The organism is Methanoculleus sp. UBA374 (assembly GCA_002508705.1).
Taxonomy (GTDB): Archaea; Halobacteriota; Methanomicrobia; order Methanomicrobiales; family Methanoculleaceae; genus Methanoculleus; species Methanoculleus palmolei.
On sequence record DAYL01000033.1, the window covers coordinates 83,594 to 183,707 of the forward strand.

A 100,114-nucleotide genomic window follows, 5' to 3' on the forward strand; every position below is an offset into this window, starting at 1 on the left:
TCAATTTTTCGCGGGGAGGCGACAGAATACTCTGAACTATGGGAATCGTCAGCCGCTGGAAACTTTTAGGATGACTTCCTCCACTACCGGGAGGGGGTGTCCCCCTCCCGGACCTTCCCCCAGGTGGCGACACCCAATGGAAAGCCGTATCCCGGACTAGCATGCGAGCGGGAACACCCGGGTGGGATCTCAGGTTATCAGTTGTTTCGTAGGGCACTACTGACCGTTGCATCTAACATTTCACACACCGTCGCCTCACGCGAGCACTGTTCGGTGCAGAGCCGCGGAGATTATTGCATCGATCCCGAATGATCGGACTCTACGTGATGCTCATCCCCACCTCCGATGAGGTGGGCGCTGGATCTGGTTTTTCCCCGGTTTACCCCGGGACAGTGGACCGTGGTAGGTATCGCCTTTGGGGGCGGGGACAGTGCGTGGCGATAGCCATGAGGAATCTGTGCCCGGGTATGGCCCCGGAACCCAGGAATGATGTTAGTATAGTGGTTACTCGGAATCGGACCACTATTGACTGCTCCCCCAATCTTTCGCGAAAGAGAGCAACCCCACACACCAGGATCAGCAAAATAAGGTGAAATAGTCCACTACCACAGTTTTCCGTTTTGGTTCCCTCAACATCCGTCAAGGATCATCCCTCTGATCGGTCGTATTCGTGGAACGCATCAACACGATGGCTTCGTCTTTTCGGTAACGTACACAGGTGATGTAAAATCAGAATACCCCCTGTATCCAACAGTTATTGGCGAACGGAGGATACAGGGTAATGTATCTAAGGTACCCTATCGATAACTCTCTTACCAGCAACGATGAGGGCATGAAGACCCTGCTCACCTGGTTTCTCAACGAGGCGATGGAGCAGGAGGCGGAAAGTCCAGCCGGTGCTCTCGCATCCGGGCATCGAGCAGATCTCCCCCGCGTATGTATCCCACGCTGACGAAAGAACTGGATACCCGGGTCCAAGAGTTCTTCTCCCGGCCCATTGCACCGCATATTCCCTATCTCTTTGTGGATGCGTCCTCTTTCACGGTGAGAGACAGTGTTCGGTACTATACCCCGGCGATCACGAGGAGCGCCGGGATCCGAACCGACGGGATGCGGGAGATCCTCGGAGCGAGGATCGCCGATTGTGAGAACGAACGCACCTGGGAAAATCTCTTTAGTGAGCTCAAAGACCGGGGTCTGGAGCGGGTGGACCTGGTGATCTCTGATGGCCACCGAGGTATCCAGAGCGCCACTGGGCGATCCTTTCTGGAGGTTGGGGTAGGTCTTCTTCGAGTAGTTGCAGGAATAGAGCGAAATGTGGGACGCCTTGACGGCAGACAGAGCGGCCTCGGTTAATCAGATATACTGAGATGACAACAATTAGAGGAGCTCCTTGGTTTTGTCTTTGGTCGGATAAACAAGGAGTTCCCATTCTCATAATAACTTCGCTGAACTCACCGGGAGACCGCGAATACGATTTCTACAAAGCCAATAATTCTTCTTCGAAGATACGTTGCCATCCCACAACAACTTACCAGAGCCCTCCCCGGTAACCTGACAGAATCTACGACTGCGGTCACAAATTCTCCCGGTCCAGGAGAGAGAGAATAACTCCGGCACAATGCCGGACAGCCTGGCTTGATTCGGGAGAAAGACCTGATGACTGCGCGACAACCGCAGGCTGGATCCCGATGATAAAGACATCCGCACCAGTCTCTTCCTGGAGGTATTCCATAAGGATCTCAAGCGAGATCTTATGAATCCCCATCCTGACCCAAGATACCTCTTCTCTCTCTACGATCGTTATCCGGCCCGGGTCCGCTCCCCAATCCACGGCATCGAGAAAGACGATAACAGATGGATCGAAACGCTTGATAATCCCGGTGTACTCTTCCGGCGTAATACCCGCATCGATGGCATGGCGCACATGATCTTTGATAGAATCGAGAAGAACAGAACCGATGCCGTCATCGCCCCACATCCGGTTGCCTACCCCGACAAACACGATCCGGCCGGGATCACCGCCAAGCCTGGCGGAAAGTACCGTTTTGAGATCTGCCGGGAGGAGATTGTCCGTGATTGTTTCATCCTCCTTTCATCAGGAATACGATTTGTGCAATATACTGGAGGGTACCTGACACCAGGCCCGGGAACAGCCCGATGATGACGCAGAGCAAGGCCATGACCACGATCGGGAGCATCATGCACACCGGCGGATCCTGCACGCCCCCGAGCTCGCCCTTCGGCTTCCCGAGAAAGATCACGATGAACGCGTGTATGAGGCAAATAAAGGTCAGGATGCTCGTGGCCCACCCGCAGATGGAGAAAAAGGTGAAGCCCTGCCCCGCTATGGTGAACAGGACAGGGAAGCCCGCCTGTATCGAGCCCTCGTAGATGGCCTCCTTGCTCAGGAAACCGTTCAGGAACGGCAGGCCCGACATGGCGAGCGACGCCACCAGGAAGCATATCGCCGTGACGGGCATCTTCGTGAGCAGGCCGCCCATCTTGTGGATCTGCCGCGTGTTCACCCGCAGTATCAGCGCGCCCGCGATGAGGAACAGGCAGCCCTTGAACAGCATGTGGTTCATGATGTGGAACAGCCCGCCGTAGATCCCCAGGGGGACCGCGAGGCCGAAGCCCATGACGATGTAGCCCATCTGGCTGATGCTGTGGTACGCGAGCAGCCGCTTGAGATCCGCGGACAGCAGGGCCATGATCACGCCGACGAACATGTTGAGCACCCCGAGGCCGGCCACGACCAGCACGAGCGTGGAGGCCCCGGATATCAGGAAGAACGGGTACATCGCCTTGACCATCGCGATGACGCTGGCCTTGATCAGGATCCCCGACATGGTGGCGCTGATCGGGGCCGGCGCGTCGGAGTGGGCGGACGGAAGCCAGATGATGCCCAGCGGCAGAACTCCTGCTTTTGTTCCAAACCCGAAAAGAAAGAGAAGGGCAAGCAGAAACGTATCTCCGTCGGAGAGCCGGGAAATATCCATGAGCCTGAGGTCCAGCGTCCCGGTGCTGCCGTACAGGATAAATGAACCGTAGATGACCAGGATCACCTCGACGATACTGATGGCAAGATAGACATAGGTGGCCCGTATCGCCCTTTTTGTCCTCCCAAAGAGGATAAGCACCGCACTCGCGACCGTCGCTGCTTCAAGGAACACCAGCATGACCAGGACATTGTAGGTGCAGGCCATGCCGCACATCGTGCCGGCAAGGACAAAGTAGAGAATGAAGAACGTTGCATCAAAGCGATTGTTTTCGCGATAGATGAGTGAATAAACAAGCACCAGCAGTCCGAGGAAGGCCACAAGGCAGGAGATGAATGCCCCGGGGGCATCAAGAACTATCGCACCGACTGCTGCGGGGCTGATCATCCGGCCCTGCAATGCGATGAGATACGCGAGGTTCATCGCAAAGAGAAGCGCCATGAAGCATACGATCAGACTCCGCTGGAATTTCTCGGAGCAACCGCGCGCCAGGTAGACGAGAAGACCTCCGGCAACGGGAAGCAGAACCGGAACCAGGGCATAATAATCCGGCATCGCTATCCTTCCTTAAAGACGGGAAACTCCGGGGAGGTGACGGATGATCGTCATGAAAGCACCCGCATCCGCCTGCATAGCCCTTTAAACCGGCAAACACGGTATCTCCGCCTGTCCGCCGGAGGGTAACTTCCAGTCATGGTCAGAACATCCTCATCGCTTTGAGGAGTCCGTCAACGATAGCCTCGGGTTTTGGCGGGCATCCCGGGATCCTCACGTCAACCGGCAGGATCTTCTCGACAGGGCCGGCAATGGAGTAGTTCTCGTCATCGACAAATACCCCGCCCGAACAGCCGCAGGCCCCCATGGCAACGACCCGTTTGGGTGCCGGCGTCTGGGCATAGATCCGTTCAAGAAACGGCTTTGTGTGAAGAGGCACCGGGCCGGTAACCAGCAGGATATCTGCAAATCGGGGAGATGCAACCAGTTTTATACCCAGACGCTCAAGGTCGTACCGCGGGCTAAAACAGGCAACTATTTCGAGGTCGCACCCGTTGCAGCCTCCCGCGTGTGCATGGTACACCCACGGCGATTTTTTAAGAAAGGTGCCTGAAAGACTCATATAAACTTCCTCGGGTAGGTATTCCATTTCACACTGAACTTCTGCCGGCAGGAAATGCATGCGGTCAGGTACAACTCAAGATCCTTCCTGACAATCACGGCCGTCTCAGGTTTGAGACGGGCAAGCATCCGGTCCGCCATCACCTGCAGGCATTTTTCGGTGACCGGCATCTCTGCGCCGCAGACCCTGCATCGCTGGAGGGGCAGGCTGGTATCGACCGTGATCTGCTCTGACTCCCGTTCATGGGAGAGACTGAGTGCTTTCGCATACCGATCCGATGCAGACAGCTCAAGTTCGTGATCATGCAAACACTGTCTGCCCGGATCGGAACTGACAGCATCCGCCGACGGAATTCCCTTCAAACCGTCTTCGCGACTGGCGGTTCCAAAAAAGAGATCGAGCGCCTGTTCGGGACAGATATCCGCACACCGTGCACAAAAGAGGCACCTGAGACTATCGATCGACACGGTTCGTACGCCCTCATGATCCGTGACGCTCGTCGCCCCGCTCGAGCACCGCTCATTACATGCACCGCATCCCGTGCACCTGAGTGCGTCGCGTCTCGGCAGTCCCCGGGACAGGTATGCGATAAAGCCGAATGATTCGCGGACTGTTACCGGCTTACGAAACAGGTTTGCGGCAAGCCCGCCAAAGGCTCGTACCTTCGCGAACAGTTTCACAGTACGTACCTCCCTGCCGCCGCCCAGACTACGGCAATCACCGAGAGAGCCAGCGGCACCTTGAGCAGCCACCGGGTTGCCTGATCGATCCTGAACCGCCCGAACAGGGAGTGGACAACCGCGATCATGGTGGTAGTGACGCCCACACCGGCAAAAAAGACCACCCAGGCCATGAATCCGGACGAAGGCACCCACAGGAAAAGATCGGCAAACAGTGCGACCAGAACAAAGGTCAGCATCAACTTGGTGACTTCGAGGAGCCCCAGCAGTTTCCCGCTGTATTCCGTGGTCAGGCCGCTCACGATCTCGGATTCCGCATCGGAGATGTCAAACGGTTTTATATGCAGTTTCACGAGGATCGAGAGAAAGACGACAACTGCTGCAAACGGGTTGAGGAGGAGGTTGAACCCCATCATGTCCCTGATGGAAAGAGAGTCGTACGAGATGGCAAGGGCAAATGTGCCAAGGATAAAGGGGATCTCATTGGTGAGCATCAGTTCGATCTCCCTGACACCCCCGATCACGGCAAACAGGGACCCGCTCGTGATTCCCCCGACGATGACACAGAGGATCTCGCCCATCAGCAGGTACACGAGGACCACCAGGCCAAACGAATAATCAAACGAGATCCCGGCTATGGGTACAAAAAGGGTTGCGAGCGCAACGCATACGAGGGCCATGATCGGTCCGACAATAAAAAGCGGGCTTGATCTCTCCGGAATAAATGTGTCTTTCGAGAAAAGTTTGAGGATATCATAGAGCGGCTGGAAGACCTTTGTCCGGTTGATATCGCGCCAGGCCGGGGGAATGCTGATCAACGGACCCCTGCGCGACTGGATCCGGGCGGTGAGTTTCCGCAGCAGGAACGAGAGGAGGATACCCGTACAAAACGCGATGAGCGGGTTTACCCAGAATATCCCGGTCATGACCCTCCGCTCCCCGGTGCCACCGTTTTTTGGGGGCTTACGGTCGTAACACGGTCTGTACAGGAGAAACAGGGATCGATACTTCCGATGATCACCGGTACATCCCCAATAGTGCTGCCCTTAATCAGGTTGAGCATTATCCTGACATTCGGGAAGGTGGGAACCCTGAGGCGGACGAAATCCGGGGTGTTTGTGCCGTTTGAAGCAACATGGTAGAGAAGCTCCCCCCTCGGGGGTTCGGTCCTTGAGAATCCCTCGCCGCAGGGCAGCTCATGTACCAGGGGGACGGGTTCTGAGGGGGATGATCGTATCACATCGCAGCACTGCTCACAGATATGCAGGGACATAAGGACCTCCCGCATCCGTACCTGCATCCGTGCAAAACAGTCACCTCCGTTCTCAGTAACCACATCCCAGTCCACATCCTCATAGGCCGCATAGGGCAGGTTTTTCCTGATATCCAGGTTCAGCCCGCTTCCCCGGGCGATCGGGCCGACTGCACCGGACTCCCGGGCCGCATCCGGGGTGAGAACACCGATTGTACGAAGCCTGCCGGTGAAGACATCGTTTGCCAGGCACTGGTCAAAGTATTCAGGTACCGATTTTTTGAGGTCTTGTAATTTTGAGAGAATGACGTCGGTATGGACCGGCGTTACATCGTTCCTGATGCCCCCAAGGGTGATGATGCCGTGGCTGATCCGCTGGCCCGACATGACCTCCAGGCTGTCGAGAATATCTTCGCGGATCCGGATCGCGTGCATCAGCATGGTCCGGAATCCGGCCAGATCGCCCATCAGACCGATAGCAAGGATATGGCTCTTCATCCGTTCCATCTCCCCGAGCAGTGTCCGGACATAGCGGGCCTTTTTGGAAATCGCGATACCTCCGATCTCTTCTACAGCCTGGGCGAAGGTCAGGGAGTGATGGACATTGCAGAACCCGCAGATCCGCTCTGCCAGGAAGAGATCCTTGTAGTAATCGCGCCGCTCCATAAGCTTGATGATACTCCGGTGGTTAAACCCGAGTTTGAGATCGGCATCCCTGACGATCTCGTCTTCAACGGACATCTTCAGGTAATTGCTCTCGATCAAGGCAGGATGGTACGGCCCGTACGGAACCACGGACAGCTGCTTGGTGAAGATGTTATCGTGAGGCGGGTGAGCCGTGGGGCCGGTATCGATTCTCTCGCTCCGGGGGTCCTGCTGCTGGCGGGTACTGGTATGCATGTCCTCCCAGTTGAGGGGCAGCCAGAGATGCCGGGGATCAGGATGGTTTTTTACCTCTACCCCCAGAAACTCGATCATTTCCCTCTCCGCCCAGTCCGCCTGGGTTGTGATCGGCGTCACAGACTCGATGACCGGTTTTTTCCGGTTTACAAACGTCCTGAGTGCCAGGTTCCGGCCGGGGATCTCAGCATCGAACGTGAAATAATAGTCTATCCTGATCCCGGGGACTCCCATATCAACCCCGGAGGCATACAACATCCGTGCCCCCCGGTTCAGGAGAGATGAGACCTCGGCGCTGATCTTATCCGCCGGGATCTCGGTGACCTCAAGCGAGGGCTTCTTCTCACTCATCGTCCACGCTCCCGAACGGCGATTCGGGTGTGTATATCTCGTCCCGGGTAAGGTAGAGCTCGCTTGCCCCGCAATTGAAGTTCTCATCGACGTCCCTGTACTCAGGGATAAGCGTCGGGATGATCACCGAGAAAAAAATATAGAACGATACCAGCGAGCCAAGCTCTGCAAACAGGAAAAGCAGCATGGGTGAACCGTCCTGCTCGGGCAGGAATATCGCCCCGACGACACTGATCACCAGAACGACCATCGAGACTACGAAAGCGGGCTTCATCTCCGGTCACTCTCCCACTTTGCGATGATTGCGTCAACCGGTGCTGTCCTCAGGTACCGCATCCCAAAGTCATCGGGATCGATCCCACGGGAAAGGGCAAGGAGTTCTGCCAGGTGGATGATCGGGATGCCAAACTCATACCCGATCTCTTTTTTTAAGATCTGGAGCGCCCGTTCAAACTGGTCGTAGCAGCCGGAACAGACGATCACGAGGGCATCCACGTTGAGGGCTTTGATTGCATCAAACTTCTTTTTTGCGCGCTCATAGGTCGCAAAATGACGGTCTGCAAGATTTGCCTGCAGTCCGCAGCACATCTGCTCCTCTTCATAGGGAACGACCTCATCAACGAGAATTCCGGTCAATTCGGAAAAATACCTGACAAGCCGCCCGTCGTCGAATATCCGCATGTGGCAGCCCGGGTGAATGGCCACCCGTATGGGGACCTTCCGCGATTCTCTCCTGATGCGGTCGAGACCCACCTCCTCATACAGGACCTCAAGGAGGTGCCTGACCCTGATGGAGGCATTGTAGTGACTGTGGGCCTCTGCCAGGTACTCGTTTACCTGTTTTAACTTCTCCGGGTTCTCTTTGAGGAGCTGGTTTGCCTCGTACAGGGTGACATAGCAGCCGTTGCATGAGACCAACACGTCGCGCCCGTCACCTTCCGCCTGGAGCAGGTTATACGATGCCAGCGTGAGCCAGACCCGTTCGTCCACGGATTTCCAGACTCCGGCCCGCGGGCAGCAGGTCCCCTTTTTGAGATACTCAAGGTCGACCCCGAGTTCCGGCAGGGTGTGCATGATGGCAGATTCGCCCCACGGCATCTTGACCGGCATCACGCAGCCCAGGAAGAACGAGTACCGGGATTTTACAGCGGTGGCATTATCTTTTGACGAATTCGGGATGTCAGCCATTTAACACTGGTACTCCATGGTATCGAGGTCGAGTCCGATCTTCTTGTCAACCTTCATGGCTTTGATCAGGGTTTGAACGTCCTCTACAGCCTCCGGGTACCGGTGGGCTGTGGGCGGAACCGGCGCAAGTCCCGATTTGCGTCGGTACTCCATGATCTCCTCATTGATGGGATAGAGAAGGCCTATCGAGAAATGCCTGATCAACTGCGCCTTCACAGTTGTGGGAATCGGGACTTTAACCGGGCGCCGCCAGGGAAATATGTCGCTCATTCCTCTCACCTCATGAAATCAGCGATTTTCCTCCCTGGATACCAGCTCTATCGCCCTGGCGGAACAGACCTTGATGCAGCTCGGATCCCCTCCGCAGAGATCGCACTTGGTCATCGCCTTCAGGCCCCGCTGCATCTGGGGCACAGATATCGGGCATGCCCAGGTACACGACCTGCACCCGATACACCGCATCTTATCGATAGTTACAATCCCGGTCTGCGGATCCTTGGATATGGCACTCACCGGACAGGCCGCAAGGCACATTGGATCAGCGCAGTGATGGCAGTGTATCCTCACGAATTCGTTATCGGGGCCCCGGATCACCCTGCAAAGAGACAGATCGTAGTTGTAGGTATTGAAATTCTTAAAAGAACATGCGGTCATACACTGCCTGCATCCGGTACATCGGTCTGGATGGTGGAGGATTATCTTCGTATCAGCGCAAGCAGGATGAAGATGCGGCGTTGTCGGATGAACACTCTCCATAACTGCCGGCGGTGTGTTTATGAAGGGGCCTGCATTCAAACCGGAGATCTTCATGTCACTCAATGATTATCCCTATATGCAAAAGACACTATCCTCGGTGCTGATGCATCTCCTGTTGTTAACCAAAATTTTAATTCGTTGAGATTTTCCCATCAACCGTTGACACACCATCTCTGTTATATGTTTCGATGCAACCTTGCGAGACGAGCAGCGACCTTCCTAAACAACTATGCGGCAGACGCTCGGTCATGCTTGTTCGTCCTCGTTTCATTTCCCGGCGCTCACTCTCCTCCGGCTCGCTTCACATCACCTCGCTGTTTCTCTTCGGTTGATTGTTGGGACGAAGACGCCCCTGGCTCGTCGCGCCGCTCCGGCGTCAGCACCTGATCTGGCCCGCTCCTCGCATACCGCTTCGCGGAATGTTCATTGCTGTTGATGCGACAGACGCGGACGCTCAGTGATTTCGCTCGCTCGACGCACAGGGGGCTCCGACTTGCCGCTGGGCCCTGACGACCTTCCTCCCGCTCCACTCCTCCCCCTTTGAAAGGGAGGGCAGTCATTGCGATACCCCAGGGAAAGCCGTGTCCCGGACTCGCATACGAGCGGGAACACCCGGGTGGGATCTCAGATACCGGTTGTTTCGTAGGACACTACTGGATCATTGCACCTTATTTTGCTGATCTTGGCGTGTGGGGTTGCTCTCTTTCGCGAAAGATCGGGGAAGCAGTCAATAGTGACCCGATTCCGAGTAACCACTATACTAACATCAATTCCTCATGGCTATCGCCACGCACTGCCCCCGCTCCTCCCGGGGCGGGGGAGGAGGCCGGGCGGGGTGCGATGGTTTGCTAGAACCGGAGCTTGAGAAGACCGAAGGTCTTCGAGTGGGGATCGGAGGAGTGCCGTGTTGTGGCCCCACCCCCGGGGGAATAGCCACTGCGAACATACCTCCGGAAAGATGGACGGATGCCCTCTTACGGGGCGGGGGATGTTCTCCCTCCCCTGTCCCCACCCCCAACGGCGATACCTACCACGGTCCACTGCACGGGTGAACCGGGGAACATCCAGCGCCCACCTCATTGGAGGCGGGGTGAGCATCATGTAGAGTCCGATCGTTCGAGATCGATGCAATAATCTCCGCGGCTTCGCGGCTCTGCACCGAACAGTCTTCGCGTAAGGCGACGGTGTGTGAAATGTTAGGTGCAATGGTCCACTACCGACATATGGGAACCAACGGTGCCGTTTGGCCCTGGATTTAAGGGTCGCAAGCGGCACTCTTCACGTATCCGTCCCCCATTCCTCCCGCGAGTTCCCCTCATTTGGCGGCAAAGGTTGCCATCTTCTTCATGTATTTAGGACGCGCCCGTCAACGTTATCTGGATCACACATGGCCAGATTACCTGAAACAGAAGCGAAGAAGTTCGCGGAAGAGTTCGAACGGGCAACCCCAAAAGAAGTCCTGCATTGGGCGGGAGAGAAGTTCAAGGGAAAGATCGCTCTTGCCTCCAGTTTCGGCCTCGAAGACGTCGTTCTGATCGATCTCATCGCGAAATCCGGTGCCGATATCCGGGTCTTCACGATCGATACCGGAAGGCTTCATCAGGAGACCTACACGCTCATGGAAAGGATCGGAGAGAAGTATTCGATCCCGGTCGAGATCTTCTTTCCGGACACAGCGGCAGTCGAGGCCATGGTCAACGAGAAGGGAATTAACCTCTTCTATTCCAGCAGCGAGGCCCGTGTGGAATGCTGCCACGTCAGGAAAGTCGAACCGCTCCGGCGTGCTCTTGCGCCGCTCGACGCGTGGGTCACCGGGCTCCGCCGCGAGCAGGCGCCGACCCGTTCGGGTATCGCCAAAGTTGAGATCGACCACGTCAACGGCGGGCTTGTCAAGGTAAATCCCCTTGCCGACTGGACCGGCGATCAGATACTCGCGTACATCAAACAGAACGATGTTCCGTACAACCCGCTCCTTGACCAGGGGTATGTCAGCATCGGCTGCGCCGCCTGCACGAGACCCATCCGGAAAGGCGAAAACCCGCGGAAGGGCCGCTGGTGGTGGGAAGACGATGCCAAGAAAGAGTGCGGCCTCCACCTGAACTTCAGTAAGTAGATCGGACGAGGTGCGATATTTCATGACAGCCTTACCTTACGGCGGCACGCTCGTCAACCGCGTCCTTTCAGACGCTGCCCGGCGAGAGATCCTCGCCGGGATCGACGGCAGAAAGACCATCGCTGTTGATACGCAGGGCGCGCTCGACGCCGAGAAGATTGCGATCGGAGCGTTCTCCCCCCTCACCGGTTTCATGGGCGAAGCGGACTACTCAGGCGTCCTCGCCCGGTCCCGGCTGAAGAACGGTCTTACGTGGACCATCCCGATCATTCTTGCCCCGCGAATCGCCGAAAACCCGGGACTCGGCGATATCCATGTCGGCGACAGTCCGGTGCTCCTGTATCACGGAGAGCCGATCGCGGTGCTCCACGTTGAGGAAAAGTTCCCCTTCGACAAGACGGAGTTCGCCCGCCGGGTCTACGGGACGACGGAGGATGCACATCCCGATGTAAAGAAACTCCGGAATGCCGGGGATACGATCTTTTCCGGTCCAATCGATCTCATCAACCGGGTCTCCGGCGCCGACGAACTCACCCCTGAAGAGACACGAGAGGAGTTCGACCGGCGCGGGTGGGAGACCGTCGTCGCGTTCCAGACCCGGAACCCCCCGCACGTGGCTCACGAGTACATCCAGCGCTGCGCCCTCGAACAGGTCGACGGCCTCTTCATCCACCCGGTCGTCGGCGAACTCAAAAAGGACGACTTCCCCGCCGAGGCCGTCATCGAGAGTTACCAGTATCTCGTCGATCACTACTATCCGAAGTCCCGGGTCTTCCTCGCGCCGCTCGCGATCTCGATGCGCTACGCGGGGCCCAGCAGGGCGGCGGTCTTCCTCGCGATCATCCGAAAAAATTACGGATGCACGCACTTCATCGTCGGCAGGGACATCGCCGGCGTCGGAAACTACTACGATCCCTACGGCGCCCACGCGCTCTTCCGGAACCTCGATCTCGGTATTGAAGCGATGCTCTTCCGGGAGTCGTATTACTGCCGCAAGTGCCGGAGCATGGTAACGGAGAAGACCTGCGGCCACCCGGAGTCGGATCACTCCCGTGTCAGCATGACCCAGATCCGGAAGATGATCGTCGCCGGAGAGCAGCCCCCCATTGAGGTGATGCGCCCCGAGCTCGCGGACCTTCTCGTCAAGTACAGGCCGTACCTTGAAGCGGGCTTAAAGTGAGGCCGGGGACGTTTCGCTTCGCCCTCCCCCTCCCGCGAGTTAAATGCTTCTTCGGCGGAGATTGAGGAGATTATTGCCGGGAAATGTCTCTATAAATGATCTCCGCCGAAATGATACACCATGCACGGTCCTATGAACGGCACCGCCTGCCCTGCTCGTCTCTCTGCCGGGCGGGGGTCCTTCCGGATCGTTTCAGTCGGGTCACCCCGGATCTTCCGGATGGACCATCCCTGCAATTCACACGAGGGAATAAATCCATGAAAATTACCATTAATGGAAATGAAGAAGAGATAGCGTCTGAGATGACAGTCCGCGATCTGCTCGCGGCGTGTAACGTAGAGTCTCCCGATATGGTCTCCGTCGAGCACAATGGGACCATCCTCAATCGGTCCGAATTTCCAACGGTCGTCGTCCGGGAAGGCGACGTCATTGAGTTCCTCTATTTCGTGGGAGGCGGCTCGCTTTCATGAGTCCGGGTTTCTCGACACGGGCGATTCATGGTGCCGGCCCGGGGACCGAACCCCGTCGCGCCCTCCAGTTTCCCATCTACGCAGGGGTGGCACATGACTTCGAGTCCGCCGAGGCGATGGGGGCGACGTTCTCCGGCAGGAAGGCCGCGTTTGCGTACTCGCGGATCGCGAATCCCACCGTCGATGCCTTTGAGAAGAAGATGGCGTTACTCGAGGACGGACTCGGATCGGTTGCGGTCTCCTCGGGCATGGCGGCAATCTCGACCACGCTCCTCACCCTGCTCGCGGCAGGGGATAACATCGTCTCCTCCTCATCGCTCTTCGGGGGGACGTTCTCTCTCTTCCGAAACGTCCTCTCCCCGCTCGGTATCGAGACCCGGTTCGTGCCGATCGACGATCCGGATGCAATAGAAGCGGCTATCGATGGACAGACACGGGCGATCTTCCTTGAGACGATCTCCAATCCCCGCACGGTCGTCCCCGATTTTGCGGAGGTCTCCCGGATCGCACGAGCTCACAGACTTGTCCTGATCGCCGACAGCACCGCGACGACGCCGTATCTCTTCTCCGCGAAGCGACACGGAGCAGACATCGCCCTTCATTCGACGACGAAGTACATCTCCGGGGGAGCGACGAGCATGGGCGGGGCTATCGTCGACCTCGGTACCTTCGACTGGTCGGCGGTACCGGCCCTCGAAGGGTATCACCGGTTCCGTGAGATGGCGTTCATCGCCCGGCTGAGGAAGGAGGTGTACCGCGATACCGGGAGCTGCATGTCCCCCTACGACGCCTATCTTCAGAGCCTCGGCCTCGAGACGCTCGCCCTGCGCATGGAGCGCGTCTGCGAAAACGCCCGGGCTATAGCGGAGTTCCTGGCCGGAGAGGATGCGGTGAGATCGGTCGACTATCCGGGCCTCCCCTCCTCGCCGTATCATGATCTGGCGAACCGGCAGTTTGACGGGAGGTACGGGGGGGTCCTCGCGTTCTCGCTCCCCGACAAGGCCTCCTGCTTCCGGTTCCTGAACCGGCTCCGGCTCGTGCGGCGGTCGTCGAACCTCGGCGACAACAAGTCTCTTGCGCTGCATTCGTCGACGACGATCTACGTGGAATTCACCGCAGAGGAGCAGAAGGCCATGGGCGTGGACGATACGATCATCCGGCTCTCGGTCGGGATCGAGGACCCGGACGACATCATTGCCGATCTCCGGCAGGCATTGGCCGGAATCTAAATTACAGGTGGACCATGAGAGAAGACCAGATCGAACGCTACAGCAGGAATATCATCTTAACCGAGATCGGCGGTAAGGGACAGGAGCGACTTTTAGATTCAAAAGTCCTGATTGTCGGTGCGGGGGGCCTTGGTTCTCCCGCTGCCCTCTACCTGGCAGCGGCCGGCGTCGGGACGATCGGGATTGCCGACGGCGACAGGGTCGACCTGACCAATCTTCAGCGGCAGATCATTCACTTCACGGATGACGTCGGCACAGGGAAAGCGGACTCTGCAAAGGCAAAGATTGCCCGGCTCAACCCGGACGTTGAAGTGCGGGTTCATCCCGAGATGATACGGGCGAAGAATGCGAGGAAGATCATCTCGGGCTACGATTTTGTCATCGACGGTACAGACAACTTTGCGGCCAAATTCCTCATCAACGACGCCTGTGTCCTCCAGAAGATACCGTTCTCTCACGCCGGCATCCTGAGGTTCAACGGGCAGATGATGACGGTCCGGCCTTATTCGAGCGCCTGTTACCGGTGCGTCTTTACCGCCCCGCCTCCCGCAGGCGCGGTCCCAAGCTGCGCAGAGGCAGGCGTGCTCGGCGCGATGGCCGGGACCATTGGAACCCTGCAGGCCGTCGAGACGCTGAAATATCTCCTCGGCGTCGGAGATCTGCTGACCGACCGGCTCCTGATCTTCGATGCCCTGCCCATGAGTTTCCGCGAGGTGAAGGTTAAACGGGACCCGTCCTGCCCGGTCTGCGGCGAGCACCCGACCATCACGTCGCTCATCGATTACGAACAGAAGATCTGCGGGTTGAAACGATGATCCTGCCGGCCGAAATCGTGGAGGAGATGTATGCTCACGCGGAGAAAGAAGCCCCGATCGAGGCCTGCGGCTACCTAGCCAGCTTTGGGGAGCGCGTCGTGCGCCGCTATGCGATGAGAAACATCGATCGGAGCGAGGAGCATTTTGCGTTCGACCCGGAGGAGCAGTTCTCGGTCCTGAAGACGGTGCGGAACGAGGGTCTGAGCATCGTTGGGGTCTATCACAGCCATCCTGCCTCGCCTGCGAGGCCCTCCGCCGAGGATATCCGGCTCGCGTACGACCCGACGGTCGTGTATGTGATAGTCTCGCTGCATGGCGGCGCGAGGTCTATTGGAGGGTTTCGCATCCGACAGGGAGCGGTCGAGGAGGAGCAGCTGACAATTATGGGGGAGAACCTATGACGGACAAAGTTTTCGATATCGCGGCTTTCAAGAAAGTCGGGATGATCCAGCAGAAACAGAAGGAATACTTCGCACTGCGCCTCCACGCTGTGGCCGGTGATTTTACCGCCGAACAGATGCAGAAGATCGCGGAGGTCGCAGTGAAGTACGGGACGGGCCAGATCCACTGCTCTACACGGCAGGGGATCGAGATCCACAACGTGCATCATACAAACCTTGAGGCCGCAAGGGCCGAACTGGAGTCGGTCGGCGTAGCGATGGGGGCCTGCGGCCCGAGAATCCGGATCGTCACCGGCTGCCCGGGGGCCCGGACGTGCCGGTGGGGGATCATCGATACGAAGGAGGTTGCTGCCCGGCTCGACCGCACCTGGTTCCGGGAGGAGACGCCTCACAAGTTCAAGATGGCCGTCACCGGCTGCCCGCACAACTGTGCGAAGGCGACCGAGAACGACATCGGGGTCATGGGCGGGATCGTTCCCGGGTGGGTGGCGTCCTCGTGCACCGACTGCGGTCTCTGTGTGAACATCTGCCCGACGCACGCGATAGAGAAGGCCGGCGACGAATACGTGGTCGATCTTTCTCTGTGCATCAACTGCAGCATCTGCACATCGAGCTGCCCGGCGGGCGCATGGGTGGTCGTCTCAAGAGGGTATATCCTCTGGATCGGCGGTACCATGGGAAAGGTTCCCCGGCTCGCAACCCGGCTCGGCGGGCTGATCGAGTCAAAGGAGCGTCTCTATGAACTCGTGGGCAACGCTATAGATTACTACCGCAGAATGGGGCGGAAGAAGGAGCGTTTCGGGCACATGATCGATCGAATCGGTCCGGATGTCGTAAGTGAGGCGATCCTGAATGGGAGATGAGGTAAAAAAACGGGTGGACCTTGCAGGCGTCGTCTGCCCCATGAACTTTGTGAAGACAAAGCTCGCCCTTGAGGACCTTGAACCGGGCGATCTGCTGGAGGTCATCCTCGACGAGGGTTCGGCCATGCTGAATGTCCCCCGGAGCGTGAAGGAAGAGGGGCACCGGATCGTGAAGGTCGAGCCTCTTGGCGAGTCGTTCCGGGTCGTTATCGAGAAGGGCGGAAGGTAAGCCGGTTTGGGAGGTCTCCCTCCCGGCATCCCCTGAATCTCACGCCGGGGACCCGGTGGGTATAACCGCCGCCCTCGCTTGAGCGGATCGACTTTTAGTGAAGATGTTTATCTTGCGGGGGTGAAGGGGGCGGAGCGGAGTCGCCCTTCGTCATGTTCCCGGAGAGATTAGCAAAAACCATATATTATTATAAGGTTCAATATTGTTTGTATGCTCCACGCCTACAAGTATCGGATGTACCCTACTCGGACACAGATTCCGCTCCTCATGAGACACATCCATGCCTGTCGGTTTGTGTACAACCATTCTCTGGAGCAGAAGATCCGGGCATACGAGCAGGAAGGGCGTAAACTCTCCTGTTTTGACATGAACAATCATCTTCCCGCCCTCAAAGAAGAACACCCGTGGCTCAAGGAGATCAACTCCCAATCGCTTCAGAGCGCGAACAAGAACCTCGACAACGCGTTCACCCGGTTCTTCCGGAAGAAAAAGGGATTTCCAAAGTTCAAGTCAAAGAAGAATCCGGTACAGTCCTTTCAGGTGCCTCAGCATTACGCGGTGGATTTCGGGCGGCGTCGGATCAAACTCCCGAAGATCGGCGAGATCAAGACCGTTTTCCACCGGATCTTCACCGGGAAGATGAAGTACGTCACGGTCTCTGTGACTTCAACCGGGAAATGGTTTGTCAGCATTCTCGTTGATGATGGAGCAGCAACACCGGAACCCGTACCGTTTACGCTGGATACCACCCTTGGGATCGATGTCGGGTTAACGGACTTTGCAACCCTCTCGACTGGAGAGAAGGTTGAGAACCCTCGGCACTTGAAGAACTCCCTCCAGCGCCTGGAAGTGTTGCAGCGACGCGTCTCACGAAAAGTGAAAGGATCAAAGAACCGACAGAAAGCGATTCAAAAATTAGCCCGATGTCATGAGAAGGTTGCAAACCAGAGGAACGATTTCCTGCACAAACTCTCTAATCGAGTCGTGAGTGAGAATCAAGCCATAGCAGTGGAATCGTTAAACGTTGCTGGAATGCAGAAAAACCATAAATTGGCACAGAGTATTGGCGATGTATCGTGGAGTGCATTCTTTGCGATGCTGGATTACAAGTGCCGGAAGTACGGGAAGACCCTCCTCTCGATCGGGCGGTTTGACCCCTCCTCAAAAATATGCAGTAAATGTGGGTATCTCAAGCGGGATCTAATTCTCTCTGAGAGAGAATGGATCTGTCCCGACTGCGGCACTCATCACGACTGCGATATCAACGCAGCGATCAATATCAAGAAGTTCGCCCTGCAAGAACAGAACCTTGTCGGGGTAGCAGGTGCGGAACGCGCCGTCGAGCCTGTGGACTTGCCTCAGTAGAGGGAGGATGAAACAGGAAGCCCCGCCCAAAAGGCGCGGGTAATTCACTTTATTATCTTCTACGCCAAATGGAGTAGAGCAAGTTTTCTGAGAAGAAAACTTGTAAAGTGTATTCACCCGAAGGACTTGAGCATACCCCCGTAGTGTAGTGGTCAATCATGCAGGACTTTGGATCCGGCGACACCAGTTCGAATCTGGTCGGGGGTATAAGGACACGGAGTTTAAATACCTTGCTGCGGCGCAACAATTCTCCTGGCGCGCGTTGTCCCCTTTCGGCACTATAAACACGATTTTTTGGGGAGTATCCCTCGCACCGTTATCAGCGAGATTGCCCTGCAACTCCCGTGAGGTCCACATATTTCTTAAGGCATCATCGCCCAGTTATGGTAATAATGGAAAGCGCCTTATCTATCGAGTTCCAGTTGAGCCTCCTCCTCTTCCTTGCGCTTGCAGGCTACCTTCTGGCATCCAGGATCAACCAATCGGCGACGATCGGCGCTATTCTCGTGGGAGTTCTGGTAGGACCGAGTGCGCTCGGCTGGATCACTTACACGGACTTTGTCGCGAGTCTGGCCCACATGGGAGCGATCATCCTCCTTTTCGCCATCGGGTTCGAGTTCGACATCAAGGACATCCTCAAGTTGCGCAACGGCGTCATCGCCTTCTTCGGCGTGGTCGTCCCGTGGATAGGTGGCTATGCCACTTCCGTTCTCTTCGGGTTTGACTTTGCAACTGCGGTCTTCGTCGGCGCGGCACTGACCGCGACGAGTACCGCCATCACCGCAAACGTCCTCAAGGAGATCGGCATGCTCCAGACCGATGCCGCGAAGGCGATCATCGGTGCCGCCGTCATCGACGATGTCCTCTCCTTGCTCGCGCTCTCCGTCTCCATGGACCTGGTGAGCGGGGGAGTTTCGGTGGAGGCGCTCGCCATAACGGTCGTTCAGGCTCTGGGCTTTGTCGTCGTCGCCGGCGGCATCGGGGTCCTCGGCGTGCGGAGACTCATCCAGCGGATGGACACATCGGTTCTGGCCCGGAAATTTCCCGGTTTTGTCTTCGTCTTTGCCCTGATGCTGGCGTTCCTCTACGCGATGCTCGCCGACATGGTGGGCTTATCGGGGATCGTCGGTGCATTCCTTGCCGGGGTCGCCTTCAGCGGCGTCGAGATCCGCCAGAGCAGGAGCGTCACAGAGGGCGCCGAGTATTTCCAGATTGTTTTTGCCTCGATCTTCTTCATATCGCTGGGTATTCTCGTCGATCTTCAGGCGCTCACATCCGAGATCGCTCTCTTCACGGCGGCGCTGACCGTGGTTGCCCTTGTCACCAAGATCATCGGGTGCGGTCTACCGGCCCGGGTGATGGGGATGTGCCGGGAAGATTCCCTCATCGTCGGGTTCGGGATGGCGGCGCGGGGAGAGGTGACGATGATCGTCGCGTTGATCGGCCTGAATTCCGGTTTCATCGACCAGGGGATCTTCGTGGCGTGTGTCGTGATGAGTCTGCTGACCACCCTCATAACCCCGATCATCTATCGGAGCTGGTTCTTCAAGGGTGCATACTGTAGTACCACTGAGTGATGCAGGTAGCCCTGCATTCTTTTCTCAAAATCTCTTATTCTTCTCTTCCCGGCCGGAAAAAAAGGTGGGGACGCGCCCCTCTGCCTCACCAGGCTTCCGGGAACGCCATGTTGGTGTAGATGTCCTCGAGGCGCGCTTTGTGGCCCCGCTCCATCGAGGCGAGGCTCTCGAAGAGCTCGATCTGCTCCGGGTCCACGCTGAGGCCTGCCAGCTGGGTGTACATCTGCATCGCGTCGAGCTCCTTCCTGATCGCGATGACGAGACCGTCGAGCGGCTTTAAGTCGGCCGAGAGCGGAGGAGCCTCCAGGATGTCGGCGACTTTGTAGTCCCGCTTCGTGTTGAACCCGAGTTCCCCGGGCTCTTTTGCGAGAAAGCCCTCGAGGGTCTTTCTGTGTTTGCTCTCCTCCCCGGCAAGTTCGTTGAAGAGGTTTTTCAGGTTCTCATCCCTGACCTTCTCTCTGACCGTCCGGTAGAAGGTGTACGCTTCAATCTCCCTGTCGATGGCGTTTGATATGATAGAACGATACTCTTCGGCATCCATGGTTCATGCACCGGTGGAGAGTAGCATTTGAGGCATTTAAAGATTGTTCGGGCCGGGTACCCGCGCAAGCACAGGGGCGGTATGCACGTGAGAACCTGCGGAAAAAAGTATCGGGATTCAGACCTGGATGCCTGCCCGGGCAAGGGCATTCTTAATGGAGGTGAGCTCTTTTTTGATCTCTTTGAATTCGTCGTCAAGATATTTCCCGGTATCTTTCCGGAGCGCTGCAATCTCTTCTTTCGTCTCAATACCAACCTGAAGCATCTGGTCCTGTTTATCCAGCATCCGGTCCTGTTTATCCAGCATCTGATCCTGTTTCTTCAAACTCAGTTCAGAGTTCTCCAGCGTTTGATGCATGATTGTGCCGGCATAATCTATCCGCTCAAATATCTCCTCCTGGATATCCCCGCGGATGATCTCAAAACTCGTGTACTCCCCGGTAGCCTCCTGCCATTTGATGGTGAATGACTTGACCGCAATAGGGTAGCGAATGATATTGATCGCGTTTGCGAGGGCGCGAAGGTCCTCTTCGCTTCCCTCCGCGACGATCTCGACCTTTCCGGTGTCGAGATTCTTTACATATCCGGTGATATCCTTTTCAAACGTCTCTTTGTAGACATGTTCCCGAAATCCAACCCTTTGCACGCGCCCCGCTGCAATGGCAGAAAACCGTTTCATCAGAATGAACTTAAGAACGGTCGACTTAAATAGTTTCCTCCGACTGCCCGGTGGCGGATCATGGGAGGAGATCGTGTTGTCGCGTCGCGAGACCCCCAGGGCGGCCCCGCGAAAAAAAGTTGGTTAGATGAACCGAGGCTTTTTGGAGAGGAGCCTCGGGGTGTAGAGCGGGCGGAAGGGCTTTCCGGTGGTCTCCATCTTCACCGCCTGGATGAGTTCGTCTTCGCTCATCGACTCTTTGTAGGGCTTCTTATTCTCCGAGAGTCTCCGAACGGTGACCGTGAGCCGGCCGGTCTCGGCCTCCTGGTCTCCGATCACCGCAACGTAGGGCACCCAGTCCATCCCGGCTTCGCGGACCTTCTTGTTCACGCTCTCGTCCCGGTCGTCGACGTCCGCCCGGAGGCCGGCGGCGTTCAGGCGGGTGCCGATCTCTTCGGCAAAGCAGACATGCCTTCCCGCCACCGGCACCAGCCTGACCTGGGTCGGGGCGAGCCAGGTCGGGAACGAGGGGACCTCCTCTGTAGCGGTGTTTTCGAGCATCGCGCAGATCACCCGCTCAAGCGAGCCCGTCGGCGAACAGTGGAGGATCGGGGGGTGGACCTCGGCGCCCTCCGGGGTGTAATACTTGATGTCGAACCGGTCCGCACTCTCGACGTCGATCTGGACCGTCGGGTTCTCGATGGGTCTCCCCTGTGCGTCGATCGCCGCAAGATCGACCTTTGCTATCCAGTAGTGGCTCCGCTCCGAGAGGAGCTCAATGAGCATCGGCACACCCGACTTTGCAACGATCTCCTTTACCCAGAGTTCGTACTGGTCGAAGAAGTCCCGGGTGCATCGGAAGGCTCCCACGAGCGGGGTTTCAAGGTCCACACCGCTCTGCCAGCCAATTGCGAGCTGTTCCTCAAAGCTCGCGAGCGCGTCGTCCACGTCGCGGCAGAGGGTGTGCATATCGGGCATCGTGAAGGCGCGGAGGCGCTTCAACCCGATAACTTCGCCCTTCTGCTCGTGCCGGAACGAGTAGGTTGAGAGTTCATAGAGCTTCATCGGGAGGGTGTTCGGCGAGATATGCATGTCGTGCATGGTGCAGAACATCCCGAAGCACGCCGCGAACCGGAGCATCATGTCGCGATTGCCGCTCCTGAACCGATATTGCCGCTCCCCGAACTTGGCGGCGTGTTCCGAGATCGCCCTGTCCCCGAGGTCGTACATCACCGGGGTCTCCACGGGCATTCCGCCGTAATCGAGCACCCGCGCAAGGATGTAGTCGCTGAGGAGGTCCCGGATCAACTTGCCCCGGGGCATCCAGCGGAGGTTCCCGACGTCCGAACGCGGCTCGTAATCCACGAGTTCCTTCCCGCGCATCAGGTCCACGTGAACCGGCTCGCCTCCCTCCTGCCCCGGATGGCCGAGTTCTTTCCTGATCAGGGAGGCAAAACGCGTGTCCTCTTTCAGGTAGTCGTCCACGTTTTTGCGTTCCCCTTCGGGCGTGAGGACAAAGAACTCGTGCTCGATCTCTTTCTTTTCGGCGGCCGCTCCTTCACCGGGTACGATCGTCCGGGAGAGTTCCGAGAGCGGGTGGCCCTTGCAGGAGATCGAGAAGGCCTTGTACCAACCGAACGGTGCGCGCTTCACAACAAAGCCGCCCTTCCTCGCGAGGGCGTCCTCGATACCCCGGAGAGCGCTCACCGCCGCTTCCGGCGATGCAAGGTCGGCGGAGAGGTGGGCATAGGGGTAGATCATGATATTGGTAGTGCCGAGCTGCCCGGCGGTGGCGACAATCTCGTCTACCGCCTGCCTGACGGCATCCTCGATGTTCTCCTCGTCGACGGACTCAACCGCGCAGAAGACGGTGAGGGCCTCATCGAGAGCGTCTTTTGGGACGACGTTCTCTTCGGCGACCTTCGTCTTCTTCCGGGTCTCGTATTCGATATGATCAGAGTGGATTAGAAGAAGTCGCATTGCTATCCCCAGTTGAACCGTTTAATATCTGTTTTCCTGCTATATAGTGCATAATGCTCTTCGGGTGAGATCATGGAGCATCCCGCCCGTTTCCTCCCCGCCGGATGGGGCGGCGGGGTGCGGCTTTGTCCGATTGTCGGCGACGTGAATCACGCGCGGCGCGCGTTCTCATGGTAGCGGGAGAGGGTCGCCTGCTGCTGGTCCATGTACTTCGCGTCCTTCTTCATGTTGTACGGGCGCGCGGCACGGTCCGTGCGGTAGAATACCAGTTGTCCGATCGGCATCCCCGCGTAAACCCGCACCGGCCGGGCGTTCACGTTGCACATCTCGAGGGTGATCGTTCCTCGAAACCCTGCATCAATCCAGCCGCCCGTCTGGTGGAGTTCAATCCCGAGGCGCGCGATGCTGCTCTTCCCTTCGATGCTCGCCACGACATCGTCGGGGAGCTCGATCGTCTCCAGGGTCTCGGCGAGGAGAAATTGCCCGGGGCGAAGGACGATTGAGTCGGCCACCGTCTGCTCGGTGTTCGAGCAGACGCTCTCTTTTTCATAGGGGTCGATCACGGAGTCTCCCGGAACATACCAGACGAAGTGGGAACCGAGTCTGATATCGAGGGAATTGGGCTGGATCAGGCCGGGGTCGTAGGGATTCACCTTGATATACCCATGCCTGATGCGGTCTTCGATCTGCCAGTCGACAAGAATCATTCTTCTAGATCTCTCCCGCAAACTATTCTTTGTTTTCGAGATGCCACTCCGTCCGGCGCATCAGCCCGTGAAGCGTGCTCACCTCGCGGGTGGTCAGTTTCGTCCGGCCGAGCACCCGGTGAATGAGGATCATTGTGTTCTCCCGCTTGAAGTCCGGGTGATCGATCCGGTCGAGGAACGCATCGAGGTGCCGGTAGAGCGACTCCATCTCGGTGGGTCCCGCGAGGGGGTAGGTCCCACGGGGCAGGTTTGCAAGTTCGTAGCAGAGGATGCCCACTGCGTGAGAGAGGTTGAGGATCGGGTAGACCTCCGAGGTCGGGATGGTGCAGATGAGGTTTGCCCGTTTCAGTTCCTCGTTTGAAAGCCCCCAATTCTCCCGCCCGAAGAGGATCGCGACCGTTCCGTCTATGTCGGCGACGGTCTCCCTGACTTCCGTCGGGGTGTAGTAGGGCAGCCGCATCGGGGTGCAGACCGATTTGCTGACCTCGCCGGTCGTCGCGACCACGAAGTCGAACTCCCGGTAGACCTCGTCGACCGTCATCCAGCGGGCGTTGTCGAGGACGTCGCGGGCATGAGAAGCGCGCATGACCGCGTCGTCGCCGAGCGGACAGGGGTTGACCAGCACCAGCCGGGTGAATCCGAAGTTCTTCATAACCCGGGCGGTAAACCCGATATTCCCGTCGTAGAGGGGCTCGACCAGGACGATTGAGACTTCAGGCATATCTCACTGTATCGCTCGAACCGTCGCCCGGAGCACATCGATCCCTTCCTCGTAGACTGCATTTCCAATGACGATCGTGTCGGCGATGCGGCCCATCTCCGCCGCCTGCTCCGCCGAACGGATCCCGCCGCCGTAGTAGAGGGTAGCGTTCTCAACCGCATCGGCTGCCGCCTGCACAATTTTTGGGTCTCCGTAAGTCCCGCTGTACTCGATGTAGACGATCGGGAACCGGAAGTACCGGTCCGCCACCTCCGCGAATGCGGCCACATCCTCCCCCGAGAGACTGCAGTCCGCCCCCGTCACCCGCCCGACGGCGGAGTTCGGGTTGAGGACGATGTAGGCCTCGGGCACCACCATCTCCCAGTCGATGCCGCTCGCGTGACGGAGCCAGGCGTGGTGTTTCCCGACGATCCAGCGGACGTCGTTTGCGTTCATCACGCTCGGCACAAAGAGGTGGTCGATCGCCCCGTTGAAGATGGCGCAGTCGGGGCTTGCCGGTTCCACCACAAGCGGCAGCCCGTAGGAGGAGACCTGGTCCAGGAGTTCGCAGAGGTTCTCCTGCGTCACGTTCAGGGTGCCCGAGAGCATCAGGGCATCGGTCCCGCTCGTTGCGATCTCCTCGATGACGTTCCGCGGGAGGTGTTTGTCGGGGTCCAGTTTCGTCACATGTGCCCAGGTCTTCCAGTTCGCGTGCATGGTGTCACTTCAGATGGCTGATGTAGTCGTGGAGTCTGGCCTTCGGGATGCCGGTGATGGAGGAGACCGCCTCCGCGTCGGCTTCACGGAGCGTCGCGGCGTTGTAGATGCCCGCAAGGTAGAGCCTCTCCACGGTCGCCTCCCCGATGCCCGGAATCGCCAGCAGTTCTTCCCGCCCGCGTTCGAGCGCTGCTTTGGTGACCTTTGCCGGGGTGGGGCGTCCGAGGTACCTGCAGACCATATCCACATGCTTATGTACGGTTTCCGGATTAATGGCGGTTTTGCTTGAGAGGTAGGGGATGGGGAGATAGCAGAAGTCATCGGGGCTCCCGACCTCTCCGGCCAGATACTTCTTCAGGCTGACCGCGGGAACTCCTGCTTCCCGGAGGGTGCGCTCGTTGCAGAGTGCGCGGGCCGCCTCGAGGAGTTCCGTTGCCGCCGCATCGCCGATGCCGGCCTTTTTCAGGACCGCAGGGTCCGCACGGGAGAGCGCGGAGATGTCGCCGATCCCCTGTTCGAGGAGATTTTTGTTGATCTTCGCGTGGCTCCGGCCTTTCCTCGGGGGGACGATCTTCCGGATGAACTTCCGGAGTTCCGATCGGCGCCGGAGGATATCCAGCGCGTCTTTTGCCTCCTCTATGAGTCGTCCGGCCTCATCGCTTCCGACACCGAGGGCGTCTGTGAGGTTGCCGGGCTGCATTCCCGCGATCTCGGAGACCGTGTAGATATGGCGCGCGTGCAGACGCTGCACGAGTTCGTCGGTCATCGAGGGCATCATCCGGAGCGCCTCGACGTTCGAGGCGATGTGGCTGCAGAGCGGACAGCCTATCGTCCACGGGGGGGAGCCTTTCCGGATCAGGCGGACGTGGGAGAGCCCGTGCTCCGGGCAGGTCTCCTCCGTCCGGATCGCCCGTCCCCAGATGCTGCCGGGCAGGCTGATGTTGAACCGGCACTCGGGGTAGCCGGTGCAGCCGATGAACTGGGAGGCGCCGAGGTGTCGGATCCGGAGGTCGCGGCCGCAGACGGGGCAGGGGCCGACGGTATGCTCCTCGGCGGTCTGCTCCATGATCTCCTCGCCGATCTCCTTCTCGTGCTCCTCGAGTTTGTCAAAGACCCGGTGGAGCATCTCGCGGGACTCGTTGACGACGTCTTTATGGGAGCGCTGCTTCTGCTTGATGAGTTGCATGTGCTCTTCAAGCGTCCGGGTCATCTCGGGCTCCGTGATCGTCTCCGCGTGGTTGTCGAGCGCTTCCGTGACGGCTCTGCCGACGAGCGTCGGGCGGAGGGGGTTCCCCTCCACGTAGCGGCGGGAGACGAGTTTGCCGATCACTTCGTGCCGGGTGCTCTTCGTGCCGAGGCCGAGTTCCTCCATCACCTGAATGAGCCGGCTCTGGGAGTAGCGCGCCGGCGGCTGAGTCTGTTTCTCCTCAAGGTTCACGCTTTTAATCGGCAGGCGTTCGCCCGGGGAGAACGCTGGAAGGATATTCTCCTTCGCCTCCGAGTAGGGGTAGACCCGGCGCCATCCGGCGGAGACGAGCCGTCCGCCCGTTGCCGTGTAGGGTTCGCCGGACGCATCGAAGAGGCATTTGGTGGTCGCCCACGTCGCGTCGGGGGAGAGGGTCGCGAGAAACCGCCGGACAACGAGTTCGTAGACCTTCCACCGGTCGGAGCCGAGGGCCTCGCGTGCGGCGGCGCCCGTGGGGTGGATCGGCGGGTGGTCGGTGCTCTCCTTCTTGCCGCGCGTCGGGACCGGACGCCGGTGCTGCTGTACCCAGGCGATATCCGCATCGAACGCCCCCCCCCTGAGCGCTTCAAGGATACCGTTCAGGTTCAGGGACTTCGGGTAGACCGTGTTGTCGGTTCTCGGGTAGGAGATGTAACCGTTCATGTAGAGGTCTTCGGCGATCCGCATCGCGTTCGCCGCCGAGAGGCCCAGGCGGCTTGCCGCGACGATGAAGGCCGTGGTGTCGAACGGCGTCGGCGCCCGGTCGGTCTTCTGCCCCTCTTTTACATCCGTGACCACGAGCGGCTCCTTTGTCCCTGCTTCGGCGGCGAGGGCCGCGTCGTGGTCGGTGAACCGCCCGGCGGTATGCCGCGCCTCCACCGGCACTCCGTCCTTCTCGGTCGCAAGCGAGAGCATCCAGTAAGTCTGGGGGACGAAGTTCTCGATCTCGCGCTCCCGGTCGACAATCATGGCAAGCGTCGGGCTCTGGACCCGGCCGACGGAGAGGATGTTCTTGCCGCCCCGCCGGGCCGCGAGGCTGATGAACCGGGTCAGCGACGCTCCCCACATCAGGTCGACCGTCTGGCGTGCCTCACCGGCAGCCGCAAGCGCGAAGTCGAGGTCGGCCGGGCTCTCGAAAGCCGACCGGATCTCCGCCGGGGTTATCGCGGAGAACCGGGCCCGGTTGATCCTGACCGTGGGGTTCACCGCACGGACGAGTTCGTAGGCCTCCTTTCCGATAAGTTCTCCTTCCGTATCGTAATCGGTGGCGATAGTAACGAGGTCCGCTTTCTTTGAGAGTTTCTGGATGAGGTTGACGATCTTCTTCTCGGTCGGCTTCTTGACGGTGCCTGCATCGATGAGGCTTCGCGGGGTGTGGACCTCGCTACGCCAGTTCGTGTAGCCGGGCTCGAAGTCGACCTCCACCACGTGCCCTTTGAGGCCCACCACCGTCTTTGTGTCGAAGGAATAGGTGGTTACGCTCCCTTCCTTGACCGCCCTCACCTTCTCGTTGCCGGCGAGGATCTGGGCAATCCGGTTTGCCGATATATTCTTCTCTGCGATGATCAGATGCATGGCAGATTTACACCCTGTCTGTATCGATACATTCGGATACGATCCGTCCGAGTTCCCGCGGGTCCGCCCTGCCCCGGGTCTCTTTCATCACCTGTCCCACGAGGTAGTTCAGGGCCCCTTTCTTGCCGGCCCGGTAGTCCTCCACCGCCTGCGGGTTTGCAGCGATCACCCCCTGCACGATGGGAGCGTATTCGCTCCCTGTGGCCTTGCCGAGCCCTTCGCGCTTCATGATTGCGACGGGGCTCTCGCAGGGGCTGCCTCGCGCGCAGGCATCCAGCATCTCTCTGAGCACCTGGACGCCGGCCGCATCAGTGATGGTCTCTGTCTTGAGAAGGCCGAGGAGTTCTCGTATATGGCCGGGCGGGACGGCGGCGATATCCATGTCGCGGTAATTGAGCTCCCCGAGGAGGGTGTCGGCCACCCAGGTGGCGGCGAGGACCGGGTCGATCTCGGCGACTTCTTCGTAGAAATCGGCGAGTTTCGGGTCTCCGGTCAGGGTCCGGGCGTGGTTGAGCGATATGCCGTACTCCGCCATGAACCGGTTTTTCCGGGCGACGGGCAACTCGGGGAGGTCGATTGCCGCCACCCAGTCTGCGACACGGAGCGGTCGGAGGTCCGGTTCCGGGAAGTAGCGGTAGTCGTGCTCCTCTTCCTTGCTGCGGGCGGAGGTGGTGATCCCGCGCCCCTCCATGAAGTGCCGGGTCTCTCGCGTCACTTTCTGCCCGCGCCGGAGCAGGTTCTTCTGCCGGGTCACCTCGAAGGTGAGGGCTTTCTCGACCCCTTTGTAGGAGGAGATGTTCTTGACTTCGACCCGTTCGGACCCTTCAAGGGAGATGTTTGCATCGACGCGGAGGGAGCCTTCCCGGTCGCCGTCGAAGACCCCGAGGTACTCGAGGACCGTGCGGAGTTTATTGAGGAACCGGCGGGCCTCCTGCGGAGACCGCATGTCCGGCTCGGTGACGATCTCAAGGAGCGGGATACCGGACCGGTTGTAGTCGACGAGCGAGTATTTCGATCCGCCTGTGACGTGGACGAGTCTCCCCGGGTCTTCTTCGAGGTGCACCCGGGTGATCCGGACGAGCTTCTCGTGCCCTTCGTCGTCCTCGATCTCGACGGTCCCCGCGACCGCGAGCGGTTTGTCGTACTGGGTGATCTGGTAGGCCTTCGGGAGGTCGGGGTAGAAGTAGTTCTTCCGGGCGAACTCCGACTCCTCCGGCACCTGCATATTGAGGGCTTTTGCGACGCGGAGTCCGTACTCGACCGCTCTTCTGTTCACGCGCGGGAGCGCTCCGGGAAGCCCGAGACAGATCGGGCAGCAGTGGGTATTGGGCTCGTCGTCCCGGTAGTCCGTTGAGCACCCGCAGAAGAGCTTCGTTGCCGTCGCGAGCTGGACGTGGATCTCGAGTCCGATGATCGTCTTCATGCCCTCACCTCCTGCTCGTAGGCAAAGGCAGCGTCGACGACGCGCTCGTCCTCAAACGGCCTTCCCATCAACTGGAGACCCACGGGGAGACCGTCCACTCTGCCGCACGGGACCGATATAGCCGGGATTCCGGCGAGGTTCGCTGGCACGGTGAGGATGTCGGAGAGGTACATCGAGAGCGGGTCGGTCTTCTCGCCGAGGCGGAAGGCGACCGTCGGCATCGTCGGGCCGGCGACGATGTCTACTTTGCGGAAGGCCCGTTCAAAGTCCTGCTGGATGTTGCGGCGGGCCAGTTGCGCCTTCGCGTAGTACCTGCCAGCGTAGCCGGCCGAGAGGGCGAAGGTGCCGAGCATGATCCGGCGCCGGACCTCAGGCCCGAACAACTCCCGCCGGAGGTCCTGGTAGGCCTCGTGCCAGGATTTTCTGGTGTCGACCGCCGGACCGTAGCGAACGCCGTCGAACCGGGCGAGGTTCGAGGAGGCTTCGCTCGTGCAGATGACGTAGTAGGCCGCGAGCGCGTGGCGCATGCCGGGGATGCTGACCGGCACCGTGCCGGCCCCGAGGTCTTCGAGGACGCCGACGGCGTCCCGGACGGTCTTTGCGATGCGGGGGTCCACGCCTTCGCCGAAGTACTCCTCCGGCACCCCGACCCGGAGACCCGCGATCTCGGCTATGGGTCGGTGGTTGTAGGGTTTATCGAGCATCGTCGAGTCGTGGGGGTCGTAGTTCGCGATCACCGACATCAGTCTTGAAGCGTCCTCCACCGTCCGCGCCATCGGCCCGATCTGTTCGAGGGAGTTTGCATAGGCAATGAGGCCGTGGCGGGAGACCCGGCCGTAGGTGGGTTTGAGGCCCACGACCCCGCAGAATGCCGCGGGGCACCGGATCGAGCCGCCGGTATCGGTACCGAGCGCCATCGGGACGAGTCCTGCAGCGACCGCGGCGGCGCTCCCGCCGGACGACCCGCCGGGCACCCTTGTTTGGTCGACCGGGTTTCTGGTCGGGCCGAACGCGCTCGTCTCGGTGGTGGACCCCATGCCGAACTCGTCCATGTTGGTCTTGCCGACGATTGCGGCTCCGGCGTTCCGGAGGAGTCCCACGACGTGGGCGTCGTACGGCGGGACGTAGCCTTCGAGGATCCGGGACCCGCAGGTGGTCTCGATACCCGCCGTGGAGATGTTGTCCTTGACCGCGACGGCGACGCCGGCGAGCCTACCGTCGGAAAACGGTGCCTCGCGGCAGGTGGTGATGAATGCGTTGTACCGGTCGTCCGGCGAGAAGTCCAGGGTTCCCGCCACTTACATCACCCTCGGTGCTTTTATAAACCCGTTCTCGGTCGAGCCTGCGTTTACAAGGGCCGCATCCTGCGAGAGGCCCGGCCGGGGCTCGTCTTCCCGGAAGACGTTGGCGGTCCCGGCGGCCGGGGCGCTTTCGCCCTCTACGGTGTCGAGGACCTCAAAGTAGTCGAGGATCGCGTTGAACTGGGTGGTGAACTCCGGCACTTCGTCTTTCGATATGCCGATATCTGCAAGTTCTGCTATATGCTCAATATCGCTCTCAGTGATCATATTCCGCCCTACTGATCTCCGTTAAGTACCCTTGTACCGACTTTTTATAACCGTTCCTACGGGTGAGCCGTTGGATTGTCCGCCAGATTCCGCTCCCGTATTGCATCGCTTTCTTATCGGCCCGGGCGATTTCTGCAGGGATATGCCGTTCTGCAACCACCCGTAAGGGATGCTTTCTCACCCCTCCGCGCACCCTCTCGTCCGCCGGGATCACCCGTGCGGCGCGCACCACCCGGGTATCGAGGTAGGGCATCGAGAAATACACCCCGTGGAGCGCCGCCACCGCCTGGTCCCGCGCCCCCTGGCGTCCGAGGTCTGCAAAGTCCCGTTCGAGGTCCGCAGCGAGGTCGGGGGAGGAGAGGTAGCGGGCGTAGCCGCCGAAGAGTTCGTCGGCCCCCTGTCCGGCGAGGACGCGGGTATGTCCGTGCTCTCCCGCCCAGGCGGCGGCGAAGGCGAGGGTCGTTGCAATCGCTGCGTCTACCGGGTTCGTCGGGTCGGGGATGACCCGGACCACCTGCGCGAGTTTCTCCTCGATCTCTTCTTCGGTCGGGGTGACGATCTCGAGGTCAAGTTCCAGCGCTCGTGCGGCCTTTGTCGCCCATGCGATGTCGTGCGACCCCTCGATGCCCACCGTCACACAGGGGAGGCGGGCGAGGTGGGCGATCAGGCCCGAGTCCACGCCGCCGGAGAAGGCCACCACGCCCTCGTCGCTCCGGAGGTCGACCGCGGTGACAATTGCCTCCTCAAGCGTGCATGGCGGGGGATCGGGGAATATCCGGGCGGCCTCGCGCCCGCCGCAGTATATGGTTCCGGGGGGGACCGGGCCGGGCATGATGCCGAAGGCGTCGCGGGCGATGCAGTCGCCCCGGACGAGGAGGAACTCGCCGCCGCACCGGGAAAGAGACTGCGGCCCCTCTTCGAGCATCCGCTCCACGTCTGCTGGGGAGAGCCGCACCCCGTCACGTTCCATCCAGCCCTTCAGGTTCATGATAGACATATCTCGCAATCCGGCATGGTTGCCATGAGGCGACCGGGTACTGCGCCGCCTCAAAAAACGGATCACCGTCAATGTTTGCATCGGCCAACTATAAATATATGCACAATATTCTCTGTGAAATGTGCCCTATTTCGGGGATTTAGGCTGGATACGGCGTTACCCGGCGGAAACGGCGGCCCGGATCAGGCGCAGCGTCACCTCCGGGTGCGCTGCCCGATCCCGGCTGTTCTCGGGATGGATGTGTAATTGACGATATGGCTTAGATCGCGTTTCGCGGAAGGTGTCTGCAGGTCAGAATCCCCTCGGGCCTCTCTGCGCGTTCTTCCTCTCGCACCACACCACTCAGCTGAGAAGGGGTTTCTCGGTTTCAATCGTGTTCGTCGCGAGTTTCTTCTTGCGGACCACAATCATCGTCATTCCACTGTTTTTTACCCTTCGAGCGGCTCTGATGCCCAAAACGGATCTCACGCATTTGCCATACGATATGGGGTTAATTTCTCTCATGTATCAATTATATTAAATTATATAATTTTACAATCGATAAAAGTTAATATGTTTTTGTTACCAAGTACCGATATCCCAACCTACTGGGGTGTTTTCTGTCGTGCCGGAAAAAGTACGAGAGAAGGTGGAAGTTAAAATGAAATTAAAATTGCAGACAAGCCGGGATTCCGCGGTATCTCCCGTCATCGGGGTGATGCTGATGTTGGTGATCACCATCATCATCGCAGCGGTCGTCTCTGCGTTTGCCGGCGGACTGTTTGGGGGAAACAACAAGGAGACCCCGACTCTCGCCATGGACGTAAAGATCGTAAACTCGGGAAATGCCGCGGATAGCGGATTTTTCGCAACGGTTCTCAGTGTTAGCGAACCGACATCGACGAAACAGCTTAAGTTGACGACATCGTGGGTGGCGACGATGAATGCCAATTCCTCCTATGATTCGGGCACCGTACTCGGATCTACTCCGGATGGAAAGGCGTTCGCCGGAGGCAACACAACCGCGGGCAATGTGACAGCCACAGACGCTGTGCCTTACGGGTTCGGCCCGGGAGTGACCGGGGACGTTAATCTGACAACTTACACTGTTAACCAGTCCTTCGGCAACTTCACGCTCATGCCCGGCACCGGGCTGATCGCCGAACCTGCATCGACTTATTCAGGATATAGTCACATTTCCGGAAGCGACCTTGAGAAGGTCCTCGGGACCGGCTGGGAGCAGCTGCGCCCGGGAGACATCGTCACGGTCCGGGTCATCTACGCACCCACGGGGAAAGCGATCTTTCAGAAAGAAGTGACCGTTTCGGGAGGTTAAAATGTTAAAACGAAATGATACTGCAGTCTCTCCGGTGGTCGGCGTGATGCTGATGCTGGTCGTGACGATCATCATCGCCGCAATCGTATCGGCGTACGCCGGCGGAATTGCAAGCGAACAGAAAAAAGTCCCCCAGGCGATGATTTCCGGTACATACAGCATCTCCAACGGGTTCCAGATCGCTCATAACGGGGGGGACGGCCTTGCCCTGCACGATATGGTCTTCGTGGTCAGGAATGGCCCCATGTTCGGGCCGAATCTCGAGCGGAAGACTGCTCAGGTCCTGGATAAGACGCTGATCGCCGACCGCACGGGCCGGTCCCTCGACAACGGTGACGGGACGTCGGAAGTTACCTCGTTCAGGCCAGGAGATGTCCTGTACATCTCCGCCGAGAACGCGACCGGCAGCCGGCTCCAGCCCGGACTTGCGGATGCCGAGCACCTCTGGTTCAGCAACACCACTAATATCGGAAATGCGTTCTCCCTCGAGGTGAGCGATACCGGGGGGAACCTGATTTCGGTATCGGACGTGGTCATCTCACCATAACGGGAAGTCATGGATGCACAAAATTCGGATGATGAAGGAGGACAGAATATGAAATTGGAAAAGGAAACTGCAGTCTCCCCGGTGATCGGCGTGATGCTGATGCTGGTCGTGACGCTCATTATCGCGGCGGCCATCAGCGCGTTCGCGGGCGGGCTGATCGGGAACAACAACCAGGACGTACCGAAACTCGCTATGAACGTAAAGGTCGTGAATTCCGGATACTGGCAGTCGAGTTACTTCAAGGCGGAGGTAACGGGCGTGGACAAACCCATTGATACGCAGGACCTGAAGATCGTGACGTCCTGGTCAAAGACACTCATCAACGGAACCACGATCAACGGGGGGGCGACGATGGTTCCCGGTGAGACGAATTTCAACGTGACGTTCAACATGAATCCCTGGTCCAATTACGAAGAATGGAGATCCGTCTGTCCCCAGGGGTACGGCCCGGGGGTCGGATTGAACGGAACGGAAAGTGCAAATTTCTGGCCTTATGAGAGGAAGCCAGGTGGACCCGAGTATGTACGTGGGCCTGGACCTGGCTTGAAGGCTTCCATGGCTGAACTTGAAGTTGGAAATTTAACGAATTACTCCTGGTTTGGCAATTACCACCTCCAGGCGGGGACGATCATGTTTGCCCGGCCTTTCGGTGGAGACAAAGGGGGCCAGGGCACAGGACAATTGAGTTTTGACGTGGGTTACGGGATAACCCCTTCGGATGAAGGGAACACCGGCGGCGGTAGATATTACTATGCCTATGGTTATTCAGACAAGGGTCAGACTAAAGCCACCTTCAATGAGACCAGTGTCGACCAGATGGAGGCGGTCCTCGGGTCCGACTGGAACATGCTGCGGGTCGGGGATACCGTTAACGTGAAGGTGATCCACGTTCCGAGCGGGCAGGCCATCTGGCAGAAAGATATCGCTGTGGAGGGCTAACCGATGAAACCCATGAATGAATCGGCAGTTTCTCCGGTGATCGGCGTGATGCTGATGTTAGTCGTGACGATCATCATCGCGGCGGTCGTCAGCGCGTTCGCGGGGGGCCTGACGGGCACGGAGACCAAACCTCCCCAGGCAACCATCCAGGGAACATACGGCGTGTCTTCGGATATTCTCCAGCTGTACCATGCCGGGGGGGACGAACTGTCGACGCAAAGGATCATCCTCAAGTTACAACAGAACGACGACGACTTCGGAGGGTACCAGAGCCTTTTCACCCAGGAAGGTAGGGTTGGGGTAGGGCTGCACATCCTGAACAAATCCGAGATCAGAAATTCAAAGGGGGACCCCTGGCTTAATGCAACGACCGGTCAATCCACGGTCCCCGTATTCCGGCCGGGAGAGACGATGTCCTATAACGCAGAAATTAGCACACAGCTCGGCAGCGACGCCGTCGGGAAGTCCCTGTTCCTCGAAGTGGTCACAACCGACGGAACGCTGATCTCAAAGAGCAAGGTGATGATCGGCCCATAGGAGAGAGATCATCCTCAACAATTTTTAATTTCAGGAACGGTTTTCCTGGTAACCATTATCTTTTGAGTTAGCGTGATGCGAAGAACGAGAGAAGGATGAGGTTCAACACCGCTCAATTCCTTAACATTATTGTAAGATGAACGAAGCGTCCGATCCCTTCTGGAAGACCGCCGGGGATGCCCGGCAGTATGACGAGTTCACCAGAACGACGTTCGCCGTAATCTACCCGGTCATCGCCGGGCAGGTCCTGGAACGAACCGGGATTTCACGCGGCACCTGCCTTGACGTTGGGTCCGGGCCGGCCCCGCTCGCAATCGCCCTTGCCCTCCAATCGGATTTCCTGGTCACTGCCCTCGACATCTCGCCCGGGATGCAGTCGCTCGCTGCCCGGAATATCCGTGACCGGGGGCTTGAGGGCAGGGTTATCCCCGTGCTCGGCGATGTTCGCGCGATCCCTGCAGACGGGGAAACGTTCGACCTCGTGGTGAGCCGTGGTTCTTACCATTTCTGGGAGGATCTCCCCGGGGCGTTCCGGGAGATCTACCGGGTCATGAAACCCGGCGGCATGGCGTATATCGGCGGGGGATACGGCAGCCCGGAGGCCAGAGAGAGCGTCCTTGCTGGCCGGAAGGAGCGCGGGATCGTGGACGACCCGGACAACCCGTCCAGGCCGCGGTTCCGGAAGTTCCGGCCCGGGGAGATCGAAGATTCGATTGAAGCCGCCGGGATCGGGGATTACCGGATCATCAACGATGATTCCGGTTTCTGGATACTGTTCGGTAAATGATCCCGGTCGCTCCGGGGGATATTCCGCGCGAAGTTTTTCCCCGGGCTTACGCTGTAAAAACTGATTCTCAAACGAGACGTCCGATACCGGTCTACTGTTCTTCAAGGCACCCGACGTTGTACTTCCTCTGGTGCTTCCGGAGAGCCGTCTCCATATCCGGCGCGTTCATCACATCATATTCGAACCGTGCCGGGTCGCTGATGGCAACGGACATCGCAACATTGATCCCGTTCTCAAAGAGTACGTCCGGGATCAACTGCGCACTCGAGCCGTAAAGCGCACGGATTCTGGCATGTTTCGCGTACCCGACGACTTCTTCAAAGGTGCCGTTGACGAGCGTAGAACCGGTGATGATGGCAATATCAGCATCGTTAAGGACTTCTTTGTTTTCCCCGGCCGGGTGGACCATGATACCGGCCGGCCCGTACGTGATCATGTCGCCGACAATCGTTGTCCGGAATGTCTCCGGCGGCCTCTGGTCGGTGACGTGCAGTTCGCGGCACCTTCCCGCATAACTCTTCACCAGCCCGCCGTACCCGACGATGACCATCGTATCGTCGTTTTTTACCATGTCCTTGATATCGAGTCCCACAGAAAATCCCTTAGAGACGAGCATGTCATCGGTGACAAACGGCTGGGAGATTGCATTGAGCGCAGCAAGAGCAACGGAACGGCTGCCGATACGGGGATCGTCAAGGCCCGCGGATGCAACCTCGAAGAGGGGTCTCCCGACAAACGATCTCAAAAAATTCAGGTCCTGCATGGTTTCTTCGGTGCCATAGAGTGGGTTGTTGTCCACAAAACTCATGGCAACCCCAGAGCACCCGCCGGTCCCGATCACAGCATTCCAGCCCGGGTTGAGGCCGAAGTTCCTCACCGTCGGTTCCGGCAGGTCGAGCCTCCGGTATTCGGCGAGGAGTTTTACGTACGCCTTTTCAAGAATTGTTGCGGAAGTATCGTGTATCATTGTCCTGATCTCTGAAGTCCCGGTTACCGGGAGTTACCTGCTTCGTGGAACATCGTACCAGGCGAAAATCTGGTGGGAAAAGGAAGGGTGATCCCATACCCGGATCACCTTCAGTCCGCCTCTGTATAATACGATCCCCGTGCGCAATTGCCGCACAGGATCGTCTCTTCCGTCACGATCTCCTTGTCGTCCAGGATCATTTCGCCGCATCTGCTGCAGCGAGCCCGGTGTTTCGGGAGGCCGGGAAGGTCCCCGTCCGGGATCACGACCCTGACTTTCTGCACCCTGAAGAGATCGTCCTCCGGTGCGTCACGCAGAATTTTTCCTGCTTCTTTCATTGCTTCGGGACCGGATTTCTCTGTCCGCTTCTTCTCCAGGACCGAGACCCTGACGGCATCCTGTGTCGCGAGGTTGATGAACGTGGCGGCAAACTTGCCGTAAGGCAGGTATTTTAGAGTACGATGACCGAGTGAGCACCCCGTGATCGCCTGGATTGCATCCGCAATGCAGCGATCGATCTCTACGTACACGATAAGATCTCTGTTTCTTATCATCGGGTCCATGTGGAGCTCCCGCATCCCGATCATCGTCATCCGGGTCCCAAGTATGATCCCGGCGCACATATCGCCGTGGAACTCTTTTGCCCGTGCCAGAAGGAGATCGATGTCAGCCATCGTTTCTCCTGGCTCCTGTCATCCGTTCCAGCAACTTCATGGTGTATATATCTCGGGCGAGTAAACAAATAGTTTTTGATATTCCAATAAAGTTAAATAAATATCCTTATTTGTCCGGGAGTGAAACCAATATCCAGTCCATTTCGCGCCCGACTGTTCCCAGGCGAAGAACTGGACCCCCGAATCCATTAGGGTGACTGGAATGAACGAGGATATTGTACAAAACAATGAATTAGACGAAATGTCGGTGTACAAAGAAACTGTACAAAAGAGTGGATTAAGCAGAATAACAGATTACTTCTCTTTGCGCGACTGGGGAGTGATCCTCCTTCTTGCGTTCCTCGCATTCGCGACGAGCAGTTACGGGCTTCCCCATATCCTTCCGGGAGGGACTGCTCCGGGGCTGGTCCATGGATTCTTAAAATTACCCGGCCCGGGAGCGGGTATCTTCATCAGCAGCGCCTTTGTTTGCCTCTGGTTCGTCTTTGGCCTGCTCGTGACCAGAAAATTCTGGACCGCGATCTCCATGGCCGTCCTGATCGTGGTCTTCCGGCTAGGAGCCGGACTGGTCACAGGGACCACACCGCGCTTAGACCTCCTGTTGATCGTCGTTGCGATTATCATCTCGTGTATCGGGCTTCTTCCCATCGAGAAAAAACCCTGGCAGAACATCTTCCCCCTGTTTATTGGAATCATGGGGGTCATTCCCCTCGTCCTGATGCTGACCGGGAACGCCAAGATGGGCGAGAGCGGAGCGGTTGCAACGGTTTTCCCCCTGGGGTATGCCGTGACCGGGATTCTCGCCCTCGCCCTCGCAGTCATCTGCTGGTTCTTCCCGATGAAGTACGTTGCCGGTGCAGGATTGGCTGAAATATTTTACATCGTCTATTGCTGGCTTTTCAACGGGAAGAGCGGTTTTGCGACCTGGGTCCCGGTACCGGCTGCAATCCCCGCCCTGCTCGCCTTTGCCCTGGTCTGCGGGGCAGTGATGGCGTTCCTGGCATACTGTGTATACGTTCTTTTCCAGGCCTATCGGGGAGAAGGCCCGCTGGCACAGTTTAACCAGTGAAGACAGGAGGGATCACATGATGCAACTGCTTTGGGATGTGCTCCAATGACCGGAAATGAGATGAAATCAACCGGATACTTCTCCTTCAGGGAGTTGGGGCTCATCGCTCTGCTCTCTATACTTGCCGTTTTCAGCGGTACGTATGCGCCGGTATATCTCCTGCCCGGTGGTAGCATTTCCGGGTTCGTCCACCAGTTCCTGATATTGCCCGGCCCGGGAGCGGGTGTGTTCGTCTTCGGGAGCATCCTGTGCTTCTGGCTAGTGCTCGGCCTTCTCCTCGTGAGAAAACCGGGAACTGCAGTGGTCATGTCGCTGCTGATTGTCGCCATCGACCTCCTCATTGGAACGCAGGCTATCAGCATCCACGCAATCGACGTGATAGTACTCGTCGCTGTGATCATCGAGGTACTGATCAGGCTCCCCCTCAAGGACACTCCACTGAAATATGTGACCCCCGCGTTGCTGGCCGTGTTTGGTGCGACAACCCTGCTCCTTTTCCTTGCCGGACAGGCCAAGATGGGAGAGAACGGTGCGCCGGCCACCTCGTTTCCACTCGGTTACGTCGTTATCTCGCTCATTGCTCTCTGTTACGCAGTGATCTGTTATCGCCACCCGGCAAAGTATCTGGCTGCATCCGCCATTGCCAACATGTACTACCTCCTTCACTTCTGGCTGTTCTGGGGCAGTTCATTCGCAGGAAGATTCCCTGTAACTCTGGACATCGTTCCGGTACTGTTCTGCGTCGCCGCAGTCGGCGGAGTGCTATCTGCATCCGGTGCATATGCAATCGATCTTCTCGTGAAGGTGTACAGCAAAACAGAGGATAGCCCGGTGCATGGTCAATGAGGAATATTTATCTTTTTGTAAAAGTTATGCATATTTATGAAACTAAAGGAGGTGAACTCGCGTGTGCATACCCGTAATTCTTCCTGAAGCGGCGATCGGCCTTGCGGCGGCCCACATCCTGGGTGTCGGACTGATTGCAGGAATCGTGGTGATAAACTCCAATGGTGTAAGGAGGGCAATGGGTGCTCTTCTGGGCATCTGGGAAGATCCAAGAACGGAGCCGGATATCGTCCATGCCACGAAGGCACCGTAAGATACAGTATGTCAGTTTATGACTATGCAGTACCTCCGATCCTGCAGCTGGAACCCACGACGGCCTGCAACCTTAATTGTCCGTTCTGTTTGCGCAGTTCCCTGAATCGATCGGAGGAATTCATCTCTTTTGAGGTGTTCCGAAAGATCATCGATGCCTCGAAGAGTCGGTTCCTAACACTCCATGGGTGGGGGGAGCCGCTCCTGCATGCAGATCTTCCTGAGATGATCTCCTACGCTTCCGGAAAGAAAATGTCTGTGAATTTTACTACGAATGCGACGTTGTTGCCCGGAAGAACAGACGAACTCCTGAACGCCGGACTTGATGCGATCGCTTTTAGTTTTCCCGATTCACATATGTTTAGGCCGATTATCGAGAAAAATGTCAGCAGATTTATTCGGGAGCGATCCGCCAGAAACCAGAAATCCCCGAAGACGTACCTGAACATTGCCCTTATAGAGGGTAATGCGGGTTGTATCGAGGAGGGGCTTGGTCTTGCCCGCGCGACCGGAGTTGATGCCGTGAACTTCGAACGCTCCTTTCCGTGGAATGACGGCCAGACGAAATCGGAAAAAGACCTTTTTGCCTATATTAAAACTGCCGCAAAAAAAACCGGGTGCAGGGTGACCTTGCCGGTGGTTCACTCCCGGCCCTGCCCCCTCTTCAGGCTAACCCTTTTTGTCAGATGGAACGGGGATGTTGCTCCTTGTTGCTACCGTGCCGATCTTTCGCTCGGGAACCTGCTGGTGGATAACCTGGCAACGATCCTGAAGAACAGGAGGGCATTTCTGAAGAAAATGAACCTTGACCCGGTATGCCGCACGTGCCGGGTGTAACGTTTGTTCCTGCATGCGGTGACGTACATCCGGATTAAAACTGTTCACTCCCCGGCGGCGGGGAGATGCCGGGCTTTACCGGAGAATGAGGTGCGGGGAACCGGCCCCTGCCCGCACTCTGCCACGCTTCACTGAGCCTGCATTTTCAGGGCTGTTCTTTCTGCAGGTTCTTCCTTATCTTTTTGAAGCCATGACGGGACGCTTGCAACCTCAGTAGATCCTTCTACCCTGCAACGATCCTGGGATTCAGCAGGGAATATGCCTGTTCTAAAACGAAGTACTGGGAGAAGAGGTCTGACTCTTGTGGGGCGATAGACGGATTTTCACCGTCGGGATAGCCGGGTATGCGCACTCACCGGGCGGAGACGACGACCCGGACCAGGCGTAACGTCACCCCGGGTACGTCGCCCTCGAAGGAGAGCATCGCTGTGCCCTCTTCAGAGGGGATGTAGTTGATATTGGTGTAGGTCTCGTTCATCTCCTGCAGCCTCCTGTTGCACTTCTCCAGCAGTGGTGCGTTCAGCGGGACCGGAAGAGTCGTGTTGATCGCGATCTCCAGCGTGGAATCGGCGAGGGTGATCGGTATCTCCTCTACCGACGCATCCAGAGAAAGCGTCGCCACACCGCTCCCGCTCGTGAAGGCGTGCTCCCCGGCTTCGAACGTCACGAGCGTTATCCGGACGGCGGTGCAGGCGCCCCCCCGTGTGCCCTCGGGCTCGATATCGATGAGCGAGGCGGCGAAACTCGAGTTCTCTGCTAACACCCTGCTGACTTCATCCATATCCGCGTACTCGAGCGGCGTCCGGAGCCCCCCCGCCCCGGTGACGTTGGTGTAGCCGTACTGCCAGGTATACCCCTGGTCGCGCCAGAAGTTGCCGTTCGGGGTGTAGGAGAAGTTCACAAGGCTGCAATTGTAGGGAGGCTTCCCGTCCAGGGTCACGTTGGCAAGCGTGCCTCCCGGGTCCACCCGGAGCGTCCCCGCCGACCTGACCGGGTCGAGGCCCGTCTCGCCCCCGCCGAGGGGGATGCGTTTTGAGAGTTGCAGGTCCCGTTTGAGCGCCGCGGCGGTGGTCATGTCCGACCCGAACCCGAGGAACGACTCCTCGACCGCGTGCAGGTGCTCCACCTCCGCCTGCTGCTTGAACGAGGGAACGACGACGGCGTTGTAGGCCGAGAGGAACGTCACCAGGACGACGAGGAGGAGCATCGCCGCGACGACCGGTGCGACGGCGCGTTCGTCCATTCACTTCACCTCCCCGCTGAAGATGACCGCCCGCGGCGTGACGAGGCGAACCTGCTTGTCGCCGTCCTGGTATGGCACGGTGATGCTGCTCCCGATATCGAAGACCTGCTTCTCCGGCGGCGAGAGGGTGAAATTGCCGAGGGGATACGTCCGGGTCGAGTTGGTGTCCGCGACGATGACCTCGAGGTCTTTCGCCTGGACCCAGTCGCCGCCCTTATGGTAGAGCGTGATGTTATTATCCGTCGTGTTGGTGGTCATCATGACGTTGACCGTCGGCGCCCGCTCGGTGGGAAGGAAGTTCCCGAGCGATGCGGCGAAGACGGCGACGAGGAGGAGCACGAGGGAGATCATGAGCATCTCCCCGACGACTTCGGATACTGCTTCGTCCTTCATACCCCACCCCCTCCGATGAAGACAATGAAGACCACGACCGTTGCGATGAGGAAGACGATGGTGTGCTTGAACCCGGACAGGATGCTGTTTGCGCTGAGCTGACCTGCCATGATGCCGGAACTTGCTCCGAGGACGATGGCGATGTGGAACATATCGGCCACGTTCCCGGCGATATCCAGGGAAACGTTGAACGCCGTGAAACTCGCCACGAACCGGGTGTTGAGTTCGAGGGCGGTGTAGAGGTAGACGCCGAAGGAGAGGTAGACGACGGCAACGTAGGTGAAGGCCGAGTTGAATCGCTCCCTCTTCATCTTGAGGTAGTGCTCGAAGTCGCTGATGGCGACCATGAGGGTCTCCCTGAGGTGATCGGTGATCTCGCTCGCCTTCACCACGAGCGATATCGCGCGTTTCACCGAGACAAGCCCGATCCGCTCTTCCATCCGGACGAGGGCGTTGCCGATGCTGACGCCCCGCCGGATCTCCTCGGAGGTGATCTGCAGTTCCGAGCTCAGGAGCCCGAGTTTCGTGTTCGCGATCCGGTGAATCGCCGCCTGGAGCGTCATCCCGATATCTTTCATATCGGCGAGTTCCCGCAGGAACTCCGGCATCTGGCGCTCGACGTTGCTGACGTACCACCGCCTCCCCTCGTAGGCGATCATCACGGGGAAGAAGGAGACGCAGACGATGATGCAGAGGCCGACTTCCAGGGTGTACATCGGGAACCATTCGTCGAAGTAGCCGAGCAGAAGAAGAGCGGTAGCACCGCCGCCGCAGAGCATCGCGAGCACAAGACTCCAGTCGTAATTCGAGATGTAGCGGCGGAACGGCTGCTTCAACGCCTTCGTCATTCTGAGGGCGCGGTTCCGTGCCTTTAAGGCCTTGATCAGCCGCGGGTCGACCTCTCCTCCCGGTTCCGGGACGTCGAGGTGCTCGCGGTCCCCGCGCTCCTGCCGGCTGATCTGGAGGTTTTCCGCGGGGAGGAGGGTATACAGGATCCCGATCATCATCATCGCCCCGGCAGGGATGCCGAGGGTGATCAGCGGCATCCAGCCCGCGAGATCGCTCTGGCCGGCGAGATTCTGCGAGAGGATCATGATCATGATGACGATCGGGCCCGCCACGAACGCCGTGACGTAGACTTCGGCCATGATCTCGATGGTCTGGAGCGCCATCTCCTGTTCGCGCTCCGCGACATCCCTGAAGAACCCTGAGCGTGCCGCAAGGAACTCGGTGATGTCTCCTCCGCTGTCGGAGAGGAGGGCGAGGTCGTTGAAAAAGTCGGCGAGGTTCGACGACGGGGTGGTGCGCTGGAGGTTCTTCATCGCCGTATTCAGGTCTTCTCCGAAGAACTCCACGTCGCGCACGATCATGCCGAACTCTTTTGAGACCTCTCCGAAGAGGTCCATCTCCTCGTAGACCTTCCGGATGACCTCGTAAAGGGTCATGGTGGTGGAGAGGGCTTCCATGTAGGTGATTGCATAGGGGAGGTCGAGGTCGATCTTCGTCTTCCTCCCCTGTGCGACGAGAATGGGGTAGCAGTAGAAGGCGCCGGAGATCCCTATCGTCAGGAGGAGGAAGAGGATGATCTTTGTGACGGCATCGGGAACGACGGAGAAGAGAAGGATTCTGTACCCTGCGTAGGTCAGGTAGGCGATGCCCGCGAGGTACACGGCTGCCGCACCGACGACAGCGAGGACGGTCCACCGCAAGTAGTCGCGGTACGGGACGGGGATGTGCGCCATACGTAGCGCCGTTCGGAGCTGGTTTCCGTCCGGCAGGAGCATGTTACCCGGGGTTTGCATTTCTCTCCCCTCCAAATGCGGCCATCCGTTGGATCAGGTCGTCCACGTCGGTACATCCGTCTGCGCGCATCCGCGCGAGAAAATCCGTGCGACGCGCAAGTTCCTTCTCCAGTTCGTCGGCGGACCATCCGCGGCTTCTGGCGATATCGTCGAGGACCCGCGACCTGCTTGCTTCCCGGCAGAACCGGTCGGCGAGGGGGTCCCAGCGGTAGAGGCAGTCGTGGACGATCTCCCTCCCCCGCTCGACCCGGATCTCGTGGAGCGAGTCGCAGCGTCTGGCGGTTCCGCCGTCCAGGTAGTGGAGGGACTGGATGACCATCAGGTCCAGTGCCCCGAGCATCGCGACCGGCACATTGATCGGGTCGCTCACCAGGCGGTTGATCGCCTCGTCGATGCTGCCGGCATGGAGGGTCGAGAACGTCGTATGCCCGGTGTTCATCGCCTGGAAGAGCGTCTGGGCCTCGCGTCCGCGGACCTCTCCGACGATGATGAACTCGGGACGCTGGCGGAGCGCCGCTTTAAGGAGGGCGAACATATCGACGTCTCCTTTTGAGCCCCTGACGTTGATCTCGCGGGTCTGGGTCGGCAGCCAGTTCTCGTGCGGGAGCTGGATCTCGCGGGTATCTTCGATGGAGACGATCTTCGCGTGGTGGGGTATGAAGAACGAGATCGCGTTCATCGTCGAGGTCTTGCCGCTCGCCGTCCCGCCGACGACGATCATGCTCTTGCGGTTCTCGACGGCAAGCCAGATGCACGCGAGCACCTCCGGGCTGTAGGTCCCGTACTCGATGAGGGATACGGGGGTCATCGGGTCTTTGCGGAATTTCCGGACGGTGAACGAGCTTCCTCTGGTGGAGACGATGTCGGAGAATGTCAGCTGGATACGGGAGCCGTCGGGGAGCGATGCATCGACGAGCGGCGTCGTGAGCGAGATCTGACGATCTGCCTTCTGGGCGATCTTGAGAACGAACCGGTTCAGTTCGTCACCCACAAAACTGATGTTCGTCGGCATGCTCTCGTAGAGCCGGTGGTAGACGTAGACCGGGATGCCGGCGCCGTTGCAGCTGATGTCTTCGAGGTAGTCGTCGTGCATCAGGGGATCGATCCTGCCGAAACCCTGGAAGTTGCGTCTCAGGTAGTAGTAGAGAACCTTGATTCGGTCTTCGGTCAATCCGGATGCGAACCGCCGCAGGATCGGCACCACGTCGTCGTAAGCAAGGTCGATCTCGTTCTTTTCCCGGGGTGAGTCAAAGAGGAAGACGTCGCGTATGTAGTCGTTGGCCTCGTTGAGGAGGATGTACTCCGAAGGTTCCAGCGTGGGCTCGAAGACCTCGTATCTCAGGCCTGAACTTTTGTCCCTGGTGACGACGGCGTACGAGAACCCCGGGTCCAGCCAGTAGGTCTTGACCGTGCCGTTGCCGACGGCGGGGAGGGTCGGGCTGCCGGGGGCAGATGAGACGCACGTGTGGTCCCGCCGTATCCTGATGCGTGCAGCCAGTGTTTCAAGACTTTTGGGTATCCTGAACGGAGACCTCGTGGTTGAGGGGGTCTCGCCTTCCCCGTTCGTCTTACTTTTGTTCTGGCGCCGCAACACTTCAAGCCCCTGTCTATGTATTATAATTTACTTTACCTATTTGTTAATCATTTGTTTTCGTGTGGCCCCCGGTACCTTCTCCGGTGCGACGACAACGGCGGTTCGGTTCGCACGACTGCCGTGCAGGCATGCTCCCGACTAGAAGGATGCGTTTTCTGATCTTATTGATCAATTGTAATATTTATTATATAAATTATGCCTGATCGTAATACTTGTGCCGATTCATCGGAGAGCCTAAATGATGGGGTCCGGATGAGGTAGGGCCGTGCAGGTGATATCCTCTGCGGTGAATGCCGTTCTGCTGGTCACCGTGGGCGTCGTCGTCGCGAACATCCTCGCGGAGACGGGGATCTTTTCCCGGCTTTCGTCGTTCACCGGGCCGCTCTGTCGGGTCTCCGGCCTCTCCGACGCGTGCGTCCTCTCGATCGTCGCGATGGGGGTCAACGCCACGGCGGGAAAGTCGATGCTCGCCGAGTACTACCGCGACGGGAAGGTGGCGGAGCGGGAGGTGATCCCGGTCCTCATCATGGGTGCGTTCCCGGTGGTGCTCGGGGAGTCGCTCTTCCGCGTCCAGCTCCCCACGGCCCTGGTCCTCCTCGGCCCGGTTGTCGGGGGGATCTACACCGGGCTGAACCTCTTCTCAAGCGGCATCCAGGCGCTTTTTGCTCTCCTCTACAGCCGCCGGTTCCTCGCGGGCCCTGGCCGCGCGCCGGTCCCGGTCTCTCCCGCATCCGCGGCCGCTCTTGCGCTCAACCGGGAGGTCGTGCTTGCCGGGTGCAGGAAGGCGGTCCCGACGCTCCGGCGGGTCGCCCCCATCACCTTGGCCGCGCTGATTGCTTTTGCCCTTCTCTCCGCAACGGGGGTCATGGACGGCGTCGCCGCTGCGTTCGATCCGCTCCTCCGGGCCGCCGGCCTCCCGGGAGAGAGCGCCGCGGCGCTCGTGGCCCAGTTCATCCACTTCTCGGCGGGGTATGCGATCGTTGCGTCCTTGCTCGGCGGCGGCATTCTCACGCTTGAGACGGCGCTTGTGACGCTCGTCCTCGGGAGCATGGTGGTCGTCACCCTGATCTACGTCAAGTACTCCGTGCCGCTCTACCTCTCGCTCTTCGGCCGGTTCGGCGTCCGGGTCTCGCTCGTCACCTACGCGGCGAGCATGGCCGCGAAGGTGATCACGGTCGCGCTGGTGATGGTTGTGTTCTGAGGGGCCGGGTGCCGGGGGATGCTCGCGGGGTGTGCCGTCCTTCGTCGGAGAGCAGGGGTGCAAGAACGATCCCGGGAAACCCGGCAACTCGCATGCGAAAGGCGGTACCTATTTAGCGCTACATCGAACTCTTCTGTCTCATCAGCCTCACATAGCGACGGACGGTGTTTCTGAAGAAACCGGGAGGCCGCCCTTCAGGCGCGTCCGGCGTTCATCGGCCGTGAAGGCCAAAAAAGAGAAATAAGTGGTGCTTCGCCCCGATTACGGCTCGATCTTCACCTTGGTCTTGGCGAATACCTTCCCGTTCTGGTCCGAGAGCTCCACCCAGAAAGAGTTGCCCTGATTGGCCGTGCTGTTCAGACGATAAGCCGAACCCGCTCCGGGCTGCAGGAAAGAGTATTCATGGTACGGCGGCAGAATATAATGCCGCTCCCCGACCTTGAACGACTTCACGCCGGTGTAGCCCTCTGGCCGGAGCCAGTAACTTCCATTCAGAGGGCTTCCGGTCAGACCGGTAGTGTCCTTGTCGCTGATTGTTGACTTGTTCACCACCCAGACCATGTGTTCGGAGTTTCCGAACGAGTCCGACAGGCGGACCATCACCGTCGTACTGAAGGTGCTGATGTCGTCCGGGCCCTGGTTCTCGATCCACATGCCTCCGGTCTGGCTGTAGCCGGCATCGATCACCACGTTCGGGGCCTTATCGCTGGCCCCGGTGATCCCAGCAAAGGCGGAGACGACCGCGGCGATAATGATCGTCACGACGAGCATCAGCATCACGCCGACGACCGGCGAGACCGCTTCTTCATGTCTTTGCTTGCATGACATGACTTATCCCTCCTCCACCACGACGTCTTTGTCGAAGATCACTTTCTGGGACGGGACGTGGATGAGCTTGACGTTCACGACGCCCCCGGGCCGGAGCTCATACCAGTCCGGGCCAAGGATGGCCATCATGGCATCGACGCCGGACTCACCCGGCCCCAACCCATAACTCCCGGTCGAATACTGATATCTGGTGTCCGGAGAGACGCCGTATCCGCCCGTGCTCGTACCCCAACCGGCAGCCGTGTTATGCAGCCGTGTCCCGGCCATGAGGGTGTAGTTTCCGTAGTGCTGGTCAGTGTGATAATTCCCCGAATACGCGGTCTGGTTCACTCCGGGCCCGAACCCGAGCGGGGAGTTATAACTATAAGTTGAGTATGCAGTATTCGGTACTGTTGAGGGGCCCGTGACGACCGTCGACAACGAGGTTCCGTTGCTCCGGGTCCACGTCGTCACCAGTTTGAGGTCCTTCGTGGGAATCGGCTGGTCGGTGGCTACGCAGAGCAGGTCGAAGGTGCTCGTCCCCCAAGCCCCGGAGTTGGCGATCCGGGCCTCGAAGGAGGCTGCCGGCGCCTTCTCCTGGGTGCTCGCGAGCCCCCCGGCGAAACCCGAGACGACCGCGGCGATGATGATCGTCACGACGAGCATCAGCATCACGCCGATGACCGGCGAGACCGCTTCATCGTTCTTTTTTCTCACATTAGTCATTGTTTATCCCTCCCTCAACTCGTCGCCACCGTGAATTCCGGCACTGGAATCTGTCCGGAGCTGATGAGCTTCCTGCTGTTCTTGTCAATCAGGTCGTAGGTGAGCACGTCGCCCTGTTTGATCGGGAACGGGTAGGCTCCGCCCTGCTGGTGCCAGCTGATGTACTGACTCCCAGTCTTCGCGCCGTAATCGGCGTGGAGCACAAACCGGTCGCCAGGTGCGATGACGATATTCTCCCGGTCTGAGTACTTCTCGAGATACTTGTTCCAGTCTTTGCTCCATCCGGGGATCAGCGATTTATCTCCGATCGTCCCAAAGTTGCCCTGCGACGTGACCAGGTCCGGCCCATCCTGCGGCGTGAGCGCCCGCGAGATCAGCGAACTCACCTGCGGCTCGCTCAGTTTGCCGAGACGCAGTTCGACCATGTCGAGGTTGAGCGGGTCCCCGCCCTTGTGCTCGAAGGTCACGTAAATGTCGGCAGCGGCACCGGTTCCCTGGTCTGGCTGCGCAATGCCCTGACCAAATGTACTGGTTGCGTCGGTGTCAATGACGCCTTTCACGACGAATTCGGTGGGAACGACGGAGGCCTGGGGCGCCTTCTGGACGTCACCGGTCATGCCCCCGGCAAACGCGGAGACGACTGCGGCGATGATGATCGTCACGACGAGCATCAGCATCACGCCGATGACCGGCGAGACCGCTTCATCTTTGGTTAGTAGGTGTTTCATCCCTTTTCACCCCTGCAGCGTGATGGTCCTGTCCAGGATGTACTTCCCGCTCGGCACGTGGAGCAACTTGATCTCCAGCTTGCTGTTCGTCTGGACGCTCTCCGTCAATGCCGCGATTCCGGCATCATACGCCACATCATCCCTCGGATACGGATCGGCGATGAGACCGACGAAGTTCGCAGTATACCCGTTGTGGTAGGTCCGCGCGACATCCCCGGGTAACCAGACAGCCTCTCCGAACCAGGCAGGATTTGCCACCTCTTGACCGGTCTCATTGAATCCGACAATGGTCCAGTTGGAGGAGCCAGAGGGTATGGTGGCATTGTTCTCCGGGTTGCAGGGATACGCGTACTTCTGCGGGTCCGTCAGGTGCGGGCCGCGCGAGTAGAAGTACACACCGCCGGGACCCGTACCTCCGGCCGCCAGTGGCGACGTGGGCGTCTGCACATGCTTGATCACGGTCCCGTTCGGGAGCGTCAGGAAAGTGATGAACTGGCACTCCTTTGTGCGGATCGGGTCGCCCCCCTGGTGCTCGAACGAGATGTCAAAGTTATCGCCGACGTATCCGGTCTTCACCGCGATGCTTGCCTGCGGGGTCTTCTCCTGGGTGCCCGCGAGCTCCCCGGCGAAACCCGAGACAACCGCGGCGATAATGATGGTGACGACGAGCATCAGCATCACTCCTATCACCGGCGAAACGGCATCTTCGGCTACATGCTGTTCTTTCATGTTTTCAACTCCCTTCATTTTTTTAAGATCTGGTAATACAGATCGATCGATCAATAACATTAAGTAGCATATTAATGTTGTTATTTAACAAAAGTTTCCGGAGTACTGCTCCGGGGAAGGGGGTGATCCAGAACCTCCTGTATCCGCTCCGGGATGTTCCGGTGCGGCAGTCGCCGAAAAGGGTTTACGCAGTACAGGCTGACGTCTCCCTCTCCAGGGGAGAAACCGGGTTCACATCACCGGGAATTTTCTAAAGGGGTCGTCCCTAAACACCTCTGCCGGGAGGGGGACACCCACTCAAAACTCTTCGAGTTTCTCCCGCTCCTGCCCTTCGGCCAGTCGTTCCTTGAAGACTTTTGATCTTCTCGAACTCCAGACCCGCACCTTCGGTACTCCTGCTCCGTTCCGTTAGAATGCCGCACCCTTCAGTCCATCGCCCTTCGCGCCTATCGGTGCTCCCGCTCACTGCATTCACGGCTTGAAACGCTTCGAGTTTCTCAAGTTCCCTTTGGTCGCTCTCCCCGGTCCCAGAGTCAAAGAACCCCGGTTTTCCCAGTATCCGTGTGTCCTCGGGAGCAAAGCTCAAGCACTGCTGGAAAATTTGTGCCTATATCGCCTCCCCTATGCCGTGATGGGCAGAACGTCTCGGCCGTCGATCTGCCAGCCTCACAGCGCCCCGGAGCCAAGGGTAATTTCCGAACATAGATAGGCAGGGACGTGTACGATATCAGTATGACCCCGTGCGCTTCAGGCACCGTGGGAGGAACATTCCATGGACCTTCATTCTGATAAATTCTTTCAGGAACGCCTCTCCGGGGAAGTAACTTTATGGCTCCCCACCGCCGTCGTCGTTGCCGCCGCTGTAGCCCAGGCAGGATTCGTTGGCCTCTTCATCTCTTCCATCAACCGGCTCATTCCTTACCAGGGTCTCCTGGACCCGGCCATGCCGGTGGTGCCGATCTCATGCCTCATCACCGAGTGCGTCATCTGGGTGCTTCTGGCCGCTTACTTCTGGATCTTTTCACCGGGACCTGCCGGAAGCCCCCGGCAGGGATTCTTCAGGAAGGCTCTCGCCGTCTCGGGGTACGGGAGGGTTCCGGTGGTTGCAGGCTACATCATCCTCTCGGTCCTCTTCGCAGTTGTCTGGCCTATGGCCGGGATCGCTCCTCCCTCCGGGGAAAAATACTCCGAGTACGTGGATGCCGAGGCCGATATGAGGGCGTACCTGGACCCGCAGAACTCATCTGAGATGCAGAAGGCTCACGAGTTGCTGCCGCATGTAATATCGCTGCAACGTGAGGCGCGGGAAGAGGCGCTCGCCGGCTACAATCAGGTCATCGATCAAGTGAAGCAAAGCACGATCATGATTGCGTTCTTTGCCGTTGCAAAAGGGCTGCTGGTAATCTTTATACTCTGGGGCGGGGCGATCATGGCGTTCGGCCTGAAGCAGGCCGCAGGGATCTCCATGAAGGCCGCGGCGATCCTGATGGCGGTTCCCGTGGGCCTGCAGATCCTGCTGCTCGTCATGAGCGGACAGATGCCGTAGAACCGAAAGGATCGAAAGTCGCGGTAGGAGGATCGACACGGTCCCTCGACGAGAGGATGGATAGTTGACTGCTCTCTTCTCTCCCCCATGGTCGCGGAGAGTATCTGCGGTCGCCGATAGTAATACTTATTATTTATTTTATAGTATATCGTATTCCTTTTTTGGGAATTCAGGAGTTTTGAATATGGCGGACAGGAGTAGGGGGTGGCAGGGGTTGCCGTGCAGGTGATCTCTTCCGCAATAAACGCCGTTTTGCTGGTCACCGTGGGCATTGTCGTCGCGAACATCCTCGCGGAGACAGGGGTCTTTTCCCGTCTTTCGTCGTTCACTGGGCCGCTCTGCAGGATCTCCGGCCTCTCCGACGCGTGCGTCCTCTCGATCGTCGCGATGGGGGTCAACGCCACGGCAGGAAAGTCGATGCTCGCCGAGTACTACCGCGACGGGAAGGTGGCGGAGCGGGAGGTGATCCCGGTCCTCATCATGGGTGCGTTCCCGGTGGTGCTCGGGGAGTCGCTCTTCCGCGTCCAGCTCCCCACGGCCCTGGTCCTCCTCGGCCCGGTTGTCGGGGGGATCTACACCGGGCTGAACCTCTTCTCAAGCGGCATCCAGGCGCTTTTTGCCCTCCTCTACAGCCGCCGGTTCCTCGCAGGTCCCGGCCGCGCGCCGTCTTCCGTCCCGCCGCCGGCACCCGCGGCCGCTCTTGCGCTCAACCGCGGGGTCGTGCTTGCCGGGTGCAGGAAGGCGGTCCCGACGCTCCGTCGGGTCGTCCCCATCACCCTGGCCGCGCTGGTCGCGTTCTCCCTTCTCTCCGCAACGGGGGTCATGGACGGCGTCGCCGCTGCGTTCGACCCGCTCCTCCGGGCCGCCGGCCTCCCGGGAGAGAGTGCTGCGGCGCTCGTGGCCCAGTTCATTCATTTCTCGGCAGGGTATGCGATCGTTGCGTCCCTGCTCGGCGGCGGTGTTCTCACGCTTGAGACGGCGCTTGTCACGCTCGTCCTCGGGAGCATGGTGGTCGTCACCCTGATCTACGTCAAGTACTCCGTGCCGCTCTACCTCTCGCTCTTCGGCCGGTTCGGCGTCCGGGTCTCGCTCGTCACCTACGCGGCGAGCATGGCCGCGAAGGTGATCACGGTCGCGCTGGTGTTTCTTCTATTCTAGGAACCGCCGAGAGCGATGTTTCAGGAAAACCGCAATAATTTAAAAAAAAAAGGTGTTCAGTCTCTCCTCACCAGGAAGAAGAGGAGTCCCAGCGCCAGGAGTGCCGCCCACACCGGGAGCGGGGTGGGCCGGGGCGTCGCCTGGGTCTCGTCGGCCGGTGGAGCCGTGGTTTCCGCGGTTTCCGTCCCGATCGGTGTCTCGGTCTCGTCGGGCTCCGGTGTCGGGGAACCGACATCGGGGGTCGTGCCGGCCGCTGTGATCGCAAAGAGACCGAACCCGCCGGTGTTCGCAGTAAAGACTGCCTTGCCGTTCTCTTCGTCGAGCACCCCAACCGGGATCTCCTGCCACCGGGTACCGGTGTTCCGGAAGAGCGCGACCTCTCCTGCGGTGCAACCGTGTTCCGCGAGCCAGGTGTTCGGCACGGCGAACCGGAACTGGATGCCGCTGAAATCCTCTACCGCTGCCTTATAGAGGGTCGCCTCGACATACTGGTAGACGGTGCCCGCCGGGAGTTCGGCGGTCCGTGGGAGCGAGCCCTTCGCCATGGTCACCATGACGTCGTTGACCGCGCTGTTCGCGGTCAGTGTGATCGCCGAGACGGCGGTCCTGTCCACCGTGAGGGTGACGCTCTCTCCGGGCTTGAGGGTGCTCGCCGCACTGACCGCCGTCGAGGAGCTGCCGCCGCCTCCGGATGCGGGGGACTGCGTTGTCTGCGGTGTCGCCGAGACCGTCGCCAGCCCGAAGAGCGAGAGGCCGTTTGGTGATGCGGCTTCAAAGACCATGTTTCCACCGGCATCGGTGCCGACGAGCCTTGTTGCGAGGACTTCTTTCGTGCCGTCCTCGGCGGACCGGATGATCCGGATCGCGTCCACGCCGCCGTGGGCTTCGACCCACGCGGGGCTGACCGTCATCCGGATCGTGGCACCGGCGATGTCCTGGCCGTTCTCAAGGCTCGTTCTCAGGATGTTCATTGTGTAGGCGACGTCGCCGAGGTCCAGCCCGTCGGTGCCGGCAGCGAGCTGGAAGGCACTCCGGGCATCGGGGGAGATCTCCTGCGAGATGGTCGTCGTGAGGCCGGCTCCGTCGGGAAGGCCGGTCAGGTCCACCGATACGGAGGCGCTGACCGCGCCGACCGACCCGAGTTCCGTGACGACCGGCTGCGTATCAAGCCGGATTGTTGCTATTGTCCCGGTGATCGTGCCGTCCTCGACCGTGGGGGTATCTTCCGTCTCGATGATCAGGGTGTAGGCCGCCTGCTGGACGGTGACGGTGTTGCCCGTCACCCTGGCGCCGGTTTCGGAGGTGTTGATGCTGACCTGCGTGCTGCCGCCGCTGCCGGGGGTCACCGTGCATCCGGGGACGTCGAGGGAGAGGTCTTTCCTCTGTTCGCCCTGCAGCAGGGTCACGGAGATGTATCCCGTCTTCATCGTGCTGTTGCTCCCGTCGGCATTCGTGACCGTCTGGGTGACCGTGTAGGTCCCTGCGGTCAGGTAGGCGTGGACCGGGTTCTGGTCGGGCGACGTCCCTCCGTCACCGAAGTCCCAGGCCCACGCGGTTGCGTTTCCTGTGGAGGCATCGGTGAACCGGACCACAAGCGGCGCATCGCCGCTCGTCACGTCGGCGCTGAAGTCGGCCACCGGCATCACCATGACCCTCTCGAGGTCGAGGTGGCAGGACACGGTCTCCCCCGCCGTGACGGTCAGGATCTCCTCTGCCGTCTGGTAGCCGTCCAGTTCCACGCGGACGGTGTGATCGCCGGGCGGGACGTTCGTCAGGGTGGCGTTCGTCATCTCACCGGTCTCGGTGCCGTCGAGGAAGATCCTGGCGCCGTCGGGAATCGAGGTGACGGCGATGCTCCCCGTCGGGGGGACAAGACCGAAGTGGACCGGTGCGGTCTCGCCGTGTTCGACCGTGACGTTTGCCGCCGCGTCCGCATACCCGGCTATCTTCACGGTGACGGTATGCTCTCCGGCGGGGATGTCGGTGAGGGTAGCGTCGGTCGTCCGGCCGGTCTCGATGCCGTCGATCCAGATCGTTGCGCCGGTAGGCGTCGAGGTGACGGCGATGCTCCCGGTGGCCTCGATGAGGGTGAGGTGGAGGGTGGCGGTCTCGTTCTCTGTGATGGTTACTCCGGCCACGGCGTCGACGTAGCCGCCCTTCTTGAGGGTGACGTTGTGATTGCCGACGCCGACCCCGTCGATGGTGGCGTTGGTGACCTCACCCATATCCTCCCCGTCGATGAAGATCGCGGCGCCGTCGGGCGTCGAGGTGACTTCAAGGCAGCCGATTCGGTCGGTCAGGGCGAGGTCGACCTCAGACATCTCGCCTTCGGCGACCGTGACCGGCGTCGAGGCGTTGGCGTAGCCGTCGAGTTTCAGGGTGACGACGTGGTCGCCGGCCGGGACGTTTGTCAGCGTGGTGTCGGTCACCTGCCCGGTGTCTTCCCCGTCGAGCCAGACCGCCGCACCGGCGGGGGTCGAGGTGACGAAGATGCTGCCGGGAGGAGCCGGGTACTCGAGGATCAGGATGGCGGTGGCGGCGTACATGTTGTCGCCGTTCGAGCCGGGATCGTAACTCTGGAGGCGTGCCTCGTTCGCGCCGTCCAGAACCGCATCGGTCACGTTGTAGGCGGAGAACCCGAGTTGCGGGCCTGTCTGGTAGTCTATCCAGAACCCGGGATACTCCCGGTCGTTGAAGAAGAACTTACTCTTTTCGGCGTCGCCGGCCGAGAAAAGGACGGCAATCGCCCGGGCGTTCAGGAGGTCGGTGGTATCGACGCTCGGGAAGGATGCATACGCCGTTGCTTCGTCGGACGTGGCCGAATAGGAGGCGCGGGCGTAGAGCATGTCAAATTCGTCGTTGATCTGGATGGTCTTCTCGGTCTCCGAGGCGTCTTCGTACACGACGACGAGGTAGGCGCCGTAGAGACCGTAATCGTTCCCTTCTTCGGGGATGAGGGTCATGCTGTTGCCGGCGGGATCGAATTGATCGGTTACGTCATAGACGTACAGCCCGTAGGGGTAGCTGTACGACCCGAAGTTCTTGACATCCCGGTAGGTCGCCGCGGGCGTGACCGTATTGCCGTTGAACGAGAGCGTGAATGCCGGATCGCCTCCCATCTTGTTGTAGGTGTAGCCCTGGTAGAGCCGGGCGCTCACGATCGTGGCGTTTTCGGGGATCGGGAGATCGGTAACGGTCCAGTTCCCGGTCCGCTCGGTCCACGACGCCCCGTTGTAGGCGGTGTCCCCGGCCGAGTAGACGACGCCATACCGCCCCGAGAAGGACGCCTGTGTCGTCAGATCGTCGCCGCCGGTCCAGCGTTTGCCGCGGTAGCCGTTATCGACGACGGTTTTCTCGATGCTGAGCCGGTTATTCTCTTCGTTCGCTTCGGTCACGGCGTTTTCCGGGTCGGCGACGACGGTGATCGTCACGTTGTCGCCCGCCTCGCGCACGGTCTCGTCGGTCCAGGTGACGGTGGTGTTTGCCCCGGCGGCGAGGCCGTCGACGGCGACCGTGCCGGTGACCTCGCTGACGTTGAACCCGACGGAGAACGTGCCCGCGTCGCCGGTCCCGATGTTGGTGATCGTCGCCGTGTAGGTGTTGCCGGAGGCGGAGAAGACCTCGTTGCTGTTCGACGCGAGGGTCGAGACTGTGAGGTCGGGGCCGTCCCCACCGGGGGGAGTGCTGGCCGTGATGTAGTTGGTCTTCAGTTCGGAATCGCTGCCGTGGTCGTTGCTGACCGTGAAGTTAACCGAGTAGGTCCCGGCCTCCGTATAGGTGTGGACCGGGTTCTGCTGGTCGCTGGTCGCGTTGTCCCCGAAGTCCCAGGCCCAGGAGGTCGGCGAACCGGTGGAGGTGTCGTTGAACTGCACCGCAAGCGGTGCCTCACCGGAGGTCACATTCGTCTCGAAGTCAGCGACCGGAGCGCCCCCGCCGCCGGCGGGGTATTTCACGGCAAGCGTTGCGAGCGTGGTCTTGTACGAGTATGCTCCGCTGTCCAGCACGTAGGTGAAATTGCTGTCGCTGCCGGCGGTCAGGTTGTTCCTGACGTCCCAGGTGTTCGTTCCAAAGTAACCAGATGGGGTTGTACCCGTATAGGCGGCGCCGTTGAACGTGTACAGGGCGTCCTTGGAAGAGAGCATGACGTTTTGGAGGGTTGCATCCGTCCAGCCGGCGGCGAGTCCGCCGGTGGCGAAGGTCGAGGTCACCCCGCCTGCGCCGCTTGCCTGGTAGTCGTGCCCGTCGTTCACCCAGTAGTGCACTTCGTCGCCGTCGCCGTCGTTGTAAGCGACCACGAGGGCGAGCTCTTTGATGCGGCCGTCGAAGTTCGAGGCCACCGGGGTTGAGACGACCTCTGCTTTCGGGTTCTGCGAACCGATGAGATCGGTCACATCGTACCAGAGCAGGTAGTCCGAATACTGGCGGTTTACATGATCGTTGACCGGGTAGACGGTGGCCGTGTTGTCCGCGGCCGTGTCAAGGGTCTCGGTGCCGAGCGTGTCGTATGTTCCGTCGCCGTCGCCGTCGAACCTGACGGTCGCGGTTCCTGCCCGGCTATCCGTACCTGCAGCGTATACGACCGTATACAGCCGTGCCCACTGGACATCGGTGTAGGCTGGGAGGGTGAACGTCTGGTTGAGCGTGTTCGTTGTCTCCGAGGTCCCGGAGCCGAATCCTCCGCCCGCTCCCACGTAAAGATCTCCGGAGACCGTGCCGCTCTGAACCGTGGCGAGGCGTTTCGCCCCTGCGGAGGACGAGATGTACTGGGTCTCTGTTGCGGTGTCGTTTCCGTCGGCGTTGCTCACGGTGAGCCGGATGTCGTAGGCTCCCGTTTCAAAGGTGTAGGTTGCGTTTCGGTCGGTGGAGAATTCAGTCCAGGTGTCATCGGTTCCGGACGGCCGCGATTCCCACGACCACGCGGTGGGGGAGTTGGCCGAGGCGTCGGTGAAGGTGACGGAGAGCGGTGCCAGCCCGGTCAGCGGGGTTGCGGTGAATGCTGCAACGGGCGCCTCTCCTCCCGGTGAGCCGCCGCCGGTGACCGTGATGTAACCGGTCTTGACTTCGGGGTCGTTGCCGGCGGCGTTCGCGACCGTGAGGTTCACCGTATAGGTGCCGGCGGCGGTGTAGGTCCAGACCGGGTGCTGCTCGGTCGAATCGACAACCCCGTCGTCCTCAAAGTCCCAAGCCCAGGAGGTCGGCGAGCCGGTCGAGGTGTCGTTGAACTGCACCGCAAGCGGCGCCTCACCGGCGGTCACATTCGCCGTGAAGTTCGCGGTCGGGACGGCGGTATCGTCGGCATACTCCACCACGAGGAAGGTCAGCCCGGCGACCATCGTCGGCGATTTCCAGGTTTCGTCTCCCTGGATCGCCGCCTCGTTCCCGGTCGCGTTCAGGTGCGTCGTCACCTCGCGCTCGTCCACGGCCACCTGCGAGTTGTCGGAGGCACCGACCGTCCGCGGGCCGAAGTTCCAGACCCCCGCCCCGACCTGTTCGCCGTTGAAGTAGAGGTTGCCCTCGCCGTCGTTGCCCCACGGGACGAACGTCGTCAGGTTCGCGCGGACGACGTCCTCCTTCTCGATGGTCATGCCGGAGAACGGCACGTACGCCGTTGCCTCGGTCATATTCGTGCCGTAGTTCTGTGGATCGGCGCCGAGGATATCGAACTCCTCATTGACGAAGATCTGCTTCCTGGCGGCGGAATCGTCCTCGTAGATCACGGCGAGGGTGAACCCGGCCGGCGAGATCTTGGCGCCGGCATCCGTTCGCGTGAAGAGCGCCGTGTTGTTGGCGCCGGCTTCGTAGAGATCGGTCACGTTGTAGGTTATCAGGCCGTAGACGTGATCGCCGTACATCCCGAAGTTCGATGCGTCGTGGTACCAATCCACGTAGGGAACCCGGACGCCGTTGAAGTCGATCGAGACGTTGTCGGGCGCCTGATTGGAGTTATCCCAGCAGTAGGGCACGTAGAGCCAGGCGTCGTGGACCGTCGCACCCGCCGGGAGTGAGAGGTTGCCTGCCGTCCAGGTCACGGTGTAATTCGTCCAGCCCCCCGTACCGAAACTCCCGGACATATACTGGCTGTCGCCGAAGGAGTGGACGATGTCGCCGCGGATGTCGTAGGTCCGCGCTGTGGTGACGTTGCTGCCGCCATCCCAGTACGTCTTGCCCTTATAGCCGTTGTAAAGAACACTCTTATCGGCGAACCCGAGTTTGAAGTTGTTGGTCTCGTCCGTCTCGGGGATGAGGTTGTCGGGGTCCACGGCGGCGGAGTACCTCACCGTGCCGCCCTGGAGGTCGCGGATCGTGGGGTCGAGAATGTTCGTCACGGCGATCTGTGACCCTGCCGGGATCGTCTCGATGGTGGTCGTGTTGACCGCGACGGTGCCGTTGGCGACGTCGCTTGCATACACGGCGACCACGACGTTGGTCGCGTCGTCCTCCCCGTTGTTCCAGATGTTCCGGACCACGACAGGGTTGGGTTCCCGCGCAAAGACCGCGGAGCCGAGTGCCGGGTTTACGACACCGGCGATGGTGAGATCGACCTGGGCGGCCGGACCGACCGTCACCTGTGCGGTCCCGTTCACGCCCTCCGCGGCGGCGGTGACGGTCGTCGTCCCCTCGGCGAGCGTGGTGAAGAACCCGGTCTCGTTCACCGTGCCGACGGTCTCGTTGCTGCTCGACCAGTCGAAGGAGACGCCGGAGATCTCGCTCCCGGCCGAATCCTTCGCGGTAGCGTTGAACTGTCGCGTCCCGCCGATCGCCAGGTTCACCGTTTCGGGAGATACCTCAATGGTTGTCAGGGCGGGTGTGGCGCCTGTGGTCACCATGGCCGACCCGTTCACGCCCTCCGCGGCGGCGGTAACGGTCGTCGTCCCCGCCGCAAGAGCGGTGAAGTATCCAGTCTGGTTCACCGTGCCGACGGTCTCGTTACTGCTCGACCAGTCGAACGTGACGTCGATCATCTCGATGCCGTCCTGGTCCTTCGCAGTGGCGGTGAACTGTTGCGTTCCGCCGACCGCCAGGTTCGTCATCGCAGGGGAAACCTCGATCACAGTCAGGACTGGCGCGACGCTCCCGGTGGAGTAGGTTACGTTCAGGTAGGGTCGTAGTGCGGAGTCGGAATACTCACGGCTTCTCAGCTGGGATCTCTGCTCCGTGAGGGGTGTGGATTCGTCAGGAAACACGAGCAGCCACCCGTAATTCGGGGTGCCCTGCACGTAAGCCTGTACGTCCTGCGTGACGTCCCAGCCGATCCAGACATTCGCTGTTGGACCAGGGTCGATTACGCTGGTTGGCTGCGTATTGTTGGAAGGCGCATTGTTCCATGTGACATCTGTCTCGGTCCACTCTCCGGTCACGCGGTATGCGGCGACCTCTCTGTCGCCCATCCTGCTGGATATATATCCGTGGAGTGTCGCCGACTCGATCGTTGCACCCTCGGGGATCGAGGAGAGGTCGAAGTGGATAAGGCTCCTGTAGAGTGCTCCAGTCGAAGTTCCCCAGGGATCGCCGGATTGTCGAATAAAAAGACTCGTGGAGGTACCATAGTTTGTCTCTCCAACCGCGCCACCCCATCGGATGTACGTGTCGGCGTCTGCCTGGTACGTCTCGGTGGTCGTCGCCGCCGCTACGGGTGCGGCGAGTGCTGTCATGCATAGCAGTGTGGCTATGCAAAGAATCAGAAATGTTCGTTGCATCGTTTTCAGCTCCTTTTGTGTTTCATCTTGCCCGGCAGCATCGGTATTCCGGCCCGGTGGCTGAGGGCGCTGATGGTCAAACAGGATGATCAAAAAATATTATTTAGTTGTATATAAAATCTGATCATTCATACCTGATCATAATATTTATTATAAATTTATTAGTTTAGGCACAAACTTTGGAGATTCGTGCCACTCAGGCGGGCAATCATGCCGGACCGGATGTTGCCGGAACGGGAGAGGCGGCGGTTCTCCGGGCTCCCGTGCCGGTCAAAAAACGTAGGTGTCGATCGTCGGCCGAGTGGCCGACGACCGGTTTTGCGTCGTTTACCCCTAATTGCGGGGTCGGCGTTGCGTCACGGCATCCTGCCGCGAAACTGCGCGCTTACTCCTCCTCCTCCACCGTCAGCAGGGCGAGCGGGATCTTGAAGTAGCCACTATAAGAGCCGGAATCGGTGGAGTTCCGGTCAAACGTCATGGAACTGTCTCCGCCGGTGATGTAGCTGGTGACGTCCCAACTCTGAGAACCTAGATATGGCCAAGTCGATGGACTGGCCCAGGGAAGGGCGTTGCTGTTAAAAGTGTAGTTCCCGTTGTAACTTGCCAGGTAGATGGCAGTGAGGTTTGCATTAATGGGAGATGTGATCCCGGATGTGCTGAAGTCGGTCTCCCCGATGTAAGAGTAACCGTTAGCATCGGCAACATATGAGTCGGTGTCGTGGCCTTGGTTCACCCAGTAGTAGATCTGGTCATAATCCCCGTCGTTGTACGCCACCACCAAGGTGATCATCTTCACCCTGCCGTCGAACGGCTGGCCGCCGTCCGGTCTGGCCGTGTGCACGCGCGCCGCGACATTTGATGAGGTGATCTGATCCTTCACGTCGTACCACATCAGGTGGTCGCTCGTCACCCGGGTGGAGTTGTTGATCCAGATTGTCCCGTCCTCGCCGCTGCCCTCCGGGAAGGTGTAACTCGTGTTCATGATCTCGGAGCCAAGTGTCACGTAACCCGACCCACCATCGAACTCCACGGTTGTGTTCAGAGGATAATTATTCCTCATGTTCCCAATGTAGGAGTCCACGTAGAGCCGCGCCCAGACAATATCGTCAGGATCGAATACTTCCTCAGGATCGAACGGCAAATTGAACTCCTTCTCGATCGGAGTCGGGTACGCAGATTCGAAATCCCCGTACATGTCGAACCAGAGGCCGCCGGATACTACTCCGGACGACCCGTTCGCGGTGACCAGGGGGTCTCCGCCAATCCACGGGTCTGCCGATGCCGGCGCTGCCATCGCGAGCGCCACGATCAGTACCAGCATGCCCGTCAGCATACCTTGTCTGGTTGTTTTCATGTTTTTTCCATCTCCTCTTTGGTTTGTTTAGATTCCGGAGGGCCATCCCCCCGGCATGAGGGAGATCATTTTAGTACAATAAATACTTTTTTATTTAATATTTTATCTGATATTCTTCTAATTATGACTTAATTAGTAATTACAATCTGTAAATTGGTAATACCAATCGGTATCACCCAGTACCATTCTCAAAGGAGGTCGTGCCCGGCGCGGTCCAAAAGCAGCCGGGCGCGCGGGAACCCCGCCGTACCGCCCGGGAGCGCTCTCTCCTGCCCAACGGGATGCCGCCGCTCCCGGAAATCTCCATCGGGCCGCGAAGGCCCCTTCCGGATGCAGGAGAAAACCCGGTCGCCTGTATCTGGAAAAAACGTTTGTAAAAACACCGGATCGGAAGGGTGTGCGATCTACTGCGCCGGAACAGGCGACGGAACCCGTCCGGCGCAGGAGGATGGCCCTGTAAAACCCAATGAGGAGATGGTTGAATAAGGACAGGACCGTCTTTATTGTTCGTACCCGTACATTATCATCCTGTCGGAACGTCGCGCCGCAACCTCAAATTAAGGAGTCCCGGTACTCATCTCCTTCCCCCGTCGGGCAATCTTCATCATCTCCTCGCTCCCGGATACCATCAGGAGGAGGCGGAACCCGTATGAAAACTCAGGTCCGCCGGAGGAAGAAGAGCATCTTCGTTGACAGGCTGGAGGAGGCACTCCCGCTGCTCCGGGAGCGGTTCGGCGTGGCGAAGATCGGCATCTTCGGATCGACCGCCCCAGGCGTTGACCGGCCCGGGAGCGATGTGGATGTGCTGATCGAGTTTGCACCCGGACAGACGACGTTCCGAAACTCCATGGAACTCGCGTTCTACCTGGAGGCCCTCTTTTGCCGTCGGGTGGACCTCGTCACTGAACTGGGGCTCAACCGACACCTCCGGCCGTATATCGAGCAGGAAGTCGCCTGGTGTGAGGCGTGGCGATCTCTTTCTTCGGCACATCACGGACGAGATTGCATTTTTCCGTGAAGTCGGCAGGGAACTGACATATGAGAGAGGTCGTCCCCAAACACCTCAGCCGGGAGGGTGCATCCTCGAAACTCGAAGAGTTTCTCAAACTCCCGCTGTACCGGCAGTCGCTCCCCGCGTGACGATGCCCGGAGGGAAGCCGTGTCGACAATTTGACGCCAGAGATCACTCAATCTTTCGTGGGGATGTGTCAGAATACTCTGAACTATATGAATCTTCAGCGACGCTCTTCACGGAAGAACCCTTTGGGTTCTTCCTGCCGGGCACGCTTCAACCGCGCCGTGCCTTGAGAGCAGGGAGGCGGTTGATGAGGTCGTATGCAGACAACCTCACCTCGTCGTCCTGGTAAACCTTGTTCTTGAGATTCAAGCCCCGGTTGTACATGAACCGGCAGTACCCGAGGTGTTTGGCGAATCAGGACCGTCTGATCGGCAGTTGGATACAACCGGTACCGGTAGCCCCGCAACAGACGGATAGAGGCGTGTGGGACCACCAATACTAATACTATGCGGGGGAGCCACGCGAGGTGGAAGTATGCGATCCGGAGGGAGGGGCGCCGCTTCACGGAAGATGCTCTGCATCTTCCTGACAGGCACAACCCTCTGGGTTGTGCCGTGTCATCCCCAGTCCTCTCGACCGGGGTCTTCCCACTCTGCTCCGAGAGCCCCGCGAGACAACTACCAAAAAACTTGTATGATCCGCGTGATCAAGGGTATGATCATGAAATATACGGTAGTGCTCGAACCACAGGAAGAGGGTGGGTTCACCGTCCAGTGTGTTGAGATCCCGGGAGCGATCAGCCAGGGCGAAACGCGGGAGGAAGCACTTGCCAACATCAAAGAAGCAATAGAACTCGTTCTTGACGTGCAGCGGGAAAAATTGTATCGGAAGACATCAACTGCCCGTCGTGAGATATCAAAGGTTGACGTAGTTGATGTCATATAGGCTGCCGGTCATTTCCGGGGAAGAGATGGTAAAGTACCTTGCCCGGTCTGGTTTCGTCCCGCAACGGCAGACCTCGTCCCATGTTGTTGTGCAGAAGGAATGGCGGGTCTTTTCCGTACCTCTGCACCGTGAGCTGAAGAAAGATACCCTGATTGGCATCCTCAAACAAGCCGGGATCGATAGGGAAGAATTCAGGCGTACCTTCAAGTGATGGTTTGAACTGTGTTCAAGAGAATGACCGAGGATTCCCGCGACTTGAGTCATGGGAGGAATCGGCCCTTCGCATATCACGATACACTTTCACCCCGAACGGCTATTCTTTATGCCGGAGGAAGTCCAACAGATGTTTGTTGCGCTATGGAAGGCACGAAGCAGGAGCCTCCCTGCGGATCACGGCTATACACACCTGCGCAAACGACACCACAGTGCAGCGACATTGCTGCCAGGGCCGCCGTCAACCGGCCTATTGCGGTCCGCTCCCCCGACACCGGGGGAGAGGTGGAATCGCGAAGCCCCTAAAGAGCGTGCTCCCATCTATAGGAGCATGTCCCCGACTGAAGTCGGGGGTAGTTGACAGCGACTTGTGCATGATTACCCTGTTGGAACGTCGTGCCGCAGGCACACCCCCGGACGGATCGCACAACTCCGCGTGGCCCGGCCATACGGTCGAACCCCGCCCCGGGGCCCGGATGGATGGGGTGGTGGGGACCGCTCAAGTCCCCGTGATCCCGGCACGGCATCCGACGGCCGGGTACGGGACGGTTATCACGTCTTCGATCTACCTCCACCGGGCAACTCTCGGTGCCGTTGCTATCGCCCCGTCGACGATCCAGGAGGTGCCATGAGCGCGGGAAGCCGTCGGCACGGTGAGGGTGTCCCGTGTGCCTTCGAATGAAGACCCTCGGGGCTCGTCTGTTTGGGTGGATTATATCCAGATGAAAACAAACATTTATGCTGGAGTATACTCCAACAAACTGTATGCCCTCGGTCCTCGACCTCCTGGTCGCCCTCAATCCCTGGTGGAGCGCCAGACCCTTTGAAACGGGTATACGGCGGGAGAAATACTTCACGAAGATACGGAAGTATCTTGAGACCGGGGAGGTCGTTGTCCTTACGGGGGTGCGCCGTTCGGGAAAAACAACGCTCCTCTTCCAGATCATCGACGACCTGATCCATAACCGCCGGGTCGATCCGCGGTCGATACTCTTTGTGAACTGCGATGAGCCGGAGATTGCCCGCCTCGAAGACCCGCTCGAGACCCTGCTTGAGACCTACCGCAGGGACGTGTACGGCGGCGACGCGCCCTACCTCATCTTTGATGAGATCCAGACCCTCGAGGGGTGGGAGCGGTGGATAAAATCGCTCTACGACAGAAAGAAATTCACCCTTATCATATCCGGTTCGACGTCCTACCTTCTCGACTCAAACCTCTCAACGCTCATTGCCGGGCGATACCTTCCGGTCCATGTCTACCCGCTCGATTTTGTGGAATACGTGGTCTTCTCGGGCGAGGACCTGCCGCACGATCCCGTATCTCTCGCGTCGGCGAAGTACCGGCTCCTGCATCTGCTCGGTGAGTATATCAGGAAGGAGGTTTCCCGCAGGTCGTCCTTTCAGACGACGAAACGATCCGGCGGGACCAGCTCGCGGCATACTACGACAGCATCGTCTATCGCGACATCGTGCGGGTTAATGAGGTGCGAAACCAGAAGGCGCTCGGCGATCTGCTTACTTACTGCATGACGAACGTAACCTCGTTCTACTCCTACCGGAATCTCCAGGAGGTGCTCGGCATCGATTTCGAGACCGTCAGGGAGTATCTCTACTACGCAGAGAAAGCGAAGATCCTCTTTGAGGTTCAGTACTTCAGCTCTTCGCTGAAAACACAGAGCAGGAACAACAAAAAGATCTACTGCATCGACAATGGTCTCCGGAACGCCGTATCGTTCAGGTTCTCGGAAGACGAAGGAAGGCTTGCAGAGAACCTCGTCTTCATCGAACTGAAGAAGCAGGGTCGTGAAGTATATTACTGGAAGAAACAGGGTGAGGTCGATTTCGTCGTAAAAAATCCCGACCGCTCGCTCTCGGCAATCAGCGTCTCTTACACCGATTCCCTCCCCGCCCGGGAGGAAAAAGCACTGCTCGAGTTCGCAAACCTTCACGGCTCCCGGGTGCGGGAGTGCATCCTTCTCACGAAAGACACGGAGAAGAGAGAGGGAACTGTCCGGTATATCCCGCTCTGGAAATGGCTGCTCGACGGGGGAGCGATATCACAAGCATGCGTTCCGCAAATTCGTTTTTGAGCGATTAAACGCCGCCGTTAAGGTGCATGGAGTAGGGCCGTTAGGGGACAGGTTCGTTGCGGCTATGCCCTGCACCTACCGATGCAGAGAGGAGCGGTAACCGTGCCCGACAGGGGGACCCTCGCCGGTCCCCCGGAGGGGTCATCTGAAGCCTCAGCGGCGACTGAGCGTCGGAGGGTCACGTGCACCGGGGGCATGAGGGACGCTGCCTGACCGGCCATGGTAAACTCTGTCCGTTCAATCCTTCAACCACTGCAGGCGTGAAGGTGCGCCGGAAAGGCGACGGAACCCCTCCGGCGCCGGTGGGATGGCCCTGTAAAACCAACATGGAGAGGGTTGACGAAAGACGGGATCGTCTATTTCATACATAGTTCTCTTACGGAAACATCGTAGCGCTGGTATCTCAATCGAGAAAACCTTACTGTCGCCGTCCGGAATTTCCTGGTCGGGGGATGTGCGGCCGAACCCTGCGTCGTTTGACCTTGGAAAAAATTGAGGGGGGCCCGCTTTAGGCCCCCGTGAGGTCGGCGTGGTATTCGGTGGTTGAATACGGGACAATCGTCACGTCTTCTGTCGTCTTCGACCCCTCCTTCCCCGCCACCTTCACCGGGTAACTGCCGATGCCGAGGTAGTGGAAGGTGTGGGGCGTCTTCTCGCCGGTATCACGGTTGAAGAGGTAGATCTTGGCGCCTGCCGGGTCGCTCGAGACCTCAAGCGACCCCCAGGTATACGCGGCGAGGGTGAACTTCACCGCGGCGTCGCCGGAGCCGCCCGTCAGTACGACCTCCTGCTCCGCCGGGAGATACCCCGGCTTCGAGACCCCGACGAGGTGCCTCCCTTCCGAGATGTTGCCGACGACGTACGGCGTGGCGAACCCGGTCTGGAACCCGTCGACCGATATCGCCGCCCCCGCCGGCGCCGACGTCACGAGAAGGCTGCAGGGTGCGGCGGAGAACGCGGCACTCACGGTATCGTTCGACTGGACGGTGGCGGGTATCCTGTATGTCCGGTAACCCCCGCCGTCCGCGACGGTGAGGTACGCCCCGCCGATCCCCCGGACCTCAATCGTCTTCGGGAACCGGTCGCCCATGTATCTGCCGTTGATCGAGAACGGCTTCTGGGCGTACTCCTCCGGTGCGAACGTGATCGAACGCGTCAACTCAGCGTTGCCGCTGGAAAACATCACCCGCGTCAGGGTGTTTTTATCTATCCATACCCGCTCTTTATCGGAACTGAACTCGACCTTCTCTTTCTTCACCTTGATGGTGTGCAGCCCTTCTTTCAGCCCGTAGATGACGGCGGGGGTCTTCTGGGTCACTTTGCGGCCGTCGACGAAGATCTCCGCCTCGTCGGGGAACGAGTCGACGTAGACGCCGCCGTAGTGGTTCTGTTCCCAGTCGCGGAGCAGTCCCGGGGATACGGCTCCCGGGACCTCGACCACGACTTCGTCGTCGCGCGCAAGCTGGACCTCCCGCTCCACCGGCTCGGCGCCGTCCATGCGCACCCGGACGGTATGGTTGCCGCCGGAGAGCGATGCAAACGCGGCCGGGGTCGTCCTGCCGGTATACTCGCCGTCGAGGTCGATGAGTGCGCCCGGCGGGTCGGAGAGCACCGCAAGATCGAACTGCATCGTGGTGATGTCGACAGGAGGCGCCGCCGTCGGCGTGGGCTCTGCCGCCGCGGCCGGGATCGGTTCAGGCCCCACCGCCGGCCCCGGCTCCTCCCCGGCGGAGGCGAAGCCGAAGAGCCCGAAAAGCGCCTGGACGGCACCGAACAGAAGGCCGATCACTCCTCCATCCCGGGCGGACTCACCGGTCTCGCCGTACCGGACCGTATAGATGCCTCCCTGCCGGACCTTCACCGAGACGCTGCCGCCCGTCGCATCGGCCGCAGTCTCCAGGGTCTGCCAGGCGCCCGAAGAACGGTCGTACCTGGCGATCACGCCTCCCGGTTCGCTCACGGAGATGATCAAACTCAGGGGGAGATCACTCATCATATCCTCGCTGCCGACCGCGTAGGCCGGGTCGGCACCCCCTGCGTCGCCGGGTAAAAGCCTCTGCAGCGTCAGCGCCTGGACGGGGCTCCCGGAGCCCTCGGTGATCACCGCTCCCTCGGGGATGTACAGTTGAACGGCCCCGCCGTCGGCGACGAGACGCGTGGCCTCGATCCGCCCGTTCGTCGCGTTGAGGGTGAACCGCGATCCCGACTCGCTGGACGGTGTCGCCGGAATCCCGGTTGTGCCCGTCGTGGATGTGGCGTTCGTCTCATATCCCTCCGGCGGGGTGCCTTTCCTGACGACGAGGATGATGGCGCGGTTCTCCATGTAGTCGCCTTTCGTCGTGGTGATGAGGCTCTGGATTCCCGCCGCGTTCTCCGATCCCATGAGGTACGGTCTCACGTCCAGGTCGGCCACGCTGATTGCCGAAGAGCCGGCGGTGAGCAGATTGAACCACTCGCCGTCGTTGAAGTAGATCCGGTGCTCGTCGTCGTCAATCCCCGAACCGGCGGTGGTGACCAGGATGAGGCGCGCCTCGCCGGCTCCGGAGAGGTCGACGGACTCGTTGAAGGTCGCCGTTGTGATGCAGTCTTCGGACGTCGTCCCGAAGTCCGGGTGGGCGTAGAGCGTATCCGACCCCTCCGCGACCCAGTAGGTCATCTCCGGCTCTGCGGGGTCCTCGGTGACGACCAGGAGCCCGATGCCGTAGGTCGCAAAGACATCGTCCTTCCTCCCGTCGTTCGTCAGTTTCACGACGTGTTCGCCGGCGATGCCGCCCGGGACGCCGGTGACGTTGAACGCGTGTGTTTCGAGAAGATAATTGTAGATCCCCTCGTTCTTCCGGTCGTTGTAGACCGCGTCTGCTTTGATGGTCGCCCCGTCGACTGCGAGGCTGACCCTGACCGGAGTCCCTTCCTTCCTCTGTTCGTCGTGCCCCCAGGTGGTGTAGATGTAGAGCCGCGCGTATGCGACCGTGCCGTTGCCGGGGACATCGATCGTAAACTCCCTGCTCTCGCCTGCGTGGATAAGCCCGGTGTAGTCGCTGAACTCGTAGTAGGTCAGGTTCCCGTGGAGGGTGCCCGAGACGGCGACGTCCAGGGTCTTTCCGGAGTAGCCGTAGTCGGGAACCCTGCCGTCGGACCCGACGGCGGTCTCGAGCGTGAAGTCGACGGTGGTGGTCTCGCCGTCGTTGACCGTAACCGTCCGGTAGTCTTCGACCCCCTCCGCTCTCACCTCGACCGTGTAGTCTCCGATGATCAGGTTCTCCAGCGTCGCCGGGGTTACGACCGACATGTTCTCCCCGTTGAGGTAGATCCAGGCCCCGGCCGGCTCGCTCGTCACCTCGATGCTGCCCGTTATCGGCTCGAGGTCGAAATGGGCCGTGGCGTTCGAGCCTTTGGTCACCGTGACCCACTGGTCCTCGGGCACCCGGTAGCGGTCCAGCTCGACCCGAACCGCGTGGTCGCCGGCGGGTATGCCGGGAATCGTCGTGTTCGCCGTCCACTGGGTCGGTTCGTCGTCGAGGAAGATTGCCGCGCCGGCGGGCGCTGAGGTCACATTGATCGACCCGACCTCCTTCTCCGGGTAGCGGACCGAGAGGAGGGCGAGCGGGATCTTGAAGAACGCGCCCAGGTAGGCTCCGCCGCTCCCGGAGACGCTGAGGTCGCGGGTGTAGGCGAACGTGCTCGCCGCCCCGGGCTCCATGAGGTCGGAGACGTCCCAGGTCTGGTAGCCCGAGTAGGGGCCCTGCGGGTCATTGGCGTCGAGCGGTTCGGTGTTGAACTCGAACTCCCCGACGTTGCTTGCCATGTAGATCGCCGAGAACTCGGCTGCGGGGACCCGTTCGTCGTCCTCCGGGAGGTCCTCGGTATCGAAGGTCGTCTCGCCCGTGTAGGTTTCGCCGATATCCTCGACGTAGTAGGAGTGGACGTCGTGCCCCTGGTTCACCCAGTAGTAGACCTCGTCGCCGTCGCCGTCGTCGTAGGCGACGACCAGCGTGACGAGCTTTATCCTCCCGTCGAAGGTCCCTTTATACCCTTCCGGCTGGTCCACCTTTACCTCGGCGACCGGGTTCCTCGCGGTGATGCGGCCGGTCACGTCGTACCACATCAGGTAATCGCTCGTGATCCGGTTGCAGTGGTCGTTCACCCAGACCGGGCTGCCGCCGTGGATCGCGAAGACGTACGGCTGCCGGAGTTCCTCGACGCCGAGCGTCTCTATCCCCGACCCGCCGTCGAACTTCACGGTCGCCCGGTGCTCGTAGTTGTTCTGCATATGAGCGCAGTAGACGGAGACGTAGAGGCGCGCCCACTTGATCTCCGTGTAGGCGGGCAGGGCAAACGTCTTCTCCGCCGAGTTGGCGAAGTCCGTGTACGAATCGGACCATAGCCCGCCGGAGACGGTGTCTTCTTTGACGGTTCCGAGCGGGATGCCGCCCACGTACTGGTCGGCCGCCGCGGGTGCGGGCACCAGAACGAGCAGCAGCATAAGAGATAGCGCAATTCCTGTGATATACGGTCTGTTGATTCTCATTCATCACACCCCCGTCCGTATCGCCGTCACCGGGTTGAGGTGAGACGCCTTCAACGCCGGGTAGAGGCCCGATGCCAGAGAGAGAACGATCGCGATCGCCATTCCGATCACGAGAATTTCGGGCGTGATCAGGGTGATGTCGCCCTCGGCGAACGTTGAGAACGTATCGTCGAGCTGGGCGACGATGAACGGCTTCCCGAATGTGTTGATCACGCCCGTGAACGCGATGCCTAAAAGATCGCCGAGCACGCCCCCGATGAGGCCGATATAGAGGCATTCGGCGAGGATGAGGTGGACGACGTCCGCCGGGGAGGCCCCGATGGCCATGGTGATCCCGATCTCCCGCGTCCGCTCGAAGACCGACGTGACCATCGTGTTGACGATCATCAGCACCCCCACGATCAGGGAGACCCCGGCAAAGAACGCCAGGATGAGGACGACGACGTCCATCAGCTGGTTCACCGACTCGATCTGCTGGAACGCGCCCTTCGCGGTGAGGCCGAGCGCCTTGACGTCGTCCACGACGCCGAAGACCGTTTCGGGCTGATCGACCCGGATCAGGACCCCGTCGAACGCCGTCTCGTCCCCGCGCAGTTCCTGCGCGACCCCGCGGTCGATCAGCATCACCTGGTCGAACGCATCGTCCCGCTCCTGGAGCACGCCGACCAGGGTGAACGTCACCTCTTCGTCGACCGGCATGCCGTCCTCATCGTAGCGCCGGATGAGGATCGGGACGGCGTCGCCGAACCTGACCCCCTCGTAGCGCTGGAGCGTCTCGGCGACGTCGTGCCCGAGCACCGCCTGCCGGGAGCCGGGCTCGAGGTTCTCTCCCCTCAGGAATTTCGGCCGGATCACACCCTCGATCCCGGCGGGATCGATCCCCACGACCTCAAGGTAGGTCTGCCGTTTTGTGGTGTACGCCTCCCGGACCACCGCCGAAGAAGCCTCCACGTGCTGGACGGCGGCGAGTTCCTCGATCTTTGCCGGCGTGATGAACTGGATCGCGCCTCCGCGGATATCCGCAGTCGCCTCGATGAGCGTGAGGTCGGACTGCTCCTTGATCGCCTCCACCGCCTGGTAGCGGACGCCCTCCCCGAGGGAGACGGTCCCGACGACGGCCGCAACCCCGATAGCGATCCCGAGGGCGGTGAGGAAGACGCGCATCCGCTTCCGGGCGACCTGGTGGGCCGAGACCCTCAGGTAGTCGATCAGCCGATCGAAGATCATGCGACCACGCTCCCGTCGAGGAGCTTGATGGTACGGTCGGTCCGCCTCCCGAGCTCACGCTCATGGGTGACGATCAGAAACGTCGTCTCCCGCTCCTCGTTTACCTGCCGCATCAGGCCGAAGATCTCGTCGCGCGTCTTCGAATCCAGGTTCCCCGTCGGCTCGTCGGCCAGGACGATGAGCGGCTCGCCGATAAGAGCGCGGGCGATCGCCACCCGCTGCTGCTCGCCGCCGCTCATCTCCCGGGGATAGTGGTGCGCCCGGTCCGCGAGGCCGACGAGCGAGAGGAGGTCGGCCGCCCGCTCTCTCCTGACCGCCGTATCGCGATAGTTGAAGAGGAGTGGATACTCCACGTTTTCCTGCGCCGTCAGGGCCGGGATGAGGTTGAAACTCTGGAAGACAAACCCGATGGACTCTCTTCGGAGGGCGATGAGCGCCTTTCGGTCGCTGAAATCGACGCTTTTACCGCCGATGCGGACCTCTCCCGATGTCGGGGCGTCGAGGCCGCCGAGGATGTTCAGGAGCGTGCTCTTGCCGCTGCCGCTTCTCCCGAGGAGCGCGATGAACTCCCCCTTCCAGACGGCCAGGTTCACGTCCGCCAGAGCGGTCACCCGGTCGTTGTACGCCTTGCTCAGGTGTCTTGTCTCGATGATGGTCTCCATACTCTTACTCCTTCCGTTCGGCCCAGAGAACGGCGTTCGTCAGCACCAGGTAGTCCTTTTCGTCCTGGATCTGCACGAAATTCTCGTCGGACCGCAGGTAGGGCAGCACGTCCCGCCGGTCGATCCCGACCTGCACCGTCTCGTCGGAGTCAAAGACGTTCACCCACTCCTTCCCGCTCGATCCCGGGAAGAGCGCCGAGAGGATCGCTTCAAAGAACGAGGGCATGCTGCTTGTCCCCTCGCGGTTGAAGAAGAGCCGGTTGATCACGGGGATCTTCTCCCGGGTATAGCCCCCGGAAGGGGCGACGATGAAGAGTTCGGCCGATTTAAGGCCGGATCGGTCGATTGTCCCGGGGAAATCGATCTTGCTCGACGCCATGGCGGGGGTGATCCCGTAACTGCTGTAGAGGAGGTCGGCCCCCTCGCTCACCCAGACGATCCCCTCCGGCGATCCGGGGCTCTCGTAGACGGCGAGCAGGCCGATCCCCTGGACGACGAACGTCCGGTTGTCGGTGGCGTTGTTCTTGAGGACGACTTCAAAGGAGTTCTTTCCGGGGTTGAGGTCTCTCGTCGTAAAGATGTCCACTCCTGAGAAGAAGTCGTTCTGGCTGACGAACCCCTTGGAGTCCGTGTAGCGGTCGGCCTCCGCAAGGTTCTCGCCCGTATCCGTGCGGGTGAGCGAGAACACCGGGTAGATGGCGTTCTGGTCGAGCTTGCTCCAGGCCCAGTAGACGTAGATGCGCTGATAGAGGATGGTTGCGTCCGCCGGGAGTTCGGGTTCGAACATAACCGCATACTCTCCCCCCGGACTGATTGCTCCGCTGTAGGTGCTGTTTCCCACGGTGTAGACGTAGCCGCCCCGGAACTCGTCGTGAAATACGGTCGAGAGCGGTTTGTCCCCGGCATAGGTGGCCGCCGCGGGGCTTGCGAGGAGTCCGAGCAGGAGGAACAGCCCGGCGAGGGTCTTACGGGAAGGCATACTCGCCCTCCGCCGCGTTGTTTGCCCGGTTCGAGTCTTTGATCGCGCTCCCCTCATCCGCGACGACCTTGATCCGGTGCTTACCGGGCGTCGTGTAGAGCGGGACGTCAATGGTGACCGTTGCACCGGCGTCGATCCCGTCGATCTGCTTGACTGCCGCCTTATCGCCGTCGAGGTAGATGGTGAGGTCGAAGGCGCCGACGTCGCTCCCGCCTCCGTTCTTGATCGTGATCGGGAGGGTATAGTCCAGGTAGCCTGCAGCGGTCGCCGGCGGTACTGCCAGCAGCGATACGGCGACGATGACCGCGCCTGCGATCAGGAGTATCGCCGCCTTCCCGCGCGGCGGGCGCATCATAAGAAGCGCGGCGAGAGAGAGCCCCGCAAACAGGGCGAAGAGCGGGGCTGGCGACTGCTGCGTCGCCGCGGCCTGGGCCGCGGCCTCGAGCCCGCCCCGGACCGGCGTCCCGACGGCGACGGAGAGGTCGGGGACCGTGCCGACCGTCAACTGCACCGATGCCTCGTTGTCCGTCGGGTCGACGTCGCCGCCGGCATCGACCCGGACCGCAATGGTATGCCGGCCTTCGGCAAGGGTGACGCCGGTCTCGACCTGCTGGACGCCGGACCTTGCCGGTTCGATCTCAACCGTTTTGACGACCTTCCCGTCGACCGAGAAGGCCACCTCGATCTTCCCATCGGGCCGGACGCCGTAGTTTCTCACCGTCGCCCGGATCGTCGCTTCTTCGCCCGCATAGGCTCCCGTCGCTACGGGCTCATCGACGGCGAAGTCCGGCGCCGACGAGACGCCGGGCCGCTGCACCGTGAGGATCACGGAGCAGGGATGAATATAGTCCTCGCCCTCGGGCTTCGACCCGGTGGTGCTGATCTCCCCGTCGCCGTTAAGATCCCTTCCCCGCTCGAAGACCACGGTGTTGGTATCCCCGAGGAGTCTGCCGACGTCGAACGTCTCGACGTCGATGTAACGCGCCTCGGGTCCGGGGTTTCCGGTCGCGTCGCCGATGTGCTCGTTGCCGATGTCCCGCGCCCCCTCCGGGTAGAGCGTGAGGTCTGTTGCCGGAACGCCCAGGTCCTCGCCGTTGAAGAGGACGTAGTCCGGCTGCCCCTTCGTCGAGGCTACGAGGACTACGGTCAGGTCGGCGGCAGCCCCTTCCGCCGCGCCCGCCTTCTCAAAGACCATCTCGCACGTGTCGTGGCGCGTGGGGTTTGTGCCGGACCACCCCTCGCCGTGGAGGTTCTCGTTCCCTTCGGCGATCCAGTAGCGGGTGAGCGGTAATTTATCGTCCTCAACGACGGCCACGACGAAGATGCCGTAGGAGCGCCCGTCGATCCTGCTCTCGGGCTGGCCCCTGCTGGTCGTGAGGGTGACGGTGTTCTTGCCGCCCCGGAGCTGGTCGGTGCAGTCGTGCGCGACCCAGTAGACGCCGTATCCCGATACGAAGGTCTCAGGATGCCGGTCGTCTTTTCCAAAGAGGTCCCGGCGGACCGGGACGCCGTTGTTGACGCTGAGTTCCTCCCACCCGGTGTAGCGCTCGGTGCCGCCCCAGACGCCCGTGTAGACCCGCGCCCAGACCGGCTTTGACGGGAGAGTGAAGGTGCATTCAAGGGGAGGAGCGGTGAGCCCGTATGTCCCGAAGGTGAGCACCTCCCCCCGTATCTCGCCCTGGGCCGCTGTGTCGAGGGAGATGCCCTCGAAGTCGTAGATTGCCGAGACCTGTGCCGTCATGAAGGCGAATGCGATAATTGCGCATAAAATTATGTGGATGTTTCTGAGTATATTCATACTATCTATTGGATGATAACACTCATTATTAACTATTTTTATTTTTGTGTGACTATGCGAATGTTCTTTTTGCTCGATTATCGGGACTGGATTGTCTGCGGGTCCCGATCTGCCGGCGCATTGCTCCTGCGCACATTGCCTTGAAAACCCGAGAAATTCCTGCGGACCGGTACTCCGTGAACGTTTTTGCGGAAAGCCCCCGGACATCAACCCACCAAACTCCTTTCGAAGCCTTACGGCTTTTCAAACTCTGTTTCTGACGGAGCGTCGCTCTTCGCACCTTCGTTGCTCATGCTCCTGTTCGAAGACCCCCGGTCTTCTTAAACTCCGGCCCTTTGGGCCATCGCACTTCGCGTGAGACTTTGTCGCTGTCCCGAAACGTTACCTCACGCGAAGTGCGACCGTCCACAGGGAGGGAGGGTTCGGAACCGGAGCTCGAGCACAGAATTGTTGCAAGCCGCGAATCGCATGAGACTTCGGGTACTTGCCCCCTTCGCCGCCGCACGCGAAGTCCGGGGAATGCCTCTCCGTTCGGGTGTCGCGTGAGACCGCGCGGCGGGCGCCAGCATGAGCGAAGTTTCTTCTCCGGCGCCGTTTCTCGCGAATATTAACTTATTCTATCTATTTGTTAATATTCCATCGGTTACTCTTTGAAATAACTCCGAATAAATGATACAAATAATAATATATTTAACACGCCGCGATGAATTCCTCTGTAATGACACCGAGGAGAGCAGTAGTCCTGTGCATCCTGATCGCTCTGCTCGCGGCCCCCGCAGCGGCTGCGAGCGTCGAGCGGACCGTCGCTTCGCTGCCGGAAGGCGGTTTTGAGGTGACGCTCACGGTGACGGATATCCCGGTCGGGGGCATCGTCGAGACCATCCCCGACGGCTGCACCTGGGCGGGGACGGATCACCCGGAGAACCGTACCCGGGTCTCCGGACAGCACGTCGCTTTCGCCGTCGTCGGCGAAGAGACGGTCCGTTACCGGATGCAGGGGCCGGCGGAGGCCGGCGAAGAGATCGCCGGCACGTGGGAAGACCTGCAGGCCGGTGAATCGGGCACCGTGGGGTCGGACGGGCCCCGGAACCCGGGAGAGGCCGCGCAGACGACGGCCCCGGGCGCGCCCGGTTTTGAGTGGGCGGCCGCGCTCGCGGCGCTTGTCGTGCTGTGCGTCCGGAGGTGCGGACGATGACCCATAAACTTCTCCTGCTCGTCTGCTGTATCTTCCTCCTCGCCGGAACGGCGGCGGCGGAGACGGTCCCGTGCGACAGCGACGGCGACGGCACGCTGACGGCGTCCGAGCTCGCGACCGCGATCCTCGACTCGCTGGACGCCCGGTTCATGGGCGGAACGGTCGAAGTCCCCTCGTCCGACGACCTCCGGGACGCCGCGTTCGTCTACGAGCACTGGGACGGCCGTGCGCTCACGATCACCGACTCATCCGGACGAGAAACGACGCTTTCCCGGCCGCTCCGGAAGATCGCGGTCTTCAACAGCGACACCATCGAGATGATGCGGTCGATAGGCGTGGAGTCTGACCGGGTCGTGGGGGTGAGCAAGTACACCCTCGAGGACCCGACTTACTTCCCCGAGTACCGGGGAAAGGCGAACCTCGGGTCGACCTGGGCCCCCGACTACGAGCAGGCGGCCGCGGTCCGCCCCGATGCGGTCTTCCTCTACGCCACCATCTCCCAGTCGTCCTGCGACGAGATTGAAGAGACGCTTTCGTCCATCGACCCCGGCATCCGCTTCTTCCGGTTCGACAGCTACCGGCCGACGGCCTACGCCGACGAGGTGCGGACGATGGGAGCCCTCCTCGGGAAGGAAGAGGGGGCCGAACGGTTCCTCGCGTTCCACGGGAGCGTCATGGACACCGTTGCCGGGCGCATAGCCTCGATACCGGCCGACGAACGGGTCTCGGTCTACCTGGAGAACTGGGACGATTACAAGAGCGCCGGAAACGGGTCGGGCTACGATGAGAAGATCGGACTTGCCGGAGGCCGGAACATCTTCGCCGACACCGCGGTCGAGTACCCGGCGGTCGACCCCGAGGCCGTCATCAGCAGGAACCCCGACGTCATCGTCAAGATCGTGGGCGCCGGCGAACTGGTCTTCGGCGGTTACGGCGACGATGACCCGGCACCCTTCGAAGAGGTCACCCGCGCAATCGAGGACCGTCCGGTCTGGGACCGGATCGACGCTGTCAGGGACGGCCGGGTGCACGTCATCCACTCCGACGTCATCGGCGGGCCCGAATACTTCATCGGCGTCGCATACATGGCGAAGTGGTTCTACCCGGACCTCTTCCCCGACCTCGACCCCCGCGCGGTCCACCAGCAGTACCTGAGCGAGTTCCAGAGGCTCGACTACGACCTCGAGGAACACGGGGCGTTTGTCTATCCGGTATGATGACCGACTTCGGCAGGCAGGAGTATGCCCGGCTCACCGAGAAGCGTGCCCTCTTCATCGCCGCCCTCATCCTGATCCTCGCCGCACTCGTCGGGGTCGCCGTGACCCTCGGGTCGGCGAACCTCCCGGTCGCCGACTCCTACCTTGCCATCCTCGCCGGGCTTTTCCCCGAGGCGGTCGACCTGCCGGACCGGATGGTCGAGTCAAACGCCGTCGGGATAGTCTGGGGCTGGCGGCTGCACCGCGTGCTCTTCGCGATCGTGGCGGGGTTCGGGCTTGCGATCGCCGGCACGGTGATGCAGGGCGTCCTCAGGAACCCGCTTGCCAGTCCCTTCACGCTCGGGATCGCCTCCGCCGCCTCGTGCGGCGCATCGGTCGCCATCATCCTCGGGGCCGGTTTCCTCTCCGGCTACCTCGTCATCGGCAACGCCTTCCTCTTCGCCATGCTCGCCGCGGGCGCCATCTACGGCATGGCCCGCCTGAAGGGCATGGGGAGCGAGACGATGATCCTCGCCGGGATCGCGCTCATGTACCTCTTCTCGGCCGTCACCTCGTTCCTCCAGTACCTGGGGACCTCCGAGAAGGTGCAGGAGGTCGTCTTCTGGATGTTCGGGTCCCTGGACAAGTCGTCCTGGCCGAAACTCGGGCTCGTGACGGTAGTCGTCGTTGCCGTCGTCCCGCTCCTCCTCTGGCGCGCGTGGGACCTCAACGCGCTCGCCGAGGGCGACGAAACGGCAAAGAGCCTCGGCGTGCCGGTTGAGCGGTCCATGGCCGGGTTCATGCTCGCCGCCTCGCTCGTAACGGCGGTGATCATCTGCTTCACCGGCACCATCGGGTTCATCGGCCTCGTGGCGCCCCACATCACCCGGATGGTGATCGGGGCCGATCACCGGACCCTCATTCCTGCATCCGGACTCGTCGGCGCCGTCATCCTCCTCGGCGCCGACTGCCTCGCGCGGACGGTGATCCCCGGAGCGATCATCCCGGTCGGGATCATGACCGCGTTCCTCGGCATCCCGTTCTTCGTCTACCTCTTCATGCGCAGGAGGGATGCCTGATGCCTCTGCTCCGCGTCCAGGGGCTCTCGTTCTCCTACCGCGACCGGCGGGTGCTTACGGACGTCTCGTTCTCCCTTGAGCGGGGCGAGGTCCTCGGGGTCGTCGGGCCGAACGGGTCCGGAAAAACGACGCTGCTCCGGTGCCTGGACCGGATTCTCGACCCGGAAGGAGATGTCCGCCTCGACGGGCGCGACCTTTCTGCGATGAGCCGGACGGAGATCGCCCGGACCATCGCCTACGTCCCGCAGAGCGGCGGCGCCCTGAATCCCGTGACGGTCTTTGAGACCGTCCTGATGGGCAGGCGGCCGTACCTGCGCTGGAGCGTCTCCGAGGAGGATAAACGGAAGGTCTCGGAGGCGCTCTCCCTCCTCGGCATCGGCGGCTTTGCGTCCCGGAGGGCCGACCGGCTCTCGGGGGGAGAGCGGCAGCGGGTGCTGATTGCCCGGGCGCTCGCGCAGGACGCCCGGCTTCTCCTCCTCGACGAGCCGACGAGTGCGCTCGACCTGCGTAACCAGATCGAGGTGATGGCCCTCCTCCGCCGGCTCGCGGACGAGCGGCGGCTTGCGGTGGTGGCGGCGATCCACGACCTGAACCTTGCCGCCCGCTACTGCCACCGGATCGTGATGCTGAAAGAGGGGCGGGTGCTCGGGGAGGGTGCGCCGTCCTCCCTCCTGACCGGAGAGATGATGCGCGCCGTCTACGGGGTCGAGGCGGCAGTAAAAGATGAGATGGGGGTCCCGTACGTGGTCCCCCTCCGCCCGTCGGATGACGGGGTGGAGGTCGTATGAAGATAACGATAGTGGCCTGGGGCAGCGAACTGCTGCAGTTTTCCGGTGCGGCGCGGGAGGCCGGGATCGACCTTTCCGCGTGGCAGGTGCATGAACTGACGGACGATGCAGAGAAGCGGGAGCGGTGCATCGAATCATGCAATGATTCAGACGTCGTTTTAGTCCATCCGTCGCACGACCCGGTCTGGGACGAGATCCTGGGCGGGCTCGCGGCCGGCGTCCCGGTGATAGCGTTCGGCTACACCGACGCCTCATGGACGGCCTCGACCGTCCCGCTCGCCGTCGTCTCCACGGTGAGCACCTACTTCCTCTACGGCGGGCCTGAGAACATCAGGAACCTGATCCGCTACGTCCAGGCCGAGGTGTGCGGGATGGACGTCGCTTACGACCCCCCGCAGGAGACCCGCTGGGAAGGGGTCTACCACCCGGACGCCGGTGCCGTCTTCGACGACCCCGACGACTATCTTGCCTGGCACCCCTCCCGGCACCCGACGCGGGTGGGTCTCCTCTTCTCCCGGACGCACTGGGTGAACGGGGACCTTGCCGTCGTGGACGCCCTGATCCGGAGACTTGAGAACTATTACGACGTTCTCCCGGTCTTCTGCTTTGGAATTGCGGACCGGGATATCGGGGCCCTGTCCGACCGGGAGGTGCTCGAGACCTTCTTTGCGGGCCGGATCAATGCGCTCGTCGACGCAAGGACGTTCACGCCGCCCCGCGACGCCGACGCCTTCGTCGAGGCGCTCAAGAGGCTCGGCGTGCCGGTCTTCCACCCCCTGATCCTCTATCACCGGACCGAGGCAGAGTGGATGGCCGATCTGGACGGAATGCGCGGGAGCGACGTATCCTGGTACGTCGCGATGCCCGAGTTCTTCGGTGCGATCGAGATGGTCCCGGTCGGCGCGGCGGAAAACCGCGAGCAGGCGGGCACCGAAGGCGAACGGCACGTCCCCATCGGCGAGCGGGTGGAGAAGTTCGTGGGCCGGGTCCGGAGGTGGATCGACCTCGCGATGACGCCCGTCGCGGAGAGACGGGTGGCCTTCATCCTCCATAACAAGCCCTGTGCCTCGGTCGAGGCGTCGGTCGGGGCCGGGGCGCACCTCGATACCCTGGAGAGCGTCGCGAGAATCCTCAAGGCGATGCACGACCGGGGGTATGCGGTCGAATACCCGGCGAGCGGTAAAGAACTGATCGAGACCATCATGGACAAGAAAGCGGTCAGCGACTTCCGCTGGACCTCGGTCGCGGAGATCGTCCGGAAAGGCGGCGCCCTCGCTCTGGTGGAGCCGGAAGACTACGCCGGATGGTTCGAGACGCTCCCTCCCGGGGTCCGGGCCCGCGTCTGCGAGGCGTGGGGCCGGCCGCCGGGCGAGGAGATGGACGGCGTCCCGCCGGCGATGGTCTACGAGGGGAAGATCGTCGTCACCGGGGTGCGCTACGGTAACGCTCTCGTCTGCGTCCAGCCAAAGCGCGGGTGCGCCGGTCCGCGATGTGACGGCGAGGTCTGCCGGATACTCCACGACCCGGGCGTTCCGCCGACCCACCAGTACCTCGCGACCTACCGCTACATCGAGGAGACGTTCGGCGCGGACGTGATCGTCCACGTCGGCACGCACGGAAACTTCGAGTTCCTCCCGGGAAAATCGGTCGCCCCGTCGGGCGCCTGCTTCCCCGACATCGCCGTCGGGACCGTCCCCCACCTCTACATCTACAACGCCGACAACCCCCCGGAGGGGACGATCGCCAAGCGGCGGAGTTACGCGACCCTGGTCGACCACATGCAGACGGTGATGGTCGCAAGCGATCTCTACGCGGGTTTGAAGGACCTCGAAGAGCAGATCGCGGACTACAACCGGGCGAAAGGCGTCGACCGGGCGCGGGAGCATGCACTCGAACACACCATCGCCGACCTCCTCGAAGAGACCGGCATCGGCGGCGAGATCGGGGTTCGCGCCCTCCTCGATCAGGGAGCCCCGTTCGAGGCGGTGGTCGCCGCCGCCCATACCGCCGTCGCCCGGATCGCCGATACCCGGATACCCGACGGGATGCACATCTTCGGTGAGGTGCCGGAGGGCGAGCGCCGGGTGGAGTTCATCCATGCCGTCATGCGTTATAGCGGCGACATAAGGTCCGCGGTGCTCCGGATGATGGGGCATGACGGGTCCGCCACGGACGATGCGCTGCTCCGGGACGCCGAAACCACGGCAAAGGCTCTCATCGCCGCGTTCCTTGCGGGAGAGGCCCCGGACGGCCTCCCATACCCCGACCCGGAGGCGCTCGAGAGGATCCGGGCCGGCGTCCTCGATCTTGCGGCGCGGATGGACGGCTCCGACGAGATCGGGAGCCTGTTATCGGGTCTCGCCGGGGGCTACATCCCGCCGGGCCCCTCGGGCCTCATCACGCGCGGCAAACCCGAGGTGCTCCCCACCGGGCGGAACTTCTACTCGCTCGACCCCTTCCGGGCTCCCACCCGCGCCGCGTGGCGGATCGGGACGCGGCTTGCGGAGAGCGTCGTTGCAAAGTACGCCGACGAGCACGGGCGGGTCCCGGAGAACGTCGGCATGTACTGGATGGCGTCCGACATCATGTGGGCCGACGGCGAGCAACTCGCGCAGATCTTCTCCCTCATCGGGGTCGAGCCGGTCTGGACGGACGGCAGGGTCAGGTCCTACCGCATACTCCCGCTCGAAGAACTCGGGCGGCCCCGGATCGACGTCACCGTCAGGATGAGCGGGATACTCCGGGACTGCTTCTATACCTCTATTGAACTCCTGGACGACGCCATCCATGAGGTTGCCGCGCTGGACGAGCCGCTCGAGGCGAACTTCATCCGGAAGCACGCTCTCGCAGGGAGCGGAACCGCCCGGATCTTCGGGAGCCGGCCGGGCACCTACGGCAACGGCGTCAGCCTGGCGGTCTATGCGTCGGCCTGGAAGGAGGAGGCGGACCTTGCGGATGTCTTTGTCGGGTGGAACGGTTATGCCTACGGGCGGGGCAACTTCGGCGAAGAGTCCCCCGAGACCTTCTCCGCGCAGCTTGCCGCCGTCGACCTCACCTTCAACAAGACGGTGACCGATGAGTACGACCTTCTCGGGTGCTGCTGCTACTTCGGGGTGCACGGCGGGCTGACCGGGGCGGTGCGCGCGCTTTCGAAGCACGAGGTGCCCGCCTACTACGGCGATACGCGCGACCGGGACCGCGTGGAGGTCCGGACGCTTGCCGAGGAGGTGCGGCGGGTCGTCAGGGCGAAACTCCTCAACCCGAAGTGGATCGAGGGGATGAAGCGGCACGGCTACAAGGGTGCCGGGGACATCTCCCGCCAGGTGGGGACCGTTTACGGCTGGGAGGCGACGACACAGGAGGTGGACGACCGGATCTTCGACGACATCGCCCGGACGTTCGTTCTGGACCCTGAGATGCGGCAGTTCTTCGCGGATGAGAACCCCTGGGCGCTTGAGGAGATCGGGAGGCGGCTGCTCGAGGCGCACGGGCGCGGCCTCTGGAACGCCGACCCGGACGTTCTCGAAGGGTTACAAACGGCATATCTTGAGATGGAAGGCTGGATCGAGGACCGGATGGATGACTCCGGCGGGGACGTTCAGGGTGGCGCCGTCCGCGTGGTGACCGCGGAGGACGTAAGAGCGTTGCGGGGGAGGCAGCGGGGTGAATGAGATCGCCCGTCCGGCAGGCATGCCGCGTCGTTCCGGCGGAATAATTGGAAAGATGCATATGTTGCGGCGCGGTACAGGTTATCGTGGTATCATGTCTGCCCGATCCGCCGTCCCCCTCCTCATCGCTCTCCTCATCGTCGCGTGCTCCGGATGCATCGCCCTTGAAAAGGACGATGATCTCGGTCCTGCCGGCCCCGGTGCCGTCGAACCGCCGTGGTCGGGCATACCTCAGCCTTCCCCGGGCGAAACGGCCCCCGGCCCTGCACCTTCCGCGACGGAGAGCGGGAGCACCGTGGTGCCGGTCGATCCGGTGCCGGTGCAGCCCGGCGAGTATATCCCGAACCCGAACCCGTACAACGTCTCGTCCGTGCCGTTGATCCGGATGGATGCCGTAAAGCCGGTTGTCGAGAGAGCGACCGTCTTCGAAGAGCAGTACTCCCTCGTCTATTCGGCAAGGGGGCTGCAGGTGGACGTCGTCGACGTGCCGTTCATCATCACCTTCGCCGTGGACGCACAAAACCCCGAACCCGGCGCGTACTCCCGGCTCGTCGTCACCGTCCGCGACCCTGAGACCCTTCAGCTCATCGCCGACGAAGGCTACAACGGGATATACGGGAGCGCCCGGGAGAAATCAATCACGCTCTACCGGCCGGGACGCTACATTGTGACACTGGACGGGCATTTCGTCGACGTGAAGGTGACGATGGCGGCCGAACGGACGAGCGGCTCCTGATCGATTTTCCATCGGGGTATGCAGGACCCCTCATCGTTTATTTTCCGGGATCTCCTTACCCCGGGCCGAACGGGCATTGAGGCCCCCGGTGACAGTCCGGTAGCAGACTTCAAGCCGCTCTTTATATTATTTTTATTGTTATTGGTATTACTTGATACTAAAAATAGTAAATTATATAACACTGCCCGTTGTATCTCTGCCTGGTGGGCGGTGGCGGGGCCGCCGAAAAGCCATGGCCACCTCACCGGGCCCCGGCGTCTCTCGCTGCCGCCTGCCGAACCGCCCTGCCTGCTGGCGGGGGGCGGTGATCGACGATGAAAAAACGGCTTTCATCTGAAGAAGGCGAGGTCGTGCTGGACACCGAACGCGACGTCTGCATCTACTCCGCACCGCGGGGCAGGCCCGACGGGGCGTATGCGCGTGGAAAAGACCTCTACGTGCATGAACAGGAGGGGCTGCCCGACACCTACTACATCCACTCCTGGTCGGCGGACCCCGACGAAGACGAACTGATCCAGACCGTCTCCCTCGTCTCCGCCGAGGAGTTCCTGGAACTGCGGGGGCTCATGCTGAACGCCTACCCGGAGCAGCGGGGAAGTCTGGCGTTGCGGTCCTACGGCTACGGCATCGCAGAAGAATTTTGAGACCACACGGTCCCGGGCAGGGGCAGGGAGGCCCCTCTTCCCCGGTCAACCCACGATTTGTTACGAAATTGGAACTCTTTAACATCCATAACATCATATTCTCACATATGTCTTACCAGGCACGGAGGAACGTCCTTCCGTTCACCGCCATTGTCGGTCAGGAGACGATGAAACGCGCGCTCATCCTCAACGCCGTCAACCCGGGGATCGGCGGCGTCCTCATCCGCGGCGAGAAAGGGACTGCAAAGTCCACCGCGGTCAGGGCGCTTGCCGACGTGCTCCCCGAGATCGCCGTGGTCCGGGGCTGCCCGTACAGTTGCGATCCCGACGGCGGCCTGTGTACCGTCTGTGCCGAAAAAAAAGCCTCCGGTGAGGACCTGGACGTCGAACGGCGCAGGGTCCGCGTCGTCGACCTCCCGCTCGGGGTGACCGAAGACCGGGTGGTGGGCACCGTCGACGTGGAGCGGGCGATCCGCGAGGGGAAGGTGACGTTCGACCCCGGCCTCCTCGCGGCGGTCAACCGCGGCGTCCTCTACATCGATGAGGTCAACCTGCTCGACGACCACGTGGCCGACGTCCTCCTCGATGCTGCCGCGATGGGTGTCAACGTGGTGGAGCGGGAGGGCATATCCTTCTCCCACCCCGCCCGGTTCATTCTGGTCGGCACCATGAACCCGGAGGAGGGGGAACTGCGGCCGCAGCTGCTCGACCGGTTCGGACTGCAGGTGACCGTGGAAGGGATCGAGGACCCCGCCCGGAGGATGGCGATCGTCAGGGCCGCCGAGACGTTCGAGTACGACCCCGACGGGTTCCGGCAGGCGTACGGCGCGGCGCAGGATGCGTTACGTAGCGAGATCGTTGCCGCCCGGGCGCTGCTTTCGTCCGTCACGGTCGACGACGGACTCGTCGAGGCCGTGGTGAAGGCATGCATCCGGCTCGGGGTCAGGACCCACCGCGCCGACATCGCCGTCGTCCGCACGGCAAAGACGATCGCCGCCCTCGCCGGGCGAACGGTCGTCACCCGCGTCGACGTCAGGGAGGCCATGGAACTCGCCCTCCCGCACCGGATGCGCCGGAAGCCGTTCGAAGAGCCGAAGATCGACCCGGAGGACCTCGACAGGTCCCTGGAGGACGCCGGGGAGGAGCACGACCGCACTCCCCGGGATGACGGGGGCGATGCGACCGGTGAGGGTTCCTCCGACGGACATGACGGAGAGCCGTCCCCCGCCGCCGGCGGCGCCTCCCATGAGACCGTTCTCCCGGTAGGAGACCCGGTCGATGTCGGAAAGATGAGCCTGCCGGAGCGGCGGGATGCCCTGGAACGGCTGAGGACCTCCGGCAGACGGTTTGAGACGTTCTCGGCCGGAAACGCGGGGCGGTACGTCGCCGCCCGCTATCCGACCGGCACCGGCGATATAGCGCTCGACGCCACGCTCCGGGCCGCCGCCCCGCACCAGCAGGTCCGGGACCGGGAGGGGGTGGCGGTCGCCGTCTGGAGCGAGGATATCCGCGAGCGGGTCCGGGTGGGCAAGGTCTCCGTTGCGTGCGTCTTCGTGGTCGACGCCAGCGGTTCGATGGGAGCCTTGATGCGGATGGAGTCGGCGAAGGGCGCAGTCTTCTCGATGCTCATGGACTCCTACCGGCACCGCGACCGGGTCGGCCTGGTGGCGTTCCGGGGGAGCGGCGCCGAGACCCTCCTCCCGCTCTCTACGAGCATCGATCTCGCAGAGAAACGTCTTGAAAGTCTCCCCACCGGCGGGAAGACGCCGCTTGCCGCCGGTCTCGTGAAAGGCATGGAGGTTCTCCTGCGGGAGCGACAGAAGAACGGCGAGGTGATTCCGATGATGGTCGTCATATCCGACGGCAGAGCGAACGTCCCGCTCGCGGGAGACGTGCGCCCCGAGGTTCTCGGCATCGCAGAAGAGATCCGGTCCCACGGCATCCGCACGGTGGTCATCGATACCGAGGAGACCGGAAACTCGTTCATGCAGTTCCGGCTCGGCTACTGCCGGACCCTCGCGGAGCATGCCGGCGGCGGCTACTACCCTATTGCCGACCTTTCCGCCGGGCTCCTGCACGACGTCGCCGTGGCCGAACGGGATGCGCTGGTGCATCCCGTCTGAAATTCGCTCACCGGCAGAGCGGCTGGAGTTTCTCGATCAGACGCTCCACCTGCAGGACCGCCGTCCCGATATACGCGTCCGGGTCGAGGAGCCGGTCAAGGTCCTCGCGGGTGACGAATTCCGTGACCCCCGGCCGCTCGCTGAGCACCGCGGCAAGGTCCCGGCCTTCGGCAAGGGCCTGCATGCTCGCCGTCCGCATCATCTCGTGGGCCTCCTGCCGGTTCATGCCCCTTCTGGTGAGGTCGATCATCACCGACTCTGCGAGGTTCACCCCCCGGAGCAGCATCAGGTTCTTCCGGATGTTCTCCCTGTTGAACTCGAGCCCTTCCATCACGCCGATCATCACCTTCAGGATGTGGTCGGTCAGCACCGAAGCCTCGGGGAAGATCACCCGCTCCGGCGAGGAGTTCGTCAGGTCGCGCTCGTCCCAGAGGACGTTGTTCAACAGCGCCGGCTCCACCGCGGACCGGACGATCCGGGCAAGACCGCAGACCTGCTCGCTCTTTATCGGGTTTCGCTTGTGGGGCATGGTGCTTGAGCCCACCTGCTTCTTCCCGAACGCCTCCGCGAGCTCCCCGATCTCCGAGCGCTGCATCAGCCGGACCTCAACTCCGATCTTATCGAGCGTTGTTGCAACGTTCGCGAGGAGCATGAAGTACTCTGCGTAGCGGTCCCGCGAGACGATCTGGTTTGAGACGTCCACCGGGTGGATCCCGAGGAACTCCATCATCGTTGCCTGGATCTCGATGCCCGATCTCCCGAGCGCCGCCTGGGTCCCCACCGCCCCCGTGAGCTGCCCGACGACGAGGCGGGGGCGCATCTGGCGGAGCCGCTCGATGTGGCGGGCGACCTCGCTTGCCCAGATCGCGAACCGGAGCCCGTAGGTTGTCGGAACGCCGATCTGCCCGTGGGTGCGTCCGGCGCAGACGAGGGTCTTCGTCTCGGCGCTCCGGGCAAGAAGCACGGAGAGGAGGCCGCTCAGTTTCTCCTCGATGAGCGCGAGACTGTCCTGGAGTTGCAGGGCCGTCGCCGTATCCAGGATATCGTTCGAGGTCGCGCCGTAATGTATCCATCGCCCGGCATCGCCGCAGACCTCGGTGACTGCCTTGACGATTGCCATCATATCGTGGTTGATCTCGGCCTCGATCTCCTTTGCCCGCTCGAGACGTGCCTCCGGCGCGCGAACCGCGATCGCCTCTGCATCCTCGCGGGGGATCAACCCGTGCACCGCTTCGGCCCGGGCCAGCGCCACTTCGGCCGTGACGATGGCCCGGAACCGGTTATCCTCGCTCCAGACGGCACGCATCTCCGGGGTGCCGTAGCGGTAATCGATGGGATGGATTGCCATAACTGGTACCTGTTTGCCTTACCGTGTTAAATAGGGGTCGTGGCTACGATCCGTCACTTCCTCCGCCGCGCACACTCCTCGATGAGCCACCCGGCGAGGTCCCGCACCGCGGCCCGCGCCGGGCTCTCCTCCGGTATCCCGACGATCGGCGCTCCCGCGAGGTCCGCCTCCCCGATAGCCGGGTCCTCCGGGATCCGGGCGATGAGCGGGATATCGCTCGTTGTGGCGACATCGTCCCGGTCCCGGTTGACGACGAGAAAGATCCGGTCCCGCGGGAGCCCGAGCGATTCCGCGAGGTCCCGGATGCGGCCGGCGGTCCGCATCCCCCGTGCCCCGGGGTCACTTACGATCAGGAGGACCTCCGGGCTCTTGATCGTCCCCCGGCTGATATGCTCCATCCCGGCCTCGGAGTCCACGATGACGAGCCGGTAACTCCGCTCGATCGTCTCGATGCACTCGGTGAGAAGGGCGTTCGGGAAGCAGTAGCACCCCGACCCCTCGGGGCGCCCCATGGCGAGGAGGTCGTATCCCTCAGCCTCCGTGAGCACCCGGCGGAACCGGTACTTGATGTAGCCCGTCCGGTCCATTCCCGGCGGGATGTTTTTGGTGAATGCCTCCTCCCGCATGCTCCCGAGCGTCTCCGTGACCGTGACCCCGAGGGCCTCGTGAAGGTTTGCGTTCGGGTCGGCGTCCACCGCGAGGACCGGCCGCTCGCCGTCCGCAATCAGCGCCTGAATCAAAAGCGACGTGATCGTCGTCTTCCCCGTCCCGCCTTTCCCGGAGATGACGACGGTACAGGGCCGGATCATGGTTCTTCACTCCGGACAGCACGTATTCCGGAGGCGCCGTAGCGGTAATCGATAGCATGGATTGTCATAATGAGTACCACTTTACCCGACCCCGTTAATAAAAGTGGGCGTGGCTGCAGTTGGGTCATCCGCGCCGGGGTGCCCCTCCGCCGCCGCACGCCCGGCAGCAGAGCCTCGTGATGGCTCTCATCCGGGGACAACAGCGTCGGGCCGGAGCCCGGGTCACGGCCCCTCGCCCCGGAGGCGGCGGGAGAGCGAGGCGGTCGCCGCCATGATTGCGACGGCCTCCTCCTCGTTAGCGTTCCGGATACCGCAGGTCGGCGTGATCAGGGACTGGCGGTCGAAGAGGTCGGGGTCGATCGTCTCCGTCGCCCGGGTGCGGATCTCCTGGAACCGGGAGAAGAACGCATCGGGCTTTTCCGCTGCAAAGATGGAGTATTCTGCGGGGACGACCCCCCAGGCCACCACGCCTCCCGCCTCCATGTAGCGGGCGACGTCGTCGGCGTAGAGCAGGAACTCCCGGGCGTAGGTCCAGGCGTCGATCGAGACCACGGCAGGTTCAAGTCCGAGGATGAACGCCCAGTCGGTGTTGGCGCAGCAGTGGATGCCGAGCCCCCCGTCGAGGAGCCCGGCGATATCCTCATAGGCGGATGCCGCGACGCCGGCATCCACCGGGACGACCGCTGAGCCGAGCGACGCGAGGTAGGGATCGCTCAGAACCACCAGGGTCGCGCGTGCGCCCATCCGCTCCCGCATCGCCCCCTCGCACCACCGGGCCCGCAGCCCCAGGAGTTTCCCGAGCAGGTCGGCGTACTCCGGGTCGTAGAGGATGGGCCGGCGGGTCTCGTCCACCACCTGCATCCCGAAGGTCACCGGGCCGGTCACCTGACACTTGACGAGGAGGGCGTCGGAGAGGTCGCGGCCCATCATCGCATGAAACCCCGACCCGTAGGCCTCGCCGACCCGGTAGGGGTCCGCGTTCTGTTCGAGGTAGTCGAGCAGGATCCGCTCCATCGCTTCCGAGGGATCGATGCTCCGGTCGACCACGAGCCTGCCGTCCCGGACCACCCCGCCGGGGAGGTACTCGGCGTCGGCAAAGACGATCGCCTCGAGGAGCCCCCGGGTCGGCAGGGTGGGGACGTAGGGAACCTCGGGAAAGGCCGCGAGCACCGCCCGGCACGCCTCGTCGGGGTCGCGGTGGGGGAGCGCTCCCACCCCGGTCGCGCGGAGCCCGGGGGACGGAATCATGCCTGCCACGACCTCACCCCCTGCTTCGCCCGACACGCCTCGAGCATCTGCTGCACGTGCGGGAAGAGAGTAAAGTCGGTGTGCGGCAAGAAGCAACTCGACGTATATCGGTCCATGAAGGACGGTTCGGCGTTCAGCTCGATGTAGGTGATCCTCCGGGCGATCGCGTCGAGTTCCTTCCGTCGCTTGCGGTTGATCAGGGCGATGTTCGCGCCGGTGATCGCTCCGTTCCCGATGTTTTCCACGCGGTCCAGGGGCATCTCGGGTATCAGCCCGACGGTGATGGCGTTCTCCTTGTTGAGGTAGTTCCCGAACGCCCCCGCAAAGCAGACCCTGCCGATGTCCCCGGGCTCAAGGCCCGCCGCGTCGAGGAGCGTCATACAGGCCCCGTGGATCGCCGCCTTGCTCATGATAAGGTTCCTGATGTCGTTCTCGGTCATGACGATATCCTTCCCAACTGACGTCTCCTTCTTCCAGGCCACCACGTACTCCGGGTAATACTGTCCCTTCCTGACCCGGGGATGGCTGATATCCAGATTGATCCGTCCCGTCCGGTCGATGACGCAGGTGCGGAGCAGTTCCGCGAGCAGGTCGATAAGGCCCGACCCGCAGATCCCCCGCGGCCGTACGCCGTTGATCGTCGAGCAGGTCGGCGTGAGCGTCTCGGCGTCGATCGCGACCCGCTCGATTGCACCGGGGTTTGCCCGCATGCCGAAGAGCACCTCCCCTCCCTCCAGAGCTGGCCCGGCCGCGCCCGCACAGGAGAGCATCCAGTCGCTGTTGCCGAGCACCGCCTCGAAGTTCGTGCCGATATCCACCATGAGCGTCGCCTCCTCGCGGTCCGTCATTCCGGTTGCCAGGATATCGGCAATGATGTCGCCGCCGATGAAGTTCGAGACCGCCGGGAAGGTGTAGACCTCGGCGTTCCGGTGGGCCGCAATCCCGATCTGCCCGGCGCCCGTCGAGAGCATCCGCCGCACGACCGGGATGTAGGGCTCGGTGATCATGTAGGCGGGGTCGATCCCGAGGAAGAGATGGGTCATCACCGTGTTTCCGGCGACCATCACCTCGAAGATCTCCTCGCGGTCGATCCCTGCCGTGTCGGCGGCGGTCGTCAGGGCCTCGTTGATACTCTCCGTCGCAAGTTGTTGCAGTTGGGATAGGCCGCTCTTCCGGGAGAAGTTCACCCGCGAGAGGATATCCTCGCCGCAGGAGATCTGCCGGTTGTAGTTGGAGGCCGTGGCGAGTATCCGGCCGTCGGTCAGGCTCCAGAGGTAGGCCACGACCGTGGTGGTCCCGAGGTCCACCGCCGCCCCGTAGAGCCTTTCGGAGGTGTCGCCTCCGTCCACGCTGCTCAGGCGGTAGCCGACGGGCGCCAGGGCGACCGTGGCGGTCGCGTTCCACTCGTTCCGGCGGAGCACCAGCGGGAGAAAGCAGAGGACGTCGAGCGGCGCGTAGATACTGGTCGGGGGCGGCCCGCCCTGTTTCTCGATCCCCTCCAGCACGCGGGTGAGGTCGGGAGTCGTGTCGTCCAGGGACGGCGGCTCGAGGCGGACCACGTACTTCCGGACGGCGGGGTTGAACGGAATTCCCTCCTGGCCCGGGACCTCTACCAGGATCTTCTGCTCCTGGATGAGCGACTCGGCCGGGACATTCACCAGGACGTCGCCGACAACGGTCGCCTGGCAGGCAAGGCACGCCCCGCGGGCGATCTCGTCGTCCGAGAAGAACCTGCGATATTTATCGCGGTCGAACGTTGCCGTGCCTTCTTTGATGAAGACGAGACACTTCCCGCATTTTCCCTGCCCGCCGCAGACCACGTTCATGGAGAGACCGGCCGCCCGCGCCGCGTCGAGGATGGTCGTTCCCCCCGGCACGGTCACCTTTCGGTAGCCCGGGAGAAACGTAACGGTCGGCATCAGGTTTTCCACTCCGCTTCGAGGTATCCGGGGAGATCGGCCCCGTCCCGGGGACCGACCAGCACCTTCCACCCGGTTGCGTCCTCGATCTTCCCGGAGAGGGGGGCGGCGTAGCCGGGGATGACCAGCAGACGGTGGTCCACCAGGTCTCCGACATTGAACTCCTTGAGCGATTCGGCGACGAGGGTCTCCGTCAGTTTCCCGCCGGCGACGGCCGTAAGGACCGAGAGCCCTTCGGTGTCTGCTATGAAGAGGTAACTGGGTATCCCGGACGCCTCGAGGTAGCCGAGCAGCGTGAAGTAGGTGAGCGAGAAGTTCACCGTGAGGAGGATCGGGGCGCTCGGCCCGGGATCGTTGATCGGGTAGATTCCCGGCGTCACCTGGATGGGTTTCTGCGGGTCGGTGTAGATGTTCTGCCGCAGGGTGAGCGCCGCTTCCCGGGAAGCATGGGCAAGCGGGGGGGCGACGATGATCCCTGCGTACTTCAGGATGCCCGCCGCGAGGGCCGCGTCGGTCTCGTTGAGCGGCACGGTGTCGAGGTAGATGGGGTAGCCGAGCCCGGGCTCGGTCCGCCCGATGGCGGCTCTCCGGATCTCCGTCGCGGTCGCGATGAAACCGGAAAGCGACTGCGGGACGGGATCAAGCAGGAGGTCCGGAGCCCCGGCGTCCGCGCATTTCCCGGCGAGTACGGCGAGGTTCGGGAGGTTGGGGGTCCGCACGGTGAGGGGGCACCCGTAGCGCTTCGCGAGTGCGGCGAGTTCCTCCCAGTTCTCTTCTGTTGCGGCGTGGATCAGCGGCCGGTAGTTTCCGGCGACTGCGAGGGCCGCCTCAAAGGACGCGGGGTTGTCGGCGATCAGCACGAGAGGGAGGCTGCTCCCGCCCCCGGCAAGCGTCACGGTCGCGGCGAACCGGTCGGGAAGGCCGCTCTCGTTTCTTACCGCAATCCCGTTGAGGACGAGGTCCTGCCCCACCCGCTGGACGACCGTGTCCCTGACCTCCTCCACGACAGAACGCACCTTCTCCTCAGGCCAGGCATCGGAGACCTGCACCATGATCCCCGGCGGATGATAGAAGGTCTTCTCGTGCCGAAAGAGGACGAACTCTTCTCCGACCGGAACCGACCGTTCCCCCACGCCGACCTGCACGAGCCGGACCGGCGGCCGGGTCACCCCGCCGAGCAGGGTTTTCGTCTCGGGGTCGAGGTCCGGACAGGCTTCGATCTCCGCCTTCCCCGTGGCGAGTTTCATGGCAAAGGCAAGGCATGTAGGGTAGCCGCACTTCTTGCAGTTCGTCTTCGGAAGATGTTTGTAGATGTCGAGTGCTTTCATTGCCATGGAGTTCACACCCCGAGTGCCGTCTTGAGTTTCCCCACGGTCAGGGGATGGCGGACGCAGACGATCGACGCGCCGGCCACGATGGCGGAGTAGGCGGTGTAGAACTCCCATGCGACCGCCATCGCATCCTCTTCCTCCGGCGGGGCTTCCCGCACCTCGCGGACCGAGAGGGTGTCGGTGGAGGCGCAGATCATCGGCATCGCGAGGTCCGCGTCCCCGGAGAGGGCGGCGAGACGTATCCGCTCCATCACCGAGTAGGAGTACTCGAACCCGTAGCCGAGCGCCCCCGTGAATGGGTCGATCACGATCCTGTCCTGCGGCACGCCCATCTCCTGGAGGAGGATGTTCAACTGCTTGGCAAGGTTGATGTCGATGGGCGACTGGGCGATCACCGCATGACCGTATGCCAGCGCCGCTGCGGCGACGCTCCGGTAGCGGTCGGCTTCCGCGGTTCCGAGGAGGAGCCGTTCGCCCTCTCCCGCCTCTCCGCAGCGGCGGAAGACCTCGCTGTCGAGGTTCGGCTCGTTGCTCCCCTCGATGATCAGGGGCCGGGTCGTCGCCGCAAGCACCCGCTCCGTCGTCGCGGCGATCTCGGAAAATGCATCGAATCCACGCTGTTTTGTGCTGGTCAAGTTCAGCCGTACGAGATCCGCGCCGTAGGTGCGCTCCGCGGCCCGTGCCCACTCATCCGGGTTGTTCGCGAGGTCGCCCACATAGTCGCGGACCACCTGCGGCCAGAACCGGGGGTCGTCGCAGACTTCGAGCGCCACGAGGAACCTGCCCGGTTCTTCCCGGGAGAACGGCAGACCCCGTTCGCCTCCGATCACATAGGAGACCTCCCGGGTCCCTCCTTCAGCCCGCGTGGCGCCGAGACGCACCTCCCGGATCGCCGATCCGGGTTCATTGCTGTCTATCACGCGTCATTCCCTCCTAGATCAGCGACTTCATCGTGAGCGCGGGATGATCGACGCGTTCGAGGAATGCGACCAGGTCCTCGATTGTCGGTGCCGAGACCTCGTCTGCGATCTTCTCAAAGAGGTCCGTCATCCCCTGCCCGGCGAGTTTCTCCCGCAGCCGGTCTTCGAGTTCTTCTTTCAGGGAGGACGGCATCCAGACCACCCGCGTAATACCGTTCTCGGCCTGGAGGAACCGGTCGCTCAGGATGTAATTCTTCGATATGCCGATGAACCCCGGCGTCTGCGCACCTCCGCCAATCGTCCCGGCGAGCGTCGAAAAGGTCATTCCGAGCGGCGTATCCCCCGTATAGTCCCGGTTGACGATGAGAATTCCGTTCACCTCCGGGACGACGGCCGCGATGCATTCGAAGCATCCGCAGGCGGTCATCGGGTTCTCGACCATGCTGTAGAGGGAGATCCGGTCGACCTCGCCGTGGGACGCTTTCTTGACGAATCGGTTCACCCCCGCAAACTCCCCGTAGACGGCATCGACCACCTCTCCTTTCTCGACCGGCTGGTTCGCCCCGGCGGGAGTGATCTCGTAGGCGATCCGGGCGTCGAGCCAGGTGATCGCCCCGCAAAGCGCCGGCCGCTCCGGGGTGATGACGCAGACGTGGTTCGGTGCGAACGTCTGGCAGAGGGTGCAGGAGTAGAAGGTCCCAACATCCTCGTCCTTCATGCCGGCGATCCGCTCGTCCCGCGCTGCATAGGTCTCGCGTGCCTCCACGAGCATCTCCGTGACCTTTTGTTCGTCGGTGACCAGCGTCACCTGGACCGCATCGATGTGATCCGGGAACTCCATCCTGAATTTGTGGGCGAGCAGCGTCCCGAGGTCCCGGATCTTGACGCCTTTTGCCACCGCCTCTTTCGAGAGCCGCACCCAGATGAGGTCCCGCTGCGCAACGTGCCAGGACCCCTCGCCGTAGTTGATGAAGTTATGGATCCGCCGCTCAAGCACCGGCTCGTAGTCCTTCTTCATCCTCGCGCCGGCGACGTCCACCAGGATCGCGAGCGGGAGGGCGGTGCCTTCCGGAACGTCGTCCACGTCGGGCCCGACGACGGTGACCGCATCGTCCTCGACCTCCTCCTTGGGCCGCATCCGGAGGAGCTCGAAGGCGGGGGTCCTGCTGCCGCCGAACTCCACGTACATCTCCTCCTTGCGGATGCTCTTCCCCTCGAACGCGGGCGAGCAGGCCATGGGGATCGGGATCGCCGTGACCGTGACCCGGATCCCGCGGAGGTCCATCCCGGTCCGGACCGCATCGGCGGGAGCGACCGGTACCCATTCCCCTCCCCCGTAGCCATCGCCGGCCGCGAGGATCGGTATCCCGAGTATCCTCAGGGCATCGACAAACGCAACCTCTTCGTCGGTGAGGCCGGGGAACGCGATCACGAACGCCTTCGCCCGCTCCGCGGCGTATCTGAGCAGGGAGTGAACGTCTCCCGGCTGCACCCCGCCGAACATCATCGCGATTCGGGCGACGGCGTCGGCGAAATGGATGCCGCGGGCGCTGTGCGGTCCGAGCGGTACCAGACGGTAATCCAGCCCCAGGCGGACGCCGGCGCCGGAGAGCGCCTCCACGACCCCGCCGGCAAGGAAGGTGAGCAGAGACTTCTCCTGCATCTCCCGGCAGATCGCCGCTACAGCATCGGAGCTCTCCGGCGTCCCGACGAGGAGGCCGAGACCGGTGATACTCCCGTCGACCAGGGTGTAGCCGAGCCCACGGAGAACCGCGTCCGGGATGAACCCGGTGTAAGGGCTCGCGACACCGCTTTCGCCGGCCATCAGGCATTCGCAGGCGACGAGGAGGTTGTTGCCGGACTGTCCGTATGCTTCGCGTGCTCCGTCCGCATCACGCACGGCAATCCCGGTGACGGCGTAGGTCACGGGAAGGGCGTACGCCGTCTCGGCGTAGGCGAGCTTCCCGGCGAGTGCCTGCATCCTCGCGTCGAGATCGGTGCGGCCGCGTTCTATTGTCGCATCCAGAGAGTCCATGAGTCTGTTGTTCATGGTGCCTTCAGTTGAAGATGCTCTTTGCAGGGGTATAAAACATTGTTTCCTGACAGGTGGGAACAGCGCGATTCCCGGGTCTCTCCGACCTAAAGCCGCGCCTGCCGTGGCGGCGCCTCCCGGCTGGCCGCTGCAGGACACGGCCGGCCGGAATTTCCCATCGACTCCGAAAGATAATTACCGATTCTACCCAATTGTCTGTGTAGATCTCCTGCCGGATGCAAGTCCGGAAAACCTGTGGAGCAGCACCTATGAACGAGTACCAGGATAAGTTCAGCAGGATCATCGATCTCCTCAAAGACCATTCGCCGCGGGGTCTCTCTATATCTGCACTCGCCCGCGAACTCGGGATGAACCGGGCCACCGTCTCCAAGTATCTCGAGGTACTCCAGTCGAGCGGAGACGTGAGCATGCAGCGGTTCGGGAGATCGAAGTTATACACCCCGGCACCGCGGGTCCCGCTCTCGGAGCTCTTTGACCGCCTGGTAACGTCTCAGATTTTCTGTAATTTGCCTGAGCCCTGTCTCCTTGCTTGATCATTCCTTCTCCATCGTCAAATACCTTCTGCCGGTGACCCACTCCTCGTTGATGTCCATCAGGATAGATCCGACCAGCCGGAGGAGGGATTCCTCGTTCGGGAACGCTCCTACGACTTTGGTCCTTCGTTTTAGCTCCTTATTGACCCGTTCCATCAGGTTTGTGGTTCGGAGCCGTTTCCCGTGCTGTTTCGGGAATGCCGTGTAACTCATAAGCCCGGGGAGGAATCGTTCGATGGTATTGGCTGCTTTCCGGTACCCCCTGGCATTCAGGTCATCGGCGAGATCTTGAAGCCTTTGTTCACTTCCATAGGCCTCCTTCAGCCCCTCTACAACCTCCTTCTGATGTTTCCGGGGAATATTCCTCAAGACGGCTCGGGTACAATGAACCTGACACATCTGCCAGGATGCACCGAGGAAGGCGGCTTCAGCCGCCTTCTGGATGCCGGTATGCCCATCAGAGATGACCAGTTGAACCCCGGCAAGTCCTCGTTCTTTGAGGTCCTCGAAGAGTCCCGACCAGAATTCCTCATTCTCACAATCTGTGATTCTTGCGCCGAGGATCTCCCGGTAACCATCCTCGCGCACTCCGGCGACCACCAGGACCGCCTTGGTGACGTACCGTGCTCCGTCCCGGATTTTGTAGTAGGAAGCATCCACGAAGAGATACGAGATAGCCTGTTCGATCGGCCGCAGGAGGAATGCCTGCACCTGATCGTCGAGGTCCTTGGCCATCCGGGAGACCGAAGCCGGAGAGAGCTGATCGATCCCCAGATGACTGACGATCTCCTGGACTCTCCTCGTTGAGACGCCCTGGAGGTAGGATTCGACGATTGCATTCACCAGAGCCTTCTCCACCCGGGCATACCGTCCAAAGACCTGTGTCTCGAACGAGAACTCCCGAAACTGCGGTTTCCGGAGGATCGTCTCCCCGTATCGGGTCTTGAGGGATCGGTCCTTGTAACCGTTTCGATGCGCTTTCCGCGCATCGGTGCGTTCGTACTGGGCGGCTCCTGCCTGCTGGAGGGCCTCTGCGAGCATCACCTGGTTGAGGAATCCGGTGATGAGGTTCTTCATGCCGTTCTCCTGATCGGAAAGATAATCTTCGATTAACGCTAAGGGATCCATGGCCCTGTTTCTCCTTTGTCCAAATCTAGGTTGGATCCAGGGCCAATTCAATTTTACAGAACTTTCGTTACGCTACCACCGCCTCTCGAACGCGATCGTTATCCTGGACGCGGATCTCCATATTCTTATGGTGAATACGAGTTTCATCAAGACTCTCGGCATTCACCGCGAGAGAAACGTCATAGGCGTCCCTCTCTTCGACCTGAACCTCCGTATCTTCTCGGACCCGGCCATCATGCGGAATATCGAGAGGGTCTGGCAGTCCGGGACCTACCTCTCCGACATGCAGTATATCGAGGACAGCACGAATCACATATACCACATCGAGTTTGCCCCGACCGTCTCTCATGTGGGAAAGCCGGGGATCATGATCAGCCTGCAGGACATCACGGCCTGGAAGAACACCGAGACAGCACTGAAGAACTCGGAGAAGAAGATCCGGACGATCTTTGAGACTGTTCCCAGCGGGATCATTTTCTTTACGGCCGAGGGGGTCGTTCTCAACGCGAATCGTGCATCCCTGGATATTCTCGGCCTGAAGAAGATCCAGGAACTGGCGAATGGGAACATCTTCGAGATCGCCTGTTACAAGGGAAAGATCCTTGAGTTGATCCGGCAGGGAAAAGTCGCCGAGACGGAACTCGCCTGCGACTTCGACCGCCTGAAGCGGGACCAGGGGATTTCGAGCACCCGATCGGGCATCGTCTATTTCGATGTAGTCTTCACCCCGATCACTTCCGACGGCGGGGGAATCCCGAACGAGTTCGCCATACTCTTTAAGGATATCACAATCGAGCGGCTGGCGCGGAAGGAACTGGCCTTCAAAGAGATACGCTACCGTTCGTTCTTCGAGAACACCTGCAACGGCGTCCTGATCTACGAGCCGATCGACGGAGGAAACGAGTATATATTCAAGGATGTCAACCGGGCGACGGAGAAGATCCTGCAGATGCAGAAGACAGATCTGGTCGGGCGAAAGCTCTTCGAGGTCTTTCCCGACCTCCCCAACCCCGATGTCCGTGAGGCCTTGATCCGTGTCCTGGAGACCGAAAAACCCGAGTTCCTGCCTCCTCTCCAGTACCGGAAGGAGCATTCCTCTCCGTGGATCTGGCACTACATCTTCAAGTTGCCCTCCGGGGAGATAGCGTCTTTTATGATCGACATATCGGGCGCTGTCCGTGAGGAGGCTGAAGCGCCGCTCCGGGCGTGTGGTGCTCGTGTAGCGCGAGAGGGAAGCCTCTCTGAAATCGATATATAAATATATCTTTTGTTGTTGAACGTGACCCCTCTTTCACTTACACGATCCATGGCCTTGTTGCAGTATCGGCGGTATCCGTTGCCATTGTCCGGGTATTGTTGAACAATAAACGATACCTATATCCCGGGTCGATACAATTACTCTTTGTGGACGAAGAGTCCGCATACAACAGGATCGGAAGAGAGACCTTTGACGAGGTAGGATGGCTGTGATCCGCCACGGATAATCAGGACTGATGCGCGGACCCCAGTTACCTTACCGGTGCTCATGTTAGTGCTGGTAACGTATCAAGGTTCGGGTAGGCTTGCCTCTACATAGGGGACTCGACCGATCGTCAGGAGACCAGTACCATGAAAACACAGATGGGTTACTTTGCATCTATTGAGCAGTACCGCCCCATGGATGCGCTTGAACAGGCAGTCAGAGCAGAAAATGTCGGTTTCGATTCTATCTGGGTAGACGACCACTTCCACCCCTGGTATCACACCAATGCACAGACGGGGCAGGCCTGGGCCTGGATGGGTGCAGCACTCCAGGCCACCAAGAAGGCGTTCTTCTCGACGTGCATCACCTGCCCGATCATGCGGTACAACCCGGGAGTCGTCGCACAGACGTTCGCCACCCTCCGGCAGATGTACCCCGGTCGTGTGGGCATTGCCGTGGGCGCCGGCGAGGCGTTGAACGAGGTGCCGGTCACCGGCGAGTGGCCGAGCGTACCGGTGCGGCAGGACATGACCGTCGAGGCCGTCGAAGTGATGCAGAAACTCTGGGAGAGCAAGGAGCCCGTCTCCTTCAAGGGCAAGTATTACACCTTCGACAAGGCGTTTCTGTACACCAAGCCCGACGACAAGGTTCCGCTCTACTTCAGCGGAATGGGTCCGAAGGGAGCACAGCTGGCAGGGAAGCACGCCGACCACCTCATGACGGTGTCTGCGCCGCCCTCCGTGCTGAAGAATGTCACCATCCCGAACTTCGAGAAAGGCGCCCGCGAGGCCGGGAAGGACCCGAGCAAGATGGAGCACGCCATGCTCGTCTGGTACTCGGTCGACGCCGACTATGACAAAGCCATTGAGGCACTGCGCTTCTGGGCCGGCTGCCTGGTTCCCGCCATGTTCAAATACAAGGTCTCCGATGCAAAGGAGGTCGAACTCCATGCAAACCTTGTCGGACATGACATGATGAAGGACAACTTCATGGTCGCAACCGACGCCGAAGGGATGATCAAGGAGATCGAGCGGTTCAAGGCGGCAGGCATCACCCACTTCTGCCTCGGGAACTCCAGCCCGGACGTGAACGCCGGCATCGATATCTTCAAAGAGGTCATCCCCGCCGTCAAGGATTGAACCGGGCTT

The 100,114-nt window shown here is 60.9% G+C and carries 86 protein-coding genes, 1 tRNA gene and 3 pseudogenes; 41 read left to right on the top strand and 49 right to left on the bottom strand.

Annotation, left to right across the window (positions count from 1 at the left end; translation table 11 throughout):
* Positions 1-936: 936 nt before the first annotated feature.
* Entirely contained in the window at positions 937-1,356 is a 420-nt protein-coding gene (locus BRA42_RS12010) for a transposase (RefSeq protein WP_292405742.1), read from the top strand.
* Positions 1,357-1,576: 220 nt separating this feature from the next.
* Here BRA42_RS12010 and BRA42_RS12015 read toward each other — a convergent pair whose 3' ends face one another.
* The 11 genes and pseudogenes from BRA42_RS12015 to BRA42_RS12060 all read right to left on the bottom strand — a co-directional run bounded on the left by BRA42_RS12015 (position 1,577) and on the right by BRA42_RS12060 (position 9,300).
* Positions 1,577-2,005, bottom strand: coding sequence for a hydrogenase maturation protease (locus BRA42_RS12015; protein WP_342686270.1), 429 nt, complete (start codon positions 2,003-2,005; stop codon positions 1,577-1,579).
* A gap of 79 nt (positions 2,006-2,084) precedes the next feature.
* Complete coding sequence (locus tag BRA42_RS12020; protein ID WP_342770597.1) at positions 2,085-3,557, bottom strand: complex I subunit 5 family protein; 1,473 nt, start codon at positions 3,555-3,557, stop codon at positions 2,085-2,087.
* Positions 3,558-3,699: 142 nt separating this feature from the next.
* A complete protein-coding gene (locus BRA42_RS12025; RefSeq protein ID WP_292405751.1) occupies positions 3,700-4,119 on the bottom strand; it encodes an NADH-quinone oxidoreductase subunit B family protein in 420 nt (139 codons plus the stop codon).
* Positions 4,116-4,427 carry a hypothetical protein gene (locus BRA42_RS12030; protein WP_342770598.1) on the bottom strand — a complete coding sequence of 104 codons (312 nt, stop codon included), beginning with the start codon at positions 4,425-4,427 and terminating at the stop codon, positions 4,116-4,118. Before BRA42_RS12030 ends, BRA42_RS12025 begins: the two co-directional genes overlap by 4 nt.
* Before the next feature lie 105 nt (positions 4,428-4,532).
* Positions 4,533-4,871: pseudogene (locus BRA42_RS14570) on the bottom strand (4Fe-4S dicluster domain-containing protein); the annotation flags it as partial.
* Complete coding sequence (locus BRA42_RS12035) at positions 4,796-5,725, bottom strand: complex I subunit 1 family protein (protein WP_342771143.1); 930 nt, start codon at positions 5,723-5,725, stop codon at positions 4,796-4,798. The gene BRA42_RS12035 and the pseudogene BRA42_RS14570, both read right to left, overlap by 76 nt.
* Positions 5,722-7,302, bottom strand: coding sequence for an NADH-quinone oxidoreductase subunit C (locus BRA42_RS12040; protein ID WP_342771144.1), 1,581 nt, complete (start codon positions 7,300-7,302; stop codon positions 5,722-5,724). The genes BRA42_RS12035 and BRA42_RS12040 overlap by 4 nt, the downstream gene beginning before the upstream one ends.
* Positions 7,295-7,576 carry a hypothetical protein gene (locus BRA42_RS12045; protein ID WP_342771145.1) on the bottom strand — a complete coding sequence of 94 codons (282 nt, stop codon included), beginning with the start codon at positions 7,574-7,576 and terminating at the stop codon, positions 7,295-7,297. Before BRA42_RS12045 ends, BRA42_RS12040 begins: the two co-directional genes overlap by 8 nt.
* Positions 7,573-8,490, bottom strand: a complete 918-nt coding sequence (locus tag BRA42_RS12050) for a CoB--CoM heterodisulfide reductase iron-sulfur subunit B family protein (RefSeq protein WP_342771146.1) — start codon at positions 8,488-8,490, stop codon at positions 7,573-7,575. The genes BRA42_RS12045 and BRA42_RS12050 overlap by 4 nt, the downstream gene beginning before the upstream one ends.
* Positions 8,491-8,760, bottom strand: coding sequence for a hypothetical protein (locus BRA42_RS12055; protein WP_342771147.1), 270 nt, complete (start codon positions 8,758-8,760; stop codon positions 8,491-8,493).
* Between the two features lie 18 nt (positions 8,761-8,778).
* A complete protein-coding gene (locus tag BRA42_RS12060; RefSeq protein WP_342771148.1) occupies positions 8,779-9,300 on the bottom strand; it encodes a 4Fe-4S dicluster domain-containing protein in 522 nt (173 codons plus the stop codon).
* Positions 9,301-10,633: 1,333 nt separating this feature from the next.
* Between BRA42_RS12060 and BRA42_RS12065 the strand changes: the two genes are divergently transcribed.
* The 11 genes from BRA42_RS12065 (at position 10,634) to BRA42_RS12115 (ending at position 19,488) form a co-directional block, all read left to right on the top strand.
* A complete protein-coding gene (locus BRA42_RS12065; RefSeq protein WP_342770289.1) occupies positions 10,634-11,359 on the top strand; it encodes a phosphoadenylyl-sulfate reductase in 726 nt (241 codons plus the stop codon).
* A 22-nt stretch (positions 11,360-11,381) separates the two neighbouring features.
* Entirely contained in the window at positions 11,382-12,539 is a 1,158-nt protein-coding gene (gene sat, locus BRA42_RS12070; protein WP_342770290.1) for a sulfate adenylyltransferase, read from the top strand.
* Positions 12,540-12,796: 257 nt separating this feature from the next.
* Positions 12,797-13,009: a sulfur carrier protein ThiS gene (thiS, locus tag BRA42_RS12075; protein ID WP_292406185.1), complete on the top strand. Its 213-nt coding sequence runs from the start codon at positions 12,797-12,799 to the stop codon at positions 13,007-13,009.
* The gene (locus tag BRA42_RS12080) at positions 13,006-14,238 is read left to right on the top strand and encodes an O-acetylhomoserine aminocarboxypropyltransferase/cysteine synthase family protein (RefSeq protein ID WP_342770291.1); all 1,233 of its coding nucleotides are present in this window, start codon (positions 13,006-13,008) and stop codon (positions 14,236-14,238) included. The genes thiS and BRA42_RS12080 overlap by 4 nt, the downstream gene beginning before the upstream one ends.
* Before the next feature lie 14 nt (positions 14,239-14,252).
* The gene (locus BRA42_RS12085; protein ID WP_292406190.1) at positions 14,253-15,053 is read left to right on the top strand and encodes a HesA/MoeB/ThiF family protein; all 801 of its coding nucleotides are present in this window, start codon (positions 14,253-14,255) and stop codon (positions 15,051-15,053) included.
* A complete protein-coding gene (locus tag BRA42_RS12090; RefSeq protein ID WP_292406193.1) occupies positions 15,050-15,454 on the top strand; it encodes a M67 family metallopeptidase in 405 nt (134 codons plus the stop codon). The genes BRA42_RS12085 and BRA42_RS12090 overlap by 4 nt, the downstream gene beginning before the upstream one ends.
* Positions 15,451-16,317, top strand: a complete 867-nt coding sequence (locus tag BRA42_RS12095) for a 4Fe-4S binding protein (protein WP_342770292.1) — start codon at positions 15,451-15,453, stop codon at positions 16,315-16,317. The genes BRA42_RS12090 and BRA42_RS12095 overlap by 4 nt, the downstream gene beginning before the upstream one ends.
* On the top strand, positions 16,307-16,546 hold the full coding sequence (locus tag BRA42_RS12100; protein WP_292406198.1) for a sulfurtransferase TusA family protein: 240 nt from the start codon (positions 16,307-16,309) through the stop codon (positions 16,544-16,546). Before BRA42_RS12095 ends, BRA42_RS12100 begins: the two co-directional genes overlap by 11 nt.
* Positions 16,547-16,756: 210 nt before the next feature.
* The gene (gene tnpB / locus BRA42_RS12105; protein WP_292406199.1) at positions 16,757-17,911 is read left to right on the top strand and encodes an IS200/IS605 family element RNA-guided endonuclease TnpB; all 1,155 of its coding nucleotides are present in this window, start codon (positions 16,757-16,759) and stop codon (positions 17,909-17,911) included.
* 134 nt (positions 17,912-18,045) lie between these two features.
* A tRNA-Gln gene (locus BRA42_RS12110) sits at positions 18,046-18,118 on the top strand.
* Between the two features lie 185 nt (positions 18,119-18,303).
* On the top strand, positions 18,304-19,488 hold the full coding sequence (locus BRA42_RS12115) for a cation:proton antiporter (RefSeq protein WP_292406202.1): 1,185 nt from the start codon (positions 18,304-18,306) through the stop codon (positions 19,486-19,488).
* Between the two features lie 85 nt (positions 19,489-19,573).
* Here the strand turns inward: BRA42_RS12115 and BRA42_RS12120 are convergent, their stop codons facing one another.
* The 11 genes from BRA42_RS12120 to BRA42_RS12170 form a co-directional block, all read right to left on the bottom strand.
* Positions 19,574-20,029 carry a ferritin-like domain-containing protein gene (locus BRA42_RS12120; protein WP_292406205.1) on the bottom strand — a complete coding sequence of 152 codons (456 nt, stop codon included), beginning with the start codon at positions 20,027-20,029 and terminating at the stop codon, positions 19,574-19,576.
* Between the two features lie 117 nt (positions 20,030-20,146).
* Positions 20,147-20,707: an acylphosphatase gene (locus BRA42_RS12125; protein ID WP_292406208.1), complete on the bottom strand. Its 561-nt coding sequence runs from the start codon at positions 20,705-20,707 to the stop codon at positions 20,147-20,149.
* Between the two features lie 123 nt (positions 20,708-20,830).
* Positions 20,831-22,666: a threonine--tRNA ligase gene (locus BRA42_RS12130; RefSeq protein WP_342770293.1), complete on the bottom strand. Its 1,836-nt coding sequence runs from the start codon at positions 22,664-22,666 to the stop codon at positions 20,831-20,833.
* 149 nt (positions 22,667-22,815) lie between these two features.
* Entirely contained in the window at positions 22,816-23,373 is a 558-nt protein-coding gene (gene dcd, locus BRA42_RS12135) for a dCTP deaminase (protein ID WP_292406213.1), read from the bottom strand.
* Positions 23,374-23,395: 22 nt separating this feature from the next.
* Entirely contained in the window at positions 23,396-24,094 is a 699-nt protein-coding gene (locus tag BRA42_RS12140) for an RNA methyltransferase (protein WP_292406216.1), read from the bottom strand.
* Between the two features lie 3 nt (positions 24,095-24,097).
* Positions 24,098-24,790: a phosphoglycerol geranylgeranyltransferase gene (locus tag BRA42_RS12145; RefSeq protein ID WP_292406219.1), complete on the bottom strand. Its 693-nt coding sequence runs from the start codon at positions 24,788-24,790 to the stop codon at positions 24,098-24,100.
* Between the two features lie 4 nt (positions 24,791-24,794).
* Positions 24,795-27,590 carry a DNA topoisomerase I gene (locus tag BRA42_RS12150; RefSeq protein ID WP_292406222.1) on the bottom strand — a complete coding sequence of 932 codons (2,796 nt, stop codon included), beginning with the start codon at positions 27,588-27,590 and terminating at the stop codon, positions 24,795-24,797.
* A gap of 7 nt (positions 27,591-27,597) precedes the next feature.
* Positions 27,598-29,013: an Asp-tRNA(Asn)/Glu-tRNA(Gln) amidotransferase subunit GatB gene (gatB, locus tag BRA42_RS12155; RefSeq protein WP_292406224.1), complete on the bottom strand. Its 1,416-nt coding sequence runs from the start codon at positions 29,011-29,013 to the stop codon at positions 27,598-27,600.
* The gene (gatA, locus tag BRA42_RS12160; protein ID WP_292406227.1) at positions 29,010-30,311 is read right to left on the bottom strand and encodes an Asp-tRNA(Asn)/Glu-tRNA(Gln) amidotransferase subunit GatA; all 1,302 of its coding nucleotides are present in this window, start codon (positions 30,309-30,311) and stop codon (positions 29,010-29,012) included. The genes gatB and gatA overlap by 4 nt, the downstream gene beginning before the upstream one ends.
* Entirely contained in the window at positions 30,312-30,581 is a 270-nt protein-coding gene (gene gatC, locus BRA42_RS12165; protein ID WP_292406230.1) for an Asp-tRNA(Asn)/Glu-tRNA(Gln) amidotransferase subunit GatC, read from the bottom strand.
* Positions 30,571-31,578 carry an asparagine synthase C-terminal domain-containing protein gene (locus tag BRA42_RS12170; protein ID WP_342686008.1) on the bottom strand — a complete coding sequence of 336 codons (1,008 nt, stop codon included), beginning with the start codon at positions 31,576-31,578 and terminating at the stop codon, positions 30,571-30,573. The genes gatC and BRA42_RS12170 overlap by 11 nt, the downstream gene beginning before the upstream one ends.
* A gap of 640 nt (positions 31,579-32,218) precedes the next feature.
* On the opposite strand from BRA42_RS12170, the gene BRA42_RS12175 reads away from it, so the two are divergent.
* The 5 genes from BRA42_RS12175 (at position 32,219) to BRA42_RS12195 (ending at position 35,703) form a co-directional block, all read left to right on the top strand.
* A complete protein-coding gene (locus tag BRA42_RS12175) occupies positions 32,219-32,893 on the top strand; it encodes a type IV pilin N-terminal domain-containing protein (RefSeq protein WP_292406236.1) in 675 nt (224 codons plus the stop codon).
* Between the two features lies 1 nt (position 32,894).
* The gene (locus BRA42_RS12180) at positions 32,895-33,440 is read left to right on the top strand and encodes a type IV pilin N-terminal domain-containing protein (protein ID WP_292406239.1); all 546 of its coding nucleotides are present in this window, start codon (positions 32,895-32,897) and stop codon (positions 33,438-33,440) included.
* 48 nt (positions 33,441-33,488) lie between these two features.
* Positions 33,489-34,379 carry a type IV pilin N-terminal domain-containing protein gene (locus BRA42_RS12185; protein WP_292406242.1) on the top strand — a complete coding sequence of 297 codons (891 nt, stop codon included), beginning with the start codon at positions 33,489-33,491 and terminating at the stop codon, positions 34,377-34,379.
* A gap of 3 nt (positions 34,380-34,382) precedes the next feature.
* Positions 34,383-34,916: a type IV pilin N-terminal domain-containing protein gene (locus BRA42_RS12190; RefSeq protein ID WP_292406245.1), complete on the top strand. Its 534-nt coding sequence runs from the start codon at positions 34,383-34,385 to the stop codon at positions 34,914-34,916.
* 136 nt (positions 34,917-35,052) lie between these two features.
* On the top strand, positions 35,053-35,703 hold the full coding sequence (locus tag BRA42_RS12195; protein ID WP_292406248.1) for a class I SAM-dependent methyltransferase: 651 nt from the start codon (positions 35,053-35,055) through the stop codon (positions 35,701-35,703).
* Positions 35,704-35,794: 91 nt separating this feature from the next.
* Here BRA42_RS12195 and BRA42_RS12200 read toward each other — a convergent pair whose 3' ends face one another.
* Both BRA42_RS12200 and BRA42_RS12205 read right to left on the bottom strand, forming a co-directional pair.
* Positions 35,795-36,670, bottom strand: coding sequence for a Rossmann-like domain-containing protein (locus BRA42_RS12200; RefSeq protein WP_342770296.1), 876 nt, complete (start codon positions 36,668-36,670; stop codon positions 35,795-35,797).
* A gap of 110 nt (positions 36,671-36,780) precedes the next feature.
* Entirely contained in the window at positions 36,781-37,344 is a 564-nt protein-coding gene (locus BRA42_RS12205; protein WP_342771149.1) for an FmdE family protein, read from the bottom strand.
* Positions 37,345-37,648: 304 nt separating this feature from the next.
* Between BRA42_RS12205 and BRA42_RS12210 the strand changes: the two genes are divergently transcribed.
* The 4 genes from BRA42_RS12210 (at position 37,649) to BRA42_RS12225 (ending at position 40,348) form a co-directional block, all read left to right on the top strand.
* Positions 37,649-38,413, top strand: coding sequence for a hypothetical protein (locus BRA42_RS12210; protein ID WP_342686009.1), 765 nt, complete (start codon positions 37,649-37,651; stop codon positions 38,411-38,413).
* Positions 38,414-38,458: 45 nt separating this feature from the next.
* Positions 38,459-39,259: a hypothetical protein gene (locus BRA42_RS12215; RefSeq protein WP_342770299.1), complete on the top strand. Its 801-nt coding sequence runs from the start codon at positions 38,459-38,461 to the stop codon at positions 39,257-39,259.
* A 61-nt stretch (positions 39,260-39,320) separates the two neighbouring features.
* Positions 39,321-39,512 carry a hypothetical protein gene (locus tag BRA42_RS12220; RefSeq protein WP_342771150.1) on the top strand — a complete coding sequence of 64 codons (192 nt, stop codon included), beginning with the start codon at positions 39,321-39,323 and terminating at the stop codon, positions 39,510-39,512.
* An 8-nt stretch (positions 39,513-39,520) separates the two neighbouring features.
* Positions 39,521-40,348 (top strand): radical SAM protein, encoded by an 828-nt coding sequence (locus BRA42_RS12225; RefSeq protein WP_342771151.1) that lies wholly within the window; start codon positions 39,521-39,523, stop codon positions 40,346-40,348.
* 352 nt (positions 40,349-40,700) lie between these two features.
* Here the strand turns inward: BRA42_RS12225 and BRA42_RS12230 are convergent, their stop codons facing one another.
* Genes BRA42_RS12230 through BRA42_RS12245 form a run of 4 tightly spaced genes read right to left on the bottom strand, consistent with a single transcriptional unit; the run spans position 40,701 to position 45,380 of the window.
* The gene (locus tag BRA42_RS12230; RefSeq protein WP_342771152.1) at positions 40,701-41,591 is read right to left on the bottom strand and encodes a hypothetical protein; all 891 of its coding nucleotides are present in this window, start codon (positions 41,589-41,591) and stop codon (positions 40,701-40,703) included.
* Positions 41,592-41,984, bottom strand: coding sequence for a type IV pilin N-terminal domain-containing protein (locus tag BRA42_RS12235; RefSeq protein WP_342771153.1), 393 nt, complete (start codon positions 41,982-41,984; stop codon positions 41,592-41,594).
* Positions 41,981-43,786: a type II secretion system F family protein gene (locus BRA42_RS12240; protein WP_342771154.1), complete on the bottom strand. Its 1,806-nt coding sequence runs from the start codon at positions 43,784-43,786 to the stop codon at positions 41,981-41,983. Before BRA42_RS12240 ends, BRA42_RS12235 begins: the two co-directional genes overlap by 4 nt.
* Positions 43,770-45,380, bottom strand: a complete 1,611-nt coding sequence (locus BRA42_RS12245; RefSeq protein ID WP_342771155.1) for a type II/IV secretion system ATPase subunit — start codon at positions 45,378-45,380, stop codon at positions 43,770-43,772. The genes BRA42_RS12240 and BRA42_RS12245 overlap by 17 nt, the downstream gene beginning before the upstream one ends.
* A gap of 265 nt (positions 45,381-45,645) precedes the next feature.
* On the opposite strand from BRA42_RS12245, the gene BRA42_RS12250 reads away from it, so the two are divergent.
* The gene (locus BRA42_RS12250; RefSeq protein ID WP_342771156.1) at positions 45,646-46,581 is read left to right on the top strand and encodes a nucleoside recognition domain-containing protein; all 936 of its coding nucleotides are present in this window, start codon (positions 45,646-45,648) and stop codon (positions 46,579-46,581) included.
* Between the two features lie 261 nt (positions 46,582-46,842).
* On the opposite strand, the gene BRA42_RS12255 is transcribed toward BRA42_RS12250, so the two are convergent.
* Genes BRA42_RS12255 through BRA42_RS12270 form a run of 4 tightly spaced genes read right to left on the bottom strand, consistent with a single transcriptional unit; the run spans position 46,843 to position 49,571 of the window.
* The gene (locus BRA42_RS12255) at positions 46,843-47,409 is read right to left on the bottom strand and encodes a type IV pilin N-terminal domain-containing protein (protein ID WP_292409581.1); all 567 of its coding nucleotides are present in this window, start codon (positions 47,407-47,409) and stop codon (positions 46,843-46,845) included.
* Positions 47,410-47,412: 3 nt separating this feature from the next.
* Positions 47,413-48,114 carry a type IV pilin N-terminal domain-containing protein gene (locus tag BRA42_RS12260; protein ID WP_292409580.1) on the bottom strand — a complete coding sequence of 234 codons (702 nt, stop codon included), beginning with the start codon at positions 48,112-48,114 and terminating at the stop codon, positions 47,413-47,415.
* A 14-nt stretch (positions 48,115-48,128) separates the two neighbouring features.
* Complete coding sequence (locus tag BRA42_RS12265) at positions 48,129-48,842, bottom strand: type IV pilin N-terminal domain-containing protein (protein ID WP_292409578.1); 714 nt, start codon at positions 48,840-48,842, stop codon at positions 48,129-48,131.
* Positions 48,843-48,848: 6 nt separating this feature from the next.
* Complete coding sequence (locus tag BRA42_RS12270) at positions 48,849-49,571, bottom strand: type IV pilin N-terminal domain-containing protein (RefSeq protein ID WP_292409576.1); 723 nt, start codon at positions 49,569-49,571, stop codon at positions 48,849-48,851.
* Positions 49,572-50,343: 772 nt separating this feature from the next.
* Here BRA42_RS12270 and BRA42_RS12275 point away from each other — a divergent pair.
* Both BRA42_RS12275 and BRA42_RS12280 read left to right on the top strand, forming a co-directional pair.
* Complete coding sequence (locus BRA42_RS12275; protein WP_292409574.1) at positions 50,344-51,117, top strand: YIP1 family protein; 774 nt, start codon at positions 50,344-50,346, stop codon at positions 51,115-51,117.
* Between the two features lie 204 nt (positions 51,118-51,321).
* A complete protein-coding gene (locus BRA42_RS12280) occupies positions 51,322-52,275 on the top strand; it encodes a nucleoside recognition domain-containing protein (RefSeq protein WP_342771157.1) in 954 nt (317 codons plus the stop codon).
* Positions 52,276-52,331: 56 nt separating this feature from the next.
* Here the strand turns inward: BRA42_RS12280 and BRA42_RS12285 are convergent, their stop codons facing one another.
* Together BRA42_RS12285 and BRA42_RS12290 are read right to left on the bottom strand one after the other, a co-directional pair.
* Complete coding sequence (locus BRA42_RS12285) at positions 52,332-59,927, bottom strand: DUF3344 domain-containing protein (RefSeq protein ID WP_342771158.1); 7,596 nt, start codon at positions 59,925-59,927, stop codon at positions 52,332-52,334.
* 430 nt (positions 59,928-60,357) lie between these two features.
* A complete protein-coding gene (locus BRA42_RS12290; RefSeq protein WP_342770689.1) occupies positions 60,358-61,293 on the bottom strand; it encodes a DUF3344 domain-containing protein in 936 nt (311 codons plus the stop codon).
* A 682-nt stretch (positions 61,294-61,975) separates the two neighbouring features.
* On the opposite strand from BRA42_RS12290, the gene BRA42_RS12295 reads away from it, so the two are divergent.
* Positions 61,976-62,344, top strand: a complete 369-nt coding sequence (locus BRA42_RS12295; RefSeq protein ID WP_292407386.1) for a nucleotidyltransferase family protein — start codon at positions 61,976-61,978, stop codon at positions 62,342-62,344.
* Between the two features lie 270 nt (positions 62,345-62,614).
* Here BRA42_RS12295 and BRA42_RS14445 read toward each other — a convergent pair.
* Positions 62,615-62,743: pseudogene (locus BRA42_RS14445) on the bottom strand (hypothetical protein); the annotation flags it as partial.
* Between the two features lie 7 nt (positions 62,744-62,750).
* Positions 62,751-62,909: pseudogene (locus BRA42_RS14450) on the bottom strand (helix-turn-helix domain-containing protein); the annotation flags it as partial.
* A 155-nt stretch (positions 62,910-63,064) separates the two neighbouring features.
* Here BRA42_RS14450 and BRA42_RS12300 point away from each other — a divergent pair.
* The 5 genes from BRA42_RS12300 (at position 63,065) to BRA42_RS12320 (ending at position 65,592) form a co-directional block, all read left to right on the top strand.
* Entirely contained in the window at positions 63,065-63,289 is a 225-nt protein-coding gene (locus BRA42_RS12300; protein ID WP_292407377.1) for a type II toxin-antitoxin system HicB family antitoxin, read from the top strand.
* Positions 63,290-63,314: 25 nt separating this feature from the next.
* Complete coding sequence (locus tag BRA42_RS12305) at positions 63,315-63,500, top strand: type II toxin-antitoxin system HicA family toxin (RefSeq protein WP_342770690.1); 186 nt, start codon at positions 63,315-63,317, stop codon at positions 63,498-63,500.
* A gap of 376 nt (positions 63,501-63,876) precedes the next feature.
* A complete protein-coding gene (locus BRA42_RS12310) occupies positions 63,877-64,134 on the top strand; it encodes a hypothetical protein (RefSeq protein ID WP_342771159.1) in 258 nt (85 codons plus the stop codon).
* A 133-nt stretch (positions 64,135-64,267) separates the two neighbouring features.
* Positions 64,268-65,032, top strand: a complete 765-nt coding sequence (locus BRA42_RS12315) for an ATP-binding protein (protein ID WP_342771160.1) — start codon at positions 64,268-64,270, stop codon at positions 65,030-65,032.
* A complete protein-coding gene (locus BRA42_RS12320) occupies positions 64,987-65,592 on the top strand; it encodes an ATP-binding protein (RefSeq protein WP_342770692.1) in 606 nt (201 codons plus the stop codon). The genes BRA42_RS12315 and BRA42_RS12320 overlap by 46 nt, the downstream gene beginning before the upstream one ends.
* Positions 65,593-66,100: 508 nt before the next feature.
* Here the strand turns inward: BRA42_RS12320 and BRA42_RS12325 are convergent.
* From BRA42_RS12325 to BRA42_RS12345, 5 genes are read right to left on the bottom strand one after another with little or no spacing between them, the layout of a single operon-like run.
* Positions 66,101-70,075, bottom strand: coding sequence for a DUF3344 domain-containing protein (locus BRA42_RS12325; RefSeq protein ID WP_342770693.1), 3,975 nt, complete (start codon positions 70,073-70,075; stop codon positions 66,101-66,103).
* Between the two features lie 48 nt (positions 70,076-70,123).
* Positions 70,124-71,347, bottom strand: coding sequence for an ABC transporter permease (locus tag BRA42_RS12330; protein ID WP_342771161.1), 1,224 nt, complete (start codon positions 71,345-71,347; stop codon positions 70,124-70,126).
* On the bottom strand, positions 71,344-72,009 hold the full coding sequence (locus BRA42_RS12335; protein WP_342770695.1) for an ABC transporter ATP-binding protein: 666 nt from the start codon (positions 72,007-72,009) through the stop codon (positions 71,344-71,346). The genes BRA42_RS12330 and BRA42_RS12335 overlap by 4 nt, the downstream gene beginning before the upstream one ends.
* A 4-nt stretch (positions 72,010-72,013) precedes the next feature.
* Positions 72,014-72,988 (bottom strand): DUF3344 domain-containing protein, encoded by a 975-nt coding sequence (locus BRA42_RS12340; RefSeq protein ID WP_342770696.1) that lies wholly within the window; start codon positions 72,986-72,988, stop codon positions 72,014-72,016.
* Positions 72,975-74,729, bottom strand: a complete 1,755-nt coding sequence (locus BRA42_RS12345; protein WP_342771162.1) for a DUF3344 domain-containing protein — start codon at positions 74,727-74,729, stop codon at positions 72,975-72,977. The genes BRA42_RS12340 and BRA42_RS12345 overlap by 14 nt, the downstream gene beginning before the upstream one ends.
* 775 nt (positions 74,730-75,504) lie before the next feature.
* Here BRA42_RS12345 and BRA42_RS12350 point away from each other — a divergent pair.
* The 8 genes from BRA42_RS12350 (at position 75,505) to BRA42_RS12385 (ending at position 86,215) form a co-directional block, all read left to right on the top strand.
* Positions 75,505-75,981, top strand: a complete 477-nt coding sequence (locus tag BRA42_RS12350) for a hypothetical protein (RefSeq protein ID WP_342770698.1) — start codon at positions 75,505-75,507, stop codon at positions 75,979-75,981.
* Positions 75,978-77,198 carry an ABC transporter substrate-binding protein gene (locus BRA42_RS12355; protein WP_342770699.1) on the top strand — a complete coding sequence of 407 codons (1,221 nt, stop codon included), beginning with the start codon at positions 75,978-75,980 and terminating at the stop codon, positions 77,196-77,198. Before BRA42_RS12350 ends, BRA42_RS12355 begins: the two co-directional genes overlap by 4 nt.
* Positions 77,195-78,256, top strand: a complete 1,062-nt coding sequence (locus BRA42_RS12360) for an iron ABC transporter permease (RefSeq protein ID WP_342686020.1) — start codon at positions 77,195-77,197, stop codon at positions 78,254-78,256. The genes BRA42_RS12355 and BRA42_RS12360 overlap by 4 nt, the downstream gene beginning before the upstream one ends.
* A complete protein-coding gene (locus BRA42_RS12365) occupies positions 78,256-79,044 on the top strand; it encodes an ABC transporter ATP-binding protein (protein WP_292405965.1) in 789 nt (262 codons plus the stop codon). The genes BRA42_RS12360 and BRA42_RS12365 overlap by 1 nt, the downstream gene beginning before the upstream one ends.
* Positions 79,041-82,715: a cobaltochelatase subunit CobN gene (cobN, locus tag BRA42_RS12370; protein ID WP_342771163.1), complete on the top strand. Its 3,675-nt coding sequence runs from the start codon at positions 79,041-79,043 to the stop codon at positions 82,713-82,715. The genes BRA42_RS12365 and cobN overlap by 4 nt, the downstream gene beginning before the upstream one ends.
* 91 nt (positions 82,716-82,806) lie before the next feature.
* Positions 82,807-83,448: a hypothetical protein gene (locus tag BRA42_RS12375; protein ID WP_292405941.1), complete on the top strand. Its 642-nt coding sequence runs from the start codon at positions 82,807-82,809 to the stop codon at positions 83,446-83,448.
* 314 nt (positions 83,449-83,762) lie between these two features.
* Positions 83,763-84,092, top strand: a complete 330-nt coding sequence (locus BRA42_RS12380; RefSeq protein ID WP_292405938.1) for a hypothetical protein — start codon at positions 83,763-83,765, stop codon at positions 84,090-84,092.
* A gap of 107 nt (positions 84,093-84,199) precedes the next feature.
* The gene (locus BRA42_RS12385; protein WP_292405935.1) at positions 84,200-86,215 is read left to right on the top strand and encodes a magnesium chelatase subunit D family protein; all 2,016 of its coding nucleotides are present in this window, start codon (positions 84,200-84,202) and stop codon (positions 86,213-86,215) included.
* A 7-nt stretch (positions 86,216-86,222) separates the two neighbouring features.
* Here the strand turns inward: BRA42_RS12385 and purB are convergent, their stop codons facing one another.
* From purB to acsB, 7 genes are all read right to left on the bottom strand, one after another.
* Entirely contained in the window at positions 86,223-87,563 is a 1,341-nt protein-coding gene (gene purB / locus BRA42_RS12390; protein WP_292405932.1) for an adenylosuccinate lyase, read from the bottom strand.
* A gap of 53 nt (positions 87,564-87,616) precedes the next feature.
* A complete protein-coding gene (locus BRA42_RS12395; protein WP_292405929.1) occupies positions 87,617-88,372 on the bottom strand; it encodes an AAA family ATPase in 756 nt (251 codons plus the stop codon).
* Between the two features lie 222 nt (positions 88,373-88,594).
* Complete coding sequence (locus BRA42_RS12400; protein WP_292405971.1) at positions 88,595-89,620, bottom strand: hypothetical protein; 1,026 nt, start codon at positions 89,618-89,620, stop codon at positions 88,595-88,597.
* Positions 89,617-91,539, bottom strand: coding sequence for an ASKHA domain-containing protein (locus BRA42_RS12405; protein ID WP_292405926.1), 1,923 nt, complete (start codon positions 91,537-91,539; stop codon positions 89,617-89,619). The genes BRA42_RS12400 and BRA42_RS12405 overlap by 4 nt, the downstream gene beginning before the upstream one ends.
* Positions 91,539-92,873: an acetyl-CoA decarbonylase/synthase complex subunit gamma gene (gene acsC, locus BRA42_RS12410; RefSeq protein ID WP_292405924.1), complete on the bottom strand. Its 1,335-nt coding sequence runs from the start codon at positions 92,871-92,873 to the stop codon at positions 91,539-91,541. The genes BRA42_RS12405 and acsC overlap by 1 nt, the downstream gene beginning before the upstream one ends.
* Positions 92,874-92,878: 5 nt before the next feature.
* Positions 92,879-93,790 carry an acetyl-CoA decarbonylase/synthase complex subunit delta gene (locus BRA42_RS12415; RefSeq protein ID WP_292405921.1) on the bottom strand — a complete coding sequence of 304 codons (912 nt, stop codon included), beginning with the start codon at positions 93,788-93,790 and terminating at the stop codon, positions 92,879-92,881.
* Positions 93,791-93,803: 13 nt separating this feature from the next.
* Positions 93,804-95,825, bottom strand: a complete 2,022-nt coding sequence (gene acsB, locus BRA42_RS12420) for an acetyl-CoA decarbonylase/synthase complex subunit alpha/beta (RefSeq protein WP_342772154.1) — start codon at positions 95,823-95,825, stop codon at positions 93,804-93,806.
* 266 nt (positions 95,826-96,091) lie between these two features.
* On the opposite strand from acsB, the gene BRA42_RS12425 reads away from it, so the two are divergent.
* On the top strand, positions 96,092-96,376 hold the full coding sequence (locus tag BRA42_RS12425; protein ID WP_342772155.1) for a winged helix-turn-helix domain-containing protein: 285 nt from the start codon (positions 96,092-96,094) through the stop codon (positions 96,374-96,376).
* Here the strand turns inward: BRA42_RS12425 and BRA42_RS12430 are convergent, their stop codons facing one another.
* The gene (locus BRA42_RS12430; RefSeq protein ID WP_342772156.1) at positions 96,377-97,504 is read right to left on the bottom strand and encodes an IS256 family transposase; all 1,128 of its coding nucleotides are present in this window, start codon (positions 97,502-97,504) and stop codon (positions 96,377-96,379) included.
* Between BRA42_RS12430 and BRA42_RS12435 the strand changes: the two genes are divergently transcribed.
* Together BRA42_RS12435 and BRA42_RS12440 are read left to right on the top strand one after the other, a co-directional pair.
* Positions 97,503-98,762 carry a PAS domain-containing protein gene (locus tag BRA42_RS12435; RefSeq protein WP_342772157.1) on the top strand — a complete coding sequence of 420 codons (1,260 nt, stop codon included), beginning with the start codon at positions 97,503-97,505 and terminating at the stop codon, positions 98,760-98,762. The two genes, BRA42_RS12430 and BRA42_RS12435, sit on opposite strands and share 2 nt — an antisense overlap.
* A 350-nt stretch (positions 98,763-99,112) precedes the next feature.
* Positions 99,113-100,105 (top strand): TIGR03557 family F420-dependent LLM class oxidoreductase, encoded by a 993-nt coding sequence (locus BRA42_RS12440; RefSeq protein ID WP_342772158.1) that lies wholly within the window; start codon positions 99,113-99,115, stop codon positions 100,103-100,105.
* Positions 100,106-100,114 lie beyond the last annotated feature (9 nt).

What these genes read in the sequence shown, in the direction of transcription:
- BRA42_RS12060 (WP_342771148.1), bottom strand. Translation starts at nt 9,300, where the DNA reads ATGAAGATCTCCGGTTTGAATGCAGGCCCCTTCATAAACACACCGCCG.
- BRA42_RS12040 (WP_342771144.1), bottom strand. Translation starts at nt 7,302, where the DNA reads ATGAGTGAGAAGAAGCCCTCGCTTGAGGTCACCGAGATCCCGGCGGAT.
- BRA42_RS12275 (WP_292409574.1), top strand. Translation starts at nt 50,344, where the DNA reads ATGGACCTTCATTCTGATAAATTCTTTCAGGAACGCCTCTCCGGGGAA.
- BRA42_RS12430 (WP_342772156.1), bottom strand. Translation starts at nt 97,504, where the DNA reads ATGGATCCCTTAGCGTTAATCGAAGATTATCTTTCCGATCAGGAGAAC.
- BRA42_RS12145 (WP_292406219.1), bottom strand. Translation starts at nt 24,790, where the DNA reads ATGCACGCGAACTGGAAGACCTGGGCACATGTGACGAAACTGGACCCC.
- BRA42_RS12310 (WP_342771159.1), top strand. Translation starts at nt 63,877, where the DNA reads ATGATTACCCTGTTGGAACGTCGTGCCGCAGGCACACCCCCGGACGGA.
- BRA42_RS12045 (WP_342771145.1), bottom strand. Translation starts at nt 7,576, where the DNA reads ATGAAGCCCGCTTTCGTAGTCTCGATGGTCGTTCTGGTGATCAGTGTC.
- BRA42_RS12065 (WP_342770289.1), top strand. Translation starts at nt 10,634, where the DNA reads ATGGCCAGATTACCTGAAACAGAAGCGAAGAAGTTCGCGGAAGAGTTC.
- BRA42_RS12140 (WP_292406216.1), bottom strand. Translation starts at nt 24,094, where the DNA reads ATGCCTGAAGTCTCAATCGTCCTGGTCGAGCCCCTCTACGACGGGAAT.
- BRA42_RS12080 (WP_342770291.1), top strand. Translation starts at nt 13,006, where the DNA reads ATGAGTCCGGGTTTCTCGACACGGGCGATTCATGGTGCCGGCCCGGGG.
- BRA42_RS12150 (WP_292406222.1), bottom strand. Translation starts at nt 27,590, where the DNA reads ATGCATCTGATCATCGCAGAGAAGAATATATCGGCAAACCGGATTGCC.
- gatB (WP_292406224.1), bottom strand. Translation starts at nt 29,013, where the DNA reads ATGAAGACGATCATCGGACTCGAGATCCACGTCCAGCTCGCGACGGCA.
- BRA42_RS12100 (WP_292406198.1), top strand. Translation starts at nt 16,307, where the DNA reads ATGGGAGATGAGGTAAAAAAACGGGTGGACCTTGCAGGCGTCGTCTGC.
- purB (WP_292405932.1), bottom strand. Translation starts at nt 87,563, where the DNA reads ATGGCAATCCATCCCATCGATTACCGCTACGGCACCCCGGAGATGCGT.
- BRA42_RS12225 (WP_342771151.1), top strand. Translation starts at nt 39,521, where the DNA reads ATGTCAGTTTATGACTATGCAGTACCTCCGATCCTGCAGCTGGAACCC.
- BRA42_RS12355 (WP_342770699.1), top strand. Translation starts at nt 75,978, where the DNA reads ATGACCCATAAACTTCTCCTGCTCGTCTGCTGTATCTTCCTCCTCGCC.
- BRA42_RS12425 (WP_342772155.1), top strand. Translation starts at nt 96,092, where the DNA reads ATGAACGAGTACCAGGATAAGTTCAGCAGGATCATCGATCTCCTCAAA.
- BRA42_RS12350 (WP_342770698.1), top strand. Translation starts at nt 75,505, where the DNA reads ATGACACCGAGGAGAGCAGTAGTCCTGTGCATCCTGATCGCTCTGCTC.
- dcd (WP_292406213.1), bottom strand. Translation starts at nt 23,373, where the DNA reads ATGATTCTTGTCGACTGGCAGATCGAAGACCGCATCAGGCATGGGTAT.
- BRA42_RS12090 (WP_292406193.1), top strand. Translation starts at nt 15,050, where the DNA reads ATGATCCTGCCGGCCGAAATCGTGGAGGAGATGTATGCTCACGCGGAG.
- BRA42_RS12440 (WP_342772158.1), top strand. Translation starts at nt 99,113, where the DNA reads ATGAAAACACAGATGGGTTACTTTGCATCTATTGAGCAGTACCGCCCC.
- BRA42_RS12025 (WP_292405751.1), bottom strand. Translation starts at nt 4,119, where the DNA reads ATGAGTCTTTCAGGCACCTTTCTTAAAAAATCGCCGTGGGTGTACCAT.
- BRA42_RS12395 (WP_292405929.1), bottom strand. Translation starts at nt 88,372, where the DNA reads ATGATCCGGCCCTGTACCGTCGTCATCTCCGGGAAAGGCGGGACGGGG.
- BRA42_RS12270 (WP_292409576.1), bottom strand. Translation starts at nt 49,571, where the DNA reads ATGAAAGAACAGCATGTAGCCGAAGATGCCGTTTCGCCGGTGATAGGA.
- cobN (WP_342771163.1), top strand. Translation starts at nt 79,041, where the DNA reads ATGAAGATAACGATAGTGGCCTGGGGCAGCGAACTGCTGCAGTTTTCC.
- BRA42_RS12315 (WP_342771160.1), top strand. Translation starts at nt 64,268, where the DNA reads ATGCCCTCGGTCCTCGACCTCCTGGTCGCCCTCAATCCCTGGTGGAGC.
- BRA42_RS12180 (WP_292406239.1), top strand. Translation starts at nt 32,895, where the DNA reads ATGTTAAAACGAAATGATACTGCAGTCTCTCCGGTGGTCGGCGTGATG.
- BRA42_RS12385 (WP_292405935.1), top strand. Translation starts at nt 84,200, where the DNA reads ATGTCTTACCAGGCACGGAGGAACGTCCTTCCGTTCACCGCCATTGTC.
- BRA42_RS12120 (WP_292406205.1), bottom strand. Translation starts at nt 20,029, where the DNA reads ATGGATGCCGAAGAGTATCGTTCTATCATATCAAACGCCATCGACAGG.
- thiS (WP_292406185.1), top strand. Translation starts at nt 12,797, where the DNA reads ATGAAAATTACCATTAATGGAAATGAAGAAGAGATAGCGTCTGAGATG.
- BRA42_RS12095 (WP_342770292.1), top strand. Translation starts at nt 15,451, where the DNA reads ATGACGGACAAAGTTTTCGATATCGCGGCTTTCAAGAAAGTCGGGATG.
- BRA42_RS12295 (WP_292407386.1), top strand. Translation starts at nt 61,976, where the DNA reads ATGAAAACTCAGGTCCGCCGGAGGAAGAAGAGCATCTTCGTTGACAGG.
- acsC (WP_292405924.1), bottom strand. Translation starts at nt 92,873, where the DNA reads ATGGCAATGAAAGCACTCGACATCTACAAACATCTTCCGAAGACGAAC.
- BRA42_RS12240 (WP_342771154.1), bottom strand. Translation starts at nt 43,786, where the DNA reads ATGCAAACCCCGGGTAACATGCTCCTGCCGGACGGAAACCAGCTCCGA.
- BRA42_RS12330 (WP_342771161.1), bottom strand. Translation starts at nt 71,347, where the DNA reads ATGATCTTCGATCGGCTGATCGACTACCTGAGGGTCTCGGCCCACCAG.
- BRA42_RS12405 (WP_292405926.1), bottom strand. Translation starts at nt 91,539, where the DNA reads ATGCCGACCGTTACGTTTCTCCCGGGCTACCGAAAGGTGACCGTGCCG.
- BRA42_RS12285 (WP_342771158.1), bottom strand. Translation starts at nt 59,927, where the DNA reads ATGACAGCACTCGCCGCACCCGTAGCGGCGGCGACGACCACCGAGACG.
- BRA42_RS12255 (WP_292409581.1), bottom strand. Translation starts at nt 47,409, where the DNA reads ATGTCATGCAAGCAAAGACATGAAGAAGCGGTCTCGCCGGTCGTCGGC.
- BRA42_RS12215 (WP_342770299.1), top strand. Translation starts at nt 38,459, where the DNA reads ATGACCGGAAATGAGATGAAATCAACCGGATACTTCTCCTTCAGGGAG.
- BRA42_RS12175 (WP_292406236.1), top strand. Translation starts at nt 32,219, where the DNA reads ATGAAATTAAAATTGCAGACAAGCCGGGATTCCGCGGTATCTCCCGTC.
- BRA42_RS12050 (WP_342771146.1), bottom strand. Translation starts at nt 8,490, where the DNA reads ATGGCTGACATCCCGAATTCGTCAAAAGATAATGCCACCGCTGTAAAA.
- BRA42_RS12345 (WP_342771162.1), bottom strand. Translation starts at nt 74,729, where the DNA reads ATGACGGCACAGGTCTCGGCAATCTACGACTTCGAGGGCATCTCCCTC.
- BRA42_RS12205 (WP_342771149.1), bottom strand. Translation starts at nt 37,344, where the DNA reads ATGGCTGACATCGATCTCCTTCTGGCACGGGCAAAAGAGTTCCACGGC.
- BRA42_RS12400 (WP_292405971.1), bottom strand. Translation starts at nt 89,620, where the DNA reads ATGATTCCGTCCCCCGGGCTCCGCGCGACCGGGGTGGGAGCGCTCCCC.
- BRA42_RS12115 (WP_292406202.1), top strand. Translation starts at nt 18,304, where the DNA reads ATGGAAAGCGCCTTATCTATCGAGTTCCAGTTGAGCCTCCTCCTCTTC.
- BRA42_RS12235 (WP_342771153.1), bottom strand. Translation starts at nt 41,984, where the DNA reads ATGAAGGACGAAGCAGTATCCGAAGTCGTCGGGGAGATGCTCATGATC.
- BRA42_RS12200 (WP_342770296.1), bottom strand. Translation starts at nt 36,670, where the DNA reads ATGATACACGATACTTCCGCAACAATTCTTGAAAAGGCGTACGTAAAA.
- BRA42_RS12010 (WP_292405742.1), top strand. Translation starts at nt 937, where the DNA reads ATGTATCCCACGCTGACGAAAGAACTGGATACCCGGGTCCAAGAGTTC.
- BRA42_RS12325 (WP_342770693.1), bottom strand. Translation starts at nt 70,075, where the DNA reads ATGCTGCTGCTCGTTCTGGTGCCCGCACCCGCGGCGGCCGACCAGTAC.
- tnpB (WP_292406199.1), top strand. Translation starts at nt 16,757, where the DNA reads ATGCTCCACGCCTACAAGTATCGGATGTACCCTACTCGGACACAGATT.
- BRA42_RS12360 (WP_342686020.1), top strand. Translation starts at nt 77,195, where the DNA reads ATGATGACCGACTTCGGCAGGCAGGAGTATGCCCGGCTCACCGAGAAG.
- BRA42_RS12290 (WP_342770689.1), bottom strand. Translation starts at nt 61,293, where the DNA reads ATGCTGGTACTGATCGTGGCGCTCGCGATGGCAGCGCCGGCATCGGCA.
- BRA42_RS12035 (WP_342771143.1), bottom strand. Translation starts at nt 5,725, where the DNA reads ATGACCGGGATATTCTGGGTAAACCCGCTCATCGCGTTTTGTACGGGT.
- BRA42_RS12375 (WP_292405941.1), top strand. Translation starts at nt 82,807, where the DNA reads ATGTCTGCCCGATCCGCCGTCCCCCTCCTCATCGCTCTCCTCATCGTC.
- BRA42_RS12265 (WP_292409578.1), bottom strand. Translation starts at nt 48,842, where the DNA reads ATGAAACACCTACTAACCAAAGATGAAGCGGTCTCGCCGGTCATCGGC.
- BRA42_RS12020 (WP_342770597.1), bottom strand. Translation starts at nt 3,557, where the DNA reads ATGCCGGATTATTATGCCCTGGTTCCGGTTCTGCTTCCCGTTGCCGGA.
- BRA42_RS12185 (WP_292406242.1), top strand. Translation starts at nt 33,489, where the DNA reads ATGAAATTGGAAAAGGAAACTGCAGTCTCCCCGGTGATCGGCGTGATG.
- BRA42_RS12130 (WP_342770293.1), bottom strand. Translation starts at nt 22,666, where the DNA reads ATGCGACTTCTTCTAATCCACTCTGATCATATCGAATACGAGACCCGG.
- BRA42_RS12305 (WP_342770690.1), top strand. Translation starts at nt 63,315, where the DNA reads ATGGTAAAGTACCTTGCCCGGTCTGGTTTCGTCCCGCAACGGCAGACC.
- BRA42_RS12300 (WP_292407377.1), top strand. Translation starts at nt 63,065, where the DNA reads ATGAAATATACGGTAGTGCTCGAACCACAGGAAGAGGGTGGGTTCACC.
- BRA42_RS12380 (WP_292405938.1), top strand. Translation starts at nt 83,763, where the DNA reads ATGAAAAAACGGCTTTCATCTGAAGAAGGCGAGGTCGTGCTGGACACC.
- sat (WP_342770290.1), top strand. Translation starts at nt 11,382, where the DNA reads ATGACAGCCTTACCTTACGGCGGCACGCTCGTCAACCGCGTCCTTTCA.
- BRA42_RS12125 (WP_292406208.1), bottom strand. Translation starts at nt 20,707, where the DNA reads ATGAAACGGTTTTCTGCCATTGCAGCGGGGCGCGTGCAAAGGGTTGGA.
- BRA42_RS12195 (WP_292406248.1), top strand. Translation starts at nt 35,053, where the DNA reads ATGAACGAAGCGTCCGATCCCTTCTGGAAGACCGCCGGGGATGCCCGG.
- acsB (WP_342772154.1), bottom strand. Translation starts at nt 95,825, where the DNA reads ATGGACTCTCTGGATGCGACAATAGAACGCGGCCGCACCGATCTCGAC.
- BRA42_RS12230 (WP_342771152.1), bottom strand. Translation starts at nt 41,591, where the DNA reads ATGGACGAACGCGCCGTCGCACCGGTCGTCGCGGCGATGCTCCTCCTC.
- BRA42_RS12340 (WP_342770696.1), bottom strand. Translation starts at nt 72,988, where the DNA reads ATGCCTTCCCGTAAGACCCTCGCCGGGCTGTTCCTCCTGCTCGGACTC.
- BRA42_RS12335 (WP_342770695.1), bottom strand. Translation starts at nt 72,009, where the DNA reads ATGGAGACCATCATCGAGACAAGACACCTGAGCAAGGCGTACAACGAC.
- BRA42_RS12435 (WP_342772157.1), top strand. Translation starts at nt 97,503, where the DNA reads ATGGCCCTGTTTCTCCTTTGTCCAAATCTAGGTTGGATCCAGGGCCAA.
- BRA42_RS12085 (WP_292406190.1), top strand. Translation starts at nt 14,253, where the DNA reads ATGAGAGAAGACCAGATCGAACGCTACAGCAGGAATATCATCTTAACC.
- BRA42_RS12170 (WP_342686008.1), bottom strand. Translation starts at nt 31,578, where the DNA reads ATGTCTATCATGAACCTGAAGGGCTGGATGGAACGTGACGGGGTGCGG.
- BRA42_RS12190 (WP_292406245.1), top strand. Translation starts at nt 34,383, where the DNA reads ATGAAACCCATGAATGAATCGGCAGTTTCTCCGGTGATCGGCGTGATG.
- gatC (WP_292406230.1), bottom strand. Translation starts at nt 30,581, where the DNA reads ATGATCACTGAGAGCGATATTGAGCATATAGCAGAACTTGCAGATATC.
- BRA42_RS12055 (WP_342771147.1), bottom strand. Translation starts at nt 8,760, where the DNA reads ATGAGCGACATATTTCCCTGGCGGCGCCCGGTTAAAGTCCCGATTCCC.
- BRA42_RS12365 (WP_292405965.1), top strand. Translation starts at nt 78,256, where the DNA reads ATGCCTCTGCTCCGCGTCCAGGGGCTCTCGTTCTCCTACCGCGACCGG.
- BRA42_RS12260 (WP_292409580.1), bottom strand. Translation starts at nt 48,114, where the DNA reads ATGACTAATGTGAGAAAAAAGAACGATGAAGCGGTCTCGCCGGTCATC.